The sequence below is a fragment of the Stenotrophomonas sp. 107298_Sma genome, assembly GCF_056480345.1.
This window is the reverse complement of sequence record NZ_CM151094.1, coordinates 1,167,405-1,282,747: the sequence shown is the minus strand read 5'-3', so window position 1 is coordinate 1,282,747 and position 115,343 is coordinate 1,167,405. Positions and strand designations below refer to the sequence as shown.

General features: G+C 66.0%; 90 protein-coding genes (2 of these 90 cut by a window edge). 45 read left to right on the top strand and 45 right to left on the bottom strand.

Going from position 1 to position 115,343, the window contains the following annotated elements; translation table 11 throughout:
- From ACZK2G_RS06035 to ACZK2G_RS06025, 3 genes are all read right to left on the bottom strand, one after another.
- A protein-coding gene (locus ACZK2G_RS06035) for a DUF819 family protein (protein ID WP_046985238.1) crosses the window boundary here: on the bottom strand, positions 1 to 504 show its beginning. It extends 726 nt beyond the left edge of the window; only the first 504 of its 1,230 coding nucleotides appear in the window; the start codon lies at positions 502 to 504; its stop codon lies off the left edge, out of view.
- 130 nt (positions 505 to 634) lie between these two features.
- Positions 635 to 2,713 carry an alpha/beta hydrolase family protein gene (locus tag ACZK2G_RS06030; RefSeq protein ID WP_046985237.1) on the bottom strand — a complete coding sequence of 693 codons (2,079 nt, stop codon included), beginning with the start codon at positions 2,711 to 2,713 and terminating at the stop codon, positions 635 to 637.
- A 234-nt stretch (positions 2,714 to 2,947) separates the two neighbouring features.
- Positions 2,948 to 4,912 (bottom strand): OPT family oligopeptide transporter, encoded by a 1,965-nt coding sequence (locus ACZK2G_RS06025; RefSeq protein ID WP_004148011.1) that lies wholly within the window; start codon positions 4,910 to 4,912, stop codon positions 2,948 to 2,950.
- A gap of 202 nt (positions 4,913 to 5,114) precedes the next feature.
- On the opposite strand from ACZK2G_RS06025, the gene ACZK2G_RS06020 reads away from it, so the two are divergent.
- Together ACZK2G_RS06020 and ACZK2G_RS06015 are read left to right on the top strand one after the other, a co-directional pair.
- Positions 5,115 to 6,263 carry an acetyltransferase domain-containing protein gene (locus ACZK2G_RS06020; protein ID WP_478474924.1) on the top strand — a complete coding sequence of 383 codons (1,149 nt, stop codon included), beginning with the start codon at positions 5,115 to 5,117 and terminating at the stop codon, positions 6,261 to 6,263.
- Positions 6,264 to 6,352: 89 nt separating this feature from the next.
- Positions 6,353 to 8,107, top strand: coding sequence for a peptide MFS transporter (locus tag ACZK2G_RS06015; RefSeq protein ID WP_478474923.1), 1,755 nt, complete (start codon positions 6,353 to 6,355; stop codon positions 8,105 to 8,107).
- 55 nt (positions 8,108 to 8,162) lie between these two features.
- On the opposite strand, the gene ACZK2G_RS06010 is transcribed toward ACZK2G_RS06015, so the two are convergent.
- Together ACZK2G_RS06010 and ACZK2G_RS06005 are read right to left on the bottom strand one after the other, a co-directional pair.
- Positions 8,163 to 10,151 carry an alpha/beta hydrolase family protein gene (locus tag ACZK2G_RS06010; RefSeq protein WP_046985235.1) on the bottom strand — a complete coding sequence of 663 codons (1,989 nt, stop codon included), beginning with the start codon at positions 10,149 to 10,151 and terminating at the stop codon, positions 8,163 to 8,165.
- 179 nt (positions 10,152 to 10,330) lie between these two features.
- Positions 10,331 to 10,966, bottom strand: a complete 636-nt coding sequence (locus ACZK2G_RS06005; RefSeq protein ID WP_005408523.1) for a LysE/ArgO family amino acid transporter — start codon at positions 10,964 to 10,966, stop codon at positions 10,331 to 10,333.
- A gap of 136 nt (positions 10,967 to 11,102) precedes the next feature.
- On the opposite strand from ACZK2G_RS06005, the gene ACZK2G_RS06000 reads away from it, so the two are divergent.
- From ACZK2G_RS06000 to ACZK2G_RS05940, 13 genes are all read left to right on the top strand, one after another.
- Complete coding sequence (locus ACZK2G_RS06000; RefSeq protein WP_046985233.1) at positions 11,103 to 12,008, top strand: LysR family transcriptional regulator ArgP; 906 nt, start codon at positions 11,103 to 11,105, stop codon at positions 12,006 to 12,008.
- Between the two features lie 183 nt (positions 12,009 to 12,191).
- Positions 12,192 to 12,638: a GNAT family N-acetyltransferase gene (locus ACZK2G_RS05995; RefSeq protein ID WP_046985232.1), complete on the top strand. Its 447-nt coding sequence runs from the start codon at positions 12,192 to 12,194 to the stop codon at positions 12,636 to 12,638.
- A 195-nt stretch (positions 12,639 to 12,833) separates the two neighbouring features.
- Complete coding sequence (mqo, locus tag ACZK2G_RS05990) at positions 12,834 to 14,534, top strand: malate dehydrogenase (quinone) (RefSeq protein ID WP_478474920.1); 1,701 nt, start codon at positions 12,834 to 12,836, stop codon at positions 14,532 to 14,534.
- 303 nt (positions 14,535 to 14,837) lie between these two features.
- On the top strand, positions 14,838 to 17,033 hold the full coding sequence (locus ACZK2G_RS05985) for a TonB-dependent siderophore receptor (protein WP_478474919.1): 2,196 nt from the start codon (positions 14,838 to 14,840) through the stop codon (positions 17,031 to 17,033).
- 156 nt (positions 17,034 to 17,189) lie between these two features.
- Positions 17,190 to 18,833 (top strand): malonate decarboxylase subunit alpha, encoded by a 1,644-nt coding sequence (gene mdcA, locus ACZK2G_RS05980; RefSeq protein WP_478474918.1) that lies wholly within the window; start codon positions 17,190 to 17,192, stop codon positions 18,831 to 18,833.
- A gap of 10 nt (positions 18,834 to 18,843) precedes the next feature.
- A complete protein-coding gene (mdcC, locus tag ACZK2G_RS05975; RefSeq protein WP_046988478.1) occupies positions 18,844 to 19,164 on the top strand; it encodes a malonate decarboxylase acyl carrier protein in 321 nt (106 codons plus the stop codon).
- Positions 19,161 to 20,069 carry a biotin-independent malonate decarboxylase subunit beta gene (locus tag ACZK2G_RS05970; RefSeq protein ID WP_478474917.1) on the top strand — a complete coding sequence of 303 codons (909 nt, stop codon included), beginning with the start codon at positions 19,161 to 19,163 and terminating at the stop codon, positions 20,067 to 20,069. The genes mdcC and ACZK2G_RS05970 overlap by 4 nt, the downstream gene beginning before the upstream one ends.
- Positions 20,066 to 20,776: a biotin-independent malonate decarboxylase subunit gamma gene (mdcE, locus tag ACZK2G_RS05965; RefSeq protein WP_136638427.1), complete on the top strand. Its 711-nt coding sequence runs from the start codon at positions 20,066 to 20,068 to the stop codon at positions 20,774 to 20,776. The genes ACZK2G_RS05970 and mdcE overlap by 4 nt, the downstream gene beginning before the upstream one ends.
- Positions 20,769 to 21,410, top strand: coding sequence for a malonate decarboxylase holo-[acyl-carrier-protein] synthase (gene mdcG / locus ACZK2G_RS05960; RefSeq protein WP_136638426.1), 642 nt, complete (start codon positions 20,769 to 20,771; stop codon positions 21,408 to 21,410). Before mdcE ends, mdcG begins: the two co-directional genes overlap by 8 nt.
- The gene (gene mdcB, locus ACZK2G_RS05955) at positions 21,407 to 22,264 is read left to right on the top strand and encodes a triphosphoribosyl-dephospho-CoA synthase MdcB (protein WP_478474916.1); all 858 of its coding nucleotides are present in this window, start codon (positions 21,407 to 21,409) and stop codon (positions 22,262 to 22,264) included. Before mdcG ends, mdcB begins: the two co-directional genes overlap by 4 nt.
- Entirely contained in the window at positions 22,261 to 23,181 is a 921-nt protein-coding gene (gene mdcH, locus ACZK2G_RS05950; protein WP_253078433.1) for a malonate decarboxylase subunit epsilon, read from the top strand. The genes mdcB and mdcH overlap by 4 nt, the downstream gene beginning before the upstream one ends.
- Positions 23,182 to 23,285: 104 nt before the next feature.
- On the top strand, positions 23,286 to 24,653 hold the full coding sequence (locus ACZK2G_RS05945; protein ID WP_046985730.1) for an SLC13 family permease: 1,368 nt from the start codon (positions 23,286 to 23,288) through the stop codon (positions 24,651 to 24,653).
- Positions 24,654 to 24,709: 56 nt separating this feature from the next.
- A complete protein-coding gene (locus tag ACZK2G_RS05940; RefSeq protein WP_046985729.1) occupies positions 24,710 to 25,429 on the top strand; it encodes a GntR family transcriptional regulator in 720 nt (239 codons plus the stop codon).
- A 152-nt stretch (positions 25,430 to 25,581) separates the two neighbouring features.
- On the opposite strand, the gene ACZK2G_RS05935 is transcribed toward ACZK2G_RS05940, so the two are convergent.
- Positions 25,582 to 25,902 (bottom strand): hypothetical protein, encoded by a 321-nt coding sequence (locus ACZK2G_RS05935; protein ID WP_136638423.1) that lies wholly within the window; start codon positions 25,900 to 25,902, stop codon positions 25,582 to 25,584.
- A gap of 150 nt (positions 25,903 to 26,052) precedes the next feature.
- Here ACZK2G_RS05935 and ACZK2G_RS05930 point away from each other — a divergent pair, with 150 nt between their 5' ends.
- Positions 26,053 to 27,000: a nucleoside hydrolase gene (locus ACZK2G_RS05930; protein ID WP_046985727.1), complete on the top strand. Its 948-nt coding sequence runs from the start codon at positions 26,053 to 26,055 to the stop codon at positions 26,998 to 27,000.
- A gap of 4 nt (positions 27,001 to 27,004) precedes the next feature.
- Here the strand turns inward: ACZK2G_RS05930 and ACZK2G_RS05925 are convergent, their stop codons facing one another.
- The 6 genes from ACZK2G_RS05925 to ACZK2G_RS05900 all read right to left on the bottom strand — a co-directional run bounded on the left by ACZK2G_RS05925 (position 27,005) and on the right by ACZK2G_RS05900 (position 32,741).
- Positions 27,005 to 28,264, bottom strand: coding sequence for an MFS transporter (locus ACZK2G_RS05925; protein WP_136638438.1), 1,260 nt, complete (start codon positions 28,262 to 28,264; stop codon positions 27,005 to 27,007).
- Between the two features lie 117 nt (positions 28,265 to 28,381).
- Complete coding sequence (locus tag ACZK2G_RS05920; protein WP_478474914.1) at positions 28,382 to 29,518, bottom strand: metallophosphoesterase; 1,137 nt, start codon at positions 29,516 to 29,518, stop codon at positions 28,382 to 28,384.
- Positions 29,519 to 29,671: 153 nt separating this feature from the next.
- Positions 29,672 to 31,213 carry a TerC family protein gene (locus tag ACZK2G_RS05915; RefSeq protein WP_136638421.1) on the bottom strand — a complete coding sequence of 514 codons (1,542 nt, stop codon included), beginning with the start codon at positions 31,211 to 31,213 and terminating at the stop codon, positions 29,672 to 29,674.
- Positions 31,214 to 31,256: 43 nt separating this feature from the next.
- Positions 31,257 to 31,481: a helix-turn-helix domain-containing protein gene (locus ACZK2G_RS05910; RefSeq protein WP_032127628.1), complete on the bottom strand. Its 225-nt coding sequence runs from the start codon at positions 31,479 to 31,481 to the stop codon at positions 31,257 to 31,259.
- 13 nt (positions 31,482 to 31,494) lie between these two features.
- A complete protein-coding gene (locus ACZK2G_RS05905; protein WP_032969209.1) occupies positions 31,495 to 31,962 on the bottom strand; it encodes a DUF2975 domain-containing protein in 468 nt (155 codons plus the stop codon).
- A 197-nt stretch (positions 31,963 to 32,159) separates the two neighbouring features.
- The gene (locus ACZK2G_RS05900; RefSeq protein WP_253078442.1) at positions 32,160 to 32,741 is read right to left on the bottom strand and encodes an NMCC_0638 family (lipo)protein; all 582 of its coding nucleotides are present in this window, start codon (positions 32,739 to 32,741) and stop codon (positions 32,160 to 32,162) included.
- 128 nt (positions 32,742 to 32,869) lie between these two features.
- Here ACZK2G_RS05900 and ACZK2G_RS05895 point away from each other — a divergent pair, with 128 nt between their 5' ends.
- Together ACZK2G_RS05895 and ACZK2G_RS05890 are read left to right on the top strand one after the other, a co-directional pair.
- Positions 32,870 to 33,181, top strand: a complete 312-nt coding sequence (locus tag ACZK2G_RS05895; RefSeq protein ID WP_004147836.1) for a metalloregulator ArsR/SmtB family transcription factor — start codon at positions 32,870 to 32,872, stop codon at positions 33,179 to 33,181.
- 24 nt (positions 33,182 to 33,205) lie between these two features.
- On the top strand, positions 33,206 to 34,600 hold the full coding sequence (locus ACZK2G_RS05890) for a DUF2867 domain-containing protein (RefSeq protein WP_046985723.1): 1,395 nt from the start codon (positions 33,206 to 33,208) through the stop codon (positions 34,598 to 34,600).
- A gap of 19 nt (positions 34,601 to 34,619) precedes the next feature.
- On the opposite strand, the gene ACZK2G_RS05885 is transcribed toward ACZK2G_RS05890, so the two are convergent.
- The 5 genes from ACZK2G_RS05885 to ACZK2G_RS05865 form a co-directional block, all read right to left on the bottom strand.
- Positions 34,620 to 35,123, bottom strand: coding sequence for a GNAT family N-acetyltransferase (locus tag ACZK2G_RS05885; RefSeq protein WP_046985722.1), 504 nt, complete (start codon positions 35,121 to 35,123; stop codon positions 34,620 to 34,622).
- Positions 35,124 to 35,137: 14 nt separating this feature from the next.
- Positions 35,138 to 35,575: a hypothetical protein gene (locus tag ACZK2G_RS05880; RefSeq protein WP_046985721.1), complete on the bottom strand. Its 438-nt coding sequence runs from the start codon at positions 35,573 to 35,575 to the stop codon at positions 35,138 to 35,140.
- A gap of 71 nt (positions 35,576 to 35,646) precedes the next feature.
- Entirely contained in the window at positions 35,647 to 37,389 is a 1,743-nt protein-coding gene (locus ACZK2G_RS05875) for a GGDEF domain-containing protein (protein ID WP_136638420.1), read from the bottom strand.
- 162 nt (positions 37,390 to 37,551) lie between these two features.
- A complete protein-coding gene (locus ACZK2G_RS05870; protein WP_046985719.1) occupies positions 37,552 to 38,577 on the bottom strand; it encodes an AI-2E family transporter in 1,026 nt (341 codons plus the stop codon).
- Between the two features lie 125 nt (positions 38,578 to 38,702).
- Entirely contained in the window at positions 38,703 to 39,551 is an 849-nt protein-coding gene (locus tag ACZK2G_RS05865) for an isocitrate lyase/PEP mutase family protein (protein ID WP_046985737.1), read from the bottom strand.
- A gap of 108 nt (positions 39,552 to 39,659) precedes the next feature.
- On the opposite strand from ACZK2G_RS05865, the gene ACZK2G_RS05860 reads away from it, so the two are divergent.
- Positions 39,660 to 40,592 carry a LysR family transcriptional regulator gene (locus ACZK2G_RS05860; protein ID WP_046985718.1) on the top strand — a complete coding sequence of 311 codons (933 nt, stop codon included), beginning with the start codon at positions 39,660 to 39,662 and terminating at the stop codon, positions 40,590 to 40,592.
- A 53-nt stretch (positions 40,593 to 40,645) separates the two neighbouring features.
- Positions 40,646 to 41,566 carry a bifunctional helix-turn-helix transcriptional regulator/GNAT family N-acetyltransferase gene (locus tag ACZK2G_RS05855; protein WP_046985717.1) on the top strand — a complete coding sequence of 307 codons (921 nt, stop codon included), beginning with the start codon at positions 40,646 to 40,648 and terminating at the stop codon, positions 41,564 to 41,566.
- A 33-nt stretch (positions 41,567 to 41,599) separates the two neighbouring features.
- On the opposite strand, the gene ACZK2G_RS05850 is transcribed toward ACZK2G_RS05855, so the two are convergent.
- Positions 41,600 to 42,652, bottom strand: a complete 1,053-nt coding sequence (locus tag ACZK2G_RS05850; RefSeq protein ID WP_004147793.1) for a sensor domain-containing diguanylate cyclase — start codon at positions 42,650 to 42,652, stop codon at positions 41,600 to 41,602.
- Between the two features lie 152 nt (positions 42,653 to 42,804).
- Positions 42,805 to 43,812 (bottom strand): LacI family DNA-binding transcriptional regulator, encoded by a 1,008-nt coding sequence (locus ACZK2G_RS05845; protein ID WP_046985716.1) that lies wholly within the window; start codon positions 43,810 to 43,812, stop codon positions 42,805 to 42,807.
- Between the two features lie 95 nt (positions 43,813 to 43,907).
- Between ACZK2G_RS05845 and ACZK2G_RS05840 the strand changes: the two genes are divergently transcribed.
- Genes ACZK2G_RS05840 through ACZK2G_RS05820 form a run of 5 tightly spaced genes read left to right on the top strand, consistent with a single transcriptional unit; the run spans position 43,908 to position 48,541 of the window.
- Positions 43,908 to 44,960, top strand: a complete 1,053-nt coding sequence (locus tag ACZK2G_RS05840) for a sugar phosphate isomerase/epimerase family protein (protein ID WP_046985715.1) — start codon at positions 43,908 to 43,910, stop codon at positions 44,958 to 44,960.
- Between the two features lie 27 nt (positions 44,961 to 44,987).
- Positions 44,988 to 46,205 carry a nucleoside permease gene (locus ACZK2G_RS05835; RefSeq protein WP_478474909.1) on the top strand — a complete coding sequence of 406 codons (1,218 nt, stop codon included), beginning with the start codon at positions 44,988 to 44,990 and terminating at the stop codon, positions 46,203 to 46,205.
- 12 nt (positions 46,206 to 46,217) lie between these two features.
- A complete protein-coding gene (locus ACZK2G_RS05830) occupies positions 46,218 to 47,342 on the top strand; it encodes a Gfo/Idh/MocA family protein (protein WP_478474908.1) in 1,125 nt (374 codons plus the stop codon).
- Between the two features lie 20 nt (positions 47,343 to 47,362).
- A complete protein-coding gene (locus tag ACZK2G_RS05825; protein ID WP_046985712.1) occupies positions 47,363 to 48,226 on the top strand; it encodes a sugar phosphate isomerase/epimerase family protein in 864 nt (287 codons plus the stop codon).
- 18 nt (positions 48,227 to 48,244) lie between these two features.
- Positions 48,245 to 48,541 carry a c-type cytochrome gene (locus ACZK2G_RS05820; RefSeq protein ID WP_046985711.1) on the top strand — a complete coding sequence of 99 codons (297 nt, stop codon included), beginning with the start codon at positions 48,245 to 48,247 and terminating at the stop codon, positions 48,539 to 48,541.
- A 30-nt stretch (positions 48,542 to 48,571) separates the two neighbouring features.
- On the opposite strand, the gene ACZK2G_RS05815 is transcribed toward ACZK2G_RS05820, so the two are convergent.
- The 10 genes from ACZK2G_RS05815 to ACZK2G_RS05770 form a co-directional block, all read right to left on the bottom strand.
- Positions 48,572 to 49,315 (bottom strand): 3-keto-disaccharide hydrolase, encoded by a 744-nt coding sequence (locus tag ACZK2G_RS05815; RefSeq protein ID WP_478474907.1) that lies wholly within the window; start codon positions 49,313 to 49,315, stop codon positions 48,572 to 48,574.
- A gap of 14 nt (positions 49,316 to 49,329) precedes the next feature.
- Complete coding sequence (locus ACZK2G_RS05810; RefSeq protein ID WP_046985710.1) at positions 49,330 to 49,905, bottom strand: gluconate 2-dehydrogenase subunit 3 family protein; 576 nt, start codon at positions 49,903 to 49,905, stop codon at positions 49,330 to 49,332.
- Entirely contained in the window at positions 49,905 to 51,590 is a 1,686-nt protein-coding gene (locus ACZK2G_RS05805) for a GMC oxidoreductase (protein ID WP_046985709.1), read from the bottom strand. Before ACZK2G_RS05805 ends, ACZK2G_RS05810 begins: the two co-directional genes overlap by 1 nt.
- Before the next feature lie 27 nt (positions 51,591 to 51,617).
- Positions 51,618 to 52,514: a hydroxypyruvate isomerase family protein gene (locus ACZK2G_RS05800; RefSeq protein ID WP_211195185.1), complete on the bottom strand. Its 897-nt coding sequence runs from the start codon at positions 52,512 to 52,514 to the stop codon at positions 51,618 to 51,620.
- Positions 52,515 to 52,714: 200 nt separating this feature from the next.
- Entirely contained in the window at positions 52,715 to 53,293 is a 579-nt protein-coding gene (locus ACZK2G_RS05795) for a single-stranded DNA-binding protein (protein WP_136638395.1), read from the bottom strand.
- A 192-nt stretch (positions 53,294 to 53,485) separates the two neighbouring features.
- A complete protein-coding gene (locus tag ACZK2G_RS05790) occupies positions 53,486 to 54,034 on the bottom strand; it encodes a toxin-activating lysine-acyltransferase (RefSeq protein ID WP_478474904.1) in 549 nt (182 codons plus the stop codon).
- The gene (locus ACZK2G_RS05785; protein ID WP_478474902.1) at positions 54,031 to 66,552 is read right to left on the bottom strand and encodes a cadherin domain-containing protein; all 12,522 of its coding nucleotides are present in this window, start codon (positions 66,550 to 66,552) and stop codon (positions 54,031 to 54,033) included. The genes ACZK2G_RS05790 and ACZK2G_RS05785 overlap by 4 nt, the downstream gene beginning before the upstream one ends.
- Positions 66,553 to 66,554: 2 nt before the next feature.
- On the bottom strand, positions 66,555 to 67,127 hold the full coding sequence (locus tag ACZK2G_RS05780) for a hypothetical protein (protein WP_478474901.1): 573 nt from the start codon (positions 67,125 to 67,127) through the stop codon (positions 66,555 to 66,557).
- On the bottom strand, positions 67,124 to 68,518 hold the full coding sequence (locus ACZK2G_RS05775) for an HlyD family type I secretion periplasmic adaptor subunit (protein WP_046985704.1): 1,395 nt from the start codon (positions 68,516 to 68,518) through the stop codon (positions 67,124 to 67,126). The genes ACZK2G_RS05780 and ACZK2G_RS05775 overlap by 4 nt, the downstream gene beginning before the upstream one ends.
- A 30-nt stretch (positions 68,519 to 68,548) precedes the next feature.
- On the bottom strand, positions 68,549 to 70,732 hold the full coding sequence (locus tag ACZK2G_RS05770) for a type I secretion system permease/ATPase (protein WP_478474899.1): 2,184 nt from the start codon (positions 70,730 to 70,732) through the stop codon (positions 68,549 to 68,551).
- Between the two features lie 213 nt (positions 70,733 to 70,945).
- On the opposite strand from ACZK2G_RS05770, the gene ACZK2G_RS05765 reads away from it, so the two are divergent.
- On the top strand, positions 70,946 to 71,977 hold the full coding sequence (locus ACZK2G_RS05765; RefSeq protein WP_478474897.1) for a LacI family DNA-binding transcriptional regulator: 1,032 nt from the start codon (positions 70,946 to 70,948) through the stop codon (positions 71,975 to 71,977).
- A gap of 96 nt (positions 71,978 to 72,073) precedes the next feature.
- Here the strand turns inward: ACZK2G_RS05765 and ACZK2G_RS05760 are convergent, their stop codons facing one another.
- Together ACZK2G_RS05760 and ACZK2G_RS05755 are read right to left on the bottom strand one after the other, a co-directional pair.
- Positions 72,074 to 74,143, bottom strand: coding sequence for a PAS domain-containing sensor histidine kinase (locus tag ACZK2G_RS05760; protein WP_046985702.1), 2,070 nt, complete (start codon positions 74,141 to 74,143; stop codon positions 72,074 to 72,076).
- Positions 74,133 to 75,629: an ATPase domain-containing protein gene (locus ACZK2G_RS05755; RefSeq protein ID WP_046985701.1), complete on the bottom strand. Its 1,497-nt coding sequence runs from the start codon at positions 75,627 to 75,629 to the stop codon at positions 74,133 to 74,135. The genes ACZK2G_RS05760 and ACZK2G_RS05755 overlap by 11 nt, the downstream gene beginning before the upstream one ends.
- Positions 75,630 to 75,902: 273 nt before the next feature.
- On the opposite strand from ACZK2G_RS05755, the gene ACZK2G_RS05750 reads away from it, so the two are divergent.
- Together ACZK2G_RS05750 and ACZK2G_RS05745 are read left to right on the top strand one after the other, a co-directional pair.
- On the top strand, positions 75,903 to 76,805 hold the full coding sequence (locus tag ACZK2G_RS05750; protein WP_004147722.1) for an ABC transporter ATP-binding protein: 903 nt from the start codon (positions 75,903 to 75,905) through the stop codon (positions 76,803 to 76,805).
- Positions 76,806 to 76,817: 12 nt separating this feature from the next.
- Positions 76,818 to 80,402: an ABC transporter permease/M1 family aminopeptidase gene (locus ACZK2G_RS05745; RefSeq protein ID WP_295377384.1), complete on the top strand. Its 3,585-nt coding sequence runs from the start codon at positions 76,818 to 76,820 to the stop codon at positions 80,400 to 80,402.
- A 76-nt stretch (positions 80,403 to 80,478) separates the two neighbouring features.
- On the opposite strand, the gene ACZK2G_RS05740 is transcribed toward ACZK2G_RS05745, so the two are convergent.
- The 6 genes from ACZK2G_RS05740 to ACZK2G_RS05715 all read right to left on the bottom strand — a co-directional run bounded on the left by ACZK2G_RS05740 (position 80,479) and on the right by ACZK2G_RS05715 (position 87,262).
- Positions 80,479 to 80,772, bottom strand: a complete 294-nt coding sequence (locus ACZK2G_RS05740) for a hypothetical protein (RefSeq protein ID WP_478474895.1) — start codon at positions 80,770 to 80,772, stop codon at positions 80,479 to 80,481.
- Complete coding sequence (locus tag ACZK2G_RS05735) at positions 80,769 to 81,233, bottom strand: GNAT family N-acetyltransferase (RefSeq protein ID WP_046985697.1); 465 nt, start codon at positions 81,231 to 81,233, stop codon at positions 80,769 to 80,771. Before ACZK2G_RS05735 ends, ACZK2G_RS05740 begins: the two co-directional genes overlap by 4 nt.
- A gap of 109 nt (positions 81,234 to 81,342) precedes the next feature.
- Complete coding sequence (locus ACZK2G_RS05730) at positions 81,343 to 81,729, bottom strand: SseB family protein (protein ID WP_046985696.1); 387 nt, start codon at positions 81,727 to 81,729, stop codon at positions 81,343 to 81,345.
- A gap of 141 nt (positions 81,730 to 81,870) precedes the next feature.
- On the bottom strand, positions 81,871 to 83,586 hold the full coding sequence (locus ACZK2G_RS05725) for an alpha-amylase family glycosyl hydrolase (protein ID WP_046985695.1): 1,716 nt from the start codon (positions 83,584 to 83,586) through the stop codon (positions 81,871 to 81,873).
- On the bottom strand, positions 83,586 to 85,073 hold the full coding sequence (locus tag ACZK2G_RS05720; protein WP_046985694.1) for an MFS transporter: 1,488 nt from the start codon (positions 85,071 to 85,073) through the stop codon (positions 83,586 to 83,588). The genes ACZK2G_RS05725 and ACZK2G_RS05720 overlap by 1 nt, the downstream gene beginning before the upstream one ends.
- Positions 85,070 to 87,262: a glucosidase family protein gene (locus tag ACZK2G_RS05715; RefSeq protein WP_478474892.1), complete on the bottom strand. Its 2,193-nt coding sequence runs from the start codon at positions 87,260 to 87,262 to the stop codon at positions 85,070 to 85,072. Before ACZK2G_RS05715 ends, ACZK2G_RS05720 begins: the two co-directional genes overlap by 4 nt.
- A gap of 236 nt (positions 87,263 to 87,498) precedes the next feature.
- Between ACZK2G_RS05715 and ACZK2G_RS05710 the strand changes: the two genes are divergently transcribed.
- Together ACZK2G_RS05710 and ACZK2G_RS05705 are read left to right on the top strand one after the other, a co-directional pair.
- Complete coding sequence (locus ACZK2G_RS05710) at positions 87,499 to 89,550, top strand: glycoside hydrolase family 97 protein (protein ID WP_295377371.1); 2,052 nt, start codon at positions 87,499 to 87,501, stop codon at positions 89,548 to 89,550.
- Between the two features lie 216 nt (positions 89,551 to 89,766).
- Positions 89,767 to 92,523, top strand: a complete 2,757-nt coding sequence (locus ACZK2G_RS05705; protein ID WP_478474890.1) for a TonB-dependent receptor — start codon at positions 89,767 to 89,769, stop codon at positions 92,521 to 92,523.
- Positions 92,524 to 92,721: 198 nt separating this feature from the next.
- On the opposite strand, the gene ACZK2G_RS05700 is transcribed toward ACZK2G_RS05705, so the two are convergent.
- A complete protein-coding gene (locus ACZK2G_RS05700) occupies positions 92,722 to 94,335 on the bottom strand; it encodes an alpha-glucosidase family protein (RefSeq protein ID WP_046985690.1) in 1,614 nt (537 codons plus the stop codon).
- 214 nt (positions 94,336 to 94,549) lie between these two features.
- On the opposite strand from ACZK2G_RS05700, the gene ACZK2G_RS05695 reads away from it, so the two are divergent.
- Positions 94,550 to 95,548, top strand: coding sequence for a polyprenyl synthetase family protein (locus ACZK2G_RS05695; RefSeq protein WP_004147673.1), 999 nt, complete (start codon positions 94,550 to 94,552; stop codon positions 95,546 to 95,548).
- 110 nt (positions 95,549 to 95,658) lie between these two features.
- Here ACZK2G_RS05695 and ACZK2G_RS05690 read toward each other — a convergent pair whose 3' ends face one another.
- The gene (locus tag ACZK2G_RS05690) at positions 95,659 to 96,450 is read right to left on the bottom strand and encodes a dienelactone hydrolase family protein (RefSeq protein ID WP_337302092.1); all 792 of its coding nucleotides are present in this window, start codon (positions 96,448 to 96,450) and stop codon (positions 95,659 to 95,661) included.
- Positions 96,451 to 96,667: 217 nt separating this feature from the next.
- Between ACZK2G_RS05690 and ACZK2G_RS05685 the strand changes: the two genes are divergently transcribed.
- Positions 96,668 to 97,261 carry an SMI1/KNR4 family protein gene (locus ACZK2G_RS05685; RefSeq protein ID WP_478474887.1) on the top strand — a complete coding sequence of 198 codons (594 nt, stop codon included), beginning with the start codon at positions 96,668 to 96,670 and terminating at the stop codon, positions 97,259 to 97,261.
- A 123-nt stretch (positions 97,262 to 97,384) separates the two neighbouring features.
- Here the strand turns inward: ACZK2G_RS05685 and murD are convergent, their stop codons facing one another.
- The 3 genes from murD to ACZK2G_RS05670 form a co-directional block, all read right to left on the bottom strand.
- Positions 97,385 to 98,794: a UDP-N-acetylmuramoyl-L-alanine--D-glutamate ligase gene (gene murD / locus ACZK2G_RS05680; RefSeq protein ID WP_046985687.1), complete on the bottom strand. Its 1,410-nt coding sequence runs from the start codon at positions 98,792 to 98,794 to the stop codon at positions 97,385 to 97,387.
- Entirely contained in the window at positions 98,775 to 100,127 is a 1,353-nt protein-coding gene (gene murL, locus ACZK2G_RS05675) for a UDP-N-acetyl-alpha-D-muramoyl-L-alanyl-L-glutamate epimerase (protein WP_046985686.1), read from the bottom strand. Before murL ends, murD begins: the two co-directional genes overlap by 20 nt.
- Positions 100,128 to 100,206: 79 nt before the next feature.
- Entirely contained in the window at positions 100,207 to 102,801 is a 2,595-nt protein-coding gene (locus ACZK2G_RS05670; protein ID WP_046985685.1) for a bifunctional aspartate kinase/diaminopimelate decarboxylase, read from the bottom strand.
- Positions 102,802 to 102,876: 75 nt separating this feature from the next.
- Between ACZK2G_RS05670 and ACZK2G_RS05665 the strand changes: the two genes are divergently transcribed.
- Positions 102,877 to 103,749: a PhzF family phenazine biosynthesis protein gene (locus ACZK2G_RS05665; protein WP_136638381.1), complete on the top strand. Its 873-nt coding sequence runs from the start codon at positions 102,877 to 102,879 to the stop codon at positions 103,747 to 103,749.
- A gap of 95 nt (positions 103,750 to 103,844) precedes the next feature.
- Positions 103,845 to 104,723 carry a PhzF family phenazine biosynthesis protein gene (locus ACZK2G_RS05660; RefSeq protein WP_478474884.1) on the top strand — a complete coding sequence of 293 codons (879 nt, stop codon included), beginning with the start codon at positions 103,845 to 103,847 and terminating at the stop codon, positions 104,721 to 104,723.
- 46 nt (positions 104,724 to 104,769) lie between these two features.
- Here ACZK2G_RS05660 and ACZK2G_RS05655 read toward each other — a convergent pair whose 3' ends face one another.
- Positions 104,770 to 105,201 (bottom strand): OsmC family protein, encoded by a 432-nt coding sequence (locus ACZK2G_RS05655; RefSeq protein WP_014646276.1) that lies wholly within the window; start codon positions 105,199 to 105,201, stop codon positions 104,770 to 104,772.
- A 371-nt stretch (positions 105,202 to 105,572) separates the two neighbouring features.
- Here ACZK2G_RS05655 and ACZK2G_RS05650 point away from each other — a divergent pair, with 371 nt between their 5' ends.
- From ACZK2G_RS05650 to ACZK2G_RS05635, 4 genes are all read left to right on the top strand, one after another.
- Positions 105,573 to 105,971: an HU family DNA-binding protein gene (locus tag ACZK2G_RS05650; protein WP_012510328.1), complete on the top strand. Its 399-nt coding sequence runs from the start codon at positions 105,573 to 105,575 to the stop codon at positions 105,969 to 105,971.
- Positions 105,972 to 106,224: 253 nt separating this feature from the next.
- Positions 106,225 to 106,533: a DUF3861 family protein gene (locus tag ACZK2G_RS05645; protein WP_046985682.1), complete on the top strand. Its 309-nt coding sequence runs from the start codon at positions 106,225 to 106,227 to the stop codon at positions 106,531 to 106,533.
- 56 nt (positions 106,534 to 106,589) lie between these two features.
- On the top strand, positions 106,590 to 107,120 hold the full coding sequence (locus tag ACZK2G_RS05640; RefSeq protein WP_430766478.1) for a hypothetical protein: 531 nt from the start codon (positions 106,590 to 106,592) through the stop codon (positions 107,118 to 107,120).
- A gap of 82 nt (positions 107,121 to 107,202) precedes the next feature.
- The gene (locus ACZK2G_RS05635; RefSeq protein WP_046985680.1) at positions 107,203 to 107,799 is read left to right on the top strand and encodes a YceB family lipoprotein; all 597 of its coding nucleotides are present in this window, start codon (positions 107,203 to 107,205) and stop codon (positions 107,797 to 107,799) included.
- Between the two features lie 84 nt (positions 107,800 to 107,883).
- Here the strand turns inward: ACZK2G_RS05635 and ACZK2G_RS05630 are convergent, their stop codons facing one another.
- On the bottom strand, positions 107,884 to 108,351 hold the full coding sequence (locus ACZK2G_RS05630) for an SET domain-containing protein (RefSeq protein ID WP_010483549.1): 468 nt from the start codon (positions 108,349 to 108,351) through the stop codon (positions 107,884 to 107,886).
- Positions 108,352 to 108,562: 211 nt separating this feature from the next.
- Between ACZK2G_RS05630 and ACZK2G_RS05625 the strand changes: the two genes are divergently transcribed.
- From ACZK2G_RS05625 to ACZK2G_RS05605, 5 genes are all read left to right on the top strand, one after another.
- Positions 108,563 to 109,018: an SUF system Fe-S cluster assembly regulator gene (locus ACZK2G_RS05625; RefSeq protein WP_046985679.1), complete on the top strand. Its 456-nt coding sequence runs from the start codon at positions 108,563 to 108,565 to the stop codon at positions 109,016 to 109,018.
- A gap of 17 nt (positions 109,019 to 109,035) precedes the next feature.
- Positions 109,036 to 110,511, top strand: coding sequence for a Fe-S cluster assembly protein SufB (gene sufB / locus ACZK2G_RS05620; protein WP_046985678.1), 1,476 nt, complete (start codon positions 109,036 to 109,038; stop codon positions 110,509 to 110,511).
- 72 nt (positions 110,512 to 110,583) lie between these two features.
- On the top strand, positions 110,584 to 111,348 hold the full coding sequence (gene sufC, locus ACZK2G_RS05615; RefSeq protein WP_004147524.1) for a Fe-S cluster assembly ATPase SufC: 765 nt from the start codon (positions 110,584 to 110,586) through the stop codon (positions 111,346 to 111,348).
- Positions 111,348 to 112,610: a Fe-S cluster assembly protein SufD gene (gene sufD / locus ACZK2G_RS05610; protein ID WP_136638379.1), complete on the top strand. Its 1,263-nt coding sequence runs from the start codon at positions 111,348 to 111,350 to the stop codon at positions 112,608 to 112,610. Before sufC ends, sufD begins: the two co-directional genes overlap by 1 nt.
- Positions 112,607 to 113,863 (top strand): cysteine desulfurase, encoded by a 1,257-nt coding sequence (locus ACZK2G_RS05605; protein WP_478474881.1) that lies wholly within the window; start codon positions 112,607 to 112,609, stop codon positions 113,861 to 113,863. Before sufD ends, ACZK2G_RS05605 begins: the two co-directional genes overlap by 4 nt.
- Before the next feature lie 15 nt (positions 113,864 to 113,878).
- Here the strand turns inward: ACZK2G_RS05605 and ACZK2G_RS05600 are convergent, their stop codons facing one another.
- Positions 113,879 to 114,529 carry a transposase gene (locus ACZK2G_RS05600; RefSeq protein ID WP_478474880.1) on the bottom strand — a complete coding sequence of 217 codons (651 nt, stop codon included), beginning with the start codon at positions 114,527 to 114,529 and terminating at the stop codon, positions 113,879 to 113,881.
- A gap of 208 nt (positions 114,530 to 114,737) precedes the next feature.
- Here ACZK2G_RS05600 and ACZK2G_RS05595 point away from each other — a divergent pair, with 208 nt between their 5' ends.
- Positions 114,738 to 115,277: a GNAT family N-acetyltransferase gene (locus ACZK2G_RS05595; RefSeq protein ID WP_295377323.1), complete on the top strand. Its 540-nt coding sequence runs from the start codon at positions 114,738 to 114,740 to the stop codon at positions 115,275 to 115,277.
- Positions 115,274 to 115,343, top strand: the 5' portion of a protein-coding gene (locus ACZK2G_RS05590) for a non-heme iron oxygenase ferredoxin subunit (protein WP_010483575.1). The gene runs 263 nt beyond the window's last position; only the first 70 of its 333 coding nucleotides appear in the window; it begins with the start codon at positions 115,274 to 115,276; its stop codon lies off the right edge, out of view. Before ACZK2G_RS05595 ends, ACZK2G_RS05590 begins: the two co-directional genes overlap by 4 nt.

Genomic DNA, 115,343 nt, shown 5'->3' with positions numbered 1-115,343 from the left:
GACCACCGCGAACTGACCAAACGTGGTGGCGTTGACGTCGAACACTTCGCGCATCGCCAGCATGTTGGCACCGCCGCCGATCCAGCTGCCCGCCAACGCGGCCATGCCGGCCCAGGTATCGCCGGCCACGGTTTCCGGATGCACGGCGCGCATCAGCAGGAAGGCCACCACCGCACCGAGCATGATGCTGGCCGAAGCGCCCAGATACATCAGTACCAGCTTCGGGCCGAGCCGCAGGATGCCCTTGATGTCCACCGCCAGGGTCAGCAGGATCAGCGCCGCCGGCAACAGGATGTCGCGCGCGATCGGGTTGTAGAGTTTGGTGTTCTGGCCGTCGATCAGGCCGACGGTGTTGTAGATGCCGGGAATCAGGTAGCACAGCAGCAGTGCCGGCACGAAGGTGTAGAAACGCTTCCACAGCCCCTGCTCGCGCGAGGCGGTCCAGAACACGCCGCCGAGGGTGGCGGCGATCAAACCGAAGACGACGATGTCGTTCTGGATCATGCAGGTGCTCTGGGTAGTGCCGGTCGCTGGCCGGCAATCTCGTTCAGGTGGGAAGCAGCAAGCGGTTGCCGGCCAGCGGCCGGCACTACCAGAAAGCAGAGCGCCGCCCCGGAGGGCGGCGCTGCAGTCATCAGTTGCCGATGTGCTGCTTCAGCCAGGCATTGACGGTGTCATGCCACAGGATGCTGTTGTTCGGCTTCAGCACCCAGTGGTTTTCATCCGGGAAGTACAGGAACTTCGATTCGATGCCCTGGCGCTGGGCGGCGGTGAACGCGGCCAGGCCCTGCTCGACCGGGATGCGGAAGTCCTGCTGGCCGTGGATGACCAGGATCGGCTTCTTCCAGTCCGCCACGTGGTTGACCGGGTTGAACTTCTCGTAGTTCGCGGCCTTCTGGTACGGCGTGCCGCCCTGCTCCCACTCGGTGAACCACAGTTCTTCGGTGGCGTAGCCCATCATGCGCTGGTCGAACACGCCGTCATGGTTGACCAGGCACTTGAACGGGCTGTTCCAGTTGCCGGCGATCCAGTTGACCATGAAGCCGCCGTAGCTGGCGCCCAGTGCACAGGCCTTGTCGCCGTTGAGGAAGGAGTACTTCTTCAGCGCGGCGTCCCAGCCCTTCTGCAGATCTTCCAGCGGGCGGTCGCCCCAATGCTGGCTGATCGCATCGGTGAACGCCTGGCCGTAGCCGGTGGAACCGTGGAAGTCGATCATCACCACGGCGTAGCCCTGGCCGGCGTAGGTCTGCGGGTTCCAGCGGTAGCTCCAGCCGTTGCCGAAGCTGCCCTGCGGGCCGCCGTGGATCAGGAACGCAACCGGGTAGGACTTGCCTTCCTGGTAGTTGTGCGGCTTGACCACATAGCCGTGGACGGTGTCGTTGTTCCAGCCCTTGAACTCGAACTGCTCGTAGTCGCCGAAGGACACGTCCTTCAGGACCTCGCCGGCGGCGGGGGTCAGCGCGCGCAGTTCACCGATGGCTTCGCCTGCGGTCGGCAGCAGACCCACCAGCACCTGGTCGTTGCTCTTCAGACTGTTGCGGGTGATCGCCACGCTGGTGCCGGCCACGTCCACCGAGGTCACGCTGCCGTCGCCGATCAGCTTGGTGGCCTTGCCGCTGGCCACGTCGATCTGGAACAGCGGGTGTTCGCCGAGGTCATCGGCGGTGGTGTAGATGCTGCTGCCATCGGCGGACAGGGTGATGCCGCCCGCCGAACGATCCCACTGCGGCGCGATCTCGCGGGTCTTGCCGCTGGACACGTCCATCGCCATCAGGCCGAAACGGTCGGCCTCGAAGCCCGGGCGCTTCATCGCACGGTAGAACAGCGTCTTGCCGTCGGCGCTGAACACCGGGCCGGCATCCCAGGCGGGGTTGGAGGCGGTCAGGTTGACCGGTGCCTGCTTGCCCGCAGCGTCGAAGCGGTACAGGTCGAAGTTGGTCGACCACGGCTCCTGCTTGCCGGCCACGCGGATGCTGGCCACCACGCTGGCGCCATCCGGCGACCACGCGAAATCATCGTTGCCACCAAACGGCTTGGACGGCGCATCACCATCGATGGTCGCGCTCAGCGCCGAGGCGCCCTTGACCGCACCGGCCTTGCCTGCCGGCAGCGGCGCCACGAACAGCGTGTTGCGGCGGCCGTCGTTCCAGGTATCCCAATGGCGCACGAACAGCGAATCCCACACCTGGCCGCTGGCCTTGGCGTCCTTCTTTTCCTTCAGCTTCTTTTCGGTGCAGGCCAGGTCCGAGGCGCAGGCCTGGAACACGCCGGCACTGAACAGCACGCGGTCGTCCTGCGGCGACACGTGGTAGCTGTCCACGTCCACCGGGAAGTCAGTCAGCTGGCGCGGGGTGCCGCCGCTGATCGGCTGCGCGTACAGCTGCTGGCTGCCGTTCTTGGCGCTGAGGAAGTACACGGTCTGGCCATCGGCCGACAGCGACGCCGAGTTGACGTTCCAGCCGGCCGGGGTGATCTGCTTCGGCGGCGCTGCATCGCGGGTACGCAGGTTGCGCGCGAACAGTGCGGTAGAGGCCTTCAGGTTGGCGTCCACGCTGCGCTTGGCGAACACCACGGTGCCGCCGTCTGCGGTCAGTACCGGCGCGGAAACGCGGTCCATGGCCACCATGTCGCGGACTTCCAGGCCACGGGCAGCGGCAACGCTGGGCAGGGCAGCCAGCAGGCTCAGTGGCAGCAGGGCATGACGCAGTTTCATCGGGGTCTCCGCAGGACGGCAAAAAACCGATGTTAGGCCCGTGCGGGCGGGCCTGCCAAGGCCATCGGTCATGGCCGCGGCTGAGCTGCCGCCAGAAAAAGCAAACCGCGCCGTAGCGCGGTTTGTCGGAGGTCGGGGTCGGATCCGATTCCATGGGAATCGGCTCTGACCCCAGACGCTGCCAGCATGGGGTCAGAGCCCTTCCCTGCGGGAAGGGATCCGACCCCATGGCCCTTACGCCACGGCGCGCTTGCCGGTGCGGTAGATCAGCCAGCCGACCAGGAACAGCACGGCCAGGCCGATCCACTGCGCGGCCGGCAGGTGGAACGGCACGGCCAGCACGTCGGCGCGACTGCTGACCACGATCGGCACGGCGATGGCGATACCCATCAGTGCCTCGCCGGTGATCAGGCCGGCAGCGAACAGCACGCCCGGCTTGTGCACGCGGTCGCGGCCTTCTTCATCATCGGCGCGCACCTTGTGGAAACGCTCGACCAGGTAGGAGATCAGGCCGCCGAGGAAGATCGGCACCATCAGCTCCAGCGGCAGGTAGATACCGATCGCGGCGGCCAGCACCGGCACGCGGAAGCGCGCATTGCGCGACTTGAGCCAGCTGTCGAAGGCGATGATGGCCGCACCGACCACTGCACCGATGCCGATGAAGGTCCACGGCAGTTCACCACCGAACAGGCCCTTTGCGACCGAGGCCATCAGGTTGGCCTGCGGCGCGGCCAGCGCGTTCGGGTGCAGCTCGGACTTGACGCCGATGCCATAGGCGGTGGCCAGCAGGTTCAGCACCGGGGCCATGATCAGCGCGCACGAGAATGCGCCGATGCCCAGCATCAACTGCTGTTTCCAAGGGGTCGCGCCGACGATGTAACCAGCCTTCAGATCCTGCAGGTTGTCGCCACCGACGGCGGCGGCGCAGCACACCACCGCACCGATCATGATTGCGGCCACCGCACCCAGCGGTGCGCCGAAGGCACCCACCGGCTGCAGGCCATCCTTGCCCAGCAGCAGCACCAGCACCGCCGAAGCAAACAGGATGGTGGAGATGGTGATGCCCGAGACCGGGTTGTTGGACGAACCGATGAGGCCGGCCAGATAGGCCGACACCGACACGAACAGGAAGCCGGCGACGATCATGATCAGGGTCATCGGGATCGACACGTGCCACTGGCCGACGATGGCCTGGTACAGCGCCAGCAGCGGCAGGGTGAACACCACCAGGGCCACCAGCATCCACTTCATTGGCAGGTCGCGTTCGGTGTGCGCCAGTACCGGACCACCGCTCTTGCGGGCAGCGGCAAAGCCACTCTTGACCCCGTTGAGCAGCGACTTGCGCAGCGAGATCAGGGTCCAGATGCCGCCGATCAGCATCGCGCCGACACCCAGGTAGCGCATCTTCGCGCCCCAGATGGCAAACGCCGCCTCGGTGGAGGATGCGGTAGCGACCGAGGCGGCCAGGCCCGGATCGGTGTTCATGAAGAACGCCTGGTAGATCGGAATGGCGATGTGCCAGGTCAGGATCGAGCCGGACACCACCACGATGCCGACGTTCAGGCCGACGATGTAGCCCACGCCCAGCAGCGCCGGCGACAGGTTGGTGCCGATGAAGGCGGTGACCTTGGAGCTGCCGACGTAGGCCGAGGTAGCCCAGGCATCGGGAATCAGGCGCATGCCGCTTTCCGCGGCCAGCTTGACGAAGGCACCGATCACCGCCGACAGGCCGAGGATCTTCAGGCCCGGGCCCGGGTTCTCACCGGCCTTGAGCACTTCGGCCGCGGCCTTGCCTTCCGGGAACGGCAGCGGGTCTTCAACGATCATCGAGCGCCGCAGCGGCACCGAGAACAGCACGCCCAGCAGGCCACCGAGACCGGCGATGCCCAGCACCCACCAGTACTTGAAGTCCGGCCAGTAGCCCATGATCACCAGCGCGGGGATGGTGAAGATGACACCGGCGGCGATCGACGAGCCAGCCGAGGCACCGGTCTGCACGATGTTGTTTTCAAGGATGGAACCGCCACCCAGCAGGCGCAGCACGCCCATGGAAATGACCGCGGCGGGAATCGCGGTGGCGATGGTCAGGCCTGCGAACAGACCGAGGTAGGCGTTTGCGGCCGACAGCACCACCGCCAGCACGATGGCAAGGACCACCGCGCGGAAAGTGAGCTGCTTGGGCGCAGCGTCATGGTTCATGAAAGCCCCTGCTGGCAAAAAATCCCTGCCACGCTAGCGTTCAGGCTCCGGCAAGTCCAGCGTGCCAAAGGATGGGGCCCGATGCTGCGGTGCGATGGACCCGCACATGCACGGGCAACCGACCGATGCAGCAAAGCCGGAGTGGGCATGAACTCAATTGATATGTTATATCTTTCTGTTGCCCCTTCACATCCTGCATCGCATGCCCCCTTCCCCCGCCCCGCGCCTGGCCTCCATCGACCAGCTGCGCGGCACCGTGATGCTGCTGATGCTGCTCGACCACGTCCGCGAGACCTTCTTCCTGCAGTACCAGGTCAGCGACCCGATGGATGCGTCCACGGTCTCTCCCGCCCTGTTCGCCTGCCGCCTGCTGGCCCACCTGTGCGCGCCAGCGTTCGTGCTGCTCACCGGCCTGTCGGCCTGGCTGTACGGCCAGCGCCAGCCGGATCCACGACGGGCCACGGCCGCCTTCCTGCTCAAGCGCGGCCTGTTCCTGGTGGTGCTGGAACTGACCCTGGTCAACTTCGCCTGGACCTTGCAGCTGCCGCCGGACACGTTGTACCTGCAGGTGATCTGGGCTATCGGCCTCAGCATGATCGCGCTGGCCGGCCTGCTATGGCTGCCGCGCCCGGCCTTGCTGGTGCTGGCAATTGCGCTGGTGGCCGGCCATGACCTGCTCGACGGCGTGCGCGTGGAAGGCAATGGCGCGCTGGCAGTACTGTGGAAGGTGCTGCACCAGCGCGACTGGATCGAGGCCGGGACACTGCGATTGCGCACCTCCTACCCGGTGCTGCCGTGGATCGGAGTGATCGCCCTGGGTTACCTGATGGGACCGTGGTTCGCCCGCGAGCGCGCGCCGGAGCAGCGGCGGCGCTGGCTGTTCAGGGCCGGTGCGGGGGCGCTGGCCCTGTTCGCATTGCTGCGCTTCGCCAACGAATACGGCGATTCCCCCTGGCAGTACCAGACCACCGCGCTGCGTACCTGGCTGAGCATCTTCAACCTCACCAAGTACCCGCCGTCGCTGCAGTTCCTGCTGTTGACGCTGGGCGTGGGCCTGCTGCTGTTGCGCCTGTACGAATGGCCGCCGTTGGCACATGCGCTGCAGCCATTGGCCGATATTGGTGCAGCACCGATGTTCTTCTACCTGCTGCACCTGTATGTGCTGAAGGGGCTGTACCTGGCGGCGCTGGCGGCCTGGGGCCCGACCCACGGCGAGCTGTATGCGCTGGATTCGGTCAGCGGCCTGCTGCTGGTGGCCTGTGCACTGGCGGTGGTGATGTATCCGCCGACGCGGGCGTTCGCGCGGTTCAAGGCACGAAGGCGCGATCTGGCGTGGCTGCGGTACCTGTGACTCCGTTCGCCGGGCATGGCCCGGCGCTACCGGGTGCGGCGCCGGTTACGGGCCTATAATCGCGCCCTTTCCTGCTGTCCCTGCCGTCGATGACCGTTGCCGCTACTGCTTCCAACGACTTCCTGGGCCATCCCAAGGGCGTCTACGTCTGCTTCTTCACCGAAATGTGGGAGCGCTTCTCCTTCTACGGCATGAAGGCGCTGCTGCTGCTGTATCTGACCAAGTACCACCTGTTCGGCGACAAGGCCGGCCTGGACCTGCTCGGTGCTTATGGCGGCCTGGTGTACTGCATTCCGGTGTTCGGCGGCATGCTGGCCGACCGCTGGCTGGGCATGCGCCGGGCAGTGCTGTTCGGCGGCATCCTGCTGGTGCTCGGCCATCTGGGCATGGCCTTCGAGGGTCACGCCGCCTATCGGGTCAACGGCGAAGTGGTGCGCGATACCTCGGCACTGGCGGTGACCTACCTGTCGCTGGCGCTGATCATCATGGGCGTCGGCTTCCTCAAGCCGAACATCTCCACCATCGTCGGCAAGCTGTACGCCAAGGACGACCCGCGCCGTGATTCGGGCTTCTCGCTGTTCTACGCCGGCATCAACCTTGGCGCGCTGTTCTCGTCGCTGGTGTGTGGCTTCCTCGGCGAGGCCTACGGCTGGAAGTACGGTTTCGGTGCAGCCGGCATCGGCATGCTGGCCGGCCTGGCAATGTTCCTGTGGGGCCAGAAGTACCTGCAGGGCCATGCCGAACCGCCGCAGCCGGCCGCGCTGAAGCAGAAGGTGCTGGGCCTGCCGCGCGAATGGCTCATCTATCTGTGCGCGGTGCTCGGTGTGCTGCCTGTCGCGTGGCTGATGTGGGCGGCCGGCAACGGCGCGTTCGCGCTGGGCGGTGAAATCAGCCTGGCGCTGATGCTGATGCTGGTGGTGCTGGGCGGCGTACTGGTCTGGTTCGCCTGGTTCACCGGCAGCAAGTGCACGCCGGTACAGCGCCAGCAGATGATCGCGCTGATGGTGCTGATCTTCATGGCGCTGGTGTTCTTCATCATGTACGAGCAGTCCTACGGCTCGTGGGTGACCTTCACCGACCGCCTGCTGACCAAGGACATCGTGCCCTCGCTGGTGATCACCGGCGGCACGCCGCTGCCGTGGTCGATCATCTCGCTGCTGCTGGCGCCGCTGGGCTTCGTGGTCAGCGCGCGCCTTTCCGAACGACGCCCCGGCTCGACCGCACCGCGTGCGTTCTTCATCGGCATCGTTGCGCTGATGCTGGTGCTGCTGGTGCGCGACTGCCTGGTGATTCCGCAGACCGCCGGTTCGCTGACCTACCTGGGCGGCCTGTTCCTGGTGCTGCTGGCACCGGCCTTCGCGGCGTTGTGGACCTGGATGGACCGCCGCGGCTGGGAGCCGGGCAAGCCAGTGAAATCAGCGTGGGGCCTGGTGATCGGCGCGCTGTCGTTCGTGCCACTGGCGCTGGCCGCACAGCAGGTCGGCGCCACCGGCGAGATGGCCAGCGTGTGGTGGCTGGTGCTGGCCTACTTCCTGCTGGCCAGCGGTGAGATGTGCCTGTCGCCGGTCGGCCTGTCGGCGGTGACCCAGCTGGCCGTGCCGCGGGTGATGAGCCTGATGATGGGCACCTGGTTCCTGGCCACCGCATTCTCGGAGACGCTGGCCGCGCTGTTCGGCAAGCTGGCCGCGATCGAGGTGCCAGAAGGCGAATCGCTGGACATGGTGGCCGCGGCCGGCGCCTATGCCCACCTGTTCTGGCTGCTGATGTGGATCGGCCTGGGCTGCGCGGTGCTGGCCTTCATTGCTGCGCCACTACTGAAGCGGATGATGCACGGGGTGAAGTAACTTCCGCGCGTGTGGAAAGCCAGGGCGGCGGATCGAGCATCCGCCGCCCTTTGCGTCAGGGCGCCTTGTCCTTGCCGGCCACGGGTGCGGTGGTCGCGGTCTTGCCACCCAGGCTGCGCGACAGGAAGGCCAGCAGCTTGCCGTAGTACTCGCTGCGGTGGGCCTCGGTATAGAAGCCATGGCCCTCTGTCTTGTAGTACAGGCTTTCCACCGGGGTACCAGCGCGCTTGAGCGCTGCTTCCATGCGCTCGGTGTGCTGGATCGGCGCGCGCTTGTCTTCGCCACCCGCTGCGAGGAAAACCGGTACCTTGATCCGCTCGGCCAGGTTCACCGGCGAGACCGCGCCCAGCTTGGCCGGATCTCCCAGCCATTCGCGCAGGTAGGTCACACCTGAACCGCGGTCCTGGATATCGCCGCGGGTGTACATCATCGGCAGGTCGTAGACACCGACATAGCCGGCCGCGCACTGGTACAAGCCTGGCTCGCGGGCAGCGCCCATCATCGCCGAGTAGGCCCCGTAACTGGCGCCATAGATACAGATGCGCCGGCCATCGGCGATGCCCTCGGTGATCGCCCAGCGCGTGGCATCCGTGACATCGTCCTGCATCGCCGCGCCCCACTGCTGCGCACCGGCCTGGGTATGCGCACGGCCGTAATTGCCGGAGCCACGGAAATTGACCTGCAGCACGGCATAACCGGCAGCGGCCAGCATCTGGGTTTCACGGTCGTACTGGCCCGAATCGAAGATGTCGAAGGGGCCGCCATGCGGCATCACCACCATCGGCAGGTTGCGCCCGTCACTGCCGGCCGGCAGGGTCAGGAAGCCATGCAGCGGCAGTCCGTCGCGAGCCTTCAATGCAACCGGGCGCACGCTGGCACTGCGGTCCACATCGATCCACTCACTGCGGCTGATCAGGTGCTCGGCCTTGCGTGCCACTGTATCGTACAGATAGAAATCGCCGGGGTTCGCGCCCGACCAGGTCTCCACCAGCACAACGCGACCATCGCGGGTACTGGAGGTGATGTAGACCGCGCTTCCGAATGCCGCCTCCAGACTGCGGTACAGGCGCGCCTCGGCCGAACTGTCGTCGAAGAAGCGGGTCCGCGGCTTGTCCCCGAGGTACAGCGCACCCACGGGCACATGGGTCCCGGGTCGATGGATGATCCGGTACGGATTGACCACCTCGTCGCGCAGCAGCGTCGCGCGCTCACCGGTCTGCGGATTCCAGCTGACGATCGCGTTGGGCCCTTGCGCCTGCTCGACATTGAGATAGGCCAGGCCGTCACCAGCGGAGAAACCGATGGCGGTTTCGATGCGCTTGCTGACCGCTTCGTCATTGATCAGCTTCCAGTTGTCGCCGGAACGCTCACGGAAGTAGAGCTTGTTGACGTTGTCACTGCCGGCGCCGTGCACGAAGCGGACTTCGCCGGCACCATCGGTGGTGAACTCGCCACGCCGTACTGGCGACGACGCCACCCGCGAGCGACGGCCGCTGGTCACGTCCATCCGATCGACACGGGTGAAGGGGTCTTCGGCAAGCGGCCACACGGTAACCAGCACATTGCGCTCGTCGCCTGGCAGGTCATCGGCCAGGAATGCGGCAACGGCCTCCACCTTCTTCGGCTGGATCAGGGTGCCCGGCCCCTTGCTTTCCACCCGATAGCCGACCAAGAGCTCGCCGCGGTTGCCATTGGCATTGATCGCGTACAGCTCGCCAGTCGGGTTGGGCTGGTCAAGCGAACCCCACTTCTGGGCCAGGCCGATCAGCAGGCGCTCGTCGCTGACCCAATCGAACTGGTAGGCGTGATTCTTGTCCGGTGGCCGGAAATTGCCGACCATCTGCTTGTCCTTGAGGCGCAGCACCACGATCGCGGTGGCATCCTCCAGCGGCACGGTCGCCGCGACGTACTCGCCAGTCGGTGAAATCTTGATGTCGGTGAAGGCTTCCTGCCGCACGTACTGCGACAGATCCACCGCACCCACGCTGCCCATGGCAACGCACCCCAGAGCGGCCAGTGCAGCCGCCAACATCGTCCTGCGCATCCTTCCCCCTGCTCCTTCGGACACCTTGTCCTGGTCGCCGATTCTAGGCAGGCCCCGATGCTTCCCGCCAGAGGTGGACGAAGCGGCCCCACAAAAAACGACGGCACCGTTGCCGGTGCCGTCGTTACCACTACCTTGGAGAGAGAGTCAGGACGTGGGTTCGGGGGGCGTGCGCCGGGTCAATGGACCCCGCGCACCGCCAGAGTGAGGGCCAGGATGCTGAGGATCACGGCGATGGTGCCATCCAGCACGCGCCAGGTGCTGGGCTTGGTGAACAACGGTGCCAGCAGGCGCGCGCCGAGACCCTGCGCGGTCAGCCACAGGCAGCTGGCGGTGACCACGCCGGCCGCGAAGGCCATGCGGGCATTGCCGAAGTTCTCGGCGATCGAACCGATCACCATCATGTCCAGCCAGAAGTGCGGATTGATCAGCGAGAAACCGACTGCGGCCATCAGCACCGCGCGGCGGCTGCCGTCGTCGCTGTCAGCCTCGCCCATGCCGCCGCCACCGGCGATCGCACGGCGTGCCGACTTCATCGCGTACCAGGCCAGGAACGCGACACCGGTCCACAGCACTGCGGTGGTCAGCCACGGCAGCGCCGAGGTCAGCGTGCGCAGGCCGGCCACGCTGGCGAAGATGAAGATGGCATCGATGGCCGCGCAGGTGGCGACCACCGGCACGATGTGCTTGCGCAGGATGCCCTGGCGCAGAATGAAGGCGCTCTGGGCCCCGACCACGGCGAACAAGCCGATGCCGGTGGCTGCACCAGAGAACCAGGCACCGAGGCCGGTGCTGGCGGAGATGACCGAGAACATGGGATTCACTGCCTTTGCTTGCTTGGGGGCGGTGCCTCGCGAAGGCGGACAGCACCGGAACTGGCGCCATTGTCGCGCCGCAACATTAAAAAGACGAGCTAAACTTACTAATCCAACATTAGTGGAGCTTAATTCGATGCGTATCGACCATGCCCAGCTGCGCGCCTTGGCTGCAGTGATCCGCGAAGGTAGCTTCGACCGCGCCGCGCAGTCGCTGAATGTCACGCCGTCGGCCATCTCGCAGCGGGTCAAGGCACTGGAGGACAGAGTCGGCCGCCTGCTGGTCAAGCGTGGCACTCCGGCCACCGCCACCGCCGAGGGCCAGGTGCTGGTGCAGCTGGCCGAACAGACCGCCCTGCTTGAGCACGATGCGCTGCACCGGATGGGCCTGGCCGACGAGGACCTGCCGCAGGCCAGCATCCCGGTGGCGGTGAACCATGACAGCCTGGAAACCTGGTTCCCGCAGGCGGCCTTCCAGTTCGCGCAGAGCACCGGCACCACCCTGGACCTGCGCGTGGAAGACCAGGACCACACCGTCGAACTGCTGCGCCAGGGCACCGTGCTGGGTGCGGTGACCACCCTGGACGAGCCGGTGCAGGGCTGCCAGATCCATGCGCTGGGCAGCATCCGCTATGCCGCCACCTGCACCCCGGAGTTCCGCGAGCGCCATTTTGCCAAGGGTGTGACCGCCCAGGCCCTGGCCACGGCACCGGTACTGGTGTTCAACCGCAAGGACGATATGCAGTCACGCTTTGCGAGACGCATGGCCGGCGACGACCTGCCCAGCACCGCACCGACCTGGTGGATTCCCTCCACCCGTGCCTTTGTGCAGGCCAACCTGGGCGGCATGGGCTGGACCATGAATCCCCTGCCCTTGGTCAAGCGGCATCTGGACGCCGGACGCCTGGTCTACGTTCGCCAGCGCGCGTGGGAAGACGTGCCGCTGTACTGGCAGCACTGGAAGGGCGACGTGCAGACCATGGCGCTGCTGACCCGCGCAGTGCTGGAGGCGTCGTCGGCGCTGGTGCGGCGCAAGCGCTGATGAAGAGCCACCAAAAAGGGGACGGAGGGAACTAAGTCGCTTAAGACCCAAATGACATCCGGGACAAAGACGACTTAATCCCCTCCGTCCCCTTTTTGCTCCATCGGATCTCCACGAAACCTCCACATCCGGTCCATGCGCGATGCGGATACTGATCGGCCAATCACTACAAGGATGTCCTGCATGCCCGTCTCCGTGCGCGATGCCCACCCCGACGATGCCGCCGCCTGCATCGACCTGCGCGGGCGTACCCGCGAGAACGCCTTCAGTGCCGCTCAACTGGCAGAACTGGGCATCACCGAGCAGAGCTGGGCCGCAGGCATCGCCGAAGGCGATTCGATCGGTCGTGTTGCCTGGGAAGGCGAGCGCATGGCCGGCTACTGTTTCGCCGACCGCGACAGCGGCGAGGTGCTGGTACTGGCCCTGCTGCCGGACTACGAAGGCCGTGGCATCGGCCGGCAGCTGCTGCAGGAAGTGGTCAGCCTGACCCGCGACGCCGGCCACCAGCGCCTGTTCCTGGCCTGTTCGGCAGACCCCCGTTCGCGCTCTCACGGCTTCTACCGCCGCCTGGGCTGGCGCCCGACCGGTGAGATCGACGACGCCGGAGACGAGATTCTGGAACTGGTCTGATTGAAGGCGTCGCCAGGCATGGCCTGGCGCTACCGGGTGAAGGTGCCGCGAAACGCCGGATGCTGCGTTGCATCAAAAAAGGACCAGAAGCGGTTAAAATCCGCGAATGGATGGCGCAACGCCTTGTTTCTTCACGTCCTTTCGCGTTCCCTCGCGCATCCTGACCCCCTCCCCTCCGCCAACGATCCCGCCCCCATGAAGAAATTTGGCAAGGTTCTGCTCGCCCTGCTCGTGCTGCTGTTGCTGGCCGCCGCACTGTTCCTGTACTGGCCGCTGACCAAGCGCTCGGTGCCCGCCGCCAGCAACGACAAGCCCGTCGACGTTGTACTGGTCGGCGCCGGCATCATGAGCATCACCCTGGCCACCTACCTGCAGGAACTGCAGCCGGACTGGAACATCCAGATCTACGAACGCCTCGACGGCGTCGCCGGTGAAAGCTCCGACGGCTGGAACAACGCCGGCACCGGCCACTCGGCCTTCGCCGAACTGAACTACACCCCGGAACTGCCCGATGGCAGCATCGAGACCAAGCGCGCGGTCGGCATCGCCGAATCGTTCGAAGTCTCACGCCAGTTCTGGTCGCACCAGGTGAAGGAAGGGCGGCTGAGCCAGCCCAGCGACTTCATCAACCCGACCCCGCACATGAGCTTCGTCTGGGGCGATGACAACATCGCCTACCTGCACAAGCGCCAGCAGGCGCTGGTGAAGAACCCGCTGTTCTACGGCATGCAGTACTCCGAGGACCCGGCGCAGATCAAGCAGTGGGCACCGCTGCTGATGGAAGGCCGTGATCCGAAGCAGAAGGTTGCCGCAACGTGGATGCCGCTCGGCACCGACGTCAACTTCGGCGTCATCACCCGCCAGCTGACCGCCGGCCTGCAGCACAGCCCGAACTTCGGCCTGCACCTCAACCACGAGGTCAGCGCACTGCGGCAGAACGCGGACAAGAGCTGGAACGTGACGGTGAAGGACCTCAAGGCCGGCACCGAATCCACCACCCACGCCCGCTTCGTGTTCATCGGTGCTGGTGGCGCGGCGCTGAAGCTGCTGCAGATGTCGGGCATCCCGGAATCGAAGGACTACGCCGGCTTCCCGGTGGGCGGCCAGTTCCTCGCCTTCCAGGGCCAGGACGTGACCTCGCGCCATGGCGTGAAGGCCTATGGCATGGCCGAGACCGGTTCGCCGCCGATGTCGGTGCCGCACCTGGATGCGCGCAAGCTGGATGGCAAGCCGGTGGTCCTGTTCGGGCCGTTCGCGCTGTACAGCACCAAGTTCCTCAAGCACGGCTCGTGGTGGGACCTGTATTCCTCGGTCAACCACAACAACGTCGGCCCGATGCTGGAAGTGGGCAAGGACAACCTGGACCTGGTGCAGTACCTGATGGGCCAGGCGCGCCTGAACGATGCCGATCGCCAGGCCGAACTGGTCAAGTACTTCCCCAATGCCAAGCCGGGCGACTGGAAGCTGGTCACCGCCGGCCAGCGCGTGCAGATCATCAAGCGTGATCCGCTGAAGGGCGCGGTGCTGCAGTTCGGTACCGAGATCGTGACCGACAAGGACCACACCATCGCCGCCCTGCTCGGCGCTTCGCCGGGTGCGTCGACCTCGCCGCCGATCATGCTGGACCTGATGGCCAAGGCCTTCCCGGACCAGATGAAGGCCGGCTGGGAAAGCCGTCTGCGCGAGATCGTGCCGTCGTACGGGCGCAAGCTCAACGACAGCGCGGCGCTGGTCAATGAGATCCGCACGCTGACCAGCCAGAGCCTGCACCTGCCGTACCTGGAGGTGCCGGTGGACGCGGACGCGGCGGCGCCGGCCCCGGCGGTCGCGCCGGCAGCGGTGCCGGCACCGGCCAAGGAAAAGCGCAACGCCAACGAGGAACTGCAGGCGCTGTAAGCCAGGCAGACTCCCTGCTGCAGACACGGACGGCCACCCTCGGGTGGCCGTTCGCGTTTGCAGGGCTGCGGGTCAGAGCCCGTTGCCTGCGGCAACAGGATCCGACCCCCAAACGGGCGCTGCTGCATGCCGGGAAGCCTCTGCGCAATGACGAGAATTGTAATGTTGTTAAGAATTATTTACATTTGCGTCCTGCGCAGTGACCGCGCCTCTCCCAGATGGACCTGCCGTGCCCGAAGCCGCCGCCCCGGGTGCTGGACGACTGCTGCCGCCCCCTTCCCGTCTCCGAGCTTCGAACCCGCCATGTCCCTGACGTTCCGTAATCGCCTGCCCCGCCGTGCGCTGCTGCCGGCTGCCCTGCTGTCCTCGCTCGCAGTGGTCGCGTCTCCGGCGTTCGCCGAGGCCGCCGTCGATGGTGCTGCCGATGCCAAAACCCTGGACCGGGTCAGCGTGCGCGCCGGAAAATCCGCGCCGCCGGCCAGCACCACCCGCCTGCCGATCACCCTGCAGGAAACCCCGCAGTCGGCCACCGCTATCAGCCTGAAGCGCCTGCAGGACGAATCGCTGTTCAGCATCAACGATGTGATGCGCAACGTCACCGGCGTCAGCGTGTCCTTCTATGACACCCAGCGCCCGCTGTACTACGCGCGTGGCTTCGCCATCACCGACTTCCAGGTCGATGGCATTCCCACCTACAGCGGTTCGACCAACCAGGAATACGACACCGCCTTCTACGACCGCATCGAAGTGATCCGCGGCGCCAACGGCCTGCTCAGCGGTGCCGGTGTGCCGTCGGCCACGGTCAACCTGCTGCGCAAGCGCCCGGGCAAGGAGTTCGACGCCTCGTTCTCGGTCAGCGCCGGCAGCTGGGACTATCGCCGCATGGAAGCCGACGTGACCGCGCCGCTGACCGCCGACGGCCGCTTCCGCAGCCGCGTGGTCGCCGCCTATACCGATCGTGGCCTGTACTACGACCGCTACGACGAAAACAAGATGGCCGGCATGGCGGTGCTGGAAGGCGATGTCACCGACAGCACCACCCTCACCCTCGGCTACCAGAGCCAGGACAACAACCCCACCGGTTCGACCTGGGGCACCGTGCCGTTCTTCGACAGCCAGGGCAACTTCGCGCACCTGCCGCGCTCGACCAATCTGTCGCCGAAGTGGAGCTACTGGAAGCGCGAGAGCAACACCGCCTTCGCCAACCTGGAACAGCGTTTCGGCGACAACTGGCTGTTGAAGATCAACACCGCCTACACCCGCGGCAACGTGCAGAACGTACGCCTGTACGGCACCGGCAACCCGGACCCGGTGATCGGCTCGGGCATCTACCTGCGTGCCGCTGCCGGTGATTCCAAGGACACCCGCCGCAATGTCGATGCCTACCTGACCGGCAGTTTCCCGCTGTTCGGCCGCGACCACGATGTCACCCTCGGTGCGCAGTGGTCGGATCTTGAAGGCACCACCAACACGCTCGCACTGAACTTCCCGACCGACTGGGCGCGCTGCGGCAGCGACCGCTGCTACTACATTCCCAACGTGTACAGCTGGAACGGCGACATCTCCGAGGTGACCTACCGCCGCACCGGCGCGCGCCGCGTGGCCAAGACCACGCAGAGTGGCGTCTACCTGGCCACCCGCCTGCGACTGGCGGATCCGCTGTCGCTGATTGCCGGTGCACGCCTGAGCCGCTGGGAAACCCTCAGCCGCTCGTACAACGCGACCGGTACCTACACCGGCACCAGCGGTGCGTACAAGGTCAGCGATGAAGTCACCCCATACGTGGGCCTGGTCTACGACATCACTCCGAACGTGTCGGCCTACGCCAGCTACACCGAGATCTTCAATCCGCAGAACTTCAAGGACCGCAACGAGAACCTGCTGGCACCGGTGCAGGGCTCGAACCTGGAAGCAGGCATCAAGACGCAGTGGCTCGATGGCCGCCTGACTGCCAATGCCGCCGTGTTCGAGGCCAAGCAGGACAACTACGCGGTGCGTGACATGAGCGTGCCGGACGGTTCGCTCAGCGATGGCACCTCCGCCTACATCGGGATCAACGGCACCAAGGCCCGCGGCTGGGAGATGGACGTCAACGGCGAGATCCTGCCGGGCTGGACGGTCAATGCCGGCTATACCCACGTCAAGGTCACCCGCGCCGCCACCGATCTGCTGTACGCCAATCCGCCCAAGGACCTGCTGCAGCTCAACACGCAGCTGCAGCTGCGCGGCGCGCTGGAGCGCCTGAGCATCGGCGGTGGCCTGCAGTGGCAGAGCAAGGTGCAGGGCTACAACATCGCCTACCCGTTGGGCGGCACGGTCACCGTGAACCAGCCGGCCTACATGCTGGTGCAGTTCAACGCCAACTATCGCATCAGCGACAACTGGACCGCGACGCTGAGCGTGCGCAATGCGCTGGACAAGACCTACTGGGCCAACCTGGACTACAACAACTACGGCGAACCACGCTTCGTGTCGGCCAGCCTGCGCTGGAAGTTCTGAGGGGCCCGCGAACCGGTGGGTGCCGACCGTTGGTCGGCACACCCCAACCCTGAATGGGCCCGCCTCCGCGCGGGCCCTTCTTTTTGCTGCATTGCGGGTTGCACGCCCGTTCGTAATTATGGCGTAATTATCTCAACGCCAATCGGAAGCCGGTCGATGAACCCGAGCTGGGATACGTTGGAACGCAGCCGTCAGGCGCGCCTGGAGCGTGCTTCGCCCTGGGCACGCGGCCATGAGGTCGCCGCCGCCGACGTCGGCGAGCTGCTGCACGCACTGCTGGAGCCGGGCGACAAGGTCTGCCTGGAAGGCAACAACCAGAAGCAGGCCGACTTCCTTGCCCAGTGCCTGGCCGACCTCGATCCCACGCGGGTGCATGACCTGCACATGGTGCAGTCGGTGCTGTCGCTGCCCTCGCACCTGGATGTATTCGAGCGCGGCATCGCCTCGAAACTGGACTTCTCGTTCTCCGGCCCGCAATCGGTGCGGCTGGCGAATCTGGTGGCCGAAGGACGCATCCAGATCGGTGCCATCCACACCTACCTGGAACTGTTCGGCCGCTACTTCATCGACCTCACGCCGCGCATGGCGCTGGTCGCGGCGCAGGCGGCGGACCGCCACGGCAACCTCTACACCGGCCCGAACACCGAAGACACCCCGGTGATCGTCGAGGCTACCGCGTTCGGTGGCGGCATCGTCATCGCCCAGGTCAACGAGATCGTCGACACCCTTCCCCGCGTCGACATTCCGGCCGACTGGGTCAACTTTGTGGTGCAGGCGCCGAAGCCGAACCACATCGAACCGCTGTTCACCCGCGATCCGGCACAGATCTCCGAGATCCAGGTGCTGATGGCGATGATGGCGATCAAGGGCATCTACGCCGAGTACGGCGTGAACCGCCTCAATCATGGCATCGGCTTCGACACCGCCGCCATCGAGCTGCTGCTGCCGACCTACGCCGAATCGCTGGGGCTGAAGGGAAAGATCTGCCAGCACTGGGCGCTCAATCCGCACCCGGCGCTGATTCCTGCCATCGAATCGGGTTTCGTCAGATCGGTGCACTCGTTCGGTTCGGAACTGGGCATGGAGAAGTACATCGCTGCGCGCGGTGATGTGTTCTTCACCGGCGCCGATGGTTCGATGCGCTCCAACCGCGCGTTCTCGCAGACCGCAGGGCTGTATGCCTGCGACATGTTCATCGGCTCCACCCTGCAGATCGACCTGCAGGGCAACAGTTCCACCGCAACGCGCGACCGTATTGCCGGTTTTGGTGGCGCACCCAACATGGGCTCGGATGCACGCGGCCGCCGCCATGCCAGCGACGCCTGGATCAAGGCGGGCCAGCAAGCCGCGCGGCCGGGCGAGATGCCACGCGGACGCAAGCTGGTGGTGCAGATGGTGGAAACCTTCCGCGAGCACATGGCGCCGGCCTTCGTCGACCGCCTCGATGCCTGGGACCTGGCCGAGCGCGCGGCCATGCCGCTGCCGCCGGTGATGATCTACGGCGACGACGTCAGCCATGTACTGACCGAGGAAGGCATCGCCAACCTGCTGCTGTGCCGCACTCCTGAGGAGCGCGAACAGGCGATCCGTGGCGTGGCCGGCTACACCGCAGTGGGCATGGGCCGCGACCGCGCGATGGTGGAGAACCTTCGCGACCGTGGCGTCATCCGCCGTCCCGATGACCTTGGTATCTCCGTGCGCGATGCCAGCCGCGATCTGCTGGCCGCACGCTCGGTGAAGGACCTGGTTCGCTGGTCCGGCGGACTGTACGACCCGCCCAAGCGCTTCCGCAACTGGTAAGGGACAGAGCATGGAAACCCTTGACTATCAATTCGACGGCACGACGCCTGCACACTTCCCCACCGATGCGGTGCTGGTCGGCGTGCTGGCATCGGGCAACCTGGAAATCCTGCTGGAGCCGGCCGCACTGGACGGCGCGATGACGGTGCGCATCATCACCTCCGCGCAGGGCTTCGGCAGCGTGTGGCAAGCGGTGATCACCGACTTCGCGCGACGCCATCCGCTGCGCGATGTGCGCATCTCGATCAACGATGCCGGCGCAACCCCGGCGGTGGTCAGCCTGCGCCTTGACCAGGCAGTGGAAACGCTACTGGCCGGAGGCACGCCATGAACCGCGTACAGCGCCACAGCTACTACGAAGCCGACGCCCGCGAGCGTATCGCCGGCCTGGTCGATGCCGGAACGTTCCAGGAATTCCTGGGCCCTGCGCGACGGATGATGAGCCCGCATCTGGCGCAGCTGGACCAGCCGGCGGCGTTCGACGACGGCATCGTTGTGGGTGAAGCCACCCTGCGTGGCCGGCGCGTGCTGCTTGCCGCACAGCAGGGCCAGTTCATGGGCGGCGGCGTCGGTGAAGTACACGGTGCCAAGCTCTCTGGCCTGCTGCGCCGCGCAGCCACGACCCGGCCCGAAGGCGTACTGCTGCTGCTCGATACCGGCGGCGTGCGCCTGCACGAAGCCAATGCGGGATTGATTGCCATTTCCGAGATCATGCGCGCCACGCTGGATGCGCGCGCTGCAGGCGTGCCGGTGGTGGCACTGATTGGCAGCGGCAACGGCGCGTTCGGTGGCATGGGCATCGTCGCCCGCTGCTGCAGCACCGTGATCATGTCGGAGGAAGGCCGGCTGTCGCTGTCCGGGCCGGAGGTGATCGAGACGGTTCGCGGCGTGGAAGAGTTCGATTCCCGCGACCGCGCACTGGTCTGGCGGGTGACCGGTGGCAAGCACCGCTACCTGATCGACCAGGCGCAGGTACTGGTGCCCGATGCCATCGAGGCGTTCGCGCAGGCAGCATTCGATGCACTACAGCCGGACACGGCCAGCACCGATGCCGATGCGGCATTGAGTGCGCTGCAGGCCCGCCATGTCGCGTTGAAGGCACGCGTGCAGGCGTGGGGCGGATGCCGCGATGGACTTGAGATCTGGTCTCTCCAGGGCATCGCCGAACCCGAGCGGCTGCCGCTGCTGGATACCGATGCCTTCCTCGCCGCCACCGCCGATCGGAGCCTGCCATGAGCCTTCCGCTGCACGCGCTGCTCGATGCCCTGTTCCCGCGTGGCCACGCCATTGCGGTGAACGATTCGGTACTGACCGGCAGCGCCGCCACGGACGAAGGCGACGTGACCGTGATCGGCACCGCCGACAAGCTTGAGGTGGGTGTGGACCACGCGATGACACTGGCCGAAACCGTGCTGGCCAGCACCGCCGCGCACCCACAGCAACCGATCGTGATGCTGGTCGACACCGCCGGCCAGCGCCTGGCGCGCCGTGACGAACTGCTTGGCATCAACGGTTACTTCGCGCACCTGGCGCAGACGCTGGATCTGGCTCGCCGACGCGGTGCGCGGCTGGTGACCCTGGTCTATGGCGAGTCGGTCAGCGGCGGCTTCCTGTCGTTCGGCTTGATGGCTGACCACATCCACGCCCTGCCCGATGCGCAGGTGCGGGTAATGGACCTGCGCGCGATGGCAAGGGTGACCAAGCAGCCGCTGGAGAAACTTCAGGCACTCAGCCAGAGCTCGCCGGTGTTCGCGCCGGGTGTGGAGAACTACGTGGCAATGGGTGCGGTGGAATCGCTGTGGGATGGCGATCTGGCCACGCACCTGCTTCAGGCTCTGCGCACGCCCGCCGAAGGCGACTGCCGCGCCGCGCGGGGTGCTGAACGTGGTGGGCGCACACTATCCGCAAGCGTGGCGGCAGCCGTGAGCCAGGGCGATGCCTGAGCGGCTGCCCCGCCATACGCTGGTCTGGTTGTCGGCGCGCGCCGGCTGGCAGGCGGACATCGCTGCGCATGAGCCGCGCCTGGCCAACTGGTTTGCGCAGGGTCTGCCGGCCATCGTTGCGCGTCGTGCCGCGGACGATGCCGACCCACGCCTGCGCCTCGGCGTGCCGCTGCCCCCGATGGAGGGCAAGCTGCGCCTCGCTCTGCGCGTGCCGGCACGCGATGTGCTGCGCACCGCGCCGCCACCGACGCTGCAGGCCGTGCTGGAAAGCGACCTTGCACCGGACTGGCAGCGTCCCCTGCTGGCGTTGCAGGACATCGCAGCAGCACGCGTGTTCGGAGCGTTTGCCTGGCAGTACCTCACTGGACTGCACTATGTGCACGCGCGCTCGGACATCGATCTGCTGTGGCGGATCGACACCACCGCGCAGGCCGATGCCCTGGCTGCAAAGCTGCAGGCATGGGAAGCCGGATACGGTCGCCGGGTCGATGGCGAGCTGTGCCTGGCCGACGGTGCCGCCGTGAACTGGCGGGAGTACGCGGGACGCACCCGCGAGGTACTGGTCAAGCGCCCGGAAGGCGCCGCACTGGAACTGCGCGAGTCCGTGTTCGCCTCCGCCGGGGTGAGCGCATGAACGCCGTTGCGCAGCCGACTGTCCGGCCAGCAACGGCCGTGGACTGCGCGCGCCTGGGGCGTCTCGCCGTTGCCAGCCTGCATGCAGAACTGGCCTTGGCACCGAAGCCGGGACTGGTCACACCGTTCGATCGCGGCAGCCACCACGACATGGATGCCGGCACGTTCCTGCGCAGCCTGTTTGCGCTGCGCCACTATTTCACCGCCGTGGCCCGCGCCGGCGCTACGGAATCCCCGTTCGAGGCGTTGCGCCAGCACGGTATCGCGGCCGAAGCAGCGATGCTGCGTGCCACCTCGGGCGTCAACACCCATCGCGGTGCGATCTTCAGCCTCGGCCTGCTGGTGGCGGCCGCCGCTGTCTGTCGCTTCCGCCTGGGCCATGCCGCCACCGGTGAGCAGATCTGCCTGGAGGTACGCCGTTGGGCTGCGGATTTCGCAAACGCCCCGCTGGATGCAGCCAGCCCAGGCCAGCGTGTGCGCGCCCTGCACAAGGTGCCGGGCGTGCGCGAGCAAGCCGCCGCCGGTTACCCGCTGTTGCGCGAGGTGGCGCTGCCCAGCCTGCGCGATGCGCTGGCCAGTGGCCTGACGCGTGAGGCCGCGATGTGCCACACGCTGATGCAGCTGGTCGCCCACACCGACGACCTCAACCTGCTGCATCGCGGTGGTGCTGAAGGCCTGCGTTGGGCACAGCAGCAGGCGCAGGATTTCCTTGCTACCGGCGGAGCCTTTGCACCGGACTGGCGCGCACGCCTGAAGCTCGTCGCTGATGCCTTCGTTGCGCGTCGGCTGAGCCCGGGCGGCAGCGCCGATCTGTTGGCATGCAGCGTGTTCCTGCTGCACCAGGAGCGCGCATGAGCCTTGCCCTGCTCTGCCCCGGACAAGGCGCACAGCATCCGGCGATGTTCGATCGCGTGCGCGACCTTGCTGCCGCACGGCCGGTGCTCGATGCCACCAGCGAACTGCTGGGCCGCGATGTATTCGCCGCCGCGACGGCCGACGACCGCTTCGACAATGTGCAGGCGCAGCCCCTGCTGTGCGCGGCAAGCCTGGCGCACTGGCAGGGCCTGCGCGAGGTGTTGCCAACGCCGACAGTGATCGCGGGCTACAGCATCGGCGAACTGGCCGCCCACGCCATCGCTGGAAGCATCGATGCAGCCACCTGCCTGGCATTGTCCGCGCAGCGTGCGCACCTGATGGATGCCGCCAGCCCCGACGATGCTGGGCTCCAAGCGGTCCTGGGAGTTGACCGCATTGCCACGCAGCGGTTGTGCGATGCGCATGGCGCCTTCATCGCGATCGCCAACGGCCACGACCACTTCATCGTAGGCGGCGCATGGCGGTCGCTGCACGCATTGGCGGAGGACGCGCAGTCGCACGGTGCCGAGATCCGTCCGCTGCCGGTCCATGTGCCCGCGCACACGCCGCTGCTGGCTGGCGCAGTGGCACCGTTTGCCGCCGCACTGGAAGCAGCGTCACTGCAGGCGCCACGCCTACCTCTTCTGGCCGGCATCGATGCGCGCCCGGTGCGTGATCGCGCCACGATGGTCCACACGTTGTCGGCGCAGCTGGCACAGACCATCGAATGGGCGCAGGTGATGCGCCAGGCCTTCGAGCGCGGCGCGCGGGTGTTCCTGCAGCTGGGCCCGGGCAACGCATTGGCACGCATGATCGCGCCGGCCTATCCGTGCTGCGAGGTGCGCGCAGTGGAAGAGTTCCACAGCCTTGAAGGCGCGGCGGCATGGGTCCACAGCGCGCTGGAGCGGCTGCAGTAACGGGTTCGAGCAATACGTATCACGCAACACGCAGTACGTCGCCTTACCCCGGGATGGCGGGTCTCCATCCGCGCTGTACGTGAGTCACGTGTCTGGGAGGGCGCATGAGTCCACAAATCGCAACGATCATCGGTCTGGTGATCATGTTCATCGTTGCCACTGCGATGCCGATCAACATGGGCGCCGTCGCCTTCGCGCTGGCCTTCATCATCGGCGGGCTGTGGGTCGACATGGGGGGCAAGGAAGTCCTGGCCGGCTTCCCCGGCGATCTGTTCCTGACCCTGGTCGGCATCACCTACCTGTTCGCCATCGCGCAGAAGAACGGCACCATCGACCTGCTGGTGCACTGGGCAGTGAAAGCCGTGCGCGGCCATATCGTGGCCATTCCGTGGGTGATGTTCGTGATCACTGCGGTGCTGACCGCCTTCGGTGCGCTGGGCCCGGCAGCGGTGGCGATCATCGGCCCGGTCGCGCTGCGCTTCGCAAAGCAGTACAACATCAACCCGCTGATGATGGGCCTGCTGGTCATCCACGGCGCACAGGCGGGCGGCTTCTCGCCGATCAGCGTGTATGGCAGCATCACCAACGGCGTGGTGCAGAAGGCCGGGCTGGAGGTGACCGAGATGGCGGTGTTCCTGACCAGCCTGGGCTTCAACTTCATGATGGCGACGATCTGCTTCTTCGCCTTCGGTGGCATCGCCCTGCTGCGTCGTGGTTCGATCACCGCGGCGGGAACAGTCGGCAACGCGGAGCTGGCGATGGCCGGTGGCCCGCAGGCGTCGTCGCGCCAGTTCGCGATCGAAGGCCACGGCGCGCTGGTCGCAGCAGGCGGCGGCACGCTCAGCAATGATCCGGCGGCACTGGATGCGGTGAGCCTGACCCGCGAACGGTTGTTCACCCTGATCGGCCTGCTCGGCCTGGGCGTGGCCGCGCTGATCTACAACCTCAACGTAGGTCTGGTGTCGATCACTGTGGCGGTGGTGCTGGCACTGCTTTCGCCGCAGAGCCAGAAAGGCGCGGTCGATGGCATCAGCTGGTCCACCGTACTGCTGATCTGTGGCGTGGTGACCTACATCGGCGTGCTGGAACATGCTGGCGCTGTGGACTTCATCGGGAATGGTGTCTCCGACATCGGCATCCCGCTGCTGGGCGCACTGCTGGTCTGCTACGTCGGCGGCATCGTCTCCGCATTCGCCTCGTCGGCAGCGGTGCTGGGCGCGACGATTCCACTGGCCGTGCCGTTCCTGATGCAGGGTCACCTCAGCGCCGCCGGCGTGATCTGCGCGCTGGCGGTATCGTCCACCATCGTCGATGTCAGCCCGTTCTCCACCAATGGCGCACTGGTGGTGGCCTCCGCCGCAAAGGAAGAACGCGAGACCCTGTTCCGCCGCTTCCTGGTCTACAGCGGCCTGGTGGTGGCGCTGGGGCCGTTGCTGGCCTGGCTGGTGTTCGTGGTACCGGGCTGGATGTAACCGCCATCCGGTCGTGCCGACCGCTGGTCGGTACGACCTGGCGTTACACTCTGCGCATGGCTATTGCCCCTGCCCCACGTTCACCGAAGAAGCGCGCGCCTCTGTATGAAGAGGTGGCCGAACACGTGCGCGAACGCATCTACGACTACCGACTGCCGCCCGGTGAGTGGATCGACGAGCCCGCGCTGTGCGAAGAACTGGGCATCAGCCGCACACCGCTACGCGAGGCGCTGAAGCTGCTGGCAGCCGAAGGCCTGGTGCAGATCGATGCCGGTCGTGGCAGCCGGGTCACCCGTTTGACGTTGGAAGACCTCAACCAGCTGTTCCCGGTGATGGCGATGCTGGAAGGCCGCTGCGCGCATGAGGCGGTCAAGCACATCGACGACGCCGGCGTGCAGCAGCTGGAAGACCTGCATGCGGCGATGGAAACCGCAGCAGCCGAGGGCAACATCGCCGAGTACTACCGCAACAACTACCTGATCCACGAAACCGTGCAGCATTACGCCGGTAACCCGTGGCTGATCCGCATCACCCACGATCTGCACCGCATCCTGAAGATGCATCGCGGCCGTCAGCTGCTGACCCCCGGGCGCACCGCGCAGTCACTGGCCGAACACCGTGAGTTGATGGAGTGCTTCCGCCGCCGCGACGCACAGGCTGCCGAGCGCACCATGGAACGCCATCTGCTGAGCCAGGGCCAGGCACTGGCCGCCTACGTGGCGGCAGGGGGCCTGTTGAACGTTCCCGCACCGTTGCCGACCGCAGGCGGCGGCTGAGCCTGCCATTGTTCGCCGGGCATGGCCCGGCGCTACCGACCGCGGCCAACCGCTGTTTTGTAGAGTCGAGCCATGCCCGACTGCTTTTCGATCGGGCATCGCGGCGTTGAGAGCGAAGTGCAGTCGAGCATGACTCGACTCTACAGAGAGCTTCAATCGCTGCAGCTGCCACCGTCACCCCCACCACCATCACTGCTGCAGTCGGAGCTGCTGTGGCTGTGATGGCTGTGGTTGTCACCGGAATAGCCGCCTGTGCTGTCGTAGCTTCCGCCGCCATCCCCCCGGCTACCCGAGCCATCGGCCGTGGCCACCGCGATGCACAGGATCGCGCCGACCAGCGGCAGCAGCCAGACCAGCAGCAACTGCACCGTCCGGCCGCCCGCCGTCAGGCCGTCACGCTGCGCGATCACCACGGTGGCCACCACGTTCAGGCCCAGCACCAGCAGGACCAGCAGAAGGGCAACGATCAGCATTCGGCGGCTCCGTGCCTGGACTGGGGGCATTATGGCCTGCCACCCCGGCAATGGCCCTGCCTGTCATGAAGATGGGACAATGTAGGGCGCGCCGGCCTGCCCGCAAGGCCGCCGGCCCCCTGCACCACACGGAAGAAGAAGAACAACAACATGCTGAAAGTCATTTTCGATACCGACCCGGGCGTCGACGACGCCCTGGCCCTGCTGTACCTGCACAAGCACGCCCAGATCGACCTGATCGGCGTCACCACCACCTTCGGCAATGCCTCGGTGGAGTCGACCACCCACAACGCGCTGTACCTGAAGCAGGCCTGGGGCCTGTCCGCGCCGGTCGCGCGCGGCGCCGAAGGCCCGCTGCAGCCGGAAGCCACTCCGGAAGCCTGGCCGGTGCACATCCACGGCCACAACGGCCTGGGCAACCACCCGGTGCCGGCCAACCTGGACGTGGCTGCCGACGCACGCCCCGCCCACCAGCTGATCATCGACCTGGTCCGCGCCCATCCGGGCGAAGTGACCCTGGTCGCGGTCGGCCGCATGACCAACCTGGCCCTTGCCCTGCAGCAGGCGCCGGACATCGCCGGCCTGGTGCGCGGCGTGGTGATCATGGGCGGCGCCTTCCACGTCAACGGCAACATCACCCCGGCCGCCGAGGCCAACATCTGGGGCGATGCCGAAGCCGCCGACGTGGTGTTCACCGCCAGCTGGCCGGTCACCGCGATCGGCCTGGACGTGACCACCCGCGTGGAAATGAACCGCGACGGCCTGGACAAGCTGGCCGCCCTCGGCGGTGCCGACGCCGAGCTGGTCCGTGCGCTGTCACAGGACTACGTCGACTTCTACCTGCAGGCCGGCCACAAGGGCATGGTCGTGCATGACTGCTGCGCCTGCATCGCGCTGACCCGCCCGGAGCTGTTCCAGTTCGAACGTGCCAGCGTGCGCGTGGCCACCGATGGCGTTGCCCGTGGGATGACCATTCCCAAGCCGGAAGGCATGGGCTTTGGTCCCAGCGTGTGGGACGGCCATGTAGTGCAGTCGATTGCCATCGGCGTGGATGCGGCCGCCGTACTGGCCGACATCGAGCAGACCCTGAAGGTCTGATCGCCTAGCGCTTGGCCCTGCCCGGGACCGTCTCGGGCAGGGTCCACAGCACTGGCAACACCAGCACCGCCACCAGCGCGATCATCGCGCCCGGCGCGGCCGCCCAGCCGCTGCGCTCCACCCACCATTGCGCCAGCCAGGGTGTTGCCCCGCCGAAGAATGCGGTGGCCATGGTCACCCCCAGTGCCAGCCCACTGACCCGGCCTTCGCCGGGGAACTGCTCGGCCGTGGCCGGGGCCGCCACCGCGCTCACACCACCGGCTACACAGGCCAGCAGCACCGCCGCCAGCGCGATGCCCAGCGCCGTCGCCTGCGCCATCCACGCGAACAGGGACAGCGGCAGCAGCGCTGCCAGCAGGGTCAGGCCCAGCAGCATCGGCCGTCGCCCTACGCGATCGGACAAGGCACCACACAATGGCGTGATCGCGATGACCGCGACTGCCGCAATCGTCGACAGCCACAACGCATCGCCCTCGTCGTGGCCCTGTGCATGCAGGAACGCCGGCACATAGGTGATGCCCACGTAGTAGGTGATCGAGCCCAGCGCCGAGATCGCGAAGGTGCGTGCCACCGCCAGCGGATGGTTACGCAATACGTGGCGAAGCGGCGTAGCCGGAATACTGCCCTCGCGACGCTGGCGTTCGAACTCCGGCGACTCGTGCATGCCCGAGCGCGCGACCAGGATCACAACCGCCAACGCCGCGCCGACGAAGAAGGGAATACGCCAGCCCCAGCTGTCCAGCTGCGGGCTGGGCAGCAGCGCAACCGTAAGCGCGGAGATCGCCACTGCCAGCAGCGCACCCACTTCACTGGCCGCCGAAGCCAGCGAGGTCACCAGGCCGCGTCGCCGCACCGGCGCGCTTTCCAGCAGGTACGCCACCACGCCGGTGTATTCGCCTCCTACCGAGAACGCCATCACGCAGCGCAGCACCAGCAGCAGCACTCCCGCCGTGGCACCTGCGGTGGCCGCAGTCGGCAGCAGCGCAGTGGCCAGCATCGCCGCCGCCATCAAGGCCATCGACGCCAGCAGCATCCAGCGCCGGCCCAGCCGGTCACCCAGGTGGCCGAAGCACAGCGCACCCAGTGGACGCATCAGATAGGACACCGCGAACCCGGCCAGGGTCACCAGCATCGCCTCCTTGCCGCCGCCGAAGAACACCCGCGACAGCACCGTGGCGAAGTACAGGTACAGAGTGAAGTCGTACCACTCCACCACCGTGGACAAGCCGGCCACCCACATCGAGCGCTGCCGCGTCGCCGTCATTTCATTCATCGCCGCAGGGTGTCATGCGCAGGGTGATGGCGCGGTGCACCTGCGTGCAGGGTCAGACCGGGGTCGGATCCCTTTGCCAACGGCAAAGGGATCCGACCCCGGTCTGCATCACGGTGCGCGGCGCAAGGTGATCAGGGTGATTTCCGATGGCACGCCGATGCGTGCCGGGAAACCCGCCCAGAGGCCTGCACCGTTGCTCACGTACAGGGTCATCCCATCCACGTCGTAGCGGCCGGAGACAAAGCCACCGTTGGCACGCTTCACCAGCTGGTCCATACCGATGATCTGCCCGCCGTGGGTATGTCCGGACAATTGCAGCTTGACGCCACGCGCCGCCGCCTCGCGTGCATTGCGCGGGCGATGATCAAGCAGGATCACGGGTGCCGCCGGATCGGCACCCGCCAGCGCGGCCTCCAGGTCCGGCAGAGGCAGGCCATAGCGGGCCGCCACCGGGTCGGTGACGCCGGCGATGGTCAGCGCTGCATCACCGCGTCGTACCTGCAGGTGGCTGTTCTCCAGCACTTGCATGTGCAGCGCGCGGAACGCCTGCATCCACTCCTGGTATTGCGCGTAGTACTCGTGGTTGCCGGTGATGGCGATGACGCCGTCGGGCGCCTGCAGGTCAGCCAACGGGCGCGCGTCATCGCGGCGGGCCTGGACGCTGCCATCGATCAGGTCGCCGGTGATCACGATCAGGTCCGGCTTCAGTGCGTTGCTCTCGTCCACGACCTTGCGCACCCAGTCACCGGTCAACAGGCGGCTGGCATGGATGTCGGTCAGCTGGAGCACGCGATAGCCGTCGAACGAAGCCGGCAGTCCGGCGATGCTCACTTCGATCTGCCGGGGCTCGGGTACGGCCATGCCCTGGCTGACGCCATAGCCGCTGACCAGCAGCGCCAGCACACCCGCCACCGGCCGCAGCTTCGGCGCGCGCAACGCCGATACAGCACGTGGCCTGCGCAGGATGCGCGACACCAGCAGGCCCGCGTCCAGCACCAGCAGGACCAGCGCCAGCAGCAGTACGGCAGTCGAACCCGTGGCCAACGTGGCGATGGACAGCTTCGGAATTTCCGGCGAGGCCATCGTGCCCCAGAAGGTAGCAACAATGCGTAGCTGCACGGCCACGCCCACCAGCAGCAGCGACAGCACCACCTTCAGCCCGGTGGGCATACGCAGCGGCCAGAACAGGCGCCAGGCCACGTACAGGCCCATCAACAAACCGATCGTACTCAGCACTGCAATCATCCGGGAAGGAAAACGGGCCCGCCATGGTGACGGTTGCCGGCAGTGTTGTGTAGAGCCGGGCCATGCGGCGCTGCTTTGAATGTAGAGCCGGGCCCATGCTCGGCTTCTCAACATGCAGCCGTGCATGGGCTCGGCTCTACAACAACAGGTAGGTCAAGCCATTCCGTCGAGGCGCTCCACCCGCAGTCGCGTGATGCGGCGCTTCTCCATCGCCAGCACAGTGACGCGTACACCGGCCACACCCACCGCATCGCCAACGTCCGGCAGGCGACCCAGCTGTTCCAGCACCAGCCCGGAGATGGTCATGTAGTCGTCACTGCGCGGCAGCGACACACCGGTCAGCCGCTGCAGATCGTCCAGGGTCAGCGCGCCATCGGCCTCCCAGCAATCGTCACCCTGCGCGACCACGCCATAGCGTTCGTCCTGGGTGTCGACCAGGTCACCGGCAATGGCCGCCAGCAGGTCGTTGGCGGTCACCAGGCCTTCCACGCTGCCGTACTCGTCCACCGCCACCGCCAGCGGCACCGGGTGCTGGCGGATCAGTTCCAGCGCCTGCAATGCGCTGGCACTGGACAGCACGTACTGCGGCTCGCGCAGGTTGGCTTCCAGCTGCAGCGGCTTGCCCTGCAGCAGGTCGGCCAGCAGGTCGCGGCTCTGTACCACGCCGCGCAGACTGTCCAGATCGCCATCGCCCACCAGCAAGCGAGTGTGCGGCGACGCCACCAGGCGTGCCACCACATCCTCCGGCCCACGCGCCATGTCGATCCACTGCACGTCGGCACGCACGGTCATCACGCTCGACACCGGGCGATCGGCCAGGCCCAGCACGCTGCGGATCATCTCGTGCTCGGCCGGCTGCAACCGCTCTTCGGCATCCACCTGCTCGCTCGCATCTTCATCGTGATGACCATTGGCCGGACGCGCGCCGAGCATGCGCAGCACGGCGTCGGCGGTGCGCTGGCGGAACGGCTGGCGGCGCTCGTTGCGCTCACGGTTGAAACGCACCCACTGGTTGAAGGCTTCGACCAGGATCGAGAAGGCAATGGCCGCGTACAGGTAGCCCTTCGGAATCTTGTAGCCCAGGCCTTCGGCCACCAGGCTGAAACCGATCATCAACAGGAAGCCCAGGCACAGCACCACCACCGTGGGATGCTTGTTGACGAAGCGGGTCAGCGGCTTGCTGGCCACCAGCATCAGCACCATCGCGATGGTCACCGCGGCATACATCACGCCCAGGTTGTCGACCATGCCGACCGCGGTGATCACCGAGTCCAGCGAGAACACCGCATCGAGCACCACGATCTGCGCCACCACCATCGCGAAGCTGGCATAGACCTTCTTGCCATCTTCGTGATGCTCGCGGCCTTCCAGCCGTTCGTGCAGTTCCATCGTGCCCTTGAACAGCAGGAACAGACCACCGCCCAGCAGGATCAGGTCACGCCCGGAGAAGCTGTGGTCGAACAGCGTGAGCAGCGGCTCGGTCAGTTTCATGATCCATGCCAGCGCGGCCAGCAGCACCAGCCGCATCAGCAGGGCCAGGGCCAGGCCGATCACCCGCGCGCGATCGCGCTGGTGCGGCGGCAGTTTGTCGGCGAGGATCGCGATGAACACCAGGTTGTCGATGCCGAGAACTATCTCAAGCACGACCAGGGTTGCAAGGCCCATCCATATCGAGGGGTCAGCCAACCATTCCATTTCAGGTCCGTTTCGTCAGTAGGTAAGGGAAAAGGGGAAACACTCAGTCAGCCTCCTGCGCCTGCGCCGGGTCATGCCCGAGCAGGTCGCCAGGTGTGCACTGCAGTTCGCGGCATATCGCATCGAGCGTGGAAAAGCGGATGGCGCGTGCCTTGCCGGTCTTCAGGATCGACAGGTTGGCCAGGGTGATGTCGATGCGCCCGGCCAGCTCGGACAGGGTCATGCCCCGCTCCTGCAGCATGCGGTCCAGGGTGATGACGATCGCCATCAGTACATACCCATCAGATCAGGCCATCCAGGTCATCGCGCATCGCCGCACCCACCGCGAACACGCGCGCCAGCACGAACAGCATCAGCACCGCGACCAGGCCGGTGATCGACATGCCGCCACCGACTTCCATCCAGGTGAAGTCCGGGCCCATCCATGCGGCGTAGGCGCCGATCAGGATCGACAGCAGTTCCATCGCCAGCATCAACCACGCCATGCGCTGCAGGCGCTGCGCATTGGCATGGGTGAACGGCCGCTCGCGTGCCGCCGATGCCAGCAGCCGCAGCAGGTGGCGCAGGAACACCAGGCACAGCACCAGCAGCGCGACGATCGCGCCCAGGCCCAGGCAGAAATGCAGGAACAGATCGTTGCCATGCGCGGCGGCAGCATTGGCGTCGTGGACGCTGTCGAGCAGCCAGCGACGATCGTGGGCAACCAGCGGCACGGCCAGCAGTGCGGCCAGGATGCCCAGCCAGCACATTGCCCGGACGGCCTGTACGGCGGCCTGGGCCAGGGTGAACAAGCCTCGCGCAGGTCTGGCGCGGGCGGGACGAGCGGTCAAGCGGCCTCCGGTGTTGGGGTGGCTTCGCCGCCCCGGGGTGGATTTATCGATAAACGATATACCACATCCCCGGTCAAAAGCTGAATCGCGGGCGTGGCCCCGCGCCTGGCCCGGCGCTAGCGTCCGGGCGCGGCCTGTTCCAGCATCGCCTCACCCGGGGTCGCAGATGCCATCGCCTGCACGCCGGCCTCCGGTGCCTGCCGCGTGACCAGGCGGAAACGGACCTGCAGCCTGCTCTGGCCAGGTGCGGCCCAGCCGTACTGGATGGCGACCTGGTCGGCCGACAGCGGTCCGCGCCCAGGCAACGAACGTGCCTGCAATGGCTTCGGTGCGGCCAGCATCAGCCGTGCGAAGCCCTTCTGCACCACCGCCGCATCGGCCTTCTCCGCATATACCGTACAGGTGCCATCGTCGGCCCAGCTCACCGCATAGCGGCCACTGGCCAGCGGTACCATCCAGGCCACGCCCGGCTGGCCCTGCAGCAGCGTGGCCGCTTCGGCAGGCTGCAATGGCGACAGTCCATTGGATTCCATCAACGACTGCAGCCGCGCCGGGGCACCGATGTGCTGCATGCAGGCGGTATCGAACAGTTCGCTGAAGGGGTCCTGCGCGGGGGCGTTGCCCTTGGTCGTGCGCGCGGGCTGTGCCACTGCCAGGGTGGGCAGCAGGGCCAGGACCAGCCAGAACGCAGCGCGCATCGGAACTCCAAGGGCGGAAAGCAACAGGGAGGATGGCAAAGGGCATGCGGGCCGTGCAACTGGCCGACGCTTGACAGCCGGCCGTAGCGGGAGGACTATCAATTAACGAATTAGTTAATTAGCTCGCCATGGACCGCATCTTCGAAGCCCTCGCCTCCACCGCCCGCCGACAGATCCTGGCCTATCTCAGCGCCGGCGAGCTCAGCGCGGGTGAACTGGCCGAGCGCTTCGATTTCAGCAAGCCCGCGCTGTCCAGCCATCTGCGCATCCTTGAGGAAGCCGGGCTGATCGAACGCGAGAAGCGTGGCCAGTTCGTGTACTTCCGGCAGGTGCCGGACCGCCTGGCCAATACGCTGTTCTCCTGGGCCGCTGAAGTCTGTCCGGTCGGTGGCCCGCTCAAGCGCGAAGCCCGCGCCCGCCGCAAGTCCCCTGCCCGCTGAGCATCCCTGCCAAGGAGCGCGACCATGCCTGGATCGACCCGCGACCGCCGTTCGTTTCCAGCAGTCAAGCTTCCCGCCCGGGAAGGAGCCAGCCCGACCGAAGTCACGCTGATCGCGCAATTGGGCATCGGTGCCGGTGATGCACTGATCACCGACGCCAGCCAGCGCCAGCGCCACCATCCGGCCTTCATCGATGCGCTGGATGAGCCCTCCGCACGGCTGGGCGGCATGCATCTGCAGCAGGGTGATCCGTCCTCGCTGTACAGTTTCTCTGTTGGTGCCGGTGGCCATCCGTTCCATCGCCATGCCGGTCCACGCATGTTCACGGCCATCGCCGGCAGCGCTGGTGCCGAGCTGCGCTTCGCCAGCGCTTCCGACGCCGAGCTGGCGAGCGATCCCGGCGTCTTCGCGCGCACGCTGCGGCGCGTCCGCATCCCGCCGGACTGCCTGTTCACCGTGCGCTTCGGCGGCGGCACCTGGCACCAGTTCGCATCGAACCACCGCAACCATCCGGCGCTGTTCGCGCTGTCGTGCCACAGCAATGAACTGGCCGGTGCGATGAGCGAGCACACCCGTGCGCAGGTACAGCGCAATGCCGGCGACATTCCCAGCCTGACCGACGTACTGCCGGAAGCCTGCTGGCCAACGGCCGCCGCACTGACGGCCACACCGCTGGTACAGCTGTCATTGCAAGCTGCGGCCCCCAGCCTGCGTGCCCGGCTATGCGCGCGCACCCGCGCATGGTTCGGCCCGCTGCGGCGGATCACATTGCAGCCGCTGCGTGGGTTCGTCGAACGCGCTACGCCGGCCTACCCCATCCAGTCGCAGCCGCCACACAACGACGGCCTGCTGGCCACCGCGCTACCGCTCAGCCACTACCAGGACCTGACTACGCTACTGCTGGACAGTACGCAGGTGCGGCAGCGTTCCGCGTCGACACTGCTGGCCGAGGTACTGGAAGGCTTCCTGCGCAATCCCCCCAGCGGCGTGGGCCGGTTGATGGCGCTGCGCAACCGCCTGGTTGCGCCGCTGAGGCTGCGCACCTCACCGCTGGGCTGCCCGGTATCGTCGCTGCTGTCCAATGACCGCAGCCGGTTGTTTGTTGGCCGTTATCCAGTGCTGGATTCGCGGGTCGATGCAGATGACCACTGCGCGGAAGTCCTGCTCGGTGCCGACGACCGCCATCTGCGTTTCCGCAGCAGCGTGCGGGTGCAGCTGCGTGCGGATGGTGGCGTCGAGATCAGTCTCGGTTCGCGCGTGCAGACCCACAATGCGTTCGGTCGCATCTACATGGCGCTGATCGACAGCACGCATCGCCACTACGTCGCACCGGCACTGCTGCGGCGTGCGGCCGAGCACGCACTGGCACCGGAACTGGACGGCATCGGTGACTGGGCGGGACACCCCGCGCCCAGGTAATGCCGGCCAGCGGCCAACGCTATCCCGCGCTGTAGCGGTACACCAGATCGCCAGCATCGCTGCGCACGGCCTGCGCATCGAGCACGCCGCCCAGCCGCTGCGCAACGGCCTGTGATGCCATATTGTCCGGCGCCATGTAGCTCACCAGGGTCGGCAGCTGCGCCACCACGAAGGCCCAGTCGCGCAGCGCGCCGGCCGCCTCGGTGGCGAACCCTTGCCCCTCATGGCCGTCGTACAGCAGCCAGCCCAGTTCCTTTTCCGGGAACAGCGGACCGTGGTTGATACCAACCTGGCCGATGCAGGCACCATTGTCACCACGCTCGATCATCAGCGCACCGTGGCCGAACAACTGCCAGCTGGCCAGATCGTGGCAGAACTGCCCCCACGCGGCGACCTCACCAAACGGACCGCCCATGCCGCCCGCGCGCGGCGATGCCAGGAACGCGGCGTAGACCTCGAAGTCATCGAGCCGTTGCGGGCGCAGCCGCAAGCGTTCGGTGTAAAGCGTGGGAATCTCAAGCATGCCGTCGCGCGACCTCAATACACCGCCAGGTGGCCGCAACCGCGGTGCTGTGGCTGCCCTTCCATCGTCACCTGTACGCTGGCCAGGGTGTCGACACCTTCGGCAGTGCGGCACGACTCGCGCTTGATCTCGACGACGGCCGGCTGCCTGCCAAGTTCGCCGTTGAGCACGATCAGCGAGCTGGGTGCATCCGCCGGCTGCCCCATATAGCGCAGCGTGCCCTTGTGGGTGCGGCCGTCAGCGCTGAGGCTGGCATCGTGGTTGCCCTTGCCGGTAGAAGCAATCTCGATGCTCCAACCCGCACCGCCACCGGTGAAGGCCGGCACCGGGCTCAGGTCCGCGGCGATCGAAGGATGGCGCGGCGCATCCGCAGCGGTCTGCGAAGCGGTGGAGGTACAGCCGGCCAACAACCCGGCCAGCAGCACTGCGGCGACAACAGGGCGAGCGGTCATGATGGCTCCTTCCAAGCGATCAGAGGGTCAGTCTAGATGGCACTGCGTGCGCCAGCGATGAACGTGGCGTTTCAGCGCGGAACGCGCCCACCACCGGCCACCCGGACGCGATCACGGCCCTGCGCCTTCGCCTGGTACATGGCGGCATCGGCGGCACGCAGCAGCGTGCGCCAGCCCAGTGCATCGGTGCCGCCCTGGGCCACGCCGAAACTGGCGGTCACCCGCAGTTCGATGCCACCCGAGATCACGATGTCCAGCTGCTGCAGCGCCAGGCGCAGCGACTCCGCCAGGCGGAGGCCACCCGCGAGATCACCGTCGGCCAACAGCACCAGGAATTCCTCGCCACCGTAGCGGGCAATGCTGTCACTGCGGCGCAGGTGGCGCTGCAGCAGCTGTGCCACCTGTTCCAGCACCTGATCACCGGCATCGTGGCCATGGCCATCGTTGATCGCCTTGAAGCGGTCGACGTCCAGCAGGATCACCACCGCACTGGCCTCACCCTCGGCGTGCCGCTGCTGCACCACTTCCTCCAGCGCGCGCCGGTTCAGCAGGCCGGTCAGCTCATCGGTACCGGCCAGCTGGCGCAGCTCGCTGGTCAACGCCGAGCGCTCCCGCGACTTCTCGCGCAGCACTTCGATGGCATCGAACAGGCGCTGCATTTCGGCCAGCGGATGGGTGACGTGCTGCTCCGGCCCGGGTACATCGGAGGCGATCTGGATCACCTGCCGCTGTGCCTGCAGCAACGGCCGCAGGATCTGCAGATGGGCAATGCGCAGGGCCACCCCAAGCACCACCAGCGTGCCCAGCGCAGTCGCCAGCAGCACTGCCAGCCGCGTCGCCTCGCGGTTGCGGGTGCGCTCGAAACGGGCGATGGACACGCTCAGGTAACCATCACGCAGCGCTTCCAGCGACTGCAGTGTCGGCACGTAGCGTGCGGTGAACTCGGCCGCGGTCCACGGTGGCGGCACGCCGCGGCGACCGTCCTCGATCAGCTGCTCGATCATCGGCAGCGACTCGCCGAAGAACTGCCGGCGAGCCATATCCCAATGCCAGGACAGCGCCGGGTCACTGCGGAACACCGATTGGTGGCTGCCAGCCAGCCGCCACAGCTCCAGAAGGCGGCCCTCGGTCTGCAGAGCAGCGCGTACCTGTTCGTCGCGCCAAGCACCCCGCACCGCCACCGGTGCCATTACATTGGACGCCAGGCGACCGCCATGCTCGCGCAGATCGATCAGCACCTGGCCCTGCATCGCCGGAATGGCTGCTTCACGGTCGACACTGACCAGCAGATTGATCTGCGCCGAGGTCAGCAGGTGCAGCCGGTCGACGACCGCGAACATGCTGTTGATCGCCCGCTCCACTTCCTCCACCCGGCGCGCCTCCTGCGGCTGCGCGGTGACGCGGTCGACCGCCGCACGCGCCGATTTCAGCCGACGCTGCGCATCGGCCAGCAGGCCTTGCTCATCCACTACGCTGGGAGCAGCCCTGAACACGCTGTCCAGCTGCTGCATCGAGGTATCCACCCGCCTGCGCGCCATCGCCAGCTGCGCAGCCAGCCGCGCGTGTTCGGCGGCATCGGCCGGGTCGGCGCCGAGCAGGCTGTTGGCCGGGCCGCGTTCGGCGGAGACCAGGTTGGCCAGGTCGAAGGTCTGCCGCAGCTGGCGCAGGCTGACCAGATTGTCTTCGGCGGCGCTGTAGCGCAGTGTGCCCTGGACCAGCGCGATGGCCATCAACGGCAGCGTACAGACCACGAACAACCCCGCCAGGATCCAGACCCAGGTCCGCAACCCGATGGGCGATGCCTTGCCGGCCATGCAAATTTCCCCTGAAGTGCGGATCACTGTAGCCGCCGGTCCCGGTAGCGCCAAGCCAGTGCCGCGCGAACCGTGACCACGGGTATACCGCAGTCACCGCGAATGCGCCGGCAAGGCCTCACCAAGCGCCTGGCCGGGGCAAATGCGTCACACCCTGCCGTACTAGATCCAGCGCTGGTCGACCAGTTCGCGCTTCACATAGGCGTAGAACACCGGCGCGGCAACCAGGCCCGGCAGGCCGAACGCCGCTTCCATCACCAGCATCGCCAGCAGCAGCTCCCAGGCACGGGCCTGGATCTCACCACCGACGATGCGTGCGTTGAGGAAGTACTCCAGCTTGTGGATCACGATCAGGTACAGCAGCGCCGCCACCGCCACATAGAACGAAACCGACAGCGCGACGATGGTGATGATGGTGTTGGAGATGATGTTGCCCACCACAGGCAGCAGGCCGGCGATGAAGGTGATCAGCACCAGGGTCTTGGACAACGGCAGGTGCACGCCGAACAACGGCAGTACGCCCAGCAGGAAGATGGCGGTGAACACGGTGTTGAGCAGCGAGATCTTCACCTGCGCGAACACCACCTGGCGGAACGCGGTGGCCAGGCGGCTGGTGCGGCCGATCAGCTCCTGCGCCAGCGGGCCCATCTTCGGCAGCGGCAGTTCGTCGTACAGCGCGATCATCGCGCCCAGCACCATACCGATCAGTACGCGTACACCCACCTGCACCACCGAGGTACCGGCCACGCCCAGCTGGCGCTGATGTTCGGCGGCCCAGTCGTTCAGCGCCGTACGCAGTGCCGGCATGTCCTCGGGGATGTACGGCTGCAGCAGCGCCGGCACCTGGTGCCGCGACGAATTGAGGATCTCCATCAGCCGCGCCAGCAACGCGTCCGGCCCACCGGTCTCGTTGCGGAAAAATGACGCCACGCCGATTCCGGCCAGCACCAGCGCACTGATGATCACCGCTGACAGCACGATCACCGCGATGGCCCGCGCCCGGCCTGGCGGCAGCTTGCCCTCCACGGTGGAAGCCAGCAGGTGGGTCAGCTGGAACACCAGCAGGCCCGACAGCAGGGTCACCACCAGGCCCAGCTTCAACGCCAGCCACATGCCCAGCAGCATCATCAGCCAGGCCGCGATCCTCGGGACGGGGGGCTTGGGCTGGGCAACAAGGGCGTCATGCATCAGGGCAGGTCCGGGCGGGGTGGCCCATGGTAGAGGATTGCCGTGGCGATGCCGCGTGCAGGATGAATGGCCGTTACGCCACGATTGCACAGGCCGCCTCCCTGCCCCCGGCAGGCTTCCTCGACTCAGGCGCGATCCAGCGCCAGATAACGACCGGTACGCACGATCTCCTCGCGCTCGCTGAAGCTGGCCAGCGCATTGGCGACACGTCCGCTGTCACCGGTCACAGCAATCTCCTGCAGGGTGCGTTGCATGGCCCGGATCGCCGCGCGTTGCAGGTCCGAGGGAATGATCACCAACCGGTAATCGAGTTCGGCAAGCCGCGCCACCGGCACCAGCGGCGTCTTGCCGCTGTGGAACATGTTGATCAACTTCGGCCCGGGAACACGCTGCGAAATCACCTCGATCTGTTCCAGCGTTTCCGGTGCTTCAACGAAGATCATGTCCGCGCCCGCCTCCACATACGCACGCGCGCGTTCGATCGCCGCGTCCAGGCCTTCGCAGGCGATGGCGTCGGTACGCGCGATGATCATCAGCTCCGGGTCGATCCGCGACTGGCAGGCGACGCGGATCTTCGTGCACATCTCGCCCACGTCCACCAGCGTCTTGTCATCCAGGTGGCCACAGCGCTTGGGGAAGGCCTGGTCCTCGATATGCAGGGCGGCAACCCCTGCCCTTTCCAACGCGCGCACCGTACGTTCAACATTCGCGGTGCCGCCGAAGCCGGTGTCAGCGTCGGCGATCACCGGCAGGTCGCAGGCATCGACGATCCGTTCCACCTGCGCAAGCACTTCGCTGAGACCGAGCAGGCCGATGTCCGGCACGCCGGCCGAACGTGCGATGGCCCCGCCGCTGGCGTACACCGCATCGAAGCCGGCCAGCTCCACCAGGCGTGCCGACAAGCCATCGAATACGCCCGGTGCGATCACGCTGCCTTGCCGAAGCAGATCGCGCAGCCGACGTGTCTTCTTCATGTGGTCTCCCTTGTAGTTGGTCATCTGTCGTGGGATACCGATGATGTTGCCGCCACCGGCGACCGTCCAATACCGTGTTCGTACAGCACCAGAACGCCTGAGGTTCCAATGGAACTGCGCCACCTGCGCTACTTCGTCATGACCGCCCAACTGCAGAGCTTCACCAAGGCCGCTGAGGCCCTGCATATCGCCCAGCCACCGCTCGGGCAGCAGATCCGCGCCCTGGAGGAAGAGATCGGCACGCCGCTGTTCCATCGCCAGGGACGCGGCATCGTGCTCAGTGACGCTGGCCGCGTGTTCTGGGCGGCTGCAGTGGACATCCTCGCGCGCGTCGACCAGGCCAAGGAACAGGCGCTGAGCGCTGCACGCGGCGAGGTCGGCACGCTCACGCTGGGGCTGACCGAATCGGCCTCATACAACGACGCGGTGACCGCCCTGCTGCGCAGGTTCCGGCAGGCGCATCCGGCGGTGCAGCTGCAACTGGTCGAAGACGGCAGTGAATCCCTGATCCGGCGCCTGGACGACGGCGAACTGGACGCGGTAATCGTGCGCCCACCGTACTCGCATCCCGGCGAGCTGGTGATCCAGCAGCTCAGCGCCGAACCACTGGTGGCGGTACTACCGGCCGAACACCCGCTGGCCTGCCGGGCGGGCATCGCACTGACCGAGCTGCGCGATGAGCGCTTCATCCTGTTCTCGCGGAAATCCGGCTATGGCCTGAGCGCCGATGTCGTCGCTGCCTGCCGCAGCCAGGGCTTCACCCCCACCATCCAGCAGGAAGCGCCACAGGTGGCCTCGGCCATCAACCTGGCCGCAGCGGGCCTGGGCATCGCCATCGTGCCGGCCTCGATGCAGACCCTGCATCGGCCGGGCCTGGCCTTCGTCGCGCTGGAACTAGGCATGCCGATCACCGCCCTGCAGCTGGCCATGCGCGGCCAGCATCCCGCGCTGGCCGCCGCGCTACTGCGCTGTGCATGCAGCAGCGCACAGCCGCCGCCGGTGCCGGGCGACGCCCGCAGCACAGAGCTGCCTACCCCTTGATTATTTGACTTAGGCAAGTAATTATTTGACAAAGTCAAACAAGTGGAACGGCCATGACAACGGGTACGCTTTCCGAACGCGCCGATGCAGTGCGGCGCTTCAACCGTTTCTATACCCGGCAGATCGGCGTACTGCAGGAATCGCTCCTGCGCAGTGGCCTGTCCCTCACCGAAGTCCGCATCCTGTACGAACTGGCCCACCACGCACCGTTGTCGCCCTCGGACCTGTGCCGCGAGCTGGGCCTGGATGCCGGCTATGTGAGCCGGGTCATCGCCAGGTTCGAGCGGCAGGGCTATCTCATCAAGGACCGCTCGGCCGGGGATGCGCGCGTGGTCGTTCTGACCCTGACTCCGGTTGGGCACAGCGTGTTCGCGCCGCTGGAAGAAACCTCGCGGCGGGAAATGGCCGAGCTATTGGCGACGCTGCCCGAGACGGCACAGCTGATGCTGCTTTCGGCCATGGGCCAGATCGAAAGCGTGCTGGGCGACAGGTCTCCCTCGTACCTGCTGCGTGACCCGCGGCCGGGCGACATGGGGCTGGTGGTCTCGCGGCAGTCCGCGCTGTACGCCCGCGAATTCGGCTGGAATGCGGAGTACGAAGCGCTGGTGTCGGAGATCGTTGCCAGGTACCTGCGCGAACTGGACCCGGCGCGTGAACGCTGCTGGATCGCCGAGAAGGACGGCGACATGGTGGGCTCGGTGTTCGTGGTCAGGCAGGACGACAGCACCGCCAAGCTGCGCCTGCTCTATGTGGATGCCACCGCGCGCGGCATGGGCATCGGCGCCCGGTTGGTGGAAGAGTGCATCGCGTTTGCGGCGTCCGCCGGCTATACGCGGATGACGCTCTGGACCAACAGCGTGCTGGCCGATGCCCGGCGCCTGTACGAACGCGCAGGCTTCCAGCTGGTGCAGGAAGAACCCCACCACAGCTTTGGCCACGATCTGCTCGGCCAGGTCTGGGAACGAGCGCTCTGATACCCGCATGCGCACGGCGCGCGGTGCCGTATATCAGTCCGCCCAGCTGGCCGTATTCTTGCCTTGGCGCTTGGCGTGATAGAGAGCCTTGTCGGCCGTGGCCAACCAGTCTTCCACGGTGCCCTGGCCCGGCGTCGCCGCGATACCGATGCTGACACTGAACTCCACGCCCGGTGCCACCTGCCTTGCCGCTTCGAGCAGATGCAGCCGGATCCGCTCGGCCACATGCATCGCATCACGCGTTGTGCAATCACGCAGCAGCACCACGAATTCGTCGCCACCCAACCGTGCCGGTATGTCGCCCGGGCGCGCGAATTCGCGCAAGGTGGCGGCGATCTGCCGCAACACCTCATCCCCGGCCCGGTGCCCATGTGAATCGTTGATGCGCTTGAAGTCGTCAACGTCGAGCATCAGCAGGCAGGCGAATCCACCCTGTCCCTGCGCCTTGTCCAGCACCTGCTGCGCGCGAAGGATCAGAAAGCCACGGTTGGCCAGCTCCACCAGTGGATCCATCCGGCTCAGCCGCTGCAGCTGGCGGTTCTGTGATTTGACCCGGCGTGCCAGTTGCCAGCTCAGGATGCTCAGCCCGATGCCATATACGAACAGGAACGGCACGCTCAGCACGATCGTGCGCTGCGAGGAGATGGGCTGGTAGGGAAATCCAAGCGCCCACCAGCTGAGCAGAAAGCCCAGCACCAGTGCCAGCGTCGCCCGCATCGCCAACCGCACGCCACCGGCAGCGATCTTGTCGGCGACCAGCAGCGCGGCGAACAACGCACTGGGGACCGCGCTCAGCGCCATGAAGGCGATCCAGCCGCCGCCGAAGAAGGAGTCGGCCACCATACAGCGGAACTGGACCACTGCGGGCTGGCGGGATCGGTGGGTCAGCAGCAGTGCAAGCGCCGGCCACGCCAACGCGTTGAGCAGCAACAGTACCCACGCCCAGGCGCCATCCTGGCGTTCGAGAATGATCGAAGCGATGGGGATCGCCCCCAGCCCATTGCCGACGAAGCGCATCCAGCCGATGCGCCGCGCCGCGCCGATGCCCTCGACTGCGACTTCCGTCGCGTCAATCAAGAACGGCATGGCCGACCCCCTTGAGCGATCGCACGTTCCCCCCTGGCAGCCTGGCGGGCTGCCTGTGCCGAGTCTGACAGCTTCGCGTCAATTCCGGATCAAGGGTTGCTGGCTGCAACGGCGCGGGCCGGCGGCCGCACGTCCATTGCCGCGCACCGCCCTCAGCCGTTCCTGGGTGCAGCCGTCGAGCCGCGCAGCATCAGGCTGAAATCCAGCGTCTGCTGCAGCGGCACATCGACCTGCTCGATGATGGCGAGCAGCAGGCTGACCGCGCGCTCACCGATCTCGCGCATGGGCTGCCGGATGGTGGTCAGCGGCGGCGTGAGGTAACGCGACGATGCCAGATCGTCAAAGCCGACGATGGACAGGTCATCCGGCACGCGGATGCCCAGATCCCGGCAGGCCGCCAGGGCGCCCAGCGCCATCTGGTCGCTGAAGCAGAAAATCGCCGTCGGCGCGGCGGCCGAGGCCAACAGCCCCTGCGCAGCCGCATGGCCGGACTGCAGGGAAAAATCGCCCGGCACGATGCCCAGCTGGCGCAGGCGGCCACGCGCCTTGGCGGCGGCCCGGACCCCTTCCATCCGTTGCTGGTGCAGCGGATTGTCGGACGGTCCGCCGACCACGGCGATGCGCTCGTGCCCCAGTCCATACAGATGGTCCATCACCGCGCGCGCGGCGGCCGCGTTGTCGATGTGCACGCTGGGGATGCCCAGCGCGGGATCGAATTCGCAGCCATTGACCACCGGTGCAGCGGTGCCCCGCTGCTGGACGATCTCGTGGGCCGTCGGCGGCAGGCGGTGCCCCAGCACGATCAGGCCGTCGGCCTCGTTGCGCCGGAGCATCTGCGCGTAGCGCTCCTCGCGCTCGGGCAGATTCTGGGTATCGCCCAGCAGCACGGCGTAACCGACCGCCTGCGCCGCGTCCTCCGCGCCCTGCAGGATCTGCGCGAAGAATGGATTGGCGATGTCCGGGACGGTGACCAGGATCTTGCCGCTGCGCTGGGTCTTCAGCGTCCGGGCGACCGTGTTGGGCACATAGCCCAGGGCAGCGGCCGCCTGTTCGATGCGCGTGCGGGTGGCCGGCAGCACCTTGTCCGGCCGCGAAAGCGCACGCGACACCGTGCCAGCGGAAACGCCAACGTGCTTTGCGATGTCGTAGATGGTTGCCATGGCGTTACGTTGTTCCAGCCGCTGTGCAGTGCACAACGGGTCTGCAGGAGGCCCATGCTAGGGTAATGCAATCGATTGCATCAGGGCGAATCATCTTGAAGACGCTCAAGGGTCCAGCGCTATTCCTGGCGCAGTTCATCGGCGACACAGCTCCTTTTGATCGGCTGGACACGCTGGCCGGGTGGGCCGCGGGCCTGGGCTATTCTGGCGTACAAGTCCCCACCAGCGCGCCCCACCTGTTCGACCTGGCCGAGGCGGCGCGCAGCCAGGCGTACTGCGACGACGTCGCCGGCATGCTGGCCGGTCATGGCCTGCAGATCACCGAGCTGTCCACCCATCTGCAGGGGCAGCTGGTGGCGGTCCATCCGGCCTACGACAGCCTGTTCGACGGATTCGCGCCAGCGGACAAGCGAGGCGACCCGGCCGCCCGCCAGGCCTGGGCAGTCGAGCAGCTTCTGCTGGCCGCCAAAGCCAGCCAGCGCCTGGGGCTGACCGCGCATGCCACGTTCTCCGGCGCATTGGCCTGGCCCTATTTCTATCCCTGGCCGCAGCGCCCACCGGGGCTGGTGGAGGCAGCCTTCGCCGAACTCGGCCGTCGCTGGCGTCCGATCCTCGATGCCTTCGATGCCTGCGGCGTGGACCTGTGCTTTGAAATCCACCCCGGCGAGGACCTGCACGACGGCGCGACCTTCGAGCGCTTCCTCGACGTGGTGGACCATCACCCCCGCGCCAAGATCCTGTACGACCCCAGCCACCTGCTGCTGCAGCAGATGGACTACCTGGGTTTCATCGACCGCTACCACGCGCGCATCGGCATCTTCCACGTCAAGGACGCGGAGTATCGCGCCAGCGCGAGCAGCGGCGTGTATGGCGGCTACCAGGACTGGATCGATCGCCCGGGCCGGTTCCGTTCGCCCGGTGACGGCCAGATCGACTTCAAGGCGATCTTCTCCAAGTTCGCCCAGTACGACTTCCCCGGATGGGCGGTACTGGAATGGGAGTGCTGCCTGAAGCACCCGGAGGACGGCGCACGCGAAGGTGCCGCCTTCATCCGCGACCACATCATCCGGGTGACCGAGCGCGCCTTCGATGACTTCGCCGACAGCGGCACGGACGCCGCATCACTGCACCGCATGCTGGGAATCTGAGCCATTACCGCCCCGGGAGGGCAAGCCATGTCGCACGCCATGTCGCGCTTGGGCGCGATGATGTTTCTGCAGTTCTTCATCTGGGGAGTGTGGTTCGTGACCCTCGGGACGTACCTGGTACAGGGCCCGCTGCAGGCCAGCGCCAGCCAGGTCGCCACCGCTTTCCTCAGCCAGTCGATCGGCGCGATCGTGGCGCCGTTCCTGGTCGGCCTGATCGCCGATCGCTACTTCGCCGCGCAGCGCATCCTCGCGGTGCTGCACCTGGCCGGCGCGGTACTGATGTGGCTGGCGTCCACCGCCACCAGCTTCAGCGTGTTCTCGGCCTGCGTGATGGGCTACATGCTGCTGTTCATGCCGACGCTGGCACTGGCCAACAGCGTAGCGATGCGGCACATGCAGTCGCCCGAGAAACAGTTCCCGCTGGTACGCGTGGCCGGCAGCATCGGCTGGATCGTCGCAGGCGTGCTGATCGGCTGGCTGGGGTGGGAGCAGGCGCATCGGCTTGAACTGACCTTCCGCATGGCCGCGCTGGCATCGCTGGTGCTCGGCCTGTATGCGTTCACCCTGCCGCACACGCCGCCACTGGCACAGCAGCGCGATGCTGGGCTGGGACAGATCCTCGGGCTGGACTCGCTGCGGCTGCTGAAGTCGCGCGCCTACCTGGTGTTCTTCCTGGCCTCCATCGCCATCTGCATCCCGCTGTCGTTCTACTACAACTTCACCAATCCGTATCTCAACGACCTGGGCGTGCGCGGCGCCGCGGGCCTGCAGTCGCTGGGCCAGGTCTCCGAGGTGCTGCTGATGCTGGCCATGCCATTCCTGTTCGTGCGGCTGGGGGTGAAGACCATGCTGGCGGTCGGCATGGCGGCCTGGGTGGTGCGCTACGTCATGTTCGCCTTCGGCGATGCGGGTGGCGGCTTCTCGCTGCTGGTGATCGGCATCGTGCTGCACGGCATCTGCTACGACTTCTTCTTCGTCACCGGTCAGATCTACACCGATGCGCATGCCGGCCCTGATGCACGCAGCAGCGCGCAGGGCTTCATCACCCTGGCCACCTACGGCGTGGGCATGTTGATCGGCACCTTCCTGTCCGGCGCGGTGGTCGAGCACTACACGACGGCCGCAGGGCCGGACTGGCAGAAGATCTGGCTGTTCCCGGCCGGCGTTGCACTGGTCGTGCTGGTCACCTTCCTGCTGCTGTTCCGCGAGCGGCCTGCCGCCGCGGCCACACCTTCCACGCCTTGAGGACCGCAGCCGATGCCAAAGCTTGGAATCGCCATCATCGGCGCCGGCATGATCGGTACCGTGCATCGCCGTGCGGCATTGCTGGCTGGTGCCGAGGTACGCGGCGTCGCGGCCTCGTCACCGCAGCGCGCGCGTGAGGCAGCGCAGTCGTGGAATGTGCCGCGCGCCTACCGGAACATCGAGGAGGTGGTCGCCGATCCGCAGGTGCAGGTCGTACACGTCTGCACGCCCAACCATCTGCACCGCTCGATGGCGCAGGCTGCGCTGGAAGCCGGCAAGCACGTGATCTGCGAGAAGCCGCTGGCCACCACGCTGGAAGATGCGCAGGCGCTGGCAGGTTTGGCCGCGTCGACCGGACTGGTTGCTACGGTGCCCTTCGTCTACCGCTACCACCCGGTGGTGCGCGAGGCGCGCGCACGCATCGCACAAGGCGATCTGGGGCCGCTGCATCTGATCCACGGCAGCTACCTGCAGGACTGGCTGCTGGACCCTGCCAGCAACAACTGGCGCGTGGACCCGGCGCTGGGTGGCGCATCGCGCGTGTTCGCCGACATCGGCTCGCACTGGTGCGACCTGGTGGAATGGGTCAGCGACGAGCGCTTCACCGAAGTCAGCGCGGCGTTCGATACCGTGATCGCCGAACGTGGCACCGACACCGGTCAGAGCTTCAGCACGCCGACGGGGGACAGCCCGATGCAGGCGGTGACGAGCGAGGACGTGGCGGCGGCATTGTTCAGAACCGACGCCGGGACGCTGGCGGCGCTGACGGTCAGCCAGGTCTCGGCCGGACGCCGCAATCGCCTCTGGTTCGAGATCGATGGCGCCAACGCCAGCGTGGCGTTCAACCAGGAAGACGCCGAGCGGCTGTGGATCGGCCTGCCCGACCAGCGCGAGGAAATCTTCGTGCGTGGGCCCGGCGCCGGCAGTGCCGAGCAACGCCGGCTGTCGGTGTTGCCGGCCGGTCACGCGCAGGGCTACGCGCAGTGTTTCGAAGCATTTGTTGCGGATACCTATCTCGCCATCAACGGCGAGCGCCCGCAGGGACTGCCGACCTTCGAAGATGGGCTGCGCTCGGCGCAGATCGTCGATCGTGTCATTGCATCGGCCAGGTCGCGCGCCTGGACTGCCATCGGTTGAAAACCCGGGAGGATCTGTAGATGAAAACCCTTGTCCGTAGAACTGCAAGTCTCATCCTGCTGCTCACTGCCCTGCCCGCCTTCGCAGGCGAAGCCGCCAGCACGCAGAAACCGATCGCGGTGCAGATGTACACCCTGCGCAACGCCGGCTCGCTCGACCAGCAGTTGAAGATCGTCCACGACGCTGGCGTACACGCGGTGGAAACAGTCGGCACCCAGGACACCAGCGCGACGGAACTCAAGCAGCTGCTGGACCGGTATTCGATCAAGGCGATCTCATCGCACGTGCCATTGGCCGAGTTGCGCAGCAACCTGGACGGTGTGGTCGCCTTCAACCGATCAATCGGCAACACGACGCTGGTGGTACCGTACCTGGACAAGAAGGATCGCCCGAGCGACGCCGCAGGCTGGACCGCGCTGGGCCAGGAACTGGGCAGTATCGCCAGGCAGGTGCGGGCCAAGGGCATGCGCCTGGCCTACCACAACCACGACTTCGAGCTGGTCGACTTCAACGGCAGGACGGGCCTGGAACTGCTGTTCGCCGCGGCCGGCCCCGACCTGCAGACCGAGCTGGACCTGGCCTGGGTCGCGCGTGCGGGCCTGGATCCGGCGGTGATGCTGGGAAAATTCCGCGGCCACATGTTCGCCGTGCATGCCAAGGACAATGCGCCGAAGGACCAGGCCGAAGACGAAGGCGGATTCGCTGCGGTGGGCCAGGGCGTGCTGGACTGGAACGCGATCCTGCCTGCTGCGGCAGCCGCCGGCGTGCACTGGTACATCATCGAGCACGACCAGCCACGCGATCCGGCCAAGGTCGTCCAGACCGGTGCGGACTATCTGCGTGAACACCTGACCACCAAAGCGCCTGCCCATGCGCGGCGCTGACGCATCAAGGAGCCCCACATGAAAATGATCCTGGCAATGGCGGCGGCCCTGGGCGGCATGAGCCTTGCGACAGCAGCATGGTGCAAGGATGACCCGGCCGCCGGTGCAAAGCTCTACACCGCGAACTGCGTGGCCTGCCATGGTGCGGATCGCGCGGGCATGCCGGGCGCATTCCCGGCGCTCACCGATATCGGCAAGCGCATGGCACCCGCGCAGATCAAGGAAAAGATCAGCAAGGGCGGCGGGCTGATGCCGCCCTTCTCCCAGCTGTCGCAGCAGGAAATCGATGACATCGCCAGCTACCTGGCGAAGTAAGCGGCCGGCAACCACGCCGGCCGCGTGCCACTACAGCTCGCGCACCCAGATGTTGCGGTAGCTGACCCTGGAGTCGTGCTCCTGCAGGTAGAGCGGCGCACACCCATGTGGCGCGTAGGAAGGCGCACCGATGTATTCGGTCTTGCCTGCCAGCACGGTGTCGTCCTGCACCAGCACGCCGTTGTGCAGCACCGTGATGCGCGCGGGCGACGCAAGGCCGCCGCCCGCCGAGAAGCGCGGTGCTTTCCAGAGGATGTCGTAGGCCTGCCACTCACCCGGTGCGCGCGAGACGTTCACCAACGGCATCGCCTGTTTGTAGACCGAGCCTGCCTGGCCGTTGGCATAGGTCGGGTTGTTGTAGCTGTCGAGCACCTGCAGCTCATACAGCTCCTGCAGGAAGATGCCGCTGTTGCCCCGGTTCTGTCCGTCGAAGCCCTTCGTGTCGGCGGGTGTGCGCCACTCGACATGCAGTTGGACATCGCAGAAGCGTTGCCTGGTGCGAATACCCTTGCTGCCGGGCACGACGGTCATGGCGCCATCGGCAACCTTCCAGGGCACGCGACCGCCCTGCTCCGCCTCCCACGCGGAGACATCCTTGCCATCGAACAGCACGATTGCATCGGACGGTGCCTTGCCTGGCGGCGTAGCCACGGTCGCAGGCACTGGCGTCCACACCTCGGTCTTCTTCGGATCGCGTGCAGCGTCGGCACCGTTCTGCGCGAACGCAGGTGCGGCAACCAGCACGGCAGCCGCGATCAGCAGAGGCTTGATCATCCTGTTGCGCTCCATCAGCTGGTCCCCCACGCGGGCGTGCCGGGAACATAGGCCAGGTCGCCGTCGTAGCGCCCCGGCACCGCAACGTACTGCAGCACCCCGGTCGCGCCGACTTTGGAGGTGAAGAAGCCGAAGATGGCCAGCTGCTTTAGCATCGTGAAGTAGTGTGGCATCGCCTCGCCTTCTTCAGGCGTACCGGTTTCGGTCACATCGGCATGACGTGCCTTGGCTTCGGCGTCCAGCGTTCGCAGCAGCCCGGTGCGGGCTTCTGGCGTGAGCGACACGAAGCGGCCGCCGGCGCGTTTGTCGATGTCGGCCAGGCCGGCGCGGAACGTCGCCTGCTGCCGGGCGGTGTAGCAGTCGCTGACGAACGTCGCCATGAACAGGCCGGCGCCGGCATCCTTCGCGCCTGGCGTCCGGGTCCGCGGCAGGATGGTCTCGGCTATCTCGTCCAGCGTGCCGACATCGGCGTCGGAGAAATGGATCTTCGCAGTGGCGGCCGGGGCCTGCCCCTGCACGAGCGCAGGCAGGCCGACCATGGCCGCACCGGTGGCGGCGACGATCATTTTCAACAGTTCACGGCGATCCATCAGAGGTTCCCCGCTTTCAGTTCGCGCACCGCATGGTCGGCGGCCCGGGCCGTCAGCGCCATGTAGGTCAGCGAAGGATTCACGCAGGCGCTGGAGGTCATGCAGGCACCGTCGGTGACATACACGTTGGGCGCATCCCAGACCTGGTTGTGCTGGTTCAGCACCGAGCTCTTCCGATCACGTCCCATCCGCGCGGTCCCCATCTCGTGGATGCCCTTGCCCGGGGCGTAGTCGTTGTCATGCATCTTCACGTCCTTGACGCCGGCCGCTTCCAGCATCTCTGCGGCATCGGCGGCCATGTCCTTGCGCATCGCCAGTTCGTTGGCGCGCATGGCAACGTCCATCGCCAGTACCGGCAGCCCCCACTTGTCCTTGCGCTCCCGGTCCAAGCGGATCGTATTGTCGTGGTGCGGCAGCATTTCGCCGAAGCCGGTCATGCCGATGCGCCAGTCGCCCGGCACGGTCAGCGCTTCCTTAAGGTCGGCACCGATGTTGAGCTCGGCGATCTCGCGCGACCACCCCGTGCGGCTGGCACCGCCCTGGTAGCCGAAGCCGCGCAGGTAGCCGCGTTTGTCGGCCGCGACGTTGCGGAAACGCGGAATGTAGAAACCGCACGGACGACGGCCGAAGTAGTACTTGTCTTCGTATCCCTCGACGCGGCCGGAGGCACCCGCACCGAAATGATGGTCCATCACGTTGTGCCCCAACTCGCCCGACGAGGAGCCCAGCCCGCCGTCCCAGACATCGGTGGCCGAGTTCATCAACAGCCACGTCGAGTTGAACGACGAGGCGTTGAGGAAGATGACCTTGGCGGTGTACTGGTAGGTCTGGCCGGTCTCGGCGTCGATGACCTCCACGCCGCGGGCACGCTTGCGGTCCTTGTCGTAGAGCACTTCCTTGACGATCGAGAACGGCCGCAAGGTCAGGTTGCCGGTCTTCATCGCCGCCGGCAGTGTCGCTGCCTGGGTGGAAAAGTAAGCGCCGAAGGGGCAACCCAGGATGCACTTGTTGCGGTACTGGCAGTTGACGCGGCCCTGCTCGGGCATGGGCTTGGTGATGTTGGCAGTGCGCGAGTGGATCATGTGCCGGGTGCCGCCGAATGCCTTTTTGATCCGTGCGGCCACGTCCTTCTCGACGATGTTCAATGGGATAGGCGGCAGGAACTCGCCATCCGGCAACACGTCCAGCCCTTCACGCGTACCAGCAATACCGGCGAACTTCTCCACATGGTCGTACCACGGCGCGATATCGGCGTAGCGGATCGGCCAATCGGCCGCGATGCCGTCCTTGAGGTTCGCCTCGAAGTCCAGGTCGGAGAAGCGATAGCTCTGCCGGCCCCATAACAATGAGCGGCCGCCGACGTGGTAACCACGGAACCAGTCGAAGCGCTTGGTCTCGACGTAGGGCGAGTCCTGCTCGTTGGCCCACATTCCTTCCAGGTTTTCGGCCAGCCCGTAGTCGCGCATCAGCACCGGGAAATCGGCTTTCATCGCCTGGGTGGGCCGGTTTCGATGCGGGAAATCCCATGCCTCCTTCATCGCATTGACGTAGTCCTTCACGTGCTCGATGTTGCGTCCGCGTTCCAGCATCAGGACCTTCAGGCCCTTTTCGGTCAGCTCCTTCGCTGCCCAACCGCCACTGATTCCCGAGCCAACAACAATGGCGTCGTAGTGATTATCTGCCATGGGTTTCTCACCTGGGTGGATATCGTTTCAGACGTCGCAGAGGCGGATTGCCTCGCGCAATGAGCCAACGGGATCGGGCGCTGCAGGCATGAACTCCTGCGCCAGATATCCCTTGAAACCGGTGTCGCGGATTGCGCGGCAGATGGCCGGATAGTGGAGCTCCTGCTGGTCTCCGATCTCGTTCCGGCCGGGCACGCCCGCGGTGTGGTAATGCTTGAAGCAGGCATGATGCTTGCCGATGGTGGCGATGATGTCGCCTTCCATGATCTGCATGTGGTAGATGTCGTAGAGCAGGCCGAAGTTGTCCGAGCCGAGCCGCTGACACAGCTCCACACCCCATGCGGAGTGGTCGCACAGGTAGTCGCGATGATCGACCTTGGAGTTCAACAGCTCCATCACCAGCACCACACCGCGCTTCTCGGCGTGCCCGAGGATGCGCTTGAGGCCGGCCTCTGCATTGGCCAGACCTTCCTTCGGGTCCATGCCGTTGCGGTTGCCGGAGAAGCAGATCAGGTTGCGATAACCGGCATCGGCGACCAGATCGATGTGCCGCGTGTAGCGTTCCACCAACTGGTCATGGAACTGGCGGCCAGCAAAGCCCTTGGTCAGGCCCAGCTCCGCGCCGTTGCACATCGAGCTGTACACGCCGTTGGCCTTCAGCGTCGGCCAGTCCTCCGGACCGACCAGGTCGATCGCGGCAAAACCGATGTCCTTCACTGTCGTGCAGAGCTGGGCGACCGACAGCTGCGGGAAGGTCCAGCGGGCGACGGAATGCTTCAGGTTGCCCTTGAGTTGCGCAGTGGCGGCGAATGCGGGGAGCATGCCTGCCGCCCCCAAGCCAATGCTGCCGGCAACTGCGAGACGCAGCGCATCGCGCCGCGTGAGGCCCGTCGCCGGGGCCGGTCTGATCGAATGGATGGACATCCACCTGCCGGCCTCCCAACCGGTATCAAACGCAACGATTCACAGCAATGCAATCGATTGCACCATAGGGGAGGAAATTGTCTGTTTGCAAGTCGCGGTGCACGAAAACCGATGCTGCGGGGCACAACTCCAAAGGGATTCCGGAAAAAGAAAAGCCCCGCATCGCGGGGCTTTCTTTTCTGCTGCAGGCGACCGTTCGATCAGAACGGAATATCGTCATCAGCGAAGTCGTCCATCGGCGGCGCCTGCTGCGGCTGCGGGCGCTGGTTGCCACCCTGGTTGCCGTAGCCGCCGCCCTGGTTGCCGCCCTGGTTGCCATAGCCACCACCCTGGCCTCCGCGCTGGCCACCGCCGCCGCCGCCGCCGTACTCCTGGCGCGGCGCCTGCTGGCGCTGCGGGCGCTCACCGCCGCCGTAATTGCCGCCACCACCACCGCCGCCTTCACCGCGGCCGCCCAGCATCTGCATCTCGTCGGCGATGATGTCGGTGGAGTACTTCTCCACGCCGTCCTGGCCGGTGTACTTGTCGTAGCGCAGGCTGCCTTCGACATACACCGAGCTGCCCTTGCGCAGGTACTCGCCGGCGATTTCGCCGAGCTTGCCGAAGAACACCACGCGGTGCCATTCGGTACGTTCCTGCTGGTTGCCATCCTTGTCCTTGCGGACGCTGGTGGTGGCCAGGCTGATGCGGGTGATCGCCATGCCACCCTGGGTGTACTTCACGTCCGGATCGTTGCCGAGGTTGCCGACCAGGATGACTTTGTTGATGCCGCGCGCCATAGGTAAGTGATTCCATTGTCCGGGGGCTGGTGCCTGTCATAGCACACAGCCGGAGTTGCCGATACCCGGCCGCCCATGGGTGGGCACTGCCAGAAACCCGGCATTCTATCATCGAGCCCCAGCCCACCGGGCTTGCCGCTGTTCCCCCGACCGCCAGAGTGGCGGCCGGGGCGGACGTTCACCCTTCCCGGATCAGGCCGCCTGCGACGGCACGCCGCCCAGGGTCACCTTGTCACGCCGGCCGGTGGCCGGATCGGTCCGGTGCATGGACAGGCTGCGCCCCGCGAACGGCCCGGTCAGCAGATCGCCCAGCATGGCCTCGGCCAGGCCGTTGCCGGGCTGGGCGAAGGGGGTGATGAACTCGATCAGCCACAGGCGATCGCCACTGTTCCAGTCGTCCAGTTCCAGCCGCTCGCCCTGCTCCAGCTTCTGCTCGGCCTGCTCGGACAGGTTCGCCCAGATCGCAACGCCCAGCGGCAGCTGCTCCAGCGCCTGCTGGGTCAACCCGGCGAAGGCCGCACCGGCTTCCTGCATGCCCGGCAGCGGCGGCAGTGTGCCGAAACGGAACACCCGGAACTGCTCCTTCAGCAGCGGCGGCATGAACCACCATTCCAGGTCCTTGAGCTGCATCTCACGGTGCAGCGGCGATTGCGAAAGCAGCCAGACGATCTGGCCCAGAGCCTCGGCAACAGTGCGCGGTGCCCCTTCGGCGGCGGCGGTGTCTGTCGTGGAAGTGATCATGAACGGGAAATCCTGTAGTCGGGAATGGCGGTCAACAGTTCCATGGTGGCCGGATCGCGCGCGGCCGTGCTGATGCCCTGGGCATAGGGCTGGGCGTCGAACGTGGACATCGCTTCGATCATCTGGAAGCGCTTCTTCTGCGCCAGCGCCAGATTGTCATGCAAGGCTGAGCGCTGTGTAGCCGGGCCGGACGGAATGCTTTCGTCGATGGGGGCACGCTGTTCCGACCGAGCCGATTGCTGCATACGCTCGGCTTCGGTGGGCTCAACGCCACCGAAGCGATCCCGGGATTCTGCCGCCGCCAGTTCCGCCGGGGCCTGCGACAGGTCAGCTGCAGGCGCGAAGCGTGGATCGCCGCCTCGGCGGTTGACCCGGCCGGAGGCGGCATCACCGCTGCCCAGGTCACGTCCGCCCTTGCCGGCGCCACCGTTGAGATTCAAGCCGTCCCCGTCAGCGTCCTCCTCCCGCTCTCCAAATGCGAAGAACATGTCCGACAAGGCCGCCTGGGTGCCATCGGTACGGGTGTACTGACCGTTGGCGTAGGTGGTGTTGTCCGGCGATGTACCGGGCATCTGCCCGGTGCGGCGCGCATCAAGATTGATCGACGCCACGCCCGCCTGTTGCAACGTCAACAGTTCACCGATCTGGCTGATGCCATCGCGGTTCGCGTCGCGCCAGACCTGGAACTCTGCAAAGCGAGCGTCGTTGGCATCCAGGCGCCGGTCACCATTGCTGTCATAGGCAGCCAGGCCTTCAAGGTCGGAATGGGCCCCCTCCAGATCCATCGTGAACGAGATTTCGGCGCCGGAATCGATCGTGCCGTTGCGGTTGCGGTCCAGGACAAGCAGGCCATCGTGTGGCCCGACCCAGCCTGTCAGGTCACGCACGCCATCACCATTCATGTCGAAGCGTGTGGCGCTTTGCGCCCAGCCCACGGTCTCGACGCCGTCGCCATCCAAATCAAGTACGACTGGGCCCAGGCGCCCGCCCCACTGGTTGACGACAAACTTCAAAGGATCACTCCACAGCCCTGCAGAATCCACCGCTTGGACGACGATCTCATACCATGTGTCGTAGTAGGTCTCCTGGAAGTAGCCCGCGCCGCTACCTCGCGGATCGCCCCAGTCCCCAGATGTCTCCGTTCGGCGGCCGCCACGGCCCACAATGCGCGAATCGAAGATGTTGCTTCCGTAAGGAGTCAGGAAACCATCACCCGAGATACCGCGCGTTGTGGTACCTCCATCGAACGTGTAGGTGTCACCCGAGTAAGTATCCCAATACTGGCCGGAGACGCCAGTGAACTCCACTGCACTGGTAACATGCATGATGGCGTAGAAGTCCTCCTGGTCATTCGCAGCAAGCACCTGGTAGAAATTTCCATCCTGCCAGGTCGCGATCGTCGGCCGCTCATTGACGTTCTGCACATTGATCGTCACCCAGGTACTGCTGGACAGGCCCCCGCGATCGGTGACGGTCACCTGGATCTGGTGGCTCTGTGCGGTTTCATAGTCCAGCTGTCCGTGGAGCGCGATCTGACCCGTGGTGGCATTGATGCCGAACAGATTGCTGGCGCCGCCGGTAATGGCAAAACGGTGGTCGCGGTTGTACCACTGGCTGTCGGGGTCGGACCAGTTGGTGAACTGGAACACGGTCTGCCCTGCACCCGGCGACGATTCAGCCAGCGTCAGGCTCTGGCCCCAGGTTGTCGGCGCTTCGTTGACGTCTTCGATGCGTACCGTGATCTCGCGGTTGCCCGACACCAGCGCACCATCCGTGGCACGGACCGTGACGTTGTAGTAAGCCTCCAGCTGGCCGTCGCCGTCGCCGTCAATCAGCTGCAGGTACGGTGCAACCGCTTCGAAATCGAAACTGCTGACGTTGTACTTGAGCTGGTTTCCGGAAATGACGAACCAGGCAAAGGGGTCGTTGATGATCTGATACGAGGGTGTGGTCCCGTCCGGATCAGACGAGGACAGCGTGGCTACCACCTGCCCGGACACGCCGGTGTTCTCGGAGGTGAGGGCCACGTGCTGCACGACGTCCGGCGTTCGTGGTGCTTCGTTGACGTTGGACACGCCCACTTGGAACACTTGGTCGCGGGTCGCGCCGTGGGTGTCGGTCACCCTCACTGTAATTGCATGCGAAGTGGCTGCCTCGTAGTCCAGCAGCCCACCATTGGCGACGCTCAGTACACCAGCAGCAGTGATGGCAAAGCGGCCGCCGGCATTGTTGACCAGGGTGAAGGTCAGGCCGTCGGTGGCATCCTGGTCCTGGCCGCTGAACCTGCCGACCTCGGTGCCGTTGCCCGTGTTCTCGGCAATGCTGAGCGAGCGGTCGGCAGTGATGCCATGAGGCGCGTCGTTGACGTCCTCCAGGCGCACGGTAATGGTGCGCGCATCTGCCGAGGTCAATCCACCGGATACCGCTTTCACCGACACCGAGTACACCACCTCCTGGCGGCCATCGCTGTCAGCATCGCTCAGTGTCATGCCAGCGGCCTTCAGCGCCTCGAAATCCAGCACCAGGCCGTCACGGAACTTCAGCTGGTTACCGACCAGAGTGAACCAGCCGCGCGAGTCTCCCTCCAGCACATAGCTGTAGCTGCCATTGCCGCCGCTGGAAGCCAGGTTGGCAATCACCACACCGCCCAACGCGGCATTTTCGGCAGCGATGGCCACCGGCTGGCTGGACACGGTCGGTATCGCCGGAGCTTCATCGACGTTGGTCACCGCCACGGTGAAGGTCTTGTCGCGGGTGAGGCCACCGGCGTCGGTCACGCGCACCACGATCTGATGCGATGTGTTGGTCTCGTAGTCGAGCAGGCTGGCATTGGCCACCGTCAGTACACCCGCCGCGGAAATCGCAAAGCGGCCACCGGCATTGTCGGTCAGGCTGAAGGTGAAGCCATCGTTGTCCGCGTCGACGCGGGCGAAGTTGCCCAGCACCGTGCCATTGGCCACCGGCGCATCCGCCGTGGATTCGACCGTGCTCAACGCGCGGTCGACCGTGATGTCGGTCGGACGCGCGTTGATGGAGACCGACAGGGTCTGCGTCTTGCTGCTGGTCAGGCCGGTGGCGGTCTCCTTGGCGATGGCGGTCACGGTCAGCGCCGCAGTGCCGGTCAGATCGGCCGACCACGTGGCCGGGCCGACCAGCGCCAGACCGGCCAGCTGCGCCGGCGTCAGCGACCACACGCCGTTGCCCAGGTTCGTTCCCTTGTTCAGGGTCAGCCCGGTCGGAAGGTTGGAGATGCGGATCTCCAGCGTTTCCGACCCGTCGGTGTCGGTGAGGGCAGCCTGCACGTCCAGCGTCAGCGTTCCGCCATCAAGCGTCTTGCCGACCTGCACGGCACGGGTAATCACCGGCGCGTCCACTACCGGCGCCACATTCATGAAGAACACGCGCTCGGTCACCAGCCCACCGGCATCGGTTGCGATCAGCTTGATCGCAACGCGTCCGCTGGTGTTGCCCTTCGGCACCAGCGTCACCGTGCGCTCGCCGTTGGCTCCCGCAGTGATGGTCGGAGTATTCATCCAGGCAACCACCGTCGTGAGGTCAGTCGCATCCACCGCCACGGCACGCACGGTGACCCCGGATGCCGGGGTCAGGTCATCACCGACGGTGAACTGCAGGGCGACCTGGCCATCCTCGTTGATCGACTGATCCGGTACGATGCTGATCGACGGCAGGCCGTTGCCATCCCAATAGTGCCGCCACTGGTTCTCGAACGTGCCGTCGGCATGCAATGCCTGATAGGCCGCGACCGTGACGGGCTTGGTGCGGCCGGCCATCAGCGCGACCAGTGCCTCTGCATTGATCGTGCTGCTGGCGTGCTCGCCGGCCAGGAAGAAATCGATCTTGTAGTTGGCGCGATCATTGGCGTTGGTGGTGGTGTACCAGCCCTTGATCGTGGTCACCACGCTGGTACCGATCACCGAGATCACCAGGTCATCGCCGGTGCGGCTGAACCACAGATCATTCCGACTGATGTCGCGGTAGCCGATGACGTCGATGTCGTCGCCACTGGAATCGTAATTGCGGATCTCATCCGCACCCGAATCGCGATCGATCAGATAGACGTCACTGTCATCGCCACCGATCAGAATGTCGCTGCCGGCGCCGCCATACAGCGTATCGTTGCCGGCCTGCGCATCCAGCAGATCATCACCGTCACCACCATAGAGCGTGTCATTGCCGGCCCCACCGTAGAGCGTGTCATTGCCGGCACCGCCCTCGATGTAGTCATCACCCGCGCTACCGGTGATGGTGTCGTTGAATGCACTGCCGATGATCCGCTCGAATGCATCTTCAAGCACGTCACCGGCCGCTGCGCCGCCATGGGTTCCCGTCGCCAGGTTCAGCACCACGCCGGCCGTTGCCGATGCATAGGTCAGCGTATCGACACCGGCGCCTCCGGACAGGGTGTCGGCACCGGCACCGCCATCGAGGATATCGTCGCCATCGCCACCGCGCAGGATGTCGTTGCCGACGCCGCCGCGCAGCGTGTCATTGCCGATGGCCCCTTCCAGCAGGTCATTGCCGGCACCGCCATCGAGGATGTCATTGCCGGCGTCGCCGTACAGGCGATCATCACCGTCTTCGCCATACAGGTTGTCATCGCCATCACCGCCACGCAGCTCGTCGACGCCTGCGCCACCGTACAGCGTGTCTCGACCCAGCTCGCCCCACAGTTTGTCGTCGCCAGCCTCACCGCGCAGATTGTCATCGCCATCGCCGCCGTACAGGTCGTCGTTGCCACCGCCGCCGTTGATGATGTCGTTGCCGCCGAGCCCCTGGATCACGTCCCGGTTGGCCTGGCCGACCAGCGTTTCTCCAGCGGCAGTGCCGTACAGGTAGTCATCGCGGTTGACCACGGTGAAGACCAACTGCTTGCTGACGCTCAACCCGGCGCCGCCGCGATCGGTCGCGGTGACCGTCACGGTGACGTTGCTTCCCGCTTCATAGTCAACGATCGCACCGGCCTTCAGGCGCAGCTGGTTGCCGTTGATGATCTCGAAGCGGCTGTCGGACACGCTGTACACCATCGTGGCGAAATCACTGCCTGCCATGGTGTCTGGATCGGTGGCCGACAGCGTGCCGAGCAGGATCGCCGGCAGCGCAGTTCCGGTGGGAACCCGATCGGTTTCGCTGAGGCTGGTGGTGGTGGCCGCGAACACCACCGCCGTCGGTGCTTCATTCTCGTCTTCGATGGCATAGGTGAAGCTGAGCGTCGAAGCAGATGCCAGGCTGCCGTCGTACGCCCTCACGCTTGCGGTCAGCAGCACCTCCTTGATGCCGTCGCCATCCAGATCGACCAAGGTCGCGCCCTGGGCGGCGGCCAGCGTCTCGAAGTCGATCGCAACGCCCGCACGCACGCGTACCTGGTTACCCACAACCTCCAGCAGACCGCCCGGGTTGGTCACCAGCTGCAGGGTCGGCGTTGTCTTGTCAGGATCCCCGATCACGAAGGTGCCCACCAGCGTACCGGCGCCCGTCTTTTCACCGGCCAGTACGGGCGCGGTGTTCGGTGGCCGCGTCGGCGTGAACGGCGCCTCGTTGATGTTGCGTACGTCGATCGTGAAGTCCTTCTCGAACCACGCGCCGGCACCGTCGGTCACGCGCACCCGGATGGTGTGCGCGGTGGCGGTTTCATAGTCCAGCTTGGTGCCATCACGAACGCTCAGCGTGCCATTGGCCGCAATCTGGAAGCGGCCACCGCCGTCATTGACGAGGGTAAAGGTGGCTGTGTCCTCGGCGCCGTCACGGTCGACATGGCCAAAGCGGCCCAACGAAAGATTGTTGGCAGCGTTCTCGTCCACCGCCAGCGGCCCCGGCGCGAGGATGTCGCTGGGCGCGTCGTTGACCGAGCGCACCACCAGATCGACGATCTGGTCGGCGGTATTGCCGTCGGCATCGGTCACCCGGACCACGAAGCGGTCGGTGCCGTGGCGGTCTGCCGCCGGCGTATAGACCCAGGCACCCGTGGCCGCATTGAGGGCAACGGTCCCCATACCGGGTGCGGTGATCACCGTGTACCCGGTGATGTTCCCGTCATGGTCGACGGCATTGACGCTGCCACTGAGCGGCACGTCCTCATCGGTGGCCAGGTACTGCGTTTCGACCAGCGGTGCCGGCTTGCTCGAGTTCTGCCAGTAGCTGCCGAGCAGGCCCTGCAAGCTGGAGGACATCCCGGCCGGCACGGACGCCGACTCTGCCGCCATTGCCGCAAGCAGCGGCTCGGCGTGGGCGAGGAACAGCGAGCCTGCACCGGTCGCGATCTCGGTGATCCGGCTGGCGCCGGAGTAGTAGCCCGCGATAGTGATCCGGGTGCTGCCACCGATCACGCTGACCAGCAGATCGTTGCCCACCTTCTGCAGCCAGACCTCGTGGTTGGCCACGTTCTGCAGCACGATGCGATTGACGCCCAGTGCGTCTTCGATGCGGTCGTTGCCACCCTCCCGATCGAACAGGTAGGTGTCATTGCCATCACCGCCCCGCAGCAGGTCGTGGCCGGCCTCACCGGCCAGGGTGTCGTTGCCGGTCCCGCCATCCAGCAGGTCGTCGCCTGCGCCACCCACCAGGGTATCGTTGCCGGCCTCGCCGTAGAGCTGATCGTCTCCGTCCTGGCCCCCCAGGGTGTCATTACCTTCGCCGCCCCAGGCCTTGTCGTTGCCTACATCGCCGCTGATCTGGTCGTCGCCCAGCCCACCGTAAAGCTCGTCAGCACCCGCGCCACCGGCCAGCACATCGTTGCCCACGCCACCTTCAAGTCGGTCATCGCCGGCATCGCCGGACAACGCATCGTTGCCGTCGCCGCCCATCAGGGTGTCGTTGCCATCACCACCGATGAGCACGTCATCGCCCCCACGCCCATCCAGCCAGTCGTTGCCGCCCAGCCCGATCAGGCGATTCGCGCGTGAATCACCACTGATGGTATCGGCGAAGCCGTCGCTGCCAACCACGTTCTCCAGCGTGCTGACGCCGTTGACTGCAACCAGGGTATCGCCATCGGCGTGCCCGCCCGACAGAGTACCCGCAGCCAGGTCCAGCACCAGCGACGCAGTGGAGGTCACATAGCGGATGGTATCGCCATAGGCTTCACCCGCCACCGCCGCCTGGCCGAGGCTGATGCGATCGCTGCCGCCGTCGAGGATGTCGGCACCGGCGCCGCCCTCCAGCGTGTCGTCGCCGTCGCCGCCCCGCAGTGTGTCATTGCCATCACCACCGGACAGCACATCCAGCCCGATCCCGCCGTTGATGGTGTCGGCGCCGGTCCCGCCCAGAACGAAATCGTCCAGATCGGTGCCACCCTGCGCCAGCTGCCGCAGGTTGATCAGATCGACCACCAGGCCATCGCTGAGCTGCAGCTTTTCTACAAAGCGCTTTTCATTGTTTGCAGACTCCAGCAGGACTGACCCGTTCTGCGCCGCAGTGATGTCCAGGCGATTGCCGTTGGCGATCTTCAGGCTGAGATTGGAAAGGCTGATACCGGTCCCGAAGGACAGCGTATCGCTCCCCCCGTCGGCGTCCTGGAAGGCCTCACGGACAATCTGCAGGCCATTGTCGGAATTGCGCCAAGCGCCGCCCACCAGACGGCCTACGCCGAACGGCCAAGTCAACACCGGAGGCATCGCTGCCTGCTGGGTCGCGAACAGGAAGTCGATCTGCGCCGAACTCCTGTACACGACCTGGCCGGACTCGCGGCTGGTCAGGATCAGCTGATAGGCGTGCTTGCCACCCGCGCCCACCCCAAGGTAGTTCCAGGCTGCCGCATAGCCTGCGCCCACTTCGCCGCTTGCCGTGACGATCTCTTCCAGCGAGAAGGCCCCGTCGAAAATCTGGTCGTCACCGTCGCCAATGTTGTACTCATAGACATCGTCGCCCTCACCGCCATACAGCACGTCCGCGCCGCCGCCGCCGCGCAGCACGTCCGCGCCGATGCTGCCGCCGAGGCGGTCGGCACCGACACTGCCTTCAATACCCTCGATACTGCTGTAGGCATCGCCCTTGGCATCGCCGGTATTGGCGAACGTGCCTTCCAGGTAGACGCGCACCGCCGCGCTGCCCGCGTAGGACGCGATGTCCACGCCACCGCCACCGAACAGGGTGTCCGCGCCGGCACCGCCGTGCAGCAGATCGTCGCCCTGACCGCCGTACAGGATGTCGTCACCCGCACCGCCACGCAGCGTATCGTCGCCTTCGTTGCCCATCAGCAGGTCATTGCCCGCGCCGCCGTCGATGACGTCATCGCCACCGTTGCCGGTCAACCAGTCCTTGCCAGCCGTTCCGGCAATCGTGTCATTGCCATCGCCGCCCCCGAGCAGGGTCATGTCGGTGAGCGCATGGCGGCCGGTCGCGGCAAACACCATGTTCTCGATCGATCCACCCAGCGCGTACCAGTCCTTGATCGTGATCCGGTCACTGGACGCCGAGAGGCGCTCCTTCTCGCCATCGCGGCCGATCACCAGGCGCAGGTCATTGCCATCGCGCTGCAACATCACATCCTGGATGTCGATGCCAACGCCAAACTCCAGCGAATCAACGCCCGCATTGCGCGCAATCAGGCCATTGAGCGCGCCCTTGTGCCGGCGCAGTACCTGCGCCTCATCATTCCAGTCGTTGTGGCTGATCCAGGTGGAACCGTCGAAATAGACCACGCCGTCCTTGCTGACGGTGCCATCGGCATTGCGTACATAGCCGTTGACGTAGGCGCCCTTCTCCCAGACCAGATCCCAGTTGTCGACATAGTCGTCCATGACAATGTCGTCACCATCGCCGCGCTGGTAGCGGAAGACGTCATCGCCTTCACCGCCCACCACTTCGTCGTTGCCACGGCCGCCGACCACCAGGTCCGAACCCGTACCACCATACACCCGGTCATTGCCATCATCGCCAAACACCGTGTCGTTGCCCGCGCCACCCAGCACCTGATCGTTGCCGGAGCCGCCCATCACCCAGTCCTGGTCGCCATCGCCAGCAACGAAATCGTCGCCCGAGCCACCATTGCCGAAGTCATTGCCGGCCAGACCGCGGATCTCGTCATCGCCGGCGCCGCCATACAGGAAGTCCGCGCCGTAGGTACCCAGGATTACATCCGAGCCACCGGTGCCGATGATGTACGAGGTCATGTCGCCGATGCGAATGTCCTCACCGTCGGCAAACCGCAGCCACTCCACGCGATGCGAGGATTCGAACCAATCCTTGATGGTCAGCTCATCGCCGGTGAGAGTGGCGTTGCCGGCGGCGTCATAGCTGACCAAGGCAATGATCAGGTCGTTGCCGGCACCGCTGGCCGAGGAGCGACGCATCTGGATGTTCTGCAGCGACAGGCCGGTGCCGAACACGATCGCGTCCTCACCCCCCTTCACCGAGCCGTTGACCTCGTACTCGCCACCACCGGCCCAGTTGCGCGCCAGCTGTCCATTGGCGATCTTGGCGAGGCGGTCATTCAAGCTGTCGCCACTGCCGCGGATGGCCCCCGCCCCCTCTTCGTCGTAGACCACATCGCGGCCGTCACCGAGCCGGAACAGGTACTGGTCCGCGCCGCCCCCACCGAACAGGCGCGCTTCGCCATTGGCACCGCGATCATCGCCGGCGCCACCGCCGATGATGTCACCACCCTCGCCACCCACCAGCAGGTCGTTGCCGGCGCCACCTTCCAGCCAGTCCGAACCGGTGCTGCCATACAGGCGATCATCGCCGGCACCGCCGTCGAGATAGTTGCCGTTGCCACCACGCACAGCGATCGCCAGCGCCTGTGCGCCGGCATCACCGATGGCGAAGTTCACATTGGTGACATTGCCGGCGAACAGCACGTCATTGCCGTCACCGCCAAACAGCCAGTCATCGAGCAGGCCGCCCACCAGGGTATCGTTGCCGCTGCCTCCGAGCAGATCGTTGCCGAGGTCTCCACCCCGGACCAGATCGTCGCCTGCACCGGCATCGATGACGGCCGCGATCTCGATGCGATGCGTGGCCGAAGGGGTCTTGCCGTTGATCAGCAGGCCGGTGGTACTGGACAACGTTGCACCGTTGACGATGATGCTGTCGTTGCCGGCACTGCCGAGGATGCGATCCTTGTCTGCGGTAACGATGGTGTCGCCCAACGAGTGAACCTCGTCTCCAGTCCAGCTGACCAAAGTGCGCTTTCGTCCTCCATCGGGATCGAGCGCCAATGTCATATTGGAGGCAATCAGACCAATACCATCCACAACGCCATCTGCCAGCTGATCAAGCCACGCGGCGAACCCTCCCGTCCAATCAGATGCGGCACGCCGGTTGAGCCCAAGCTCTTCGACACGGACAAGTGTAATGGCCCACTGCGCGGCGAATCCGCTCTCGGGCGCTCCCGCAATCAGAGTGTTGATTTCCCACGGAGAGGCAATATATCTCGCATAGTCGGTAGCAACGGCCATGTCACCAAATAGATTGGTCGGACTGAAACTTGTCGGTGCATCCAGGCTGACAAGGTTCTTTCCAATGGCACGCTTGATGTATACATCTCCACCAATCATCCGATCGAGAAGATTGGACAGCGCCCGCACCGTACCGTAGGAAATTACATCCTCGGCCTTGGAGGTCGTGAATGACGGCTCCGACCAGTAGCGATACTTCTTGCCATACGTTCCATAGGTACCGCCATCTACCGTCGCGCCTGTTGCCAACCGGCTCCCGGATATCTCCAGAACCGCGTTCATGGTGCCTGCGACCTGATTGGCAAGCAGCGTAGCTCCGATACTCACGCCGCCTGAACGGGCGCGAACACCAGAGACGGCGAAGGTCGAATTCGCCTCGTCCCAGGTGACCGATGCCCAGGAGCGCGGCTTTCCGCTGGAGAACAGACTTCCGATCAATCCTCCGAATATGTACCCTACCAACGCACCAATGGCAGCGCCGATGGGGCCCGCATAGGTGGTGCCAACGGCCTGCAGCAGAGCACTCCAAGTTTGCGCCATCGTCGCACCAACATAGGCGCCCACGGCGGAGCCGATCTGAGCGCCTAGCTGTCCACCCACCGTTTCGAACTGGACGAGACTGGCGCCCAGGCGAGCGCCAATATATCCACCGATTGCGGTAAAGACCTGACCCGTTGACAAGCCATCTGTGATGCTGATCGTGGCGCCATCAGCAATCTTGATCGCGTTCTCAATGATCTGGCTGAGCGAGCTTGCAGCAACGCTCTGTCCGACCTCACCCAACGTTCCCTTGATGCCAAGCGAACTGATCAGCTCAGCCGTCAGATAGGCAGAAACCGTGCCAGCGGCGGCCCCTTGGAGGCTTGCTCGAAACTCCTCCGGGATATCAGAAAGCAGATCCAGGACGCCCGCCCGCGTCACGACCTTCGTTCCACCTGCAGCTGCAATCTCGGCCAGGTTCTTACCTACCGTCTTCAACGTGGCTGAAGCAAGCACCTTCCACAGCGGATCGTTGATCTTCAACGCAGAGGCGATCGCGCCGCCAATGGACCCGCCCAATCCCCCAGCCATGGTGATTCGCTGCAAGGTTTCACTGTCAACGGGGAGCTGCAACTGTGATGGGCTCCGCGGCTTCTGCGAAGCGTCACCCTTCCTATTGAAGACTCGCAATGGCCCACGGCCATCTGAGAAAATGAACTGGCTATCTCTTCCGCTGAAGTACAAGCCGTCTGCCTCAAGCGCCGATGCATTGCCGCCTATCGCCTCGAGATCAATCCGAACGTCACCAGGCTGGTTTCCCGCAGGCATCTGCCGCTGCATCTGCAGCTCGACTTCGATGATGTACTCCAGCTGGGGACCCAGGTAATAGTTCGGGTAATTGAGCCCCCCGGACTGGCCAAGCCCGGCGCCCGTGCCATCGTAGTAGCAGACTCCGAATCCCTCGACGTTCGGCGAAGTCCTGCTGGACTCAATGGAGTAGTTGCTGCGCATGGTGATGCCCTGTGCGAGCTTGTAACTACCATTGGGTTCCTTGACGATACATCCCGGTGGCATCGCCTGATACATCCTGGCCAGGAACGACTGCTGGTCGATGCCATTGTTGGAATTGAGCACGGCTCGTCCCCAAACCGCGTTCCACCCCCCGATCATCGCAATCGCTTCGTTTCGACGCGTGGCCTTAAGGTAAGCGTCCAAGATGGGCGTATAGTCTCTGACACCCTTCACGACCGAGAGTGCGTATACCTGCTGTCGGAATGTTTCAAGCGCTTTGGCGTTCTCAACTTCATAGATGCTATGTGCGGTTTCATGGCCGAGCACGAATGCCAGCGCATCCAACGCAGCTTCACCTCCAGCAGTGAACCGATCGCGACTTATGCGGATGACTCCGGATCCTGCGCTGTAGTGTCCTCCCTCTGTCGCACCGGAGGGAAGCAGTTCAATTCCCTTCAGGGTCCCATTCTTGGCGGATACGTTCAAACGAATCATGAGTTCGGGTGAACTCTCGATTGTCCGCCGAATGGTCTGCTCGGCCCTGGAGAACTGCCCCCCCTTTTGACGGAGACTCTGCAGTACGGCTTCAAGCTCATTGTTGATCGATGGCATGTTCAGAACTCCCGGGGACCGATGCTGATCGTTTCAACGCACTGATGGCGCTGACCATTGGTAGTGCTTGTGTATGTCCGGACCGCAACTTCCACGTTTCTGGCGCCGAGGTACCAGGTCTCGGGAAGCAGCGTTGATCTGACTGGCCCGCCCGTCATCCCGATGGCCCTGAGCCTCCGGGCAAACTGATCGGCATTGAACGTGCAGGTGTTCCTTGGCGTGGCAACGTAGGTGTCGAGAAGCGTTTGATAGCGACCGTTGCGAAACTCGGTTTGCATCCAGAAGGACCAGCCTTCGACAGTAATCCCTTCCCCTCTGCCGGAAGAGGGCAAGCCTTCTCCACGCCGCCATCTGACCCTCATTGCCTGTTCCAGCGCACTCGGCGGGATGCCCTTCCAGTGTTCCCCGCCCTGATGGGAGAGCAGTGCAACTAGGCGCTCCTGCAGATCCACCGACCTCACCGGGGCATGATCTCGTGCCTGTAGATGCCACGGGAGAAGAGCCAGTACAAGAATCAGACCAAGGAGCCGCATGGTTATACGGTCGCCATTTGAGACTTGAACACCGTTCTTCATCGCTCCCTCCCCGCCTCCTGCACACGCCGCGACAGCGGCGACAGCAGGTATTCAATGATGCGGCGATCACCGGTCTTGATCTCCGCCGTAGCGGCCAGGCCCGGCGCCAGCGCGCGACGCCTTCCATCCACCTCGATCCAGGGCTGCAGCAGGCGCACGCGGGCCGGGTAGCGCAACCCTTCCTTCTCGGTCTGTACCGCATCGCGGCCCACAGTCTCGACCACGCCATCCACCACACCGTAGCGGGTGAACGGATAGGCCTCCAGCTTCACCTCCACCGGCTGCCCGTCGCGGACGAAGCCGGCATCGCGATTGGGCAGCATCGCATCGACCACCAGCTCGCCGTCATGCGGCACCAGCACCATCAGCGCATCGGCCGGCTTCACCACACCGCCGATGGTGTGCACCTGCAGCTGCTGCACCACGCCGGTCACCGGTGCGCGCAGCACCGTGTGGCCGGCCTTGTCATGGGCCTTCTTCAATTCTTCGCCACGCAGCGCGCGCGCCGCTTCGGCCTCGGTCAGGGCATCCAATGCTTCGCGTGCGAACTCGCTGCGGCTCTTGCTCATCTGCTGGCTGGCCGCCAGTTGCGCTGCGGTCGCTTTGCGCTGCTCTTCGCGACGGATCGCCAGGTCTTGGCGCATGCCGACAACACGCTCCTTCACTTCGGCCACCTGCAGTCGCGGCACATAGTTGTCGCGGCTCAGTTCCTCCAGCTTGTTCAACTGATCGGTGGCCAGCGGCAGCTGCTCTTCCAACTTGGCGATCTCGGCCAGGATCATGCCGTGCTCGCCATCGCGCTGGCTACGCTCCTGCTGCAGCCCGCCCACGGTGGAATCGAACTCGCGCTGCTTGGCGGCCACCAGTGCCTGCTGGATGGCAACGATGCTGTCAGGCGTTCCCTCCGGTGCGATGAAGCGACCGGCCCGGCCAGCAACGTGGTCAACCACGGCCTGCGCCCGTGCCACATCGATCTGCGCGGTCAGCAACGCCTGGCGCGCCTGCTCGACTTCGGCATGGCTGACCGTCGGGTCCAGTTCGAGCAGCGGCGTGCCGGCCCTCACCGACTGCCCTTCGACCACATGGATCGCACGGACCACACCCTGGTCCGCGGCCTGGATCACCTTCACGTTGCCGCGCGGAATCACCTTGCCTTCGGCCACGGCGACCATGTCCAGGCGGCCAAGGCACGACCAGATCAATGCAATGGCCAGAAAGGCGATCAGCAACCAGAGAACGGTGCGGCCGATCGGGTTCGGTGGCTTTTCCAGGATCTCCAGCGCCGCCGGCAGGAAGTCCGGCGCCGCCGAATCGCGTTGGTCCGGCTGCGCACGCTCCGCGCGCAGGCTCTCGCGCAGGATGCCCAGGTGGTGCCTCAGTCCCTTCAACATGCGTGCTGTCCTTGGCTGGGCGCGTGGTGGTCAGTTCAGCGGGGCCGCCACGGCGGGCAGGCCCATCTGTTTGGTGTAGAGCAGTGAGTAACGGCCTCCCGCGCGCAGCAGATCCTCGTGCGTGCCGGTCTCGGTGATGCGGCCACGTTCGAGGGTCACGATGCGGTTGGCCTGGCGTACCGCCGACAGACGATGCGCGATGATGATCACGGTGCGGCCGGCGGACATCCGCTTGAGGTTGTCCTGGATGACTTCCTCGCTCTCCGCATCCAGCGCCGAGGTCGCCTCGTCGAAGATCAGGATCTTCGGATCGATCGCCAATGCACGCGCGATTGCCAGACGCTGCCGTTGGCCGCCGGAGAGATTGCCACCACGCTCGTCGATGCGTGTGTCGTAGGCCTCGGGCAGCTCCAGGATGAAATCGTGCGCACCAGCCAGCTTGGCCACTTCCACCACCCGGCTCATCGGCATCGCCGGGTCTGCCATGGCGATGTTCTCGCGCACGCTGCGGTTGAACAGCAGGTTTTCCTGCAGTACCACACCCACCTGCCGCCGCAGCCACGCCGGATCCACCATGGACAGATCGACACCATCCACCAGCACACGGCCACGCTCCGGGATGTGCAGGCGCTGGATCAGCTTGGTCAGGGTCGACTTGCCGGACCCCGAGGGGCCGACCACGCCGAGGATCTCACCTGGAGCGATCTCCAGACTGACCGACGACAACACTTCCTGTCCCTCAGGCCGATAGCGGAACGACACATGCTCCAGCGCGATGCGGCCATCTACTGCCGGCAGGCTGGCACGCGAGGGTGAGCTGGCCGGTTCGGTAGGGGAATTGAGGATGTCGCCCAGCCGCTCCACGGCAATGCGCGCCTGCTGGAAGTCCTGCGCCAACTGCGCCAGGCGCAGCACCGGTCCGGCAACCTGCCCGGCAAGCATGTTGAACGCCACCAGCTCGCCCACGGTCAGCTTGCCGTCAATCACCAGCCGCGCGCCGAAGAACAGCAGCGCCACCGTGGCCAGCTTGTGGATCAGCTGCACCGCCTGCGAACCCCAGTTGGCCAGCATGCTGGCGCGGAAGCTGGCCTGGATGTAGCCCGCCAGCTGCTTGTCCCAGCGGTTCTGCGCCTGCGGCTCGACCGCCAGCGCCTTGATGGTTTCCACACCGGTTACTGCTTCGACCAGGAACGACTGATTCTCGGCACCGCGCACGAACTTCTCATCCAGGCGGCGCCGCAGCATCGGCCCGACCACCATCACCACCACGGCGTACAGCGGCAGCGTGATCAGCACGATCAACAGCAATGCAGGGCTGTACAGCCACATCACGGCCAGGAACACGATGGCAAAGAACAGGTCCAGCACCACGGTCTGCGCCGAAGATGTGAGGAACTCGCGGATGGTCTCCAGTTCGCGCACGCGCGCCACCGAATCACCGACACGGCGCGCCTGGAAGTACGCCAGCGGCAGATGGGTGAGGTGCGAAAACAGCTTCGAGCCCAGCTCAGCATCCACACGGCTGGTCGTATGCGAGAACAGGTAAGTGCGCAGCCCGCCCATCACCACTTCAAACACCGAAACCACCAGCAGGCCCAGGGCGAGCACTTCCAGGGTGGTGATGCCCTTGTGCACCAGTACCTTGTCGATTACCACCTGGAAGAACAGCGGCGTGATCAGTGCCATCAACTGCAGGAAGAACGAGGCTACCAGCACGTCACGCAGCAGGCGGCGATACTTCACCAGGGCAGGAATGAACCAACCGACATCGAAGCGCCTCGCGGCGCCGGCCACGCTTTCACGCGTGGTCATCAGCAACAGGCGGCCATCGAACTCCTGCGAGAACTCGCCAAGGGACAGCGTGACCGGGCGTCCGTCGGCCGCCGCGTCGAAGCACAACACGTTCTCGGCGTCGGCCTTGAGCACGAGCGTATAGCGTCCGTCGGCCAGGCAGGCGATGGCGGGCAGCGGATGATCGCGCAGCGCGGTAACCCGCGCCTGTACCACGCGTGCTTTGACGTCCATCCGCTTGGCCAGGCGCAACAGATCCTGTGTATCGATACGGCCTTCGGGGTGGCCCAGCTGGTGCCGGAGCTGGTCGGGGTCGGCAGGCCGATCCAGAAACCCCAACAGGGCGACGAAGCACGCCAGCGCGCCTCCATCGTCCACGCACAGCGACTCCTGCAGATCGATCCCTGATCCGTTGCTGCCCACGTCAACTGCCTTGTTGTCCCCTGGTGCGCGGACTCTAGGGCCATGCCATGGCAGCTGTCCATCTGCTGAATGCGCTTTTGTGCAAATCGGGTCAAAGTGACAAGTTGGTCACATTTTTTAACATCAACCCCATTCATTCAGACAGGAGCGCACCTGCAAGCAGCGGGCCAGCCTCATGGCATCATGATCGCTGCACGTTCCCTATCAGTTCCCATGACAATCAAAGGCAAAGCCACCTCCCTGGACATCGCCCACCTGGCCGGGGTCTCCCAGCCCACCGTGTCGCGGGCCCTGCGTGGCAGCCCGATGGTCAATGCCGAGACCCGCGAGCGCATCCTGCGCATCGCCCGCGAGCTGAACTACAAGGTCGACAAGAACGCCTCCAGCCTGCGCCTGCGCAATGCGGGCACGCTGGCCCTGCTGTTCTTCGAAGACCCGACCAACGACGACTCGCTGATCAACCCGTTCTTCCATTCGATGCTGGGCTCGATCACCCGCGCCTGCGCCCTGCACGGGCAGGACCTGCTGGTTTCGTTCCAGCAGCTGTCCACCGACTGGCAGGCCGATTACGAGGACAGCAACAAGGCCGACGGCATCATCCTGCTCGGCTACGGCGACTACCACGAATCGCGCGACCGCCTGCAGCGGCTGGTCGAACAGGGTACGCACTTCGTGCGCTGGGGCGCCGCCCTGCCCGGCCAACCCGGCGTGTCGATCGGCAGCGACAACTTCCAGGGCGGGCATGACATCACCACCCACCTGCTGCAACAGGGCTGCCGCCGCATCGCCTTCCTCGGCCATGCCTCCAGCCACTACCCCGAATTCCAGGAGCGCTACCGCGGCCATGCCGCGGCCCTGCGGGACCACGGCCTGGCTGCCGAGGCGGCGCTGCAGCACGATGCGATCACCACCGAAGCCTCCGGCCAGGAGGCCTGCCAGGCACTGCTGGCGCGCGGCGAGCCGATCGATGCGATCTGCGCGGCCAGCGACCTGATCGCCATCGGCGCGATGCGGGCCCTGCGCGAAGCCGGCCTGCGGGTGCCGCAGGACGTGGCGGTGACCGGCTTCGACGACATCCCCTTGGCAGCATCGGTATCTCCCGCGCTGACCACCGTGCAGCAGGACACCAAGCAGGCCGGGCAACTGCTGGTGGAGCGCCTGCTGGCACTGATCGGCCGGCAGGCAGTGGACAGCCAGAGCATCCCGGTAAAGCTGGTGGTGCGGGAATCATCGCAGCGCGGGTAGTGTCGAGCTCGCTCGACCAGCGGATGCGACTCCAGTCGGGAAAGATCAGCCGAGCATGGCTCGGCGCTGCACAAAAACAGTCGAGCAGGCCCGACTCTACGGATTGCCGCCTGCCGTTTCAGGCATCGCGGTGCGAACCGCTGCGCTGAACTCGTCAAGCAGGAACGGCTTGGCGATCATCGCCATGCCCGCATCGAGGAAGGACGAGCGCTCCTGCGCCTTCTCCGCGTAGCCGGTCATGAACAGCACTGGCAAAGTCGGCCGCGAGTGACGGGCTATTTCGGCGAGCTGGCGGCCATTGAGCCCAGGCAGGCCGACGTCAGTGATCAACAGATCGATGCACTGGTTCGAAGTAAGGATCGGAAGCGCGGCGTCCGCATCGCCCACCACCTGGGCCTGGTACCCCAGGTCCTCGAGCACCACCGTGACCAGCATGCGCACCTGCTCATCATCCTCGACCACCAGGATCGACTGGCCAGCGCCGAGCCGGATGGCTTTGGCCTGAGCGGCCACCGCTTCGCTGGTCGCGGCCTCCACCAGTGGAATGAACAGGGAAATGGTGGTGCCCTCACCCAGGCGCGATTCGATCGCGATGTGACCACCGGACTGCTGCATGAAGCCATACACCATCGACATGCCCAGCCCGGTTCCCTTGCCGATGGGCTTGGTGGTGAAGAAAGGCTCGAATGCGCGCTCGACCACTTCCGGCGCCATGCCGGCGCCCGTGTCGGCGACTGCCACCACCGCATAGTGCCCTGCCGGCACTGCCGGATACTGGCCTGCATGCACATCTGCTTCCGCAGTGCGCAGGATCAGCTCGCCGCCATCAGGCATCGCGTCGCGTGCATTGATGGCCAGGTTCAGCACCGCACTTTCGAACTGGTTGGCATCCAGCGTGGCGTGCAGCGGCACCGGGCAGGTTTCGGTACGCAGCCGCACCGTTTCCCCGATCGTGCTGTGCAACAGGTGCTGCACCGATACCAGCAACGTGTTGATCTCCACCGGCCGCGCGTCCAGCGACTGCCTGCGCGAGAACGCGAGCAGGCGCTGGGTCAATGCGGCGGCACGCTGCGCCGAGGTGGTGGCCGTATCCAGGAAACGCTCCAGATCATCCACCCGCCCCATGTCCAGGCGCAGGCGCACGATGTCCAGCGCGGACAGGATGCCAGTCAACATGTTGTTGAAATCGTGCGCGATGCCACCGGTCAACTGGCCGATCGCTTCCATCTTCTGCGACTGCCGCAGGGCGGCCTCGCTGGCCTCGCGTGCAGCCATCTGCGCTTCCAGCTCACGCGTGCGCTCGGCCACCATGGCCTCCAGTGCATGTGCGTGCTGCTGGCTGTTGCTCAGGGCCAGCTTGGCGGCGGTGATATCGGTAACGAAGACGTGGAATCCGTCGACCCGGCCCTCGGTATCGGTGCGCGGCGAGTAACGCACTTCGCAGTCGCGCCGGCCGCGTAGTGGATGGGGCCAGGTGATCTCGAAGAGCGCCGCTTGGCCATCCAGCGCGCGCTCCATCGCCGCCCTGCGCTGCTGCCATACGGATTCGCCGATCACCTCGCGAACGTGCCTGCCGATCACCTCGCCGGTGGCGAGATCGAACCAGGTCTCATAGGCGCGGTTGGCGAAACGGAAGCACATCGAACGATCAACAAAGGCGATCAGGACCGGCATCGCATCGGCGATCAGGCGCAACTCGGTTTCACTGCGGGACAGTGCGGCCCGCCCGTCCGCCAATGCCGCCATCTGATCACGCACGAGGAACTGCTTGTCACGGGCCCGCAGTGCGCCCTGGACGGCACTGATCAGGGACATGCTGCCAAGCGGCCGGTCCATCTCCACCACGTTGATCGAAGCTGGCAACAGTGCCTCGCGGGTGGAACGGCGGTACGACCGCGCCGAGCGCAGCAGGATGAATGGAATATCCGACCAGGCCGGTTGCTGCTGCAATGCAGGCAGCATACCGTCGGCACCGCGCACCAACGCTTCCTGGGTCACCACCACCAGGCCGGTGCGATCATCCAGATGCTCGGCCAGCTCCTCCAGGTTGCCGGCGATGCGCGTTGCCAGCCCTACCCCCTCCAGTACCGCGGCAATGCTGTCGGCATCGCGTCCGAAGGGCGCCACGATGCGGACGACCGTGCAGCCTTCGTCCCTATCGGACATCGGACTGGCCCAGCAGCGCTGCGCTGTCACCCACGAATTCGGGCGTGCCGGTCAGGATGCCCTGGAAGTCTGCCAATGGCGCACTGACGGTGATGCCACGCCCGTCGATCTTCAGCTCACGGATGGTGTCTTCGTGCGCACCGCCGCGGTTCTTGATTACCGAAACGGCTTTGCGGATGCGCCCCTTGGCCTCGAAGAAACGGAACAGCACCACCGCATCGGCGATGTAGGACACATTGAGGCTGCCGGTGGACATGGTGCCCACCAGGCCATGCTGCGGATTGATCAGGAACGTCGCTACACCCTTCTGGTTGAGATAGGACAACATCTCGTGCAGCTGCAGCATCAGCTGCTTTTCCTGTGGCATTGCCGTGACATAGCCATTCAGGCTGTCGATCACCAGCACGCTGCAGTTGCGCTGCTCGACCGCCTTGCGCAGGTTCCAGGAAAACTCACCCGGCGACACCTCGGCCGGATCCATCTGCAGGATCTCCAGCAGGCCCGAGTGCAGATGCTTGTCCAGGTCGATGTCCAGTGCCGATGCACGCGCCAGCAAGGTACCAACCCGCTCGTCGAATTCGAAGATGCAGCAGCGTTCGCCACGCTCGCAGGCCGCCCACACGTACTGCAGGGCGACGTTGGTCTTGCCGCTGCCAGCGGGACCGGTCAACAGGGTCGAGGTTCCGCGCAGGGGGCCCCCGCCCAGCAGGCGATCGATCTCGTCGACGCCACTGCTCACCGGCGAACCCACGAACCGGTCGTGGTGCTCGGAGGCGATCAAGCGGGGGAAAATCTCGAGTCCTCCACGACGGATCACCATATCGTGGTAGCCCGCAATGAAATCCACGCCGCGCAGCTTCTGTACCTGCATGCGGCGCCGGGCCGGGCCGAAATCCAGGGTCAGGCGTTCCAGCGACAGCACGCCGTGGCACAGGCTGTGCAACTGCCCATCGCGCTCTTCGCCGGTAGAGGTCAGGTCATCGACCAGGATCACCGTAGCGCTCTTGGGCGCGAAGAACTGCTTCAACGCAAGGATCTGGCGCCGGTAGCGCAGAGAGTCCTGGGCCAGCAGGCGCAGTTCGGACAACGAATCGAACACCACGCGGGTGGGCCCGATGCTGTCCACCTTGGACATGATCAGATTGACCGTCTCGTCCAGCTCCATTTCCCACGAATGCAGCACCGACTGCAGGCGACCGTTGCCCATTGCGCCTTCAGCCGATCCCAGTTCGAACAGGTGCAGGCCATCCAGCGACCAGCCATGGGCAGCGGCGACTTCGCGCAGTTCCTCGGCGGTCTCGGACAACGTGATGTACAGGCAGCGTTCGCCGCGCCGCAGGCCTTCCAGCAGGAACTGAAGCGACAACGTGGTCTTGCCGGAACCCGGTGGCCCTTCCAGCAGATACAGCCGCGCCTGCGGAAGTCCGCCGCCAAGAATGCTGTCCAGTCCCTCTACTCCGGTAACAGTCCGCATGTACGCCTGCATGGCAATGGCCCTGAGAGGCGCAAAGACTATCGATGCCCCTGTCGACGTCCTGTGTGATCCGGCCGACCTTTCCCAACGCATTCAGGAAGACTTCACAGGCTGGCCCCCTGCCGCCTTGGCGAAGGCCCACGCACTGGAAGCCGCCCCTGTCGCGCCTTCAACGGTGGGGCGCCCTCACCTGCTACCCGCACGGCACCATGACCAACGGCGCATGACGGCAGCCCGGTTGCGGGTGATAAACAGCGCGATCACACACGGAAAGGTGTACGTCGCATGCTGAAGATCGATTCGCTGTCCAAGACGTACGCCAACGGCGTGCACGCTCTCAACAATGTCAGCCTGGACATCCCGCGCGGCATGTTCGGCCTGCTCGGGCCGAACGGCGCCGGCAAGTCTTCGCTGATGCGTACGCTGTCCACCCTGCAGGAGGCCGACAGCGGTTCGGCCATCCTCACCATTCCCGGCGAAGCGCCGATCGACGTACTGCGCGACAAGGACGCGGTGCGCCGCCGGCTGGGCTACCTGCCGCAGGATTTCGGCGTGTACCCGAAGGTCAGCGCGCTGGACCTGCTGGAACATTTCGCGGTGCTCAAGGGGCTGACCCAGCGCGCGCAGCGCCGCGAGGTGGTCGATGGTCTGCTGCAGCAGGTGAATCTGTGGGACGCGCGCAAGCGCAAGCTCGGCACGTACTCCGGCGGCATGCGCCAGCGCTTCGGCATTGCCCAGGCACTGCTCGGCGACCCGCGGCTGGTGATCGTCGACGAGCCCACCGCCGGCCTCGACCCCGAGGAACGCAATCGCTTCCTCAACCTGCTGGCAGCCATCGGCGAGAACGTGGCGGTGATCCTGTCCACCCACATCGTCGAGGACGTGACCGACCTGTGCCCCACCATGGCGATCATGAACAAGGGCCAGGTGCTGCTGACCGGGCGCCCCGCCGAAGCCATCGATGCTCTGCAGCAGCAGGTCTGGCGCAAGCAGGTCGATCCTTCGGAACTGGCCGACCATGAAGCACGCTACGTAGTGCTGTCGACCCGTCTGGTCGGTGGCCGCCCGGTGATCCACGTGCACAGTGCCAACGATCCCGGCGACGGCTTCGCGGCGGTGGCTCCCGACCTCGAGGACGTGTACTTCCAGCGCCTGCGCCTGCAGGCCCGTGCCCGCGCGGCAGCCTGAGCGGAGCACGCCATGATCCTCAACTTTTTCCGCTTCGAGCTGCGCGAGCAGCTGCGTTCTCCCCTGCTGTGGCTGCTGGCCGGCCTGTTCGCCCTGCTCGCCTTCGCCGCTGCCTCCAGCGACGCCGTGCAGATCGGTGGCGGCAGCGGCAACGTACACAGCAACGCGCCCACCGTGATCGCGCAGATGCTGGGCATCTTCACCCTGCTCGGCATGCTGGTCACCGCCCTGTTCGTCAGCAACGCGCTGCTGCGTGACTTCGAGCTCGGCACAGCCGAGCTGATCTTCGCCAGCCCGGTGAAGCGCCGCGACTACCTGGCTGGGCGCATCGCTGCCGCCCTGGCCGCCGGCTTGCTGGTCTACATCGTGATTGCGTTTGGCCTGTGGCTGGCGCCGTTCATGCCGTGGATCGATCCCGAACGCATGGGCCCGATCAGCTGGCAGGGCTATGCCTGGACCTTCGCGGTCATCGTCATCCCGAACCTGTTGTTCACCACCGCACTGCTGTCGCTGCTGGCAGCGCTGACCCGTTCGATCCTGTGGGTGTACATCGGGCTGGTGGCCTACCTGGTGCTGTACGGCGCCAGCGCGGCCCTGCTGCGCGACATCGACAACACGTGGATCGCAGTGCTGAGCGAGCCGCTGGGCATGCGTGCGCTCAGCCGCACGATCCGCTACTGGTCCACCGCCGAACGCAACAGCGGAATTCCCGAGTTGGCCGGCTACCTGCTGGCCAACCGCGCTCTGTGGCTGGGTGTGGCCGCCGCGCTGTTCGCCGCTACCTTCGCACTGTTCCGCACCGAACGCAGCGGCAGTGGCCGTCGTCGATGGGGCCGCAGGCAGGCGCAGCCGGTTGCCGATGCCAGTGCGGTCCGCCCGACCCGTGCAACACTGCCGCGCGTGGTACCGGCGTTCACCGCCACCACGGCGTGGCAGCAGTTCCTGCGCCAGGTCCGCTTCGATACACGTGGCGTGTTGCGCAGCGTGCCGTTCATCGTGCTGCTGGTACTGGGCCTGGCCAACTTCCTGCCCAGCGCGCTGTTCCGGCAGACGCTGTACGGCACCTCGATCTGGCCGGTCACCTCGCAGATGATCATGGGCCTGCAGGGTGCCTTCAGCTGGCTGCTGGTGATCATCGTGCTGTTCTTCGCCGGTGAACTGGTCTGGAAGGAACGCAGTGCGCGCATCAACGAAGTAACCGATGCCATGCCGGTGCCGAACTGGGTGCCGCTGCTGGCCAAGTTCACTGCCCTGCTGGCAGTGATCGTCTGCTTCCAGGCAGCCGGCGCGCTGGCCGCGATGAGCGTGCAGCTGGCCAAGGGCTACACGCATCTGGAGCCGCTGCTGTACCTGCGCAGCCTGGCGCTGGATTCGGTGGTCTACATCCTGATGGGCGGCCTGGCGCTGGTGCTGCAGGTGCTCACCAACAACAAGTTCGTCGGTTACGCATTGCTGATCGTGGTGATGATCGGCCAGGGTGTGCTCGGCCTGCTCGACTACACGCAGAACCTGTACAACTTTGGCAGTTGGCCCAACGCGCCCTATTCGGACATGAACGGCTACGGCCACTTCCTGACCGGACAGCTGGCGTTCCAGGGTTACTGGGCGCTGTTCCTGCTGACATTGATGTGCCTGGCCTCGGCGTTCTGGGTACGCGGTGTCAGCCAGGGCTTGCGCCAGCGTCTGGCCCTGGCCGGTCGTCGCCTGCGCGGTCCGACCGGCGCCTTCGCAGCACTGGCGGCACTGGCCTTCATCGGTGTGGGTGGCTGGCTGTACTGGAGCACCAACATCCGCAACGAGTTCCTCTCGCCCGACCAGCAGCTGGACCTGCAGGCCCGCTACGAGCGCGAGCTGTCGAAGTACCGCAATCTGCCGCAACCACGCATCGTGGCGGTGGACAACCGCGTGGACCTGTTTCCGGAATCGCAGTCGATGGTGATCGATGCGAACTGGACGGTGCGCAACACCCACGCCACGCCGATCCAGGACGTGCATGTATCGATGGGGGATGACAAGCAGCTGGTCGCGGTCGATCTGGGCGGGCAGACCCTGGCGATGCACGACGCTGACCTCGGCTACCGCATCTACCGTCTGGCCACGCCACTGAAGCCGGGTGAAAGCCGCAACGTCCATTTCCGGGTGGTGCAGAAGCCCAACGGCATTACCGCCGGCCAGGCACCGAGCAACATCGTGGACAACGGCACGTTCTTCAACAGCCGCGTGCTGCCCTCCTTCGGCTACAACGAAGGTGCGGAGATCAGCGACCGCAACGAGCGGCGCAAGCGTGACCTGGGTGAGCCGCGGCGCATGCCCAAGCTGGAAGACGAAGCCGCGCGTGCCAACACCTACATCTCCAACGATGCCGACTGGCTCGACTTCCGTACCACGGTCTGCACGGCGCCGGACCAGGTGGCGCTTGCCCCGGGCTACCTGCAGCACGAGACCACGGTGAACGGCCGGCGTTGCTTCAGCTACGCGATGGACCGCCCGATGCTGAACTTCTACGCCTACCTGTCGGCACGCTGGGAGGTACGCAAGGCGAAGTACAAGGACATCCCGATCGAGGTCTACTTCGACCCGGCGCACGGCTACAACGTGGACCGGATGATCGAAGCGGTACAGAAATCGCTGGCCTACTACGAAGCGAACTTCACGCCCTACCAGCACCGGCAGGTGCGCATCATCGAGTTCCCGGGCTATGCCCGCTTCGCGCAGTCGTTCGCCAATACCATCCCCTACTCCGAGGCCATCGGCTTCATCGCCGACCTGCGTGACCCGGACAAGGTGGACTATGTGTTCTACGTGACTGCGCACGAGATCGCACACCAGTGGTGGGCGCACCAGGTGATCGGTGCCAATGTGCAGGGCGCCACGGTCCTGTCCGAGTCGCTGTCGCAGTATTCGGCGCTGATGGTGATGGAGCAGGAGTACGGCCGCCAGCACATGCGCCAGTTCCTCAAGCGCGAGCTGGACGGCTACCTGTCTGGCCGCGGTGGCGAGGCCATTGAGGAGCAGCCGCTGGAGCGCGTGGAAAACCAGCAGTACATCCACTACCAGAAGGGTTCGCTGGTGTTCTACCGGCTGCGCGAGGAGATCGGCGAGCAGGCCCTGAACCGCGCCCTGAAGCGCTTCCTGCAGGACAAGGGCTACCAGCAACCCCCGTACACCACCTCACGCGAACTGCTGGGCTACATCCGTGCCGAGACCCCGGCTGATCGCCAGCAGCTGGTCACCGACCTGTTCGAGAAGATCAGCTTCTATGACAACCGGGTGCTGGCCGCCAGCGCGCGCAAGCGCGATGACGGCCGCTACGACGTGACCCTGGACCTGCACGCCGCAAAGCAGTACGCCGATGGCAAGGGTAAGGAGAGCGACGGGAAGATGGATGACTGGGTCGAGATCGGCGTGTTTGCCAACGGGCCTTCGGGCAAGGAACGCGACCAGAAGGTGCTGTATCTGCAGCGCCACCACATCACCAGCGCCGCGCCGAAGATCACGGTGACCGTGGATGAAAAGCCGGATGAAGCGGGCTTCGATCCGTACAACAAGCTGATCGACCGGGTGAGCGATGACAACCGGCGCAAGGTGACGCTGTGAAGTAATGGAGCGCCGGCGGTTGCGTCGGCGCTCCGCATGGCGCATGTAGTGCCGAGCCATGCTCGGCACAGCGCTTTCAGCGCACCGTGGCCTTCGGCCCCAGCAACGCAAGCAGCACATAGACCACGATCGAAGCGACGGTGCCGAGCACCGCCGGTACCCCGAAGGCCCAGGCCGAACGGCCCTGCTGGCGCGCCCACTGCGCCAGATGCCACGCCGCGCCCAGGTTGATCAGCCAGGCGATGACGAACACCGGCCACTGCACAATGCCCACCGCGCGCAGCAAGGGCATGGCCACCAGCGCGGCGGCGATGGCCGCGATCAGGAAGATCAGGGCCGACCGGGAATGGCGAGGTGCGGGGGCATTCATGCAGCCACCCTGCGCACCATCACCAGCACGCGATGGCCATGGCTGTCAGCTTCCTGCAGGGGCTTCCAGCCCAACCGAGCGTACAGGCCGCCATCCAGCGCTTCGGTCTGCAGATACAGGTCGGAAACGCCCATCCGCACCGCCTGCGCCGCGGCCTGTTCCACCAGCGCGCCAGCCAGCCCACGCCCGCGATGACTATCGGCCACGAACACGCTGCCCAGCCAATGCTCGTATTGCGGGAAAGCCGGCATCTCCCTGCGCTTGAGCTGCACCGCGCCGACCACCTGACCGTCATCGAAGGCGGCGATCAGGTGCGGAAAGCCTTCGGCATCCTGCGGCGGATTCAGCCGCTCCAGTTCCTGTTCAAGCGACAGACCGGCGTCCTGGCCCCATTCCGCGTGGTACCACCGGGCCAACTGCTGCCGTTCCGGTGCGTCGGCGGTTAATACCCTGAATTCCATGGCAATGCCTCTATCCCAATGTCATCCAAGGGGATCACGGACGGCGCTCGAAGGGAAGCCTTCTGCAGCGTCGAGCCATGCTCGACTCTGCAAACAGCACGGCGACGGCTCAGCCCTGGGCGAAGTCCTTCAGGATCTCGCCAACGCCACTGGGCGAGATCTCGAAGCCCAGAGGCGTACCCGGGTTGATCACGACACCGTAGCCGCTGGGCACCCGGCGCAGCACGTCCAGCGTCAGCCAGCGGATCTGGTGTTCGGCCTGCTGGCTGTAGATGCCCACCCGCGACGGATCAGTGAACACGGCCACATGCAGGGTGCCCTGCTTGTCGAACAGCAGCGGGTCGAAGCCACTGCCGTCAGGGGTGATCAGGCTGCCGGTCAGCAGCACCACCTCGGAGGCGACGAAGGCCGCCATGAAGGCGCGGATCGGCACCGCCCCGTCCATCGCCGCCTTCAGCAGGGTTTCGATCGGGGTCTGCGGGGCGAGGTCGGTCATGGCGATACTGCGGGGCGTGAGGGGCGCCTATTGTAGAGTCGAGCTTGCTCGACTGCTCGAAAAGCGTGCCAACCAAGGTTGGCACCCACCAGAGCGGTAGGCAGGTGCCAGGAATCCGGGGTTGCCGGCCAGCGGCCGGCACTACCGCCCCAGCCGCAGGTCCCGAGCCTGCTGGTCGGCCATCGCCTTGTCCAGCTCGGCCTGCAGCGCCGGCTGCTGCACGGCGGCATCCAGCACGTAGACCTTCACCCCGTGCGCCGGCACTTCCGCCTTCAGCGAGCCGTCCACCCGCAATGAACCGCCCTCCAGCGCGTCGCGCCAGTGGCCGTTCTGGACGAAACGCGCCACGGTGAAGGTCCTTGCCTGGTCACCTTTGTTCAGCAGCACCAGCGCGGTCTGCGCTACATCACCATGCTGCAGCACGCGGAAGAACACCGCCTCATCGCCCTTGAGGCGTTCGTTCACCTGCAGGCCGCGCTGCAGGGCCGGGATGGCTTCGCGCAGTTTGGCGATGCGCTGCAGCGGCGCGAAGATCGGGCTCTGCGGCGCAGCGTCCACGCGCGGCTGGCCGAAGTAGGCACGGTTGCCAGCGTGCTCGGCGCGGCCCCGCATGAAGCCGGTCTCCGAGCCGTAATAGACCACCGGAATGCCGCGCGCAGTGAACAGCCAGTTGTGCGCATCGATGAAGCCGCTGTCGCTGGCCTGTAGGCGTGGCATGTCGTGGTTGTCGTAGAAGCTCATCAGCTCGTACGGATTGGCGTACGGGCCGCCGGTCAGGTGCAGCGGCTCGGCCAGGGTTTCAAAGCCCTTGCCTGCGGTGCCGAAGGTCTGTTCCAGCGCGCCGCGCAACGGGAAATCCAGCACGCTTACGTTGGCATTGGACGGCCAGGTGTGTTCGGCGATGCTCGCCGCGTTGTAGTCGAACGCCTCGCCGAACATGAACATGCCCGGGTGCTGCGCGCGGATGCGGTTGACGAACTCATGCCACCACGGATGCGGCAGCCAGCCGATGGTATCGATGCGCAGCGCATCCACCCCCTGTGCAGTCCACTGCAGGTAGGCGCCCACCAGATAATCCATCACCGCCGGATTGTCCTGGTTGAAGTCGGACAGTTCAGCCAGGTTGCCATCGAAGATCGAGCCGTCCTTGCTGTCGACCGGACCGATGTTGTTGTAGAACGCGTGCAGCGGGTTGTGCTTCGGATCCAGTTTCTGCGGTGGCAGATTCTGGTGATCGGCGATCAGTGTGCCGTCCTTGGCGAAGATCTGGCCGAACTGCGGCTGCCGCTTGGGCATGGTCCAGGCCGGCGAACCATGGTTGCCGACGATGTCCAGCACTACCTTCAGGCCGGCGCCGTGCAGGCCCTTGGTCAACCCGGCGAAGTCCAGGTCGCGGCTGGGCAGGTGCTCGTCCAGCGTGTAGAAGTTGATGCCCCAGTAGCCGTGGTAGCCGGTCTTGCCACGATCGGTCAGCGTGCTGGTACAGCTGATCGGCTTGCTGCCGGTGAACGCTTCGTCCGGGTTGTCGACGATGGGCGTGATCCATACAGCGCCGAAGCCGAGGTTGCGGATGTACTGCGCATTGTCGAGCACGCCGCGGAAATCACCGCCGAGGTAGCCGATGTTTCCGTCCACCTTGTCCGGGCACGGCACCGGGATATCGAAGGTGCGGTGCTTGCCGCCCTGGTCGCGATGATCGTTGGACGGGTCGCCGTTGACGAAGCGGTCGGTGACCACGAAGTACACCGCATCGCTGGCGAACGGCTCGGTGGTGCCCACATAGTCCGGGCGTGGCGCGGCCGTCGCATGGCCGGCCAGCAGTACCAGAGAAACAGCAACAGACAGCGCACCACGCATCACACCACCTCCGGACGGGACGGAACCCGCAGCACGCACAGGCCGGCGACGAACAGGCTGCAGCCGCCCAGCACCAGCACATGCATCGGCTGGCCACCCAGCCAGGCGCGCAGGGCAAAGCCGAGCGCGCTGGCCGCAACCAGCTGCGGGATCACGATGAAGAAATTGAAGATGCCCATGTACACGCCCATCTTCGATGCCGGCACGCTGTCGGACAGCAGTGCGTATGGCAGCGAAAGAATGGACGCCCAGGCGAAGCCGACGCCGACCATCGACAGCAGCAGCCAGTGCGGGTCGCGGATGAACATCAGCGAGACCAGGCCGGCGCCGCCCAGCCACAGGTTGACCAGGTGGCTCCAGCGCAGGCCGATCGCACGCACCATCGGCGGGATCAGCACCGCGGCCAGCGCTGCGAAGCCGTTGTAGGCGCCGAACAGCACCCCCACCCAGTTGGCCCCCTCGTTGTAGGCTGCCGACTGCGGATCGGTCGAACCGAAGTGGGTACCGGCCACCGCGGCGGTGGTGTAGATCCACATCGCGAACAACGCGAACCACGAGAAGAACTGCACCCACGCCAGGCGGCGCATGGTGACCGGCATCGCGCGCAGGTCGCCGACGATGACGGCCAGCATGTGTGTGCCCGGCAGCGCACGGGCGAGCGCAAGCAGCAAGCCGTAACCCGCACACAAGCCCGCCAGCACGTACAGCATCTTGTCGCCCTGCCGCCAGGCGATCAGCAGCGCCAGCAACACGCCGAGCCCCAGCCACAGAGCCACCTGCGTCCACGGCGCCGGGCCACTGATGGCAGTCCCTGCGTGGTGCGCCGGCGGCTCGGCATCGTCGAAGCCAGCCAGCTCCGTTGGTGAGTACTCGCGGGTGCTGACCACCGTCCAGGTGATCGCCGCCAGCAGCACCACCGCACCGAAGTAGAACGCATAGCGCACGGTATCGGGCACTTCGCCGGCAGCTGCGGTGTTGGCCACGCCGAAGTGGGCGAGGATGAACGGCAGGAAGCTGGCGACGATGGCACCGATACCGATGAAGAAGCTCTGCATCGCGTAGCCGACCGGACGCTGGCGCGGCGCCAGCTGGTCACCGACGAAGGCGCGGAACGGTTCCATCGACACATTGATGGAGGCGTCCAGCACCCACAGCGTGCCAGCGGCAATCCACAGCGTTGGCGAGTTCGGCATCACCAGCAGGGCCAGTGTGGTCAGCACCGCACCGATCATGAAGAACGGACGGCGGCGGCCCCAGCGCGTCCAGGTGCGGTCGGACAGGTAGCCGATCACCGGCTGCACCAGCAGGCCGGTCAACGGCGCAGCGATCCACAGCCCCGGCACCGCGTCCATGTCCGCGCCCAGGGTCTCGAAGATGCGGCTGGCATTGGCGTTCTGCAGGGCGAAGCCAAACTGGATGCCGAGGAAACCGAAACACATGTTCCAGATCTGCCAGAACGACAGCTGCGGTTTGGCGGGACGACTCATCGTGCGCCCTCTTCCATCGCCACCGGCGCCACCTTCAGCGCCTGCACCTGGGCCTGGTTGAGCACACCATCACGCCCGCCCTTGCCGCCGGTGTAGTGCGCGAAGTGCTGCAGCGCGCTCATGTTGAAGCCAGCTTCAAGCGTGACCGTGCACCGCCCCTTGGGCACCGCGAACGTTGCCGAGGTCGAATCCTGCACCGCCACGCTGTGCGGCAGGGTGACCGTATGCCGCTGCAGCGGCTGGCCCGGGCACTGCAGCACCAACTGCTTCACCGCTGCGGTCACGCCGGTGTTGATCGGCCCGTTCGCGTTGCGGTACTGCAGGCGCAGGCGCACCTGCCCGGCCTGGGCCGCGGTGAACTGCCAGCGTTCCTCGCCCTTCAGCACCTGCTGCGGACCGACGCAGAGCATCGGGCTGTGCAGTGATTCCAATGCACCCTCGCGCCGGGTCAGGCTGAAGCAGTGCTGCAGGCCATCGTCGCTGATGTGCACCTGGCCATTGCTGGCAGCGACGACCCTGCCGTCCTTCCACAGAACCTGCCCAGTCGTGACCGGCACGCTCCAGCCAGCGCCATTGCGTATGGCCTGCGGAGTGGTTGGCGTTACCGGCGCACGCGCATTGGCGTCGGCGGTTGTGCCACCGAAGCCGGTCGCGGACGGGGCAGCCATCAGCTGCACCGTGGTCGTGTTGCCTTGGGTCAGCGTCCTGCCCGCCACCAGCAGGCCATCACCCAGCTGCTGCGGGCGCTCCAGCACGTAGTGCTTGCCACCGGCGTCCAGGCTGATGCGACGCTGCGTGCCGAACAGCTCCGGCACCAGCACGGCCGGCAGCTTGGGCCGCACGTGGCCATCGTCCTGCACGCCAAACACACCTTCGAGCACCATCGACAGATAGCCGGCCACCGACCACAGCTGGCGTTCGGAGTTGACCACCGGGCCGCTCAGCCCACCTTCCTCGACATGCACGGCCTGGCTGACCAGCTCGTAGTTCTCCATGTTGGAACCGGCGAGCGCTGCGCCCTGCATCAACGAGCGGATCTCGGCGGCGATGCGTGGTGCATCATCCAGTTGCCGCGCCGCACGCAGAGAGTACGCGCTGACGAACGGCCAGATCGCGCGATTGTGGTAGATCGGCTGCGGCGCCTCCTGCGGCCAGACCACCGGGCTGCCGGCCGGCCCCACCGGGTAGGCCGCCAGCGCACGGCGCGCACGCTCGCCCGGCAACACCTCGGCGAGGATGCCCAGCGACAGGCCGAGCAGATCAACCTTGGCATAGGGCACCGGGTGCGCGGCTTCACCGATGTAGCTCATGTACTGGCCCATGTCCTCGCGCCAGAAGCGCGCATCGATCTGCTGCGCCAGCGCATCGGCCCACGCCTTGTAGTCGGCCGCGCGGCCATCGCCATGCTGGCCGGCCAGGCGTTCGGCCAGGCGCAGCGCCTGGTAGTGCAGCACGTTGGTGGACAGCGCATAGGAGTCGCCGATGAAGCGCACGTCCTCGCGGGTCCAGTCCGGATAGGTCTGCTCACGCCAGTCCAGGAACGAGGTCTCGCCGCGATACAGGCCCATCTGCGCGTCGAACACCATCGCGCGGTCCTGCGCCAGCGTACCCTGCAGCGCTTGCCAGACCTGGTCGGCAAACGCGCGATCATCCAGCAGGTGGCGCGCCGCCAGGAACCACACCACGCGGTCGCTGCTGATCGGCCAGCTGCCGCCGGAACCGGTGTCCTGCGCGACGAACAGGCCGGGCGTGTGCCCATCGCGCGCCGCCGACAGCTTGAACTGCAGCGACTGCCGCGTGCGCTGCGGGTCCAGCCGCGCCAGCGCCAGATCGGCGGCGAAGCTGACATCACGGGTCCACACATAGGGCCAGCGCGCACCAGTCTGGAAGCACTCGCACGGCACCGGCCTGCCCTCATCGAATGCAGGATCGCGGATCGCATCCACGCGGTCCTGGTCCATCTCCTGCTGGGCCAGCGCGAACAACGCATCGAACATCACGCTGCCGGTCTGGCTGCGCATCGGCATGGGCGCAATGCGCACCTCACTCTTGGGCGCGTGCAGCACGAAGCTGCCGTTGGCAGCGGCTTCGGCGCGCGCCTGGCGGCCGTCGAATGTCAGGTCGGCCGCGTGCGCGGTCGTCCCCAGCGCTGCCCCCAGGGCAGCGGTCAGGCAAATGATCTTCAGCATCGAAGCGGCAGACCGGCTTGCGCCCGTCGACCTCCCTCCCTCTCTGCACCGTTGTGGGTCCGCACTGCCGTTGCCGGCGTGCGGGCGCGGCCCCTCCCTCAAGGTGCCTTGGCCCCATGGTAGACGCGGGGCTGTCGGCTGCGTCCAGCTGCATACGTATTCATGGCGTTGCGCGGTAGCGGGCCTGCCGTGCTGGCTTATGGTCCCGGTCTGCCAACGGCGCCTTGGGAGGGGAAATGCCGATGTCACCCACTGCTGTACGCGCGGTGTTCGCGCATGTGCTCGGACTGGCCCTGCTGGGCCTGGCCGCGCTGGCACATGCCGCGCCGCAGGTGGCCAGCGTCGAATCACCGGGAAAGGTGCTCAAGGTCAGTCTGGTGCTGGACGGTGGCACCGCGCGCTATCGCGTCGAGCGCTTCGGTGAGGTCGTGGTGGAGGATTCGAAGCTTGGCTTCGCCCTGCGCGACGGCCGGCTGGACCGTGATTTCGCACTGCTCGGCCAGCAGCGGCGCAGCCTCGATGACACCTGGGAGCAGCCTTGGGGCGAACGCCGGGCCACCCGCAACCACTTCAACGAGCTGACCGTGCAGCTGGCCGAGACCACCGGCAGCAAGCGCCGGCTGGATGTGGTGTTCCGCGTGTACGACGATGGCCTCGGCTTCCGCTACATATTCCCTGAGCAGCCGAACCTGCGCGAGGCGACCATCGATGACGAGCTGACCGAGTTCGCCATCGCACAGGATTCCACCGCGTGGTGGATCCCTGCCGGGGAACCGATCCACTATGAATACCTGTACCAGCGCACCCCGCTGCGCGAAGTGCCGCTCGTGCACACGCCGATGACCCTGCGCAGCCACGACGGCCTGCACGTGGCCATCCATGAGGCGGCACTGGTCGACTACGCGGGCATGTGGCTGCGCCGCACCGAGGGCCAGCGCCTGCGCGCCCAGCTGTCGCCCTCGGCCGAAGGCTGGAAGGTGCGCCGCGCCCTGCCCTTCGCCACGCCGTGGCGCACCCTGCAGATCGCCGACCGTGCAGGTGGCCTGGTCGAGTCGGACCTGATCCTCAACCTCAATGAGCCCAATGCGCTGGGCGACGTGAGCTGGGTGAAGCCGGCCAAGTACCTGGGCGTGTGGTGGTCGATGCACCTGGACAACGAGAGCTGGGCGACCGGCCCGAAGCATGCCGCCACCACCGCCAAGACGAAGAAGGTGATCGACTTCGCCGCCGCACACGGCTTCCGCGGCGTGCTGGTGGAAGGCTGGAATCCCGGCTGGGACGGTATGTGGGTGGGCAACGGCTACGACTTCGACTTCACCCGCGCCACGCCCGATTTCGATATCGAGGCGCTGTCCGCCTACGGCCTGAAGAAGGGCGTGCACCTGATCGGCCACCACGAAACCGGCTGCGCCATCGAGCACTACGAGGACCAGCTGGGCGCCGCGCTGGACCTGTATGCGCGGCTGGGCATTGACCAGTTCAAGACCGGCTACGTCTGCGATGACGGCCAGATCGACCGCCGCAATCCGTCCGGCGGCCCGCTGTGGCGCGAGTGGCACGACGGCCAGTTCATGGCCCGCCACCATCTGAAGGTGGTGCAGGAAGCCGCACAGCGGCACCTGTCGGTGAACCCGCACGAGCCGATCAAGGACACCGGCCTGCGTCGCACCTACCCGAACTGGATCTCGCGCGAAGGCGCGCGCGGCATGGAGTACAACGCCTGGGGCCAGCCACCGAATCCGCCGGAACACGAGGTCAACCTGGTGTTCACCCGTATGCTGGCCGGGCCGATGGACTACACCCCCGGCATCCTCAGCCTGAAGGGCCGCCACGGCCAGGCCATTCCCAGTACGTTGGCCCGCCAGCTGGCGCTGTACGTGGTGCTGTACAGCCCGATCCAGATGGCCGCCGACCTGCCCGATCACTACCTGCAGCACCGCGAGGCGTTCCGCTTCATCGAGGACGTGGCAGTGGACTGGGAGCAGAGCCGCGTGCTCAATGGCGAAGTGGGCGACTACGTGACGATCGTGCGCCGCGACCGCAACAGCCGTGACTGGTTCCTCGGCAGCATCACCGATGAACACGGCCGCGTGCTGCCGGTATCGCTGGGCTTCCTGGAACCGGGCGTGCGCTACCGCGCCGAAATCTACCGCGATGGCGACGGCGCTGATTTCCGCAGCAATCCGTTCGCGTTCAAGCGCGAAACACGCGAGGTGACCAGCGCCGATGCACTGACCCTGGTGCTGGCGCCGGGCGGTGGCCAGGCGATCCGGTTCACGCCGCTCTGAATGGAACGCTAGTGCCGGCCAGCGGCCGGCACTACCGCAAACAGGACCTGAAAGCGATTACAACCCTGCAAACGCCATTGAATACGTATGCAGGGTGATTCCCGCGAAGAATGCGCTGCCTACCATAGCGGCGACGACAGCGGCCACCGCGTCGCACGTCCACGGTCACTCCGGGACGTTCACGAATCGATCTGCAACATTGCCTGGGAGGGGAAAATGTTGAACCACAAGCGCAGCGCGCTGAGCATCGCGCTGGCCGTTGTCCTGGCGCCGACGCTGGCGTCGGCACAGTCCACGCAGAACACCACCACGCCGGCCGCCACCGCCGCCACCAACCTGGATACGGTGCAGGTCACCGGCATTCGCCGCGGCATCGAGAACGCGATCGCGATCAAGCAGGACGCCACCTCGGTGGTCGAAGCGATCTCCGCCGAAGACATCGGCAAACTGCCCGACGTCAGCATCGCCGAATCGATCTCGCGCCTGCCAGGCCTGGCCGCCCAGCGCGTTGCCGGCCGTGCGCAGGTGATCAGCGTGCGTGGCCTGTCACCCGACTTCGCCACCACGCTGCTCAATGGTCGCGAAGTGGTCAGCACCGGCGACAACCGCGGTGTCGAGTTCGACCAGTACCCATCCGAGCTGGTCAACGGCGTGACCGTCTACAAGACCCCCGACGCGGCGCTGGTCGGCCAGGGCCTGTCGGGCACCATCGACATGCAGACCGCACGTCCGCTCAGCTTCCCCGACCGCGTCATCGCCGTCAGCGGCCGCTACCAGAAGAGTTCATTGGGCCGCGCCGCCGACACCGACCCGTACGGCAACCGCTTCAGCGCCAGCTACATCGACCAGTTCCTGGACAAGACCCTCGGCATTGCCATCGGCTACGCGCACAGCGACATGCCGATCCAGGAAAACCAGGTGGGCCTGTACGAGCCGTGGACCACCGAGCACACCACCAACGGCAACCGCCCCGGCGTTGCCGCTGGCACCTACTTCACCGATGGCATCAAGGCACTGCGCCGCACCGGTAACAACAAGCGCGACGGTGTGATGGCCACGATCCAGTTCCGGCCGAACAACAGCTGGACCAGCACCTTCGATGCGTTCCATACCGAAGCAGAGCAGATCGACACCGCCAACCAGTTCGAGCTCAACCTCAGCAACTACAACGGCAACTACACCCCGGGCCTGCTGGTCAGCAACCCGCAGGTCAATGCCAATGGCACCTTCACCGGTGGCACCGCCAGTGGCGTGTACCCGCTGGTGCGCGGCATGTACAACAAGCGCAAGGACAAGATCGATGCGTTCGGCTGGAACAACGAGTTCACCTTCGGCAGCGTCAAGCTGGTCGCCGACCTGAACTATTCCAAGGCCACCCGCGACGAACTGAACCTGGAAAACAACCTGCAGCTGACCCCGATGCCGCAGCTGGATACGGTCGGTGTGCAGTTCCGCCAGGATGGCTTCTCGCAGATCAGCCCGGGCCTGAACTACTCCAACCCGGACGCGCTGTTCCTGACCAACACCATCTACGGTTCTGGTTACGGCAAGGTGCCGAAGGTGGAAGACCGCCTGAAGGGCGGCAAGCTGGCCGCGACCATCGCCCTGCCCGAAGCAATGGCGTCGTGGGCACCGGATCTGGATATCGGCGTGAACTATGCCGACCGCCGCAAGGTGAAGACCCAGTCCGAAGGCAACATCCTGCTCGGCGCGCAGGGCGATGCCAACATCGCATCGGATCTGCAGTACCGCCCGGTCAACCTCGGCTTCGCCGGCCTGGGCACCATCCCGGCCTGGAACGTGCCTGGCGCGGTCGGTCGCTACATGACCTTCAATCCGGTCGACAACCTGGACTACCTGATTCCCAAGTCGTGGACGGTGCAGGAAAAGATCACCACCGCCTGGGCGCGCCTGAACATCAACACCGATATCGGTGTGGTGGGCGTACGCGGCAATATCGGCGTGCAGATGCAGCACACCGACCAGAGCTCGGACTCGCGCTATTGGGACAGCTCGCAGGCGGCCGGCAACAACATCCAGCCCTACTCGGACGGCCGCAAGTACAACGACTGGCTGCCCAGCTTGAACCTGGCCTTCATGTTCCCGCATGAGCAGACCCTGCGTTTTGCTGCAGCCAAGCAGGTCGCGCGCCCGCGCGTGGACCAGATGCGCGCGGGCCTGGAGTTCGGCGTGGATACCGGTACCGGCCGCCCTGGCGGCAGTGGCGGCAACCCCCTGCTGGATCCGTGGCGTGCCACCGCGCTGGACCTGTCCTACGAGAAGTACTTCGGCGAGAAGGCCTACGTGGCCGCCGCGATCTTCTACAAGGACCTGAAGAGCTACGTCTACACCCAGTCGGTGGACAACTACGACTTCACCGGCCTGCTGGGCAACTATGTGCCGCCGCCGGGCATGGTGGTGCCGGTGCTGCCGACCGGCACCTTCTCGACCCCGGTGAACGGCAAGGGCGGCACCCTGAAGGGCCTGGAGCTGACCGCGTCGTTCCCGCTGGAAATGCTGACCGACAGCCTGCGTGGCTTCGGCGTGCAGGCCAGCGCGACCTTCAACAAGAGCGACATCCAGATCCTGGATCCGGAAAGCGCGTCCAGCGTGGGCACCGACCCGATCAGCCTGCCCGGCCTGTCCAAGCGCGTGTACAACTTCACTGCCTACTACGAGCGCAGTGGCTTTGAAGCACGCGTGAGCCAGCGCCGCCGTTCGGACTTCATCGGCGAGATCGGCAACTTCAACGGTAACCGCACCCTGCGCTACGTGGTGGGCGAGAACGTGACCGATGCCCAGGTCAGCTACACCTTCAGCGACAGCAGCACCCTGCGCGGCCTGACCCTGCTGCTGCAGGGAAGCAACCTGACCAACGAGCCGTACCGCACCTACGCCGGCAGCAAGGACCGCCCGCTGGAATACATCGAATGGGGCCGCACCTACATGCTGGGCGTGAACTACAAGTTCTGACCACGACCGGGTAGTGCCGGCCGCTGGCCGGCAACGACCCATCGGAAACCCGCTGCGCAGGCAGCGGGTTTTCTTTTGCGCGAATGCCGGCAGTAGATCCACGCCATGCGTGGATGCGTTTCGCCGGAATCCCGCCCACAAAAAAGGGACGGGGCGCTTCGGCCCCGTCCCCGCAAGTACCGCCACCGGAGAAAACGGTCAGCTGCGTCGGGCGCAATACACCGCGCGCGGCGGCAGCTGGAGTTCATTGCCCTGCACCGTGCCCGCATCCGGGCCCGGTACCGCCACCTGCTGCCAGTTGCCCGGCGGCAGCGGATGGCTCACCGCCTCGGCCGACAGGTTGAACGCCAGCAGGAGGGTTTCATCTGCAAGCATACGCTCGAACAGCAGCACTGGCTCGGCGCTTTCGATGAATCGGATGCTGCCATGCAGTAGCGCAGGCTGGCTATGCCGCCAGCCCAGGAATGCCCGGAACGCGGCCAGCACCGAGTGCGGATCCCGCTCCTGCACGGCCACCGCCACCGCCCGGTGCTCGGCCGGGATCGGCAGCCACGGCTGGCCCGTGGTGAAACCCGCCAGCGGCGCATCGGTCCACGGCAGCGGGGTGCGGCAGCCATCACGGCCCTTGAAGTTCGGCCAGAAGGTGATGCCATACGGGTCCTGCAGGGCCTCGAACGGCACCTCGGCCTCGGCCAGGCCCAGTTCCTCGCCCTGGTACAGACAGACCGAACCGCGCAGCGAGCACAGCATCGCCACAAGCATCCGCGCCAGGCGGGGATCGGCCGGGTGGCCGCCCCAGCGGCTGACCGCCCGCTCCACGTCGTGATTCGAAACCGCCCAGCACGGCCAGCCTTCGGTCATTGCCGCTTCCAGCCGCGAGACCGTGTCGCGGATGTAGGCCGCGCTGTAATCGTCCACCAGCAGCTCGAAGCTGTAGCCCATGTGCAGGCGGCCATCGCGGGTGTACTCGGCCGTGGTCGCCAGCGAGTCCTCCGAGGAGATCTCGCCCAGGCTCACCGCGCCCGGGTACTCGTCCAGCAGCGCGCGCAGCTGCTCCAGGAACGGCAGGTTTTCCGGCTGGGTGTTGTTGTAGTAGTGGTACTGGTAGGCGTACGGATTGTCCGCGCTGAAGCCGCGCCCTACCCGCTTTTCGGCCGGCTTGGCCGGGTTGTCGCGCAGCTGCGCATCGTGGAAGCAGAAGTTGATCGCGTCCAGGCGGAAGCCATCCACGCCACGGTCCAGCCAGAAGCGCACGTTGTCCAGGGTCGCATGCTGCACGTCCGGGTGATGGAAGTTCAGGTCCGGCTGGTCGACCAGGAAGTTGTGCAGGTAGTACTGCTCGCGGCGCGGCTCCCACTGCCAGGCGCCGCCGCCGAACAGCGACAGCCAGTTGTTGGGTGGGGTACCGTCCTCGCGCGGATCGGCCCAGACGTACCAGTCCGCCTTCGGGTTGGTGCGGTCCTGGCGGCTCTCGCGGAACCAGGCATGCTCGATCGAGGTGTGGCTCAGCACCTGGTCGATCATCACCTTCAGGCCCAACCCGTGGGCCTTGGCCAGCAGGCGGTCGAAGTCCTCCAGGCTGCCGAACAGCGGGTCGACGTCGCGGTAATCGGCGATGTCATAGCCGAAGTCGGCCATCGGCGATTTGAAGAACGGCGAGATCCAGATCGCGTCCACACCCAGCGCGGCGATGTGGTCCAGGCGCTGGATGATGCCGGGCAGGTCGCCTACCCCGTCGCCGTTGGCGTCGAGGAAACTGCGCGGATAGATCTGGTAGATGACGGCTCCGCGCCACCATGGATAGTGCGACATCGACAGCCCCCCTCCGGGCGTGCGGGACCCGCCGGGAGCGGGCCGAAATCCTGATGCCGCAAGCTTAGCGGTGGGTCCCCGGGCTTGGCGCAACCTGCATACGTATTCACGCGGGCGGCAGCCTTGGCCGGGCCAAGGACGTCGGCCAGCCCGGTTTGCGCCCGAATTCACAGGCAACGCCTATAATCAGCGATGAGCCTGAAAGCCTGATCGCATGACCATCACCGAAGACACCCGTCCCGCCCTGGGCCTGCCCCAGATCCAGTCGCTTGCCGCGGCCGACATGGCCGCCGTCGACGCCCTGATCCGGCGCCGGCTGTCCTCGGACGTCGTGCTGATCAACCAGATCGCCGATCACATCATTTCCGCCGGCGGCAAGCGCCTGCGCCCGATGCTGGTGATGCTGGCCGGCCATGCGGTCGGCCAGGCCGGCCCGGATCACCACCAGCTGGCGGCGATCATCGAGTTCATCCACACCTCCACCCTGCTGCACGACGACGTGGTGGACGAATCCAGCCTGCGCCGCGGCCGCAGCACCGCCAACGCGCTGTGGGGCAACGCACCCAGCGTGCTGGTCGGCGACTTCCTGTACTCGCGCAGCTTCCAGCTGATGGTCGAGCTGGAGCGCATGTCGGTGATGCAGATCCTGGCCGATGCCACCAACCGCATCGCCGAGGGTGAAGTGCTGCAGCTGCTGCACGTGCACAACCCGGATACCGACGAAGCGGCCTACCTGCGCGTGATCGAGCGCAAGACCGCGGTCCTGTTCGCTGCCGGTACCCGCCTGGGCGCGCTGGCCAGCGGCGTGGACGAAGCCACCCAGCAGGCCCTGTTCGACTACGGCATGCACCTGGGCTACGCGTTCCAGATCGCCGACGACGTGCTGGACTACTCGGCCAATGCCGAGGAGCTGGGCAAGAACCTGGGCGACGACCTCGCCGAGGGCAAGGCGACGCTGCCGCTGATCCACGCGATGGCCCACTCCGACGACGCCACCCGCGAGCGCCTGCGCACCATCGTGCAGGACGGCGACGCCTCGGCGATGCCGGAAGTGCTGGCCGCGATCCGCGCCACCGGCGGACTCGAGTACAGCCGTGCGCGTGCCGAGGAGTATGCCGAAGCCGCCGAGCGCGCGCTCGATGGCCTGGGCGACAACGATGCCGTGGCCGCCCTGCGCGGCCTGGCCCGCTACGCGGTGCAGCGTTCGCATTGACCAGCGGAGGTGTGCCGACCAACGGTCGGCACCCACAATGACCGGTAGGCGCCGACCGTTGGTCGGCACTGAAACATCGGTAGGTGCCGACCGTTGGTCGGCATATCTCTTCAGCGTTTCTCGAAGCGCTCCTCGAAGAACTCATCCAGCGCCTTCCACGCGCGCTTGGCCGCCCGTTCGTTGTACTGGCAGCCCGGCGGGCTGTTGGCATCGCGCTCCGCGAAGCAGTGCACTGCCCCGCTGTAGTTGGTGAATTCCCAGTCGACCTTGGCCGCGTTCATTTCCTTCTGGAAACCGGCGATGTCCTCGGCGCTCACGCTCTTGTCATCGGCGCCATTGAGCACCAGCACCGATGGGTGCGTGCCACCGGCCTGCGCCGGCAGCGGCGAACCCAGCCCGCCGTGCAGGCTGACCACACCGGCCAGCGGCGCACCGGCACGGGCCAGCTCCAGCACCGTGGTGCCGCCGAAACAGAAGCCCACCGCGCCGATCCGGCTCGCATCGAGCGGCGTCTTGCCGGCCTGGGCCTTGAGCACGTTCACCGCCTCCAGCGCGCGTGCGCGCAGCAGCGACCGGTCATTGCGCAGCTTGGTCGCCACCGGCCCGGCCTCGGCATCGGTCTTCGGCCGCACGCCCTTGCCGTACACATCGGCCACCAGCACCACGTAGTCATCGCCAGCCAGCTGTTTGGCCTTCTCGACCGCCGATTCGTTCACGCCCTTCCAGTTCGGCACCATCACCAGACCGGGACGCTTGTCGTTGTCGCCGTCGTCATAGACCAGCACGCCACTGAAGGTCGTGCCCTGGTGTTTCCACTCCACCGGTTGCGTCTTCATTGCCGCCCACGCCGGCATCGCCGCCAGCCCCAGCATCACCGCTACACCGCATCGCCAACGATTCATGCGCCTGCTCCGCAAGAAAAAGGGGACGGAGGGGATTAAGCCGTATTTGCCCCTCCCGCGTCGCATTCTGCATTGGCGACGTGACGCAGGTGTGGTTGAAGAAAAAGGGGACGGAGGGGATTAAGCCGTATTTGCCCCTCCCGCGTCGCATTCTGCATTGGCGACGTGACGCAGGTGTGGTTGGATACGACTTAATCCCCTCCGTCCCCTTTTTCGCATGAACCTGGTTGATCGCTTTCTGTCTGGCCTGATTCCACGCCTGCCTGCCGACGATGCCCCGCAGTGGGGCCACGTGCAGGGCGCCAACGCCGAAGACCTGCAGCGCCTGCGTGCGCAGTGGCCGCAGGTTCCGGACAGTCTGGTCGCGTTGCTGTCGCGCGTGGATGGCACGCACTTCCGCGAGTACCCCGGCGGCGAGGTCTGCGTGCTGATGCTCGGCTCGGACGTGGAGGAAGGTGGCTATCCGTACTACCTGCGTTCGGTGGCGCAGGTCTTCGAAGACCAGCGGCAGTGGGACGACAGCATCCGCTCGATCTACGAAGAGTGGCTGGACGACGAGCCGGAGATCCTCGGCGATGGCATCGACCCCGATCTGCCGATGGACCGTCGCCTGTGCTTCTCGCACTGCATGAACAACGGCGGCACCTCGATGCTCTACCTGGATTTCGACCCGGCACCAGGCGGCACCGTCGGCCAGGTGGTGCGCTACCTGCACGATCCGGACAGCCATGCAGTCATCGCGCCGAGCTTCGATGCGTACCTGCAGCAGTTGATTGATGGCGATTACGCGTTCATCGATCAGGACGACTGAAACCCAGCCGAGCGTGGGCTCGGCTCTACAGTAGATCCACGCCATGCGTGGATGGGATGCACAGGATCCCGCTGGGGTCAGAGCCCTTTCCTGCGGAAAGGGATCCGACCCCGGACCGGTGGCTCAAACGATGCCCAACCCCGGAATCGCGCTGTTGCTGTCCGGGTCGAAGCCGGCCAGCTCGGCGAAATGGCGACCACGAGCCACGTAATCGCGGTAGGCACCAAAACTCGGCGCGCCCGGCGACAGCAGCACCACCCCGCCCTGCGTACCCAGCGCCGCGCGTGCCAGCGCCATCGCTTCGGGCAGGTCACCGGCCGCGTGCAGGCCGAAGCGGCCGGCATCGGCCAGCGGCTGCAGCATCGCGTGGATGCGCGGGCCGTTGCTGCCCATGGTCACGATCTCCACCGGCGGCACGTCGTGGGCCATGTGCTGCATGAAATCGCTCCAGTCCAGGCCGCGATCATGTCCGCCCACCAGCAGCGCGATGCGCTGGCCGGCGAAGCACTCCAGCGCAGCCAGGCTGGCATGCGGCGTGGTGCTGATCGAATCGTTGACGTAGGTCAGGCCATCGGCCACGCCGATGCGCTGCAGGCGATTCGGCAACGGACGGAAGTCCTGCACCGCCGGCGCCAGCGCCACGGCATCCAGCCCCAGCGCTTCCAGAGCGGCCAGTACCGCGCACAGGTTGCCACGGTTGTGGCGGCCCGGCAGTGGCGTGTTGCGGGTGTCGAACACCGCCTGCTCACCGCGATGCACGATGTCACCGCGCATATGCCAACCCTGCGGCTGGTTGAACCAGACCACTTCGCTGTCAGGCAGAGACAGCGCGGCCAGATGCGGATCGGCGGCGTTGAGCACGGCGATGCGCGGTGCGGCTTCAGTCACCAGCCGCAGCTTGTCGTCGATGTAACGCTGCTCGCTGCCGTGCCAGTCCAGGTGTTCCGGGAACAGGTTCAGCACCACCGCCACCTGCGGGCGGGCGCCACTGCGGGCCACTTCGCCGGTCTGGTAACTGGACAGTTCCACCGCCCAGTACTCGGGCGCGGGTTGCGGGTCCAGCGCTTCCAGCAGCGGCAGGCCGATGTTGCCGACCAGGCCGGTGCGGTGGCCGGCGGCACGCAGCAGGTGCGCGACCAGCGCGGTGGTCGTGCTCTTGCCCTTGGTACCGGTCACGCACACGGTGTCGTGCACGATGCCATCAGCACCCGCATGCTCGGCAAACCACAGAGCAGTGCCGCCGATGAAAGTGGTGCCCTGCGCGGCGGCGGCCAGCGCGATTTGCTGGTAAGGGCTGATGCCCGGCGACTTGATCACCACATCGAAGGCAGCCAGCGCCTCGGCCGACGGCTCACCACGGACGTCCAGCGCACCGTGTGTTTCCGCACGCGCTGCCTCGACTTCGGCAGCTGGACAGAACAGGCTCAGGCCAAGCCCGGGCAGGCGCGAACGCAGCACCGCAAACGCGGCGCGGCCCTCGCGGCCCCAGCCCCACAGCGCAACGCGCTTTCCTTCAAGCTTCGAAATCTTCACGTACCCGTTCCCACAGCGCAGCCGGAATACGGTGTTCGCCCTGCAGCTGCAACAGCGGTGCCAGTTCCAGTTCGGCGGCATCCAACTGCGGCTGGATCTCATTGCAGAAGCGCTTCACCAGCACGTCTTCCTTCCACTCGGCGCGCTGCGCCAGGGTTGCCATCGCTGCGCGCGATTCGCGGCCTTCGCCTACACATTCGAACGGCTTATGGTCCTGGAATTCCAGCAGTGCGTCGAAGCCGCCAGCCTGCTCGATGTCATCCAGCAGGTTGCGACCGAAGATGCGTACCAGGCGCGTCTTGGGCATGAACGGGGCCAGCGCCAGGAACACGAAATGGCACTTTGGGCAGACGCCGCACCAGCGGTTCACCGGGCGCTCGCCGAGGATGTGGAAGTTGCGGTTGCAGCTGGAGAAGTGCGCGTCGTAGAAATCGGTCTTGGCGAACTGGCGCGCAACCGCCAACTCGGACATCGGCCGCAGCAGCGAGTAGTACTGCAGATCGGCGGCCAGCTGCTTCTGCACATGGCTGCCGAACGCCTGCTCGAACGCCCAGCCCTTGGACCACTGATGGTTGACTTCACCGGTGCCCGGAATCTGGCTGCCGTAGCTGGCCGAACGTTCGTTGGAGAACACCACCTGGTCCACGCCCTGCAGCAGCGCGGCCAGCACCATGATCGCCGAGTTCACCGCGGTAACCGGGATATGCCCGTTCCAGGCGCCCTGGCGGTTGAGCTCGAACAGTTCCGGCGCCAGCGCGCGGCCCAGGTTCAGCGTCGGCAGGCCGGTGCGCTCGGCACAGGCGCGGATCAGCTGCGAGCCACCGATCCAGGTCACCGTCTCGTCCACGCCGGCACGGCGCAGCGCTTCGATGCTGACCAGCGAATCCTTGCCGCCGCCAATTGCCACCAGCGCGTGCGGCTGCAGGCCCAGCACCGGTGCCTGCACCGCTTCGCCCTGTACCGGCAGGCGGAAGCGCCCGCGCAGGTTCAGGCCGTTGCGGTAGGCAAATTCGCCCAGGCCATTGAGGTAGACCGTCTCCACCAGCGCAGCGGTTTCGGCATCAATGTTGTAGCTGTCGATGCTGACCGTCTCCGGCACGCCCGCCTTGTAGTAGCTGACACCGGCAATCAGGTGCAGCAGCTGCAGCGCTCGCTGCACGGCGGCGGCACGCGCCTGGTCCAGTACGAACGGCGCGCCGGGAACGGTGATGGTTTCCACCATTTCCGGGCCGTCGTCGAAGGCGTAGACCAGCTTGGCCACGCCAGTGTCCGCGGCGAATTCGCAGCGGACGAAGCGGAAGCGGGAAACCTGGTGTTTATCGAAAGCAGTCATGGTGTATCCGGTCAGGCACCTGCCCGCGCGCAGGCGCGGGAGGTGTCGGTGGGCGGGTGCAGGGCGCGGAAGGCAGCGATCACTCGATCACGTCTTCGCGCGGCATCGCCCGCTGGTTGTAGGTGTTGGACATCACGTAGCCGTAGGCACCGGCATCGGCGATCAGCATCACATCGTCCGGCGCGGTTGACACCGGCAGCTTGCGGCGCTTGCCGAACACATCGCTGGATTCGCAGATCGGGCCGACCACATCAAACGCCGCTTCGGCATAACCGCCCTGGCGGCTGAGGTTCTCGATGTCATGCCAGGCGTCGTACAGCGCCGGGCGCATCAGGGTGTTCATGCCCGCATCCAGGCCGACCCGGCGCACGCCATCCTTCTCCACCACCTGGGTGGCATGGGTCAGCAGCACGCCCGATTCGGCCACCAGGAAGCGGCCCGGTTCGATCGCCAGACGGAACGCCGGATGCAGCGCCTTGACCTCGGCCAGACCCTCGGCCCAGGCCTCCAGGTCGAACGGCTCGTCTTCGTCGCTGTACGGAATCGGAAGGCCACCACCGATGTCGATGGTCTGTACGCTGCCGATGCGGCGGGCGAAACCGGCCAGCTCATCGCACATCAGGCGCCAGTGCTGCGCGGTTTCCACACCGCTGCCCAGGTGCGCATGCAGGCCGACCACGCGGGTGCCCAGTTCGGTAGCCGCGCGCACGAACTCGTCGACGCGGGCGATCGGCAGGCCGAACTTGGAATCCTTGCCACCGGTACGCACCTTGGCGTGGTGGCCCTCGCCACGACCCAGATCAACGCGCAGCCACAGCTCGCGGTTGCGGAACAGGTCCGGCCAGCGCTGCAGCGCCTCGACATTGTCGACGGTGACGGTCACGCCCAGCGCGAATGCCGCTTCGTATTCCTCGCGCGGGCAGAAGCTGGGGGTGAACAGCACGCGCTTGGGCGACAGTTCCGGCAGATGCTGGAACACGTGCTTCAGTTCGCCATGCGATACGCACTCCAGTCCAAAGCCCTCGGCTTCCAGCAGCTGCAGGATGGCCGGATGGCTGTTGGCCTTGATCGCGTAGTAGCGCTGGTCGATCGGCTTGATCGCCGCCAGCGCGCGGGCACGGGCACGTACGGTCGGCAGATGATAGACGTAGCGTGGCGTACCGGCATCGGCCAGCTGCAGCAGGTGCGCACGCTGGCCACGCCACCAAGGCGTACCACGCGGGCGCACCGTACCGGCAATCTCGCGCCAGCGCGGGCCGAACACTTCGGTCTCTTCCACCGGCATCGCGCCGCTGTCGATCAGTTCGGCGTGCAGGATCGGCAGCAGGCCATCGGCATCGGCTTCGTCGATGACGAAGGTCAGGTTCAGGTCGTTGGACGACTGCGAGATCATGTGCACGCGTTCGCGGCCGAAGGTCGCCCACACGTCCGACAGCTTGTGCAGCAGCGAGCGCATGCCGAGACCGACCAGGGTGATCGCTGCGCACGGCACGATCACCTTCACCTTGCAGATCTGCGACAGGTCGGCCGACAGCGCGGCCAGCACATCGGTGTTGACCAGGTTCTCGGAGGGATCCAGCGACACGGTGACATTGGTCTCGGCCGAGCCGATCAGGTCTACCGACAGGCCATGCTTCTTGAACAGATTGAACACGTCGGCCAGGAAGCCGACCTGCTGCCACATGCCGATGCCTTCCATCGACACCAGCACGATGCCGTTGCGACGGCTGATCGCCTTCACCCCCGGCACCGGCGCGGCATTGCCGTCGATGCTGGTACCCGGCAGTTCGGGACGCTCGGTATCGAGGATCGCCATCGGCACGCCAGCATCGCGGCACGGCTTGATCGAACGCGGGTGCAGCACCTTGGCACCGGTGGTGGCGATTTCCTGCGCTTCGTAATAGTCCAGCCGGGTCAGCAGCCGCGCATCCGGAACGTCCTTGGGATTGGCGCTGAACATGCCCGGCACGTCGGTCCAGATCTCCACGCGGCTGGCGCCGAGCAGCGCACCGAAGTACGCCGCCGAGGTATCCGAACCACCACGACCGAGGATGGCGGTGCCGCCGTCGGCGTGGCGCGAGATGAAGCCCTGGGTAATCAGCAGCCGGGTCGGCTGCGCGCGGAAGCGCTGCGCCCAGGCTGCGTCCGCACGCCACTGGCAATTCACCGACAGGCGCTGCGACCAGTCGCTCTGGTTCGGCTGTGGCGGCAGTGCATCCAGCCACTGGCGGGCATCCATCCAGCCGAAATCCAGGCCGCTGGCACGCAGGTAGGCCGCACCCAGGCTGGACGACAACAACTCGCCCTGGCCCAGTACCTCGGCCTGCCAGTCCAGCGGACGAGCAGCGGCGCGCGGGTCATCGAGCAGGCCCTGCAGCACGGCCAGTCGTTCGGCCAGCACCTCGGCGCCCAGCTCCAGTTCCTGCAGGAAGCCCTGGTGGCGCTCGACCAGCGCGGCCACGCGATCACGGCTGTCCGGCGCGCCATCGGCAATCGCGGTCAGTTCGTTGGTGACCCCGGACAGCGCCGACACCACCACCAGCACGCGCGAGCCGGTCTCTTCCGCGCGTTTTTTCGCCAGCTTCCCGATCGTGTCCCAGCGGTGACGACGCGACACCGAGGTGCCGCCGAACTTCAGTACGATCCAACGATCGACAAGGGGGGAAGCTGACATGGATTGGCTATGTAGAATGTGGGGAAGCCGCCCTCGGGGGCGGAACCTTTGATTCTAAGCGCAATATCCCCGTAGATGGCCGTCCTCCGTTACCTCCAGCTCGATGTCTTCGCCCCCCGCCCCGGTACCGGCAACCCCCTGGGCGCCGTGCTGGACGCCGACGATCTCTCCGGCGAGCAGATGCAGGCTCTGGCGGCCTGGCTGAACCTGTCCGAGACGGTGTTCTTCCTGCGCCCCAGCGCGCCCGACGCCGACTACCACATCCGCATCTTCACCCCGACCCGTGAGCTGGCTTTCGCCGGCCACCCCAGTGTTGGCGCGGCCTGGACGGCGGTGACCTGCGGCCTGGCCCAACCGCGCGAGGGTGCGCTGGTACAGCAGTGCGCCGCAGGGTTGCTGCCGGTACGGGTGAGCGGCCCGGCTGAGGCGCTGCAGATCCAGCTGGCCAGTCCGCCGGCGCGGCAACGGGCGACGACAGCCGACGGGGTGCCCGAAACGCTGCTGGCCCTCGCCGCCAACGGGCATGCGCCGGAACTATGGGACAACGGCGCGCGCTGGTGGCTTCTGCCGCTGCGCGATGCCACCACCGTACGCAACCTGGTGCCGGACATGGCCGCCCTGCGTGACTGGAGCCTGGCCACCGACGCAACCGGCGTGGCCGTGTTCGCTGACGAAGCCGGTACTGACCATTCCCGCGTGGTGCGCGCGTTCTGCCCTGCGGATGCGGCCAGCGTGCCCGAGGATCCGGTGACCGGCAGCGCCAATGCCCTGATCGGCGCCTGGCTGCGGCAGCGCAACGCCCTGCCCGGCCGCGAGGGCTGCTACGAGGCCAGCCAGGGCCGCGAAGTCGGCCGCGATGGCCGCGTACAGGTAAAAGTCGATGCAGAGGGCACGGTCTGGATCGGCGGCCAGGTGCAGCCGGTCATCGACGGCAACATCCGCTGGTAGCGCCGGGCCATGCCCGGCGGCCTTGCCGCGCTGCGCACTCGCGGGGCATGGCCCCGCGCTACCGTATTCCCCTTCATTCCTGGAGTTTCAACCCGATGACCACCCGCCGTTTCCTGCAGCTGGATGTGTTCTCGCCGCGCCCCGGCGCGGGTAATCCGCTGGCCGTGGTACTCGATGCCGAAGGCCTGGACGACGCCAGCATGCAGGCCATCGCGCGCTGGACGCGCCTGCCGGAAACCACCTTCGTGTTCCCGCCGCAGGCCGCCGGCGCCAGCTATCGGCTGCGCATGTTCAGCCCGCAGAAGGAAGTACCGTTCGCCGGCCACCCCAGCGTCGGCACCGCGCACGCGGTACTGCAGGCAAACCTGGCCGCGCCGGTCGACGGCGTCCTTGTGCAGGACGGCATTGCCGGCGCGCTGCCGCTACGCGTCAGTGGCGAGGCTGCGCAGCAGCGCATCGCCATACGCACCCCGCGCGCGCAGCTGGCCGAGACCGCCGACGCCACCGATCCACGCCTGCAGGCAGTCCTGGAAGGGTGGCCGCTGGGCACGCTGCCGCCGGCACGCATGCAGGGCGGGCGCAGCTGGTGGGTGGTGCAGGTAGCCGATGAGGCCGCGTTGCGCGCGCTGCAGCCGGACTGGGATGCGGTGGCCGCACTGGCTGAGTCCACCGACAGCATGGGCCTGTTCGCCTATGCCTTCAGCGATGGCAGCGAGGGGTTCGACCTGGCGGTGCGCGCCTTCGTCGGCAACGGCCGTCGCTTCGAAGACGCCGCTTCCGGCGCCGCCAACGCCGTGCTCGCCGCATGGCTGGACCTGCGCGACGCCTTGCCCAAGGGCCGCGCACCGTTTGAAGTCAGCCAGGGTCGCGAAGTCGGTCACGATGCGCGCTTGACCCTTTTCGTCGATGAAGACGGGGAAGTCTGGTCCGGTGGGCAGGTTCAGACAGTGATCAGCGGCACCATTGATTGGTGATCCCGTACGGCGTGGTGGCGCCGGGCCATGCCCGGCGCTACCGACCTCAACCCAGCTCGGCTTCCAGGCTGATCGGCACCGCGCTCAGCGCCTTGGACACCGGGCAGTTCTGCTTGGCGTCATCGGCAATGGCACGGAACTGTGCCGCATCGATGCCGGGCACCACGGCCTTCACTTTCAGCCGGATCTGCGACAGCTGCGGGCCGCCTTCCAGTGACAGATCGACCTTGGCCTCGGTATCCAGCGAGGTCGGGGTGAAGCCGGCTTCGCCGAGCTTGGCCGACAGCGCCATGGTGAAACAGCCTGCATGTGCAGCAGCGATCAGCTCTTCCGGATTGGTGCCTTTTTCGTCGCCGAAACGGCTGTTGAAGCCATAGCGCGTCTTGTCCAGCAGGCCACTCTGCGGCGTGCTCAACTGTCCCTTGCCTGACTTCAGATCGCCTTCCCAGTGCGCGGTGGCGTGTCGCGAGATTCCCATGTGCTGCTCCTGCGTGGCGGTGATGAACGTTTACCCTCGCACGGCATGCGTTAGCCCTGCGTCGCTCCGCTGCACGCCGGACGTCACCCTGGACGCAGGCACGTGGACACTTCCTCGCCATGAGAACGCGCATTTTTCCCTTGTTTTCAGTAATTTCGCGCATCCCCGTGCGACCGGGACGAGCATTGCCGGCCGCACCGCGGTACCCCCAGCCCCCACCACCGGCCATGTACTGAATCGGCCTGGATATGAAAAAACATGCACTTTCCGCACTCCAGGCTATTGGCGGCGCCCGAGAGTTGCCCTACATTGCGCTTGCCGACGGGGTTCGGCGCCGACCAAACAACCAACCGTTCACGGAACAGGAAACCATGGCAAAGACCGCTAAGAAGGCTGCCCCGAAGAAGGCAGTGAAGAAAGTCGCGACGAAGGCAGCCGCCAAGCCGGCCGCTCCGAAGCCGATCAAGGAAGTGCTGACCAAGTCCGGCCTGGTTGCACACATCGCTGAAGCCTCCGGCGTCATCGCCAAGGACGTCCGCGCTGTGCTGGCCTCGCTGGAAAGCGCTGTCGCCTCCTCGGTGCACAAGAAGGGCGCTGGCTCGTTCACCCTGCCGGGCCTGCTGAAGATCAGCACCGTCAATGTGCCGGCCAAGCCGAAGCGCAAGGGCATCAACCCGTTCACCAAGGAAGAACAGTGGTTCGCCGCCAAGCCGGCCACCACCAAGCTGAAGGTGCGTCCGCTGAAGAAGCTGAAGGACGCTGCGCTGTAAGCGCGCGCCCCAACGCGGATTCCGACGGGACGGCTCAGGCCGTCCCGTTTTTTTTGTCCGAACCGCAGGCCGCAACACAGCGTTGCCGCAGCCAGCGGATTGCCCGCACAGGCCCGCCGCCATTGGATGAGCGTGTTACCTGCCGGCACGGAACCTACCGGGTGGAACACTGCGTGCAGCGCCGGCCATCGCCGCCGGCCGTGGCCTTGCCTATCGTGGGCACATCCTCCACAGCTACGGCGAGCACACCCTCATGGCCAGCCCCTCCACCCGCTACCGGATCTCGGTGACCCCCATCGAAAAGGACGGGGTGCAGTGCACCGGGCGCTGCACCATCGAACTGGAGCACCGCGCCAGCCGCGACCTGATGCGCCTGCTGGAAGCTGCACCGCGCACCGCTGGGCTCAGCGGCGACGAGCGTGCGACAGTCGTGATCGCCACCCAGCTGCTGCGCGATATCGTGCAGCGCCATGCCGAAACCGAAGGCCACGCACTGGGCGCGATCGCCACGCAGGTGCTGCCGGCGCTGGATGCGCTGGAACAGCTGCCGTCCTCCCGCTGAGACCGGCGCAGTCGATACACTGCCCTCCTTCACGTCGCCCCGGGGAGGAGGCAGGCATGCGCAGGTTCCTGTTGTTGATCGCGCCGCTGGTGCTGTTCGGCTGTTCGCGGCCGGAGGCGCAACCGGATCCAACCAGCGCTCCTGCGCCGCCGCCGGCTCCGGCCGCTGCCAGTGCAGAGGCCGAAGCGCCCGCACTGCAAGCCACCGCGGTCGACCCGCTGTTTGCCGCCGTCGCGGCCGAAGCCGAGCTCCCGGCCGCAATGCTCAATCGCTATGTCATGGCACTGCTCAACCGGGACCGCAAAGGCGCCGATGCCGCCTGGACCTTCCCGCCCAGCGATGCACGACGCGCGGACGACGCCGCGTTGCGCCAGCTGGAGGACGTCCGCAGCCTGCGCCTGACGACCGGGTCGCCGATCGCCCGCGATGGCCACCAGCCACCACAGCTGCTGGAGATCCCGGTACAGATCCGTGCAGCGACCCCCCAGGGCACGTTCCGCTTCGGCGGCTGGTACCGGGTGCACCCCAGCAGCGATGGCCGCGCCTGGCAGATCCAGTCGGCGCAACTGCGGCCAACGCTGGACTGAACCGTTGCAGCGGCATGCACGCACGATTCAGCCGGCAAGGCTACTCTTTGATCCATCCATTCTGCATTCACCGGTCACCGCCATGCGCCTGCGTTCCCTGATGACCCGCCTTGCCGCCTCCACCGTACTGATCGCCGCGGCGATCGGCGCGCAGGCCGCCCCTTCCATTTCCGGCCGCGAACTGTCGGTCGGCGCCAGCGATGTGCAGCAGTACCTCGATGGCAGTTTCCCCCGTACCCAGGACGCCCTGGGTGGCCTGATCGCGCTGACCATGAGCCATCCGCAGCTGAGCCTGCCGGCCGGCGAACGACTGAACCTGGGCATGGATGTGGCACTGGCGACCGCTGGCGGCAACCCGGCCAAGCTCGGTACGGTGAAGCTCAGCAGCGGCCTGCGCTACGACGCACAGACCCAGGGTTTCCATCTGCAGCAGCCCAGCGTCGATGACTTCACTCCGGCCAACCAGGGCGGTCGCCTCGACTCGCGCACCCGCGGCCTGCTCAATGCCTGGCTGAGCGACTACGCCCAGCGCGAGCCAATCTACAAGCTGGACCCGGCCATGGCCGGCGTGCTCGGTGCACTGCAGGTGCAGTCGGCACAGGTGAAGAACGGCAAGCTGGTGGTCACCTTCAACCAGAACCTGGGCAACCTGGTACCGGCAGGCGTGCTCGGAAAATAAAACAAGGCAGCGCCGGGCCATGCCCGGCGGCTTCTGATTCTCCCGCGCACCGCGATCGCCGGGCATGGCCCGGCGCTACCGCAATCAGCGCTTGGGCTGCAGCATGGTGCCGGTGCACTTGGGCGAACCGCAGCGGCACTCCCAGATCTTCTTCAGCTTGGCCGTATGGCGCTCGGCCAGGGTGATGCCGTAGTTGTAGGTCAGCTCTTCGCCCGCCTTGATATCGCGCAGTGCCTCGATGAAGACCTTGTCGCCGCGGCTGTCGCCGTCCTCGTCTTCCTCGATCACCGCCTCGCAGTTCGGGTCGCAGCTGTGGTTGATCCAGCGCGCGTCGTTGCCCTTGTAGTTGGCATCGATCACCCAGTCGTCGTTGAGGGTGAACAGGAAGGTATGGCCACTTTCAACATCGCCGCTGTCATCGGCATCGACGTCGCCGTGGCTGCGCAGCAGGCCCTTGTACTGGATCACGCGCTCGCCCTGCTTGATCGGGGCCACGGAAAACACACCGTTGCCGTGGATGGCGGACTTGCGGGCTTGGATCTTCTTGGGCATCGGCAAGGGAGGTCTGCAGCGAAAGGAACGTTGATTCTCGCCCATTCCGGGTGATTGCGAAAATCATCCCGTTGGCTCAGCATTGGCGCCCTGGCAACGGCCCCGGTGAGTGCTCCCGGCCCGGCCCCCGGCGCCAGCTGAATGCCCGGCTTGGATGGTGGCGAATAAAAGCGTACAATTTCAGTCCGCTTTAAGAACCGCTCGCATCCCCATGTTGCGCGTCACCAAACTCACCGATTACGCCACCGTGGTACTGACCGTACTCGCCGCCCGCCCGGGCGAGGTGCTCAGTGCCACCGAGCTGGCCGAATTCACTGGTCTGGAACCGCCGACCGTCAGCAAGGTACTCAAGCCGCTGGCCCAGGCCGGCCTGGTCGAGGGCCTGCGCGGCGTCCGTGGCGGCTACCGGCTGACCCGCGCGGCCGTCGAGATCTCGCTGTTCGAAGTGGTCGAAGCGATGGAAGGGCCGCTGGCCCTGACCGAATGCAGCCACGACCACCACCAGTGCGGCATGGCGCCCAAGTGCGGCGCGCGCAGCAGCTGGCGGCTGATCAACGACGTGGTCTCCGAGGCCCTGCGCGACGTCACCCTCGCCCAGATTCTCCCCCCTCTCCCCCTTGCCGATGACGAACAGCGCCGCACCATCGCTGTCGACGTCGTCTCCTGATCCGTAGGCAGCCCCCCATGGCCACCGAAACCATCGAAAACGTCGCCCACGACGACACCCCCAACCGCGAGATCCACGAGCAGCTCGGCCGCAAGTATTCGGCCGGCTTCATCACGGACATCGAATCAGACTCCCTTCCCGCCGGCCTGGACGAGGACACCATCCGTGCCCTGTCGGCCAAGAAGGAAGAGCCGGAATGGATGACGCAGTGGCGCCTGGACGCCTACCGCCACTTCCTGACCATGCCGATGCCGAACTGGGCCAAGCTGCAGATCGCCCCGATCGATCTGCAGGCGCTCAGCTACTACTCCGCGCCGAAGGGCCCGAAGTACGCCTCGCTGGATGACGTGCCCAAGGAACTGCTCGACACCTACGACAAGCTGGGCGTGCCGCTGCACGAGCGCGCCAAGCTGGCCGGCGTGGCGGTGGACGCGGTGTTCGACTCGGTGTCCGTCGGCACCACCTTCCGCAAGGAACTGGCCGAGAAGGGCATCGTGTTCTGCTCGATGTCCGAAGCGATCAAGGAACATCCGGAGCTGGTCAAGCAGTACCTCGGCACCGTGGTGCCGGTCGGCGACAACTATTTCGCCGCGCTCAATTCGGCGGTGTTCTCCGATGGCAGCTTCGTGTTCATCCCCAAGGGCGTGCGTTGCCCGATGGAGCTGAGCACCTATTTCCGCATCAACGCCGGCCACACCGGCCAGTTCGAGCGCACGCTGATCATCTGCGAGGACAAGGCGTACGTGTCCTACCTGGAAGGCTGCACCGCGCCGATGCGCGACGAGAACCAGCTGCATGCGGCGGTGGTCGAGCTGGTCGCGCTGGAAGATGCGGAAATCAAGTACTCCACGGTGCAGAACTGGTACCCGGGCGACGAGAACGGCGTCGGCGGCATCTACAACTTCGTCACCAAGCGTGCCGAATGCCGCGGCGCACGCAGCAAGGTCACCTGGACCCAGGTCGAGACCGGCTCGGCGATCACCTGGAAGTACCCGTCCTGCGTGCTGCTGGGCGACGACTCCGTCGGTGAGTTCCACTCGGTGGCGCTGACCCACCACCGCCAGCAGGCCGACACCGGCACCAAGATGATCCACATCGGCAAGCGCACCAAGAGCAAGATCATCAGCAAGGGCATCAGCGCCGGCCGCGGACAGAACACCTACCGCGGCCTGGTCCGGGTCGACCGCAACGCAGATGGCGCGCGCAACTACACCCAGTGCGATTCACTGCTGATCGGCAAGCAGTGCGGTGCCCACACCTTCCCCTACATCGAGGTGAAGAACCCCGGCGCCACGGTCGAGCACGAGGCCACCACCTCCAAGATCTCCGACGACCAGCTGTTCTACTGCCGCGCTCGTGGCATCAGCCAGGAAGACGCGGTGTCGATGATCGTCGACGGCTTCTGCAAGCAGGTGTTCCGCGAGCTGCCGATGGAGTTCGCGGTGGAAGCCAAGAAGCTGCTGGAAGTCTCGCTGGAAGGCTCGGTGGGCTGACCGCCTGCCGCCCCTCGCACAACGCATTCTCTTTACCGGCGGGCCACGGCCCGCACCACGGAAACCCCCACCATGCTGAAGATCGAAAACCTCCACGCCCGCATCGGCGACAAGGAAATCCTCAAGGGCCTGTCGCTGGAAGTGAAGCCCGGCCAGGTGCACGCCATCATGGGCCCCAACGGCGCCGGCAAGTCCACCCTGGGCAATGTCCTGGCAGGCCGCGACGGCTATGACGTGACCGAAGGCAGCGTGCAGTTCGAAGGCACCGACCTGCTCGACCAGGATCCGGAAGCGCGCGCCGCCGCCGGCCTGTTCCTGGCGTTCCAGTACCCGGTGGAAATTCCGGGCGTGAACAACACCTACTTCCTGCGCGCGGCACTGAACGCCCAGCGCAAGGCACGCGGTGAGGAAGAACTCGATTCCATGCAGTTCCTCAAGCTGGTGCGCCAGAAGCTGGCCGTGCTGCACCTGAAGGACGAATTGCTGCACCGTGGCGTCAACGAAGGCTTCTCCGGTGGCGAGAAGAAGCGCAACGAGATCTTCCAGCTGGCCGTGCTGGAGCCGAAGCTGGCGATCCTGGACGAGACCGATTCGGGCCTGGACATCGACGCGCTGAAGAGCGTCGCCGACGGCGTCAACGCACTGCGCAGCGCCGACCGCTCGTTCCTGGTCATCACCCACTACCAGCGCCTGCTGGACTACATCAAGCCGGACGTGGTGCACGTGCTGGCCGACGGCCGCATCGTCAAGAGCGGCGGCCCGGAACTGGCGCTGGAGCTGGAAGCGCACGGCTATGACTTCCTGAAGGATCGCGTGGTGCGCGAGGCGGCGGTCTGATGAGCGCCCTGCTCGACTCGATGGCCCAGGCCTTCTGCGGCAGCGATGCGCGCCGCGAAGTGTTGGATGCGGCCCTGCGCGATGGCCTGCCGGCCGCCCGCAACGAAGCCTGGAAGTACACCTCGCTGCGCCAGCTGGAGCGCCGCGCGTTCGCCGCGGCACCGCTGCAGGGCCCGGCCCTGGACGTCGCGCTGCTGGAAGACATTCCGGCGCCGCGCCTGGTGTTCGTCAACGGTCGCCTGGATGCCACGCTGAGCGACGTGCAGGCGTTGCCGGCCGGCGTGCAGCTGCAGCCGCTGTCGGCCGCGCTGGCGGACGGTGAGGATGCCGTTCGTTTCCTCGGCCGCCGTTACGAGCGCAGCGAAGAAATCTTCGCCCGACTCAACGCCGCCCTGGCCGATGAAGGCGTGGTGCTGCGGGTGGACGAAGGCGTGCAGGTCGAAGCCCCCCTGCAGCTGGTGTTCGCCAGCGTGGCCGGCGACACCGACCTGGCCTGGCATCACCGTCACCTGATCGAACTGCGTGCCGGCGCACAGCTGGGCGTGGTCGAGCACCGCTTCAGCGTCGGCGATGCCGCCCATCTGGACAACACCGTGCTGCATGCCCACGTCGCCCGTGACGCAGTGCTCCAGCATGCCCGCGTACAGGCCGGCAGCGCGCGCCAGACCAGCTTCCTGCGCACCGATGCGGTGCTGGCCCGCGACGCGCAGTACCACCGCGTCGACCTGGAACTGGGTGCCGCGCTCAGCCGCCATGAACTGAACGTGCGCCTGGAAGGCGACAACGCCCACCTGACCGCCAATGGCGTGCTGCTCGGCAATGGCCGCCGCCACGTCGAGACCCGCCTGGGCATCGACCACATCGCGCGCGATACCAACTGCGAGCTGCTGTGGCGCGGCGTTGCGGCCAACCGCAGCCGCGTGGTGTTCCATGGCGGCATCCAGATCCGCGAAGGCGCCGACGGCACCGATGCGAACCTGTCCAACAAGAACCTGCTGCTGTCGCCCGACGCCGAGATCGACACCCAGCCGACGCTGGTGATCGACGCCGACGAGGTGAAGGCAGCGCACGGCGCGACCGTCGGCCAGCTCGATGCCAATGCGCTGTTCTACCTGCGCACGCGCGGCCTGCCGCAGGCGCAGGCGCAGGCACTGCTGAGCGCCGCGTTCTGCCACGAGCCGCTGAAGGTGCTGCCCGAAGCGCTGCGCGCGCAGTTGGCACGCCGCCTGGACAAGGCGCTGGCCGAGGCAGGTGTGGCATGAACCTGTCCTCGCCGCGACCGATCGAAGAACGCACCGGCAGCCCCGACTGGGACCGCGTCCGCCTCGACTTCCCGCTGCTGATGCGCGAAGTGCACGGCAAGCCGCTGGTCTATTTCGACAATGCCAACACCGGCCAGAAGCCGGTGCAGGTGATCGGCGCGGTGGACGAGTTCTACCGCCGCTACAACGCCAACGTCAGCCGCGCAGTGCACGCACTGGGCAGCGAAGCCACCGATGCCTATGAAGGCGCACGCAACAAGCTGGCGCGCTTCCTCAACGTGCGCCCCAGCGACCTGGTGCTGTGCAGCGGCACCACCTTCGCCATCAACCTGGTGGCGTACTCGTGGGCACTGCCACGGCTGAAGGCCGGTGACGTGATCCTGATCACGCGCATGGAGCATCACGCCAACATCGTGCCGTGGCAGCTGGTTGCGCAGCGCACCGGCGCCACCATCCGCGTGGCCGAGATCACCCCCGATGGTGCGCTGGACCTGGACGCGTTGCGCGCGGCGATGACCCCCGAGGTCAAGCTGCTCGCCGTCACCCACGTGTCCAACGTGCTGGGTACGGTCAATCCGGTGCGCGAGATCTGCCGTGAAGCGCGCAAGCGCGGCATCATCACCGTGGTCGATGGCTCGCAGGCGGTGCCGCACCGCAAGGTCGACGTCGCCGCGATCGGCTGCGACTTCTACGCCATCACCGGCCACAAGATGTGCGGACCGACCGGTACCGGCGCACTGTGGGCCCGTCGCGAGCACCTGGACGCGATGCCGCCGTTCCTCGGCGGCGGTGAGATGATCAAGGAAGTCAGCTTCGACGGCACCGTGTTCAACGATGCCCCGCACAAATTCGAAGCCGGCACCCCGAACATCGCCGGTTTCATCGGCCTGGGCGTGGCCGCCGACTACCTGCAGCAGCTTGGCCAGGAGAACGTGGAATCGCGCGAAGCCGAACTGCTGGCACACTTCACCGAAGAGCTGCGCCGCGTCGACGGCCTGCGCATCATCGGCGAAGCGCCGGAGAAGGCCGCCGTGGTCTCGTTCCTGATCGACGGCGCGCATGCGCATGACCTGGCGACCCTGCTCGACCTGGAAGGCGTGGCCGTGCGCTCGGGCCAGCACTGCGCGCACCCGCTGCTGCAGTACTTCGGCGTCGCCGCCACCTGCCGTGCCTCGCTGGCGTTCTACAACACGCACGCCGAGATCGAGCGGTTCATGACCGCGTTGACCAAGGTGCGCAAGCTGTTGGGGTGAGCCCGCAGACCGGGGTCAGATCCCTTTCGCCTGGCGAAAGGGCTCTGACCCCATCAACGTTGCCGCCATCCGCCGCTGCGATTGCACCGCCTTCCGTATCGAAGAGAGATCCTGCGCAGGGATACCCTGCTCGATGAACTCGGCGTAGCACCTGCACCGCTCATCCGCATCGGTGGCAATCAACTCAAAGGCCGGATGCGGCACGAGCAATGCGTTCACCCTGCCCTGCGCATTCGCGCGATAGCTCGACCAGCGATAGTCACCAGGATGCGCCACCTTCCCCGCCCGAACCGGGTTGAGCTCGATGTAGCGCTGGCAGGCCAGCAGATAGCGATCCGTATCCACCAGCGTGGAGTGGAAGCGCCCTTCCCATAACGTGCCGGTGCGGCCCTGCCGATCATTCACCCGACGTACGTAGGTCCGGCTCACGGCCTGCATCATCCGTGACAGCCCGCCGCAGACATCAGGCGTTGCCAGAAGATGGACGTGATTGTCCATCAGCACATAAGCGTGGACCCGACAGTGCTGCTGGCCTGCGTGATGACACAGCAGACGCAGGTAGGCCACGCGGTCGTCATCCGTGAAGAACACGGGCTGGCGATTGTTGCCACGTTGAATGGCATGTTGCGGGTATCCGGGCGCATCGATCCTTCGGGGGCGTGGCATGAGCGTTTCCTGGGGCTGAGGGGTCAGAGCCCTTTGCTGCACAAAGGGATCTGACCCCGAGCATCTGCCAATTCCGAACCTGTGCCAGTCGGTCCATGGCCTGCCGTTGGGTCAGTAGACGTCGGGGTCAGATCCCTTTCGCTTTGCGAAAGGGATCTGACCCCACCTCCCCATTTGCGCCCGCCCACGCCCCACCTAGAATGGGGCAATGAGCACCCTGACCTACCGGGCCGCCACGTCGGCCGACATCCCCGCCCTGATCACCCTGGTCACCTCCGCCTACCGTGGTGACGCCAGCCGTGTCGGCTGGACCACTGAAGCCGACCTGCTGGACGGCGCCCGCATCGACGCCGAAGGCATCCAGGCCGACCTGGACCGCCCGCGCTCCACCATCCTGCTGGCCGAGCGCGGGAACCAGCTGGTGGCCTGCGCCCACGTTGCCGATGTCGATGGCAAGGGCTACTTCGGCATGTTCTCGGTCGACCCGGCCCAACAGGGCGGCGGTGTCGGCAAGCAGATGATGGAGGCTGCCGAAGCGCATGCCGCGCGCGAATGGAGCGTGCCAGTGATGCAGATGACGGTGATCGACGTGCGCGACGAGCTGATCGCCTTCTATGAACGCCGCGGCTACCAGCGTACCGGCATCAAGAAGCCGTTCCCGTATGGGGACGAACGCTTCGGCATCCCCAAGCGCGACGACCTGCGCTTCGAGATCCTGGAAAAGCCGTTGGCCGGAGCCGCCACGTGAGCGAGGCCTGGACCTTTGTCTGTGCCGGCGCCGAGCTGTTGCCGGGTGAAATGAAGAGTGTGTTCG

Coding starts and splice junctions, on each gene's coding strand:
- ACZK2G_RS05795 (WP_136638395.1), bottom strand. CDS start 53,293: ATGGCGCGCGGCATCAACAAAGTCATCCTGGTCGGCAACCTCGGCAAC.
- ACZK2G_RS05595 (WP_295377323.1), top strand. CDS start 114,738: ATGAGCACCCTGACCTACCGGGCCGCCACGTCGGCCGACATCCCCGCC.
- ACZK2G_RS05665 (WP_136638381.1), top strand. CDS start 102,877: ATGGCCGTCCTCCGTTACCTCCAGCTCGATGTCTTCGCCCCCCGCCCC.
- ACZK2G_RS05705 (WP_478474890.1), top strand. CDS start 89,767: ATGTTGAACCACAAGCGCAGCGCGCTGAGCATCGCGCTGGCCGTTGTC.
- ACZK2G_RS05915 (WP_136638421.1), bottom strand. CDS start 31,213: ATGGAATGGTTGGCTGACCCCTCGATATGGATGGGCCTTGCAACCCTG.
- ACZK2G_RS05920 (WP_478474914.1), bottom strand. CDS start 29,518: ATGATTGCAGTGCTGAGTACGATCGGTTTGTTGATGGGCCTGTACGTG.
- ACZK2G_RS05700 (WP_046985690.1), bottom strand. CDS start 94,335: ATGTCGCACTATCCATGGTGGCGCGGAGCCGTCATCTACCAGATCTAT.
- mdcA (WP_478474918.1), top strand. CDS start 17,190: ATGAACCCGAGCTGGGATACGTTGGAACGCAGCCGTCAGGCGCGCCTG.
- ACZK2G_RS05810 (WP_046985710.1), bottom strand. CDS start 49,905: ATGGATCGCCGTGAACTGTTGAAAATGATCGTCGCCGCCACCGGTGCG.
- ACZK2G_RS05780 (WP_478474901.1), bottom strand. CDS start 67,127: ATGAAGAACGGTGTTCAAGTCTCAAATGGCGACCGTATAACCATGCGG.
- ACZK2G_RS05855 (WP_046985717.1), top strand. CDS start 40,646: ATGACAACGGGTACGCTTTCCGAACGCGCCGATGCAGTGCGGCGCTTC.
- ACZK2G_RS05630 (WP_010483549.1), bottom strand. CDS start 108,351: ATGCCCAAGAAGATCCAAGCCCGCAAGTCCGCCATCCACGGCAACGGT.
- sufB (WP_046985678.1), top strand. CDS start 109,036: ATGGCCACCGAAACCATCGAAAACGTCGCCCACGACGACACCCCCAAC.
- ACZK2G_RS05690 (WP_337302092.1), bottom strand. CDS start 96,450: ATGAATCGTTGGCGATGCGGTGTAGCGGTGATGCTGGGGCTGGCGGCG.
- sufC (WP_004147524.1), top strand. CDS start 110,584: ATGCTGAAGATCGAAAACCTCCACGCCCGCATCGGCGACAAGGAAATC.
- ACZK2G_RS05875 (WP_136638420.1), bottom strand. CDS start 37,389: ATGGCCGGCAAGGCATCGCCCATCGGGTTGCGGACCTGGGTCTGGATC.
- ACZK2G_RS05815 (WP_478474907.1), bottom strand. CDS start 49,315: ATGATCAAGCCTCTGCTGATCGCGGCTGCCGTGCTGGTTGCCGCACCT.
- ACZK2G_RS05860 (WP_046985718.1), top strand. CDS start 39,660: ATGGAACTGCGCCACCTGCGCTACTTCGTCATGACCGCCCAACTGCAG.
- sufD (WP_136638379.1), top strand. CDS start 111,348: ATGAGCGCCCTGCTCGACTCGATGGCCCAGGCCTTCTGCGGCAGCGAT.
- ACZK2G_RS05730 (WP_046985696.1), bottom strand. CDS start 81,729: ATGACCGACCTCGCCCCGCAGACCCCGATCGAAACCCTGCTGAAGGCG.
- ACZK2G_RS05605 (WP_478474881.1), top strand. CDS start 112,607: ATGAACCTGTCCTCGCCGCGACCGATCGAAGAACGCACCGGCAGCCCC.
- ACZK2G_RS05645 (WP_046985682.1), top strand. CDS start 106,225: ATGGCCAGCCCCTCCACCCGCTACCGGATCTCGGTGACCCCCATCGAA.
- ACZK2G_RS06000 (WP_046985233.1), top strand. CDS start 11,103: ATGCGTATCGACCATGCCCAGCTGCGCGCCTTGGCTGCAGTGATCCGC.
- mqo (WP_478474920.1), top strand. CDS start 12,834: ATGAAGAAATTTGGCAAGGTTCTGCTCGCCCTGCTCGTGCTGCTGTTG.
- ACZK2G_RS05635 (WP_046985680.1), top strand. CDS start 107,203: ATGCGCCTGCGTTCCCTGATGACCCGCCTTGCCGCCTCCACCGTACTG.
- ACZK2G_RS05825 (WP_046985712.1), top strand. CDS start 47,363: ATGAAAACCCTTGTCCGTAGAACTGCAAGTCTCATCCTGCTGCTCACT.
- ACZK2G_RS05865 (WP_046985737.1), bottom strand. CDS start 39,551: ATGAAGAAGACACGTCGGCTGCGCGATCTGCTTCGGCAAGGCAGCGTG.
- ACZK2G_RS05940 (WP_046985729.1), top strand. CDS start 24,710: ATGGCTATTGCCCCTGCCCCACGTTCACCGAAGAAGCGCGCGCCTCTG.
- ACZK2G_RS05600 (WP_478474880.1), bottom strand. CDS start 114,529: ATGCCACGCCCCCGAAGGATCGATGCGCCCGGATACCCGCAACATGCC.
- ACZK2G_RS05835 (WP_478474909.1), top strand. CDS start 44,988: ATGTCGCACGCCATGTCGCGCTTGGGCGCGATGATGTTTCTGCAGTTC.
- ACZK2G_RS05650 (WP_012510328.1), top strand. CDS start 105,573: ATGGCAAAGACCGCTAAGAAGGCTGCCCCGAAGAAGGCAGTGAAGAAA.
- mdcC (WP_046988478.1), top strand. CDS start 18,844: ATGGAAACCCTTGACTATCAATTCGACGGCACGACGCCTGCACACTTC.
- ACZK2G_RS06010 (WP_046985235.1), bottom strand. CDS start 10,151: ATGCGCAGGACGATGTTGGCGGCTGCACTGGCCGCTCTGGGGTGCGTT.
- ACZK2G_RS05765 (WP_478474897.1), top strand. CDS start 70,946: ATGACAATCAAAGGCAAAGCCACCTCCCTGGACATCGCCCACCTGGCC.
- ACZK2G_RS06030 (WP_046985237.1), bottom strand. CDS start 2,713: ATGAAACTGCGTCATGCCCTGCTGCCACTGAGCCTGCTGGCTGCCCTG.
- ACZK2G_RS05660 (WP_478474884.1), top strand. CDS start 103,845: ATGACCACCCGCCGTTTCCTGCAGCTGGATGTGTTCTCGCCGCGCCCC.
- ACZK2G_RS05885 (WP_046985722.1), bottom strand. CDS start 35,123: ATGCTTGAGATTCCCACGCTTTACACCGAACGCTTGCGGCTGCGCCCG.
- ACZK2G_RS05870 (WP_046985719.1), bottom strand. CDS start 38,577: ATGCATGACGCCCTTGTTGCCCAGCCCAAGCCCCCCGTCCCGAGGATC.
- ACZK2G_RS06020 (WP_478474924.1), top strand. CDS start 5,115: ATGCCCCCTTCCCCCGCCCCGCGCCTGGCCTCCATCGACCAGCTGCGC.
- ACZK2G_RS05845 (WP_046985716.1), bottom strand. CDS start 43,812: ATGGCAACCATCTACGACATCGCAAAGCACGTTGGCGTTTCCGCTGGC.
- ACZK2G_RS05785 (WP_478474902.1), bottom strand. CDS start 66,552: ATGCCATCGATCAACAATGAGCTTGAAGCCGTACTGCAGAGTCTCCGT.
- mdcE (WP_136638427.1), top strand. CDS start 20,066: ATGAGCCTTCCGCTGCACGCGCTGCTCGATGCCCTGTTCCCGCGTGGC.
- ACZK2G_RS05775 (WP_046985704.1), bottom strand. CDS start 68,518: ATGTTGAAGGGACTGAGGCACCACCTGGGCATCCTGCGCGAGAGCCTG.
- ACZK2G_RS05695 (WP_004147673.1), top strand. CDS start 94,550: ATGACCATCACCGAAGACACCCGTCCCGCCCTGGGCCTGCCCCAGATC.
- ACZK2G_RS05930 (WP_046985727.1), top strand. CDS start 26,053: ATGCTGAAAGTCATTTTCGATACCGACCCGGGCGTCGACGACGCCCTG.
- ACZK2G_RS05830 (WP_478474908.1), top strand. CDS start 46,218: ATGCCAAAGCTTGGAATCGCCATCATCGGCGCCGGCATGATCGGTACC.
- ACZK2G_RS05790 (WP_478474904.1), bottom strand. CDS start 54,034: ATGATCACTTCCACGACAGACACCGCCGCCGCCGAAGGGGCACCGCGC.
- ACZK2G_RS05725 (WP_046985695.1), bottom strand. CDS start 83,586: ATGCGTGGTGCGCTGTCTGTTGCTGTTTCTCTGGTACTGCTGGCCGGC.
- ACZK2G_RS05850 (WP_004147793.1), bottom strand. CDS start 42,652: ATGCCGTTCTTGATTGACGCGACGGAAGTCGCAGTCGAGGGCATCGGC.
- ACZK2G_RS05760 (WP_046985702.1), bottom strand. CDS start 74,143: ATGTCCGATAGGGACGAAGGCTGCACGGTCGTCCGCATCGTGGCGCCC.
- ACZK2G_RS05655 (WP_014646276.1), bottom strand. CDS start 105,201: ATGGGAATCTCGCGACACGCCACCGCGCACTGGGAAGGCGATCTGAAG.
- ACZK2G_RS05905 (WP_032969209.1), bottom strand. CDS start 31,962: ATGTGCTGGCTGGGCATCCTGGCCGCACTGCTGGCCGTGCCGCTGGTT.
- ACZK2G_RS05735 (WP_046985697.1), bottom strand. CDS start 81,233: ATGGAATTCAGGGTATTAACCGCCGACGCACCGGAACGGCAGCAGTTG.
- ACZK2G_RS05910 (WP_032127628.1), bottom strand. CDS start 31,481: ATGGCGATCGTCATCACCCTGGACCGCATGCTGCAGGAGCGGGGCATG.
- ACZK2G_RS05985 (WP_478474919.1), top strand. CDS start 14,838: ATGTCCCTGACGTTCCGTAATCGCCTGCCCCGCCGTGCGCTGCTGCCG.
- ACZK2G_RS05750 (WP_004147722.1), top strand. CDS start 75,903: ATGCTGAAGATCGATTCGCTGTCCAAGACGTACGCCAACGGCGTGCAC.
- ACZK2G_RS06015 (WP_478474923.1), top strand. CDS start 6,353: ATGACCGTTGCCGCTACTGCTTCCAACGACTTCCTGGGCCATCCCAAG.
- ACZK2G_RS06025 (WP_004148011.1), bottom strand. CDS start 4,912: ATGAACCATGACGCTGCGCCCAAGCAGCTCACTTTCCGCGCGGTGGTC.
- ACZK2G_RS05740 (WP_478474895.1), bottom strand. CDS start 80,772: ATGAATGCCCCCGCACCTCGCCATTCCCGGTCGGCCCTGATCTTCCTG.
- ACZK2G_RS05880 (WP_046985721.1), bottom strand. CDS start 35,575: ATGACCGCTCGCCCTGTTGTCGCCGCAGTGCTGCTGGCCGGGTTGTTG.
- ACZK2G_RS05970 (WP_478474917.1), top strand. CDS start 19,161: ATGAACCGCGTACAGCGCCACAGCTACTACGAAGCCGACGCCCGCGAG.
- ACZK2G_RS05995 (WP_046985232.1), top strand. CDS start 12,192: ATGCCCGTCTCCGTGCGCGATGCCCACCCCGACGATGCCGCCGCCTGC.
- ACZK2G_RS05890 (WP_046985723.1), top strand. CDS start 33,206: ATGCCTGGATCGACCCGCGACCGCCGTTCGTTTCCAGCAGTCAAGCTT.
- ACZK2G_RS05935 (WP_136638423.1), bottom strand. CDS start 25,902: ATGCTGATCGTTGCCCTTCTGCTGGTCCTGCTGGTGCTGGGCCTGAAC.
- ACZK2G_RS05670 (WP_046985685.1), bottom strand. CDS start 102,801: ATGTCAGCTTCCCCCCTTGTCGATCGTTGGATCGTACTGAAGTTCGGC.
- mdcB (WP_478474916.1), top strand. CDS start 21,407: ATGAACGCCGTTGCGCAGCCGACTGTCCGGCCAGCAACGGCCGTGGAC.
- ACZK2G_RS05745 (WP_295377384.1), top strand. CDS start 76,818: ATGATCCTCAACTTTTTCCGCTTCGAGCTGCGCGAGCAGCTGCGTTCT.
- ACZK2G_RS05715 (WP_478474892.1), bottom strand. CDS start 87,262: ATGCTGAAGATCATTTGCCTGACCGCTGCCCTGGGGGCAGCGCTGGGG.
- mdcG (WP_136638426.1), top strand. CDS start 20,769: ATGCCTGAGCGGCTGCCCCGCCATACGCTGGTCTGGTTGTCGGCGCGC.
- ACZK2G_RS05720 (WP_046985694.1), bottom strand. CDS start 85,073: ATGAGTCGTCCCGCCAAACCGCAGCTGTCGTTCTGGCAGATCTGGAAC.
- ACZK2G_RS05805 (WP_046985709.1), bottom strand. CDS start 51,590: ATGGCAGATAATCACTACGACGCCATTGTTGTTGGCTCGGGAATCAGT.
- ACZK2G_RS05895 (WP_004147836.1), top strand. CDS start 32,870: ATGGACCGCATCTTCGAAGCCCTCGCCTCCACCGCCCGCCGACAGATC.
- ACZK2G_RS06005 (WP_005408523.1), bottom strand. CDS start 10,966: ATGTTCTCGGTCATCTCCGCCAGCACCGGCCTCGGTGCCTGGTTCTCT.
- ACZK2G_RS05640 (WP_430766478.1), top strand. CDS start 106,590: ATGCGCAGGTTCCTGTTGTTGATCGCGCCGCTGGTGCTGTTCGGCTGT.
- ACZK2G_RS05945 (WP_046985730.1), top strand. CDS start 23,286: ATGAGTCCACAAATCGCAACGATCATCGGTCTGGTGATCATGTTCATC.
- ACZK2G_RS05625 (WP_046985679.1), top strand. CDS start 108,563: ATGTTGCGCGTCACCAAACTCACCGATTACGCCACCGTGGTACTGACC.
- mdcH (WP_253078433.1), top strand. CDS start 22,261: ATGAGCCTTGCCCTGCTCTGCCCCGGACAAGGCGCACAGCATCCGGCG.
- ACZK2G_RS05685 (WP_478474887.1), top strand. CDS start 96,668: ATGAACCTGGTTGATCGCTTTCTGTCTGGCCTGATTCCACGCCTGCCT.
- ACZK2G_RS05800 (WP_211195185.1), bottom strand. CDS start 52,514: ATGTCCATCCATTCGATCAGACCGGCCCCGGCGACGGGCCTCACGCGG.
- ACZK2G_RS05925 (WP_136638438.1), bottom strand. CDS start 28,264: ATGACGGCGACGCGGCAGCGCTCGATGTGGGTGGCCGGCTTGTCCACG.
- ACZK2G_RS05820 (WP_046985711.1), top strand. CDS start 48,245: ATGAAAATGATCCTGGCAATGGCGGCGGCCCTGGGCGGCATGAGCCTT.
- murL (WP_046985686.1), bottom strand. CDS start 100,127: ATGACTGCTTTCGATAAACACCAGGTTTCCCGCTTCCGCTTCGTCCGC.
- ACZK2G_RS05710 (WP_295377371.1), top strand. CDS start 87,499: ATGCCGATGTCACCCACTGCTGTACGCGCGGTGTTCGCGCATGTGCTC.
- ACZK2G_RS05755 (WP_046985701.1), bottom strand. CDS start 75,629: ATGCAGGCGTACATGCGGACTGTTACCGGAGTAGAGGGACTGGACAGC.
- ACZK2G_RS05900 (WP_253078442.1), bottom strand. CDS start 32,741: ATGCGCGCTGCGTTCTGGCTGGTCCTGGCCCTGCTGCCCACCCTGGCA.